General features: G+C 36.7%; 115 protein-coding genes and 9 pseudogenes (2 of these 124 only partly in view). 37 read left to right on the top strand and 87 right to left on the bottom strand.

The genetic code is table 11. The features are described from left to right. The 5 genes and pseudogenes from QFZ73_RS28025 to sfnG all read right to left on the bottom strand — a co-directional run. Window positions 1-544 carry the beginning of an acyl-CoA dehydrogenase family protein gene (locus tag QFZ73_RS28025; RefSeq protein ID WP_307273910.1) on the bottom strand. It extends 638 nt beyond the left edge of the window, so 544 of the gene's 1,182 nt are visible here — the first part of the coding sequence; its start codon is at window positions 542-544; the stop codon falls past the left edge of the window. Then, window positions 541-1,926 (bottom strand): LLM class flavin-dependent oxidoreductase, encoded by a 1,386-nt coding sequence (locus QFZ73_RS28020; RefSeq protein WP_307273907.1) that lies wholly within the window; start codon window positions 1,924-1,926, stop codon window positions 541-543. The genes QFZ73_RS28025 and QFZ73_RS28020 overlap by 4 nt, the downstream gene beginning before the upstream one ends. 173 nt (window positions 1,927-2,099) lie before the next feature. Continuing rightward, window positions 2,100-2,494 (bottom strand): annotated as a pseudogene (locus QFZ73_RS28015) (S-methylmethionine permease); the annotation flags it as partial. Window positions 2,495-2,502: 8 nt separating this feature from the next. Next, a complete protein-coding gene (locus QFZ73_RS28010) occupies window positions 2,503-3,723 on the bottom strand; it encodes an acyl-CoA dehydrogenase family protein (protein WP_251436161.1) in 1,221 nt (406 codons plus the stop codon). 91 nt (window positions 3,724-3,814) lie between these two features. After that, window positions 3,815-4,894, bottom strand: coding sequence for a dimethylsulfone monooxygenase SfnG (gene sfnG / locus QFZ73_RS28005; RefSeq protein WP_251436159.1), 1,080 nt, complete (start codon window positions 4,892-4,894; stop codon window positions 3,815-3,817). An 804-nt stretch (window positions 4,895-5,698) separates the two neighbouring features. Between sfnG and QFZ73_RS28000 the strand changes: the two genes are divergently transcribed. From QFZ73_RS28000 to QFZ73_RS27990, 3 genes are read left to right on the top strand one after another with little or no spacing between them, the layout of a single operon-like run. Continuing rightward, a complete protein-coding gene (locus QFZ73_RS28000; RefSeq protein ID WP_307273900.1) occupies window positions 5,699-6,109 on the top strand; it encodes a riboflavin kinase in 411 nt (136 codons plus the stop codon). Beyond that, complete coding sequence (locus QFZ73_RS27995) at window positions 6,069-6,419, top strand: hypothetical protein (RefSeq protein WP_251436155.1); 351 nt, start codon at window positions 6,069-6,071, stop codon at window positions 6,417-6,419. Before QFZ73_RS28000 ends, QFZ73_RS27995 begins: the two co-directional genes overlap by 41 nt. Continuing rightward, window positions 6,400-6,678, top strand: a complete 279-nt coding sequence (locus QFZ73_RS27990; protein WP_307273894.1) for a GerAB/ArcD/ProY family transporter — start codon at window positions 6,400-6,402, stop codon at window positions 6,676-6,678. Before QFZ73_RS27995 ends, QFZ73_RS27990 begins: the two co-directional genes overlap by 20 nt. 122 nt (window positions 6,679-6,800) lie before the next feature. Here the strand turns inward: QFZ73_RS27990 and ltrA (QFZ73_RS27985) are convergent, their stop codons facing one another. The 3 genes from ltrA (QFZ73_RS27985) to QFZ73_RS27975 all read right to left on the bottom strand — a co-directional run bounded on the left by ltrA (QFZ73_RS27985) (window position 6,801) and on the right by QFZ73_RS27975 (window position 9,882). Next, the gene (gene ltrA, locus QFZ73_RS27985) at window positions 6,801-8,063 is read right to left on the bottom strand and encodes a group II intron reverse transcriptase/maturase (protein ID WP_307267670.1); all 1,263 of its coding nucleotides are present in this window, start codon (window positions 8,061-8,063) and stop codon (window positions 6,801-6,803) included. Between the two features lie 43 nt (window positions 8,064-8,106). After that, complete coding sequence (locus QFZ73_RS27980; RefSeq protein ID WP_307263198.1) at window positions 8,107-8,262, bottom strand: hypothetical protein; 156 nt, start codon at window positions 8,260-8,262, stop codon at window positions 8,107-8,109. A 447-nt stretch (window positions 8,263-8,709) separates the two neighbouring features. Then, complete coding sequence (locus QFZ73_RS27975; RefSeq protein ID WP_307273891.1) at window positions 8,710-9,882, bottom strand: YHYH domain-containing protein; 1,173 nt, start codon at window positions 9,880-9,882, stop codon at window positions 8,710-8,712. A 344-nt stretch (window positions 9,883-10,226) separates the two neighbouring features. Between QFZ73_RS27975 and QFZ73_RS27970 the strand changes: the two are divergent. Further along, window positions 10,227-11,496, top strand: a pseudogene (locus QFZ73_RS27970) (IS110 family RNA-guided transposase). A gap of 603 nt (window positions 11,497-12,099) precedes the next feature. On the opposite strand, the gene QFZ73_RS27965 reads toward QFZ73_RS27970, so the two are convergent. The 13 genes and pseudogenes from QFZ73_RS27965 to QFZ73_RS27905 all read right to left on the bottom strand — a co-directional run. Continuing rightward, complete coding sequence (locus tag QFZ73_RS27965) at window positions 12,100-12,597, bottom strand: PTS sugar transporter subunit IIA (RefSeq protein ID WP_054397421.1); 498 nt, start codon at window positions 12,595-12,597, stop codon at window positions 12,100-12,102. A gap of 220 nt (window positions 12,598-12,817) precedes the next feature. Then, window positions 12,818-13,792 (bottom strand): carbohydrate kinase family protein, encoded by a 975-nt coding sequence (locus QFZ73_RS27960; RefSeq protein ID WP_057277268.1) that lies wholly within the window; start codon window positions 13,790-13,792, stop codon window positions 12,818-12,820. A 16-nt stretch (window positions 13,793-13,808) separates the two neighbouring features. After that, window positions 13,809-15,281 (bottom strand): sucrose-6-phosphate hydrolase, encoded by a 1,473-nt coding sequence (locus QFZ73_RS27955; protein WP_307273886.1) that lies wholly within the window; start codon window positions 15,279-15,281, stop codon window positions 13,809-13,811. A gap of 69 nt (window positions 15,282-15,350) precedes the next feature. Further along, a complete protein-coding gene (locus tag QFZ73_RS27950) occupies window positions 15,351-16,799 on the bottom strand; it encodes a sucrose-specific PTS transporter subunit IIBC (RefSeq protein WP_307273882.1) in 1,449 nt (482 codons plus the stop codon). 192 nt (window positions 16,800-16,991) lie between these two features. Next, window positions 16,992-17,987 carry a LacI family DNA-binding transcriptional regulator gene (locus QFZ73_RS27945; RefSeq protein ID WP_222620052.1) on the bottom strand — a complete coding sequence of 332 codons (996 nt, stop codon included), beginning with the start codon at window positions 17,985-17,987 and terminating at the stop codon, window positions 16,992-16,994. A gap of 318 nt (window positions 17,988-18,305) precedes the next feature. Beyond that, on the bottom strand, window positions 18,306-18,536 hold the full coding sequence (locus tag QFZ73_RS27940) for a hypothetical protein (RefSeq protein ID WP_307273876.1): 231 nt from the start codon (window positions 18,534-18,536) through the stop codon (window positions 18,306-18,308). Between the two features lie 159 nt (window positions 18,537-18,695). Continuing rightward, on the bottom strand, window positions 18,696-19,970 hold the full coding sequence (gene ltrA / locus QFZ73_RS27935; protein ID WP_307273874.1) for a group II intron reverse transcriptase/maturase: 1,275 nt from the start codon (window positions 19,968-19,970) through the stop codon (window positions 18,696-18,698). 757 nt (window positions 19,971-20,727) lie between these two features. Beyond that, window positions 20,728-21,234: a hypothetical protein gene (locus QFZ73_RS27930; protein WP_307273871.1), complete on the bottom strand. Its 507-nt coding sequence runs from the start codon at window positions 21,232-21,234 to the stop codon at window positions 20,728-20,730. Further along, entirely contained in the window at window positions 21,231-21,602 is a 372-nt protein-coding gene (locus tag QFZ73_RS27925; protein WP_251438311.1) for a hypothetical protein, read from the bottom strand. Before QFZ73_RS27925 ends, QFZ73_RS27930 begins: the two co-directional genes overlap by 4 nt. A gap of 330 nt (window positions 21,603-21,932) precedes the next feature. Further along, window positions 21,933-22,616, bottom strand: a complete 684-nt coding sequence (locus QFZ73_RS27920) for a VOC family protein (RefSeq protein ID WP_307273867.1) — start codon at window positions 22,614-22,616, stop codon at window positions 21,933-21,935. Between the two features lie 160 nt (window positions 22,617-22,776). Next, complete coding sequence (locus QFZ73_RS27915) at window positions 22,777-23,169, bottom strand: GNAT family N-acetyltransferase (RefSeq protein ID WP_307273864.1); 393 nt, start codon at window positions 23,167-23,169, stop codon at window positions 22,777-22,779. Window positions 23,170-23,375: 206 nt separating this feature from the next. Beyond that, window positions 23,376-23,654: a YesK family protein gene (locus QFZ73_RS27910; protein WP_307273861.1), complete on the bottom strand. Its 279-nt coding sequence runs from the start codon at window positions 23,652-23,654 to the stop codon at window positions 23,376-23,378. 178 nt (window positions 23,655-23,832) lie between these two features. Further along, window positions 23,833-24,384 (bottom strand): annotated as a pseudogene (locus QFZ73_RS27905) (recombinase family protein); the annotation flags it as partial. A 138-nt stretch (window positions 24,385-24,522) separates the two neighbouring features. On the opposite strand from QFZ73_RS27905, the gene QFZ73_RS27900 reads away from it, so the two are divergent. Further along, window positions 24,523-24,780, top strand: a complete 258-nt coding sequence (locus QFZ73_RS27900) for a DUF2533 family protein (protein WP_057277283.1) — start codon at window positions 24,523-24,525, stop codon at window positions 24,778-24,780. Window positions 24,781-25,334: 554 nt separating this feature from the next. On the opposite strand, the gene QFZ73_RS27895 is transcribed toward QFZ73_RS27900, so the two are convergent. Then, a complete protein-coding gene (locus tag QFZ73_RS27895) occupies window positions 25,335-26,345 on the bottom strand; it encodes a Vgb family protein (protein ID WP_307273858.1) in 1,011 nt (336 codons plus the stop codon). Window positions 26,346-27,028: 683 nt separating this feature from the next. Between QFZ73_RS27895 and QFZ73_RS27890 the strand changes: the two genes are divergently transcribed. The 5 genes from QFZ73_RS27890 (at window position 27,029) to QFZ73_RS27870 (ending at window position 31,239) form a co-directional block, all read left to right on the top strand. Further along, window positions 27,029-27,424 carry a hypothetical protein gene (locus QFZ73_RS27890; RefSeq protein ID WP_307273855.1) on the top strand — a complete coding sequence of 132 codons (396 nt, stop codon included), beginning with the start codon at window positions 27,029-27,031 and terminating at the stop codon, window positions 27,422-27,424. Window positions 27,425-27,509: 85 nt separating this feature from the next. After that, the gene (locus QFZ73_RS27885) at window positions 27,510-28,343 is read left to right on the top strand and encodes a hypothetical protein (RefSeq protein WP_483878195.1); all 834 of its coding nucleotides are present in this window, start codon (window positions 27,510-27,512) and stop codon (window positions 28,341-28,343) included. A gap of 748 nt (window positions 28,344-29,091) precedes the next feature. Next, window positions 29,092-29,889: a hypothetical protein gene (locus QFZ73_RS27880; protein ID WP_307273852.1), complete on the top strand. Its 798-nt coding sequence runs from the start codon at window positions 29,092-29,094 to the stop codon at window positions 29,887-29,889. 14 nt (window positions 29,890-29,903) lie between these two features. Beyond that, on the top strand, window positions 29,904-30,542 hold the full coding sequence (locus tag QFZ73_RS27875) for an ABC transporter ATP-binding protein (RefSeq protein ID WP_307273849.1): 639 nt from the start codon (window positions 29,904-29,906) through the stop codon (window positions 30,540-30,542). Between the two features lie 16 nt (window positions 30,543-30,558). Further along, window positions 30,559-31,239 (top strand): hypothetical protein, encoded by a 681-nt coding sequence (locus tag QFZ73_RS27870; RefSeq protein ID WP_307273845.1) that lies wholly within the window; start codon window positions 30,559-30,561, stop codon window positions 31,237-31,239. Between the two features lie 489 nt (window positions 31,240-31,728). Here the strand turns inward: QFZ73_RS27870 and QFZ73_RS27865 are convergent. Continuing rightward, window positions 31,729-33,077, bottom strand: a protein-coding gene (locus QFZ73_RS27865) for an IS3 family transposase (RefSeq protein WP_307273844.1) whose coding sequence is annotated in 2 segments (ribosomal slippage) — window positions 31,729-32,633 and window positions 32,633-33,077 — 1,350 coding nt in all. Because the reading frame shifts where the segments join, the coding sequence is not laid out codon by codon here. A 95-nt stretch (window positions 33,078-33,172) separates the two neighbouring features. After that, complete coding sequence (locus QFZ73_RS27860; protein WP_307273840.1) at window positions 33,173-33,625, bottom strand: VanZ family protein; 453 nt, start codon at window positions 33,623-33,625, stop codon at window positions 33,173-33,175. Between the two features lie 737 nt (window positions 33,626-34,362). Here QFZ73_RS27860 and QFZ73_RS27855 point away from each other — a divergent pair. Continuing rightward, window positions 34,363-34,818, top strand: coding sequence for a hypothetical protein (locus QFZ73_RS27855; protein WP_307273838.1), 456 nt, complete (start codon window positions 34,363-34,365; stop codon window positions 34,816-34,818). Window positions 34,819-34,971: 153 nt separating this feature from the next. Here QFZ73_RS27855 and QFZ73_RS27850 read toward each other — a convergent pair whose 3' ends face one another. The 3 genes from QFZ73_RS27850 to QFZ73_RS27840 form a co-directional block, all read right to left on the bottom strand. Beyond that, window positions 34,972-35,889: a GDP-mannose 4,6-dehydratase gene (locus QFZ73_RS27850; protein WP_307273834.1), complete on the bottom strand. Its 918-nt coding sequence runs from the start codon at window positions 35,887-35,889 to the stop codon at window positions 34,972-34,974. A 266-nt stretch (window positions 35,890-36,155) separates the two neighbouring features. Beyond that, on the bottom strand, window positions 36,156-36,671 hold the full coding sequence (locus QFZ73_RS27845) for a DEAD/DEAH box helicase family protein (protein WP_307273832.1): 516 nt from the start codon (window positions 36,669-36,671) through the stop codon (window positions 36,156-36,158). A gap of 192 nt (window positions 36,672-36,863) precedes the next feature. Continuing rightward, window positions 36,864-37,646, bottom strand: coding sequence for a glycosyltransferase family 8 protein (locus tag QFZ73_RS27840; protein WP_307273828.1), 783 nt, complete (start codon window positions 37,644-37,646; stop codon window positions 36,864-36,866). Window positions 37,647-37,973: 327 nt separating this feature from the next. Between QFZ73_RS27840 and QFZ73_RS27835 the strand changes: the two genes are divergently transcribed. Together QFZ73_RS27835 and QFZ73_RS27830 are read left to right on the top strand one after the other, a co-directional pair. Further along, entirely contained in the window at window positions 37,974-38,759 is a 786-nt protein-coding gene (locus tag QFZ73_RS27835; RefSeq protein ID WP_307273826.1) for a glycosyltransferase, read from the top strand. Window positions 38,760-38,887: 128 nt separating this feature from the next. Next, window positions 38,888-39,463 (top strand): serine/threonine protein kinase, encoded by a 576-nt coding sequence (locus QFZ73_RS27830; RefSeq protein WP_307273823.1) that lies wholly within the window; start codon window positions 38,888-38,890, stop codon window positions 39,461-39,463. Window positions 39,464-39,683: 220 nt separating this feature from the next. Here QFZ73_RS27830 and QFZ73_RS27825 read toward each other — a convergent pair whose 3' ends face one another. The 5 genes and pseudogenes from QFZ73_RS27825 to QFZ73_RS27805 all read right to left on the bottom strand — a co-directional run. Continuing rightward, complete coding sequence (locus tag QFZ73_RS27825) at window positions 39,684-39,845, bottom strand: hypothetical protein (RefSeq protein WP_307273822.1); 162 nt, start codon at window positions 39,843-39,845, stop codon at window positions 39,684-39,686. 557 nt (window positions 39,846-40,402) lie between these two features. Further along, on the bottom strand, window positions 40,403-41,527 hold the full coding sequence (locus QFZ73_RS27820; protein WP_307273819.1) for a CamS family sex pheromone protein: 1,125 nt from the start codon (window positions 41,525-41,527) through the stop codon (window positions 40,403-40,405). Between the two features lie 178 nt (window positions 41,528-41,705). Beyond that, window positions 41,706-42,188: a YjdJ family protein gene (locus QFZ73_RS27815; RefSeq protein WP_307273817.1), complete on the bottom strand. Its 483-nt coding sequence runs from the start codon at window positions 42,186-42,188 to the stop codon at window positions 41,706-41,708. A gap of 196 nt (window positions 42,189-42,384) precedes the next feature. Then, on the bottom strand, window positions 42,385-42,861 hold the full coding sequence (locus QFZ73_RS27810) for a group II intron maturase-specific domain-containing protein (RefSeq protein WP_373459051.1): 477 nt from the start codon (window positions 42,859-42,861) through the stop codon (window positions 42,385-42,387). Beyond that, window positions 42,856-42,993, bottom strand: a pseudogene (locus QFZ73_RS27805) (group II intron reverse transcriptase/maturase); the annotation flags it as partial. The gene QFZ73_RS27810 and the pseudogene QFZ73_RS27805, both read right to left, overlap by 6 nt. A 92-nt stretch (window positions 42,994-43,085) precedes the next feature. On the opposite strand from QFZ73_RS27805, the gene QFZ73_RS27800 reads away from it, so the two are divergent. Next, window positions 43,086-44,245, top strand: a protein-coding gene (locus QFZ73_RS27800; RefSeq protein ID WP_373458911.1) for an IS3 family transposase whose coding sequence is annotated in 2 segments (ribosomal slippage) — window positions 43,086-43,344 and window positions 43,344-44,245 — 1,161 coding nt in all. Because the reading frame shifts where the segments join, the coding sequence is not laid out codon by codon here. A gap of 19 nt (window positions 44,246-44,264) precedes the next feature. Here QFZ73_RS27800 and ltrA (QFZ73_RS27795) read toward each other — a convergent pair. The 9 genes and pseudogenes from ltrA (QFZ73_RS27795) to QFZ73_RS27755 form a co-directional block, all read right to left on the bottom strand. After that, a complete protein-coding gene (ltrA, locus tag QFZ73_RS27795; protein WP_373459046.1) occupies window positions 44,265-44,948 on the bottom strand; it encodes a group II intron reverse transcriptase/maturase in 684 nt (227 codons plus the stop codon). Between the two features lie 576 nt (window positions 44,949-45,524). Beyond that, on the bottom strand, window positions 45,525-46,787 hold the full coding sequence (gene ltrA, locus QFZ73_RS27790) for a group II intron reverse transcriptase/maturase (protein ID WP_307273671.1): 1,263 nt from the start codon (window positions 46,785-46,787) through the stop codon (window positions 45,525-45,527). Between the two features lie 43 nt (window positions 46,788-46,830). Beyond that, entirely contained in the window at window positions 46,831-46,986 is a 156-nt protein-coding gene (locus tag QFZ73_RS27785; RefSeq protein WP_307262143.1) for a hypothetical protein, read from the bottom strand. A 443-nt stretch (window positions 46,987-47,429) separates the two neighbouring features. Beyond that, window positions 47,430-48,020, bottom strand: a complete 591-nt coding sequence (locus QFZ73_RS27780; protein ID WP_307273816.1) for a hypothetical protein — start codon at window positions 48,018-48,020, stop codon at window positions 47,430-47,432. A gap of 165 nt (window positions 48,021-48,185) precedes the next feature. After that, window positions 48,186-49,448 carry a group II intron reverse transcriptase/maturase gene (gene ltrA, locus QFZ73_RS27775; RefSeq protein WP_307267670.1) on the bottom strand — a complete coding sequence of 421 codons (1,263 nt, stop codon included), beginning with the start codon at window positions 49,446-49,448 and terminating at the stop codon, window positions 48,186-48,188. Window positions 49,449-49,491: 43 nt separating this feature from the next. After that, window positions 49,492-49,647: a hypothetical protein gene (locus QFZ73_RS27770; protein WP_307263198.1), complete on the bottom strand. Its 156-nt coding sequence runs from the start codon at window positions 49,645-49,647 to the stop codon at window positions 49,492-49,494. A gap of 421 nt (window positions 49,648-50,068) precedes the next feature. Next, window positions 50,069-51,295, bottom strand: a complete 1,227-nt coding sequence (locus QFZ73_RS27765) for an MFS transporter (protein WP_307273814.1) — start codon at window positions 51,293-51,295, stop codon at window positions 50,069-50,071. A 165-nt stretch (window positions 51,296-51,460) separates the two neighbouring features. Beyond that, window positions 51,461-51,814, bottom strand: a pseudogene (locus QFZ73_RS27760) (isochorismatase family protein); the annotation flags it as partial. 20 nt (window positions 51,815-51,834) lie between these two features. Further along, window positions 51,835-52,955 (bottom strand): IS3 family transposase gene (locus tag QFZ73_RS27755; RefSeq protein ID WP_307273811.1). Its coding sequence is split into 2 segments (ribosomal slippage): window positions 51,835-52,706 and window positions 52,706-52,955, totalling 1,122 coding nucleotides; the frame shifts between segments, so codons are not numbered across the junction. Window positions 52,956-53,419: 464 nt separating this feature from the next. Here QFZ73_RS27755 and QFZ73_RS27750 point away from each other — a divergent pair. Continuing rightward, on the top strand, window positions 53,420-53,800 hold the full coding sequence (locus QFZ73_RS27750; protein ID WP_307273808.1) for a MerR family transcriptional regulator: 381 nt from the start codon (window positions 53,420-53,422) through the stop codon (window positions 53,798-53,800). A gap of 1 nt (window position 53,801) precedes the next feature. Beyond that, window positions 53,802-54,506, top strand: coding sequence for an SDR family NAD(P)-dependent oxidoreductase (locus QFZ73_RS27745; RefSeq protein ID WP_307273805.1), 705 nt, complete (start codon window positions 53,802-53,804; stop codon window positions 54,504-54,506). Between the two features lie 242 nt (window positions 54,507-54,748). Here the strand turns inward: QFZ73_RS27745 and ltrA (QFZ73_RS27740) are convergent, their stop codons facing one another. The 11 genes and pseudogenes from ltrA (QFZ73_RS27740) to QFZ73_RS27690 form a co-directional block, all read right to left on the bottom strand. Further along, complete coding sequence (ltrA, locus tag QFZ73_RS27740) at window positions 54,749-56,011, bottom strand: group II intron reverse transcriptase/maturase (RefSeq protein ID WP_307273802.1); 1,263 nt, start codon at window positions 56,009-56,011, stop codon at window positions 54,749-54,751. Between the two features lie 43 nt (window positions 56,012-56,054). Beyond that, on the bottom strand, window positions 56,055-56,210 hold the full coding sequence (locus QFZ73_RS27735; protein ID WP_307263198.1) for a hypothetical protein: 156 nt from the start codon (window positions 56,208-56,210) through the stop codon (window positions 56,055-56,057). 402 nt (window positions 56,211-56,612) lie between these two features. After that, the gene (locus QFZ73_RS27730) at window positions 56,613-57,287 is read right to left on the bottom strand and encodes a VanZ family protein (protein WP_307273798.1); all 675 of its coding nucleotides are present in this window, start codon (window positions 57,285-57,287) and stop codon (window positions 56,613-56,615) included. A gap of 543 nt (window positions 57,288-57,830) precedes the next feature. Then, entirely contained in the window at window positions 57,831-59,126 is a 1,296-nt protein-coding gene (locus QFZ73_RS27725; protein WP_307273795.1) for an IS110 family RNA-guided transposase, read from the bottom strand. 86 nt (window positions 59,127-59,212) lie between these two features. Then, window positions 59,213-59,674 (bottom strand): hypothetical protein, encoded by a 462-nt coding sequence (locus tag QFZ73_RS27720; protein ID WP_307273791.1) that lies wholly within the window; start codon window positions 59,672-59,674, stop codon window positions 59,213-59,215. Window positions 59,675-59,893: 219 nt separating this feature from the next. Next, window positions 59,894-60,088, bottom strand: coding sequence for a CDGSH iron-sulfur domain-containing protein (locus tag QFZ73_RS27715; protein WP_081109037.1), 195 nt, complete (start codon window positions 60,086-60,088; stop codon window positions 59,894-59,896). Window positions 60,089-60,411: 323 nt separating this feature from the next. Continuing rightward, window positions 60,412-61,203 carry a PhzF family phenazine biosynthesis protein gene (locus QFZ73_RS27710; protein WP_307273788.1) on the bottom strand — a complete coding sequence of 264 codons (792 nt, stop codon included), beginning with the start codon at window positions 61,201-61,203 and terminating at the stop codon, window positions 60,412-60,414. A 364-nt stretch (window positions 61,204-61,567) separates the two neighbouring features. Next, window positions 61,568-61,924, bottom strand: a complete 357-nt coding sequence (locus tag QFZ73_RS27705; RefSeq protein ID WP_307273785.1) for a hypothetical protein — start codon at window positions 61,922-61,924, stop codon at window positions 61,568-61,570. Between the two features lie 76 nt (window positions 61,925-62,000). After that, a pseudogene (locus QFZ73_RS27700) lies at window positions 62,001-62,159 on the bottom strand (IS1595 family transposase); the annotation flags it as partial. 245 nt (window positions 62,160-62,404) lie between these two features. Continuing rightward, window positions 62,405-62,596, bottom strand: a complete 192-nt coding sequence (locus QFZ73_RS27695) for a hypothetical protein (protein WP_307273781.1) — start codon at window positions 62,594-62,596, stop codon at window positions 62,405-62,407. Window positions 62,597-62,665: 69 nt separating this feature from the next. Next, window positions 62,666-62,872, bottom strand: coding sequence for a DUF5316 family protein (locus QFZ73_RS27690; protein WP_307273780.1), 207 nt, complete (start codon window positions 62,870-62,872; stop codon window positions 62,666-62,668). Between the two features lie 521 nt (window positions 62,873-63,393). On the opposite strand from QFZ73_RS27690, the gene sda reads away from it, so the two are divergent. From sda to QFZ73_RS27675, 3 genes and pseudogenes are all read left to right on the top strand, one after another. Then, entirely contained in the window at window positions 63,394-63,540 is a 147-nt protein-coding gene (gene sda / locus QFZ73_RS27685) for a sporulation histidine kinase inhibitor Sda (protein WP_307273777.1), read from the top strand. A 219-nt stretch (window positions 63,541-63,759) separates the two neighbouring features. Continuing rightward, window positions 63,760-64,398: pseudogene (locus tag QFZ73_RS27680) on the top strand (spore germination protein); the annotation flags it as partial. 26 nt (window positions 64,399-64,424) lie between these two features. Then, window positions 64,425-65,528 (top strand): spore germination protein, encoded by a 1,104-nt coding sequence (locus tag QFZ73_RS27675; RefSeq protein ID WP_251437928.1) that lies wholly within the window; start codon window positions 64,425-64,427, stop codon window positions 65,526-65,528. A 415-nt stretch (window positions 65,529-65,943) separates the two neighbouring features. Here the strand turns inward: QFZ73_RS27675 and QFZ73_RS27670 are convergent, their stop codons facing one another. Then, window positions 65,944-66,450, bottom strand: coding sequence for a hypothetical protein (locus QFZ73_RS27670; protein ID WP_307273773.1), 507 nt, complete (start codon window positions 66,448-66,450; stop codon window positions 65,944-65,946). Beyond that, on the bottom strand, window positions 66,447-66,632 hold the full coding sequence (locus tag QFZ73_RS27665; protein ID WP_034306238.1) for a hypothetical protein: 186 nt from the start codon (window positions 66,630-66,632) through the stop codon (window positions 66,447-66,449). The genes QFZ73_RS27670 and QFZ73_RS27665 overlap by 4 nt, the downstream gene beginning before the upstream one ends. A 344-nt stretch (window positions 66,633-66,976) precedes the next feature. Here QFZ73_RS27665 and QFZ73_RS27660 point away from each other — a divergent pair, with 344 nt between their 5' ends. Continuing rightward, window positions 66,977-68,374: a phosphatase PAP2 family protein gene (locus QFZ73_RS27660; RefSeq protein WP_307273767.1), complete on the top strand. Its 1,398-nt coding sequence runs from the start codon at window positions 66,977-66,979 to the stop codon at window positions 68,372-68,374. Window positions 68,375-68,737: 363 nt separating this feature from the next. Here QFZ73_RS27660 and QFZ73_RS27655 read toward each other — a convergent pair whose 3' ends face one another. Then, entirely contained in the window at window positions 68,738-68,920 is a 183-nt protein-coding gene (locus tag QFZ73_RS27655) for a hypothetical protein (protein ID WP_251437912.1), read from the bottom strand. 174 nt (window positions 68,921-69,094) lie between these two features. Between QFZ73_RS27655 and QFZ73_RS27650 the strand changes: the two genes are divergently transcribed. Continuing rightward, window positions 69,095-69,919 (top strand): MBL fold metallo-hydrolase, encoded by an 825-nt coding sequence (locus QFZ73_RS27650; RefSeq protein WP_089365051.1) that lies wholly within the window; start codon window positions 69,095-69,097, stop codon window positions 69,917-69,919. Window positions 69,920-70,325: 406 nt separating this feature from the next. Here QFZ73_RS27650 and QFZ73_RS27645 read toward each other — a convergent pair whose 3' ends face one another. From QFZ73_RS27645 to QFZ73_RS27540, 22 genes are all read right to left on the bottom strand, one after another. Then, the gene (locus QFZ73_RS27645; RefSeq protein ID WP_307273759.1) at window positions 70,326-70,706 is read right to left on the bottom strand and encodes a hypothetical protein; all 381 of its coding nucleotides are present in this window, start codon (window positions 70,704-70,706) and stop codon (window positions 70,326-70,328) included. Between the two features lie 156 nt (window positions 70,707-70,862). Then, window positions 70,863-71,024: a hypothetical protein gene (locus QFZ73_RS27640; protein ID WP_307273756.1), complete on the bottom strand. Its 162-nt coding sequence runs from the start codon at window positions 71,022-71,024 to the stop codon at window positions 70,863-70,865. Window positions 71,025-71,252: 228 nt separating this feature from the next. Then, window positions 71,253-71,528, bottom strand: coding sequence for a hypothetical protein (locus QFZ73_RS27635; RefSeq protein WP_251433169.1), 276 nt, complete (start codon window positions 71,526-71,528; stop codon window positions 71,253-71,255). A gap of 78 nt (window positions 71,529-71,606) precedes the next feature. Further along, entirely contained in the window at window positions 71,607-71,855 is a 249-nt protein-coding gene (locus QFZ73_RS27630; protein WP_251433160.1) for a hypothetical protein, read from the bottom strand. Window positions 71,856-72,163: 308 nt separating this feature from the next. After that, the gene (locus QFZ73_RS27625) at window positions 72,164-72,403 is read right to left on the bottom strand and encodes a hypothetical protein (RefSeq protein ID WP_251433157.1); all 240 of its coding nucleotides are present in this window, start codon (window positions 72,401-72,403) and stop codon (window positions 72,164-72,166) included. A 10-nt stretch (window positions 72,404-72,413) separates the two neighbouring features. Then, window positions 72,414-72,695, bottom strand: a complete 282-nt coding sequence (locus QFZ73_RS27620; RefSeq protein WP_307274257.1) for a PAS domain-containing protein — start codon at window positions 72,693-72,695, stop codon at window positions 72,414-72,416. A gap of 125 nt (window positions 72,696-72,820) precedes the next feature. Then, complete coding sequence (locus QFZ73_RS27615; protein ID WP_307273752.1) at window positions 72,821-73,300, bottom strand: hypothetical protein; 480 nt, start codon at window positions 73,298-73,300, stop codon at window positions 72,821-72,823. A gap of 392 nt (window positions 73,301-73,692) precedes the next feature. Beyond that, a complete protein-coding gene (locus tag QFZ73_RS27610; protein WP_307273750.1) occupies window positions 73,693-74,535 on the bottom strand; it encodes a conjugal transfer protein TrbL family protein in 843 nt (280 codons plus the stop codon). 13 nt (window positions 74,536-74,548) lie between these two features. After that, entirely contained in the window at window positions 74,549-75,040 is a 492-nt protein-coding gene (locus QFZ73_RS27605; RefSeq protein WP_307273747.1) for a hypothetical protein, read from the bottom strand. 1 nt (window position 75,041) lies between these two features. Beyond that, entirely contained in the window at window positions 75,042-76,631 is a 1,590-nt protein-coding gene (locus QFZ73_RS27600; protein ID WP_307273745.1) for a VirD4-like conjugal transfer protein, CD1115 family, read from the bottom strand. Window position 76,632: 1 nt separating this feature from the next. Beyond that, window positions 76,633-77,067, bottom strand: coding sequence for a hypothetical protein (locus QFZ73_RS27595; RefSeq protein WP_307273742.1), 435 nt, complete (start codon window positions 77,065-77,067; stop codon window positions 76,633-76,635). Between the two features lie 62 nt (window positions 77,068-77,129). Next, window positions 77,130-77,726 (bottom strand): hypothetical protein, encoded by a 597-nt coding sequence (locus QFZ73_RS27590; protein ID WP_307273740.1) that lies wholly within the window; start codon window positions 77,724-77,726, stop codon window positions 77,130-77,132. Window positions 77,727-77,738: 12 nt separating this feature from the next. After that, window positions 77,739-78,791 (bottom strand): bifunctional lytic transglycosylase/C40 family peptidase, encoded by a 1,053-nt coding sequence (locus QFZ73_RS27585; RefSeq protein WP_307273737.1) that lies wholly within the window; start codon window positions 78,789-78,791, stop codon window positions 77,739-77,741. After that, window positions 78,792-80,144 (bottom strand): type VII secretion protein EssB/YukC, encoded by a 1,353-nt coding sequence (locus tag QFZ73_RS27580; protein ID WP_307273734.1) that lies wholly within the window; start codon window positions 80,142-80,144, stop codon window positions 78,792-78,794. Window positions 80,145-80,158: 14 nt separating this feature from the next. After that, window positions 80,159-82,132, bottom strand: coding sequence for a VirB4 family type IV secretion system protein (locus tag QFZ73_RS27575; RefSeq protein WP_307273730.1), 1,974 nt, complete (start codon window positions 82,130-82,132; stop codon window positions 80,159-80,161). A 24-nt stretch (window positions 82,133-82,156) separates the two neighbouring features. Next, on the bottom strand, window positions 82,157-82,816 hold the full coding sequence (gene trsD, locus QFZ73_RS27570; RefSeq protein ID WP_307273728.1) for a TrsD/TraD family conjugative transfer protein: 660 nt from the start codon (window positions 82,814-82,816) through the stop codon (window positions 82,157-82,159). Then, window positions 82,809-83,207, bottom strand: a complete 399-nt coding sequence (locus QFZ73_RS27565; RefSeq protein ID WP_307273724.1) for a hypothetical protein — start codon at window positions 83,205-83,207, stop codon at window positions 82,809-82,811. The genes trsD and QFZ73_RS27565 overlap by 8 nt, the downstream gene beginning before the upstream one ends. Before the next feature lie 14 nt (window positions 83,208-83,221). Continuing rightward, window positions 83,222-83,551, bottom strand: coding sequence for a CagC family type IV secretion system protein (locus tag QFZ73_RS27560; protein ID WP_307273721.1), 330 nt, complete (start codon window positions 83,549-83,551; stop codon window positions 83,222-83,224). A gap of 11 nt (window positions 83,552-83,562) precedes the next feature. Further along, on the bottom strand, window positions 83,563-84,684 hold the full coding sequence (locus tag QFZ73_RS27555) for a hypothetical protein (RefSeq protein ID WP_307273718.1): 1,122 nt from the start codon (window positions 84,682-84,684) through the stop codon (window positions 83,563-83,565). Between the two features lie 459 nt (window positions 84,685-85,143). Continuing rightward, on the bottom strand, window positions 85,144-85,287 hold the full coding sequence (locus QFZ73_RS27550) for a hypothetical protein (protein ID WP_251433109.1): 144 nt from the start codon (window positions 85,285-85,287) through the stop codon (window positions 85,144-85,146). Between the two features lie 440 nt (window positions 85,288-85,727). Beyond that, entirely contained in the window at window positions 85,728-86,201 is a 474-nt protein-coding gene (locus QFZ73_RS27545; RefSeq protein ID WP_307273712.1) for a hypothetical protein, read from the bottom strand. A 57-nt stretch (window positions 86,202-86,258) separates the two neighbouring features. After that, complete coding sequence (locus QFZ73_RS27540; protein ID WP_307273709.1) at window positions 86,259-87,509, bottom strand: ParM/StbA family protein; 1,251 nt, start codon at window positions 87,507-87,509, stop codon at window positions 86,259-86,261. A 628-nt stretch (window positions 87,510-88,137) separates the two neighbouring features. Between QFZ73_RS27540 and QFZ73_RS27535 the strand changes: the two genes are divergently transcribed. Beyond that, entirely contained in the window at window positions 88,138-89,040 is a 903-nt protein-coding gene (locus QFZ73_RS27535; protein ID WP_137017307.1) for a hypothetical protein, read from the top strand. 1,047 nt (window positions 89,041-90,087) lie between these two features. Here the strand turns inward: QFZ73_RS27535 and QFZ73_RS27530 are convergent. Further along, window positions 90,088-91,209 (bottom strand): hypothetical protein, encoded by a 1,122-nt coding sequence (locus QFZ73_RS27530; protein ID WP_307273704.1) that lies wholly within the window; start codon window positions 91,207-91,209, stop codon window positions 90,088-90,090. A 1,472-nt stretch (window positions 91,210-92,681) separates the two neighbouring features. Between QFZ73_RS27530 and QFZ73_RS27525 the strand changes: the two genes are divergently transcribed. Then, complete coding sequence (locus QFZ73_RS27525; protein WP_061466452.1) at window positions 92,682-93,167, top strand: hypothetical protein; 486 nt, start codon at window positions 92,682-92,684, stop codon at window positions 93,165-93,167. After that, the gene (locus tag QFZ73_RS27520; RefSeq protein ID WP_307273700.1) at window positions 93,167-94,822 is read left to right on the top strand and encodes a helix-turn-helix domain-containing protein; all 1,656 of its coding nucleotides are present in this window, start codon (window positions 93,167-93,169) and stop codon (window positions 94,820-94,822) included. The genes QFZ73_RS27525 and QFZ73_RS27520 overlap by 1 nt, the downstream gene beginning before the upstream one ends. Before the next feature lie 863 nt (window positions 94,823-95,685). On the opposite strand, the gene QFZ73_RS27515 is transcribed toward QFZ73_RS27520, so the two are convergent. From QFZ73_RS27515 to QFZ73_RS27495, 5 genes are all read right to left on the bottom strand, one after another. Then, a complete protein-coding gene (locus QFZ73_RS27515; protein ID WP_307273697.1) occupies window positions 95,686-96,276 on the bottom strand; it encodes a hypothetical protein in 591 nt (196 codons plus the stop codon). After that, window positions 96,246-96,674, bottom strand: a complete 429-nt coding sequence (locus QFZ73_RS27510) for a hypothetical protein (protein WP_307273694.1) — start codon at window positions 96,672-96,674, stop codon at window positions 96,246-96,248. Before QFZ73_RS27510 ends, QFZ73_RS27515 begins: the two co-directional genes overlap by 31 nt. A 238-nt stretch (window positions 96,675-96,912) precedes the next feature. Continuing rightward, window positions 96,913-97,209, bottom strand: a complete 297-nt coding sequence (locus QFZ73_RS27505; RefSeq protein ID WP_373459045.1) for a hypothetical protein — start codon at window positions 97,207-97,209, stop codon at window positions 96,913-96,915. Between the two features lie 946 nt (window positions 97,210-98,155). Beyond that, window positions 98,156-98,428: a DUF3847 domain-containing protein gene (locus QFZ73_RS27500; protein WP_251433087.1), complete on the bottom strand. Its 273-nt coding sequence runs from the start codon at window positions 98,426-98,428 to the stop codon at window positions 98,156-98,158. 5 nt (window positions 98,429-98,433) lie between these two features. Next, window positions 98,434-98,700 (bottom strand): hypothetical protein, encoded by a 267-nt coding sequence (locus QFZ73_RS27495; protein WP_307273689.1) that lies wholly within the window; start codon window positions 98,698-98,700, stop codon window positions 98,434-98,436. 216 nt (window positions 98,701-98,916) lie between these two features. Here QFZ73_RS27495 and mobQ point away from each other — a divergent pair, with 216 nt between their 5' ends. Next, window positions 98,917-100,929 (top strand): MobQ family relaxase, encoded by a 2,013-nt coding sequence (gene mobQ / locus QFZ73_RS27490; RefSeq protein ID WP_307273687.1) that lies wholly within the window; start codon window positions 98,917-98,919, stop codon window positions 100,927-100,929. A 523-nt stretch (window positions 100,930-101,452) separates the two neighbouring features. Further along, window positions 101,453-102,169 (top strand): hypothetical protein, encoded by a 717-nt coding sequence (locus tag QFZ73_RS27485; protein ID WP_307273684.1) that lies wholly within the window; start codon window positions 101,453-101,455, stop codon window positions 102,167-102,169. Between the two features lie 949 nt (window positions 102,170-103,118). Here QFZ73_RS27485 and QFZ73_RS27480 read toward each other — a convergent pair. Then, window positions 103,119-103,487: a winged helix-turn-helix transcriptional regulator gene (locus QFZ73_RS27480; protein ID WP_251433076.1), complete on the bottom strand. Its 369-nt coding sequence runs from the start codon at window positions 103,485-103,487 to the stop codon at window positions 103,119-103,121. Window positions 103,488-103,693: 206 nt separating this feature from the next. Between QFZ73_RS27480 and zwf the strand changes: the two genes are divergently transcribed. Continuing rightward, a complete protein-coding gene (gene zwf / locus QFZ73_RS27475; RefSeq protein ID WP_307274256.1) occupies window positions 103,694-105,148 on the top strand; it encodes a glucose-6-phosphate dehydrogenase in 1,455 nt (484 codons plus the stop codon). Window positions 105,149-105,417: 269 nt separating this feature from the next. Next, the gene (gndA, locus tag QFZ73_RS27470) at window positions 105,418-106,833 is read left to right on the top strand and encodes an NADP-dependent phosphogluconate dehydrogenase (RefSeq protein ID WP_307273681.1); all 1,416 of its coding nucleotides are present in this window, start codon (window positions 105,418-105,420) and stop codon (window positions 106,831-106,833) included. A 54-nt stretch (window positions 106,834-106,887) separates the two neighbouring features. Here gndA and QFZ73_RS27465 read toward each other — a convergent pair. Continuing rightward, a pseudogene (locus QFZ73_RS27465) lies at window positions 106,888-107,016 on the bottom strand (DeoR family transcriptional regulator); the annotation flags it as partial. 279 nt (window positions 107,017-107,295) lie between these two features. On the opposite strand from QFZ73_RS27465, the gene QFZ73_RS27460 reads away from it, so the two are divergent. Beyond that, a complete protein-coding gene (locus tag QFZ73_RS27460) occupies window positions 107,296-108,612 on the top strand; it encodes a haloacid dehalogenase-like hydrolase (protein WP_307273678.1) in 1,317 nt (438 codons plus the stop codon). Window positions 108,613-109,193: 581 nt separating this feature from the next. Here the strand turns inward: QFZ73_RS27460 and QFZ73_RS29105 are convergent. Together QFZ73_RS29105 and QFZ73_RS29100 are read right to left on the bottom strand one after the other, a co-directional pair. Next, window positions 109,194-109,619 (bottom strand): annotated as a pseudogene (locus tag QFZ73_RS29105) (transposase); the annotation flags it as partial. Continuing rightward, window positions 109,544-109,852: a hypothetical protein gene (locus tag QFZ73_RS29100; RefSeq protein ID WP_373459043.1), complete on the bottom strand. Its 309-nt coding sequence runs from the start codon at window positions 109,850-109,852 to the stop codon at window positions 109,544-109,546. The pseudogene QFZ73_RS29105 and the gene QFZ73_RS29100, both read right to left, overlap by 76 nt. Before the next feature lie 146 nt (window positions 109,853-109,998). On the opposite strand from QFZ73_RS29100, the gene QFZ73_RS27450 reads away from it, so the two are divergent. From QFZ73_RS27450 to QFZ73_RS27415, 8 genes are all read left to right on the top strand, one after another. Continuing rightward, the gene (locus QFZ73_RS27450; protein ID WP_251433066.1) at window positions 109,999-110,469 is read left to right on the top strand and encodes a UPF0158 family protein; all 471 of its coding nucleotides are present in this window, start codon (window positions 109,999-110,001) and stop codon (window positions 110,467-110,469) included. A 65-nt stretch (window positions 110,470-110,534) separates the two neighbouring features. Continuing rightward, window positions 110,535-111,083: a stage II sporulation protein P gene (spoIIP, locus tag QFZ73_RS27445; RefSeq protein ID WP_307273673.1), complete on the top strand. Its 549-nt coding sequence runs from the start codon at window positions 110,535-110,537 to the stop codon at window positions 111,081-111,083. A gap of 452 nt (window positions 111,084-111,535) precedes the next feature. Further along, window positions 111,536-111,691 carry a hypothetical protein gene (locus tag QFZ73_RS27440; protein WP_307262143.1) on the top strand — a complete coding sequence of 52 codons (156 nt, stop codon included), beginning with the start codon at window positions 111,536-111,538 and terminating at the stop codon, window positions 111,689-111,691. Between the two features lie 43 nt (window positions 111,692-111,734). Next, window positions 111,735-112,997 carry a group II intron reverse transcriptase/maturase gene (gene ltrA, locus QFZ73_RS27435; protein ID WP_307273671.1) on the top strand — a complete coding sequence of 421 codons (1,263 nt, stop codon included), beginning with the start codon at window positions 111,735-111,737 and terminating at the stop codon, window positions 112,995-112,997. A gap of 187 nt (window positions 112,998-113,184) precedes the next feature. After that, window positions 113,185-114,024, top strand: coding sequence for a tyrosine-type recombinase/integrase (locus QFZ73_RS27430; protein ID WP_307273668.1), 840 nt, complete (start codon window positions 113,185-113,187; stop codon window positions 114,022-114,024). A 377-nt stretch (window positions 114,025-114,401) separates the two neighbouring features. Continuing rightward, window positions 114,402-114,614 (top strand): helix-turn-helix transcriptional regulator, encoded by a 213-nt coding sequence (locus QFZ73_RS27425; protein WP_063575037.1) that lies wholly within the window; start codon window positions 114,402-114,404, stop codon window positions 114,612-114,614. Between the two features lies 1 nt (window position 114,615). Further along, window positions 114,616-115,014, top strand: a complete 399-nt coding sequence (locus tag QFZ73_RS27420; protein ID WP_307273662.1) for a hypothetical protein — start codon at window positions 114,616-114,618, stop codon at window positions 115,012-115,014. A 2-nt stretch (window positions 115,015-115,016) separates the two neighbouring features. Then, a protein-coding gene (locus tag QFZ73_RS27415; protein WP_307273659.1) for a stage II sporulation protein M crosses the window boundary here: on the top strand, window positions 115,017-115,343 show its 5' portion. It continues 318 nt past the right edge of the window; only the first 327 of its 645 coding nucleotides appear in the window; its start codon is at window positions 115,017-115,019; its stop codon lies off the right edge, out of view.

The raw sequence follows: 115,343 nt of genomic DNA, 5'->3' as shown, positions 1-115,343 counted from the left end.
CAGAGATACCCGGTTTCTTCGTAGGTATCACGCCATTCATGTATTGACCTGTTACTGCATCATTAAAAGATAGCCATAAATATTGCGAATCAGGAGAACCTGAACTAAATGCTTTTGTCCCGTTTAAAAGATAGCTTTTTCCTTGCCTTTTACCTAGTAGACTTTCATTTAGAGGATTGGACGAATTCCCCCAAAAAGCGTTTTGCTGCACAGATTGCGGATAGAAAAAGGCTTGCTGTTCTTTCGTTCCTTTAATTTGAATATCCGATACAAATAGAGAATGATAACCAAACAAATGGCCTAAAGCCGCATCTGTTTTTGAAAATTCTCGCACAATTTCTAGCGCAGTAGACCAATGCTGTCCTTCTCCGCCAAATTCTTCAGGAATAAGCAAGTTCAATAATCCACTTTCACGAATTTGATCTTTTTGCTTTTTCGGAGTTCCACCTAGTTTATCTCGTACAACAGCGTCTTCAGCAAAATAAGCCGCTAATTTTTTAGCTTTCTCTAAATAAACCTCACTTTTCACACCGATTGTTGTCATTTTAAGATCTCCTTTCGGTTTAAATTCCGGTAATATGCGCCCGTATGCTCTTTAGGCAATAAACGAGACTTATTAAATAGCTTTTCACGATATGTTCCTTCTGCATAATCTTTTTTATATAAACCTCTTTCCTGTAAAACTGGAATGACATACTCAATAAAATCTGCAAAAGTCCCAGGAGTCGTAACATAAGCCATATTAAAACCGTCCATTCCTGTTTCATCTATCCAACTCTCCATAAAATCAGCAATTTGTTCTGGATTCCCAACTGTTATAGGACCCATTCCTCCAATACTGACAAAATTCACAACTTCCTCTACTGTCCATTGTTTATCTGGGTCACTAATTGTAAATTTCTCTAACGCAGATCGAACTGAGTTGGTTTCAATAAATTGAATGGGTTGATGGGGTTCATACTTTGATACATCAATACCTGTCCAACCACTAAACAAAGTAGCAGCACCTTCATAATTGGTATACTGCTTATACTCTGCAAATTTTTGTTTTGCTTCCTCTTCGGTTCTACCGACTATCGGAGTAAATAAATTGAAAATTAGCACATCTTTAGGGTTTCTTCCTGCTTGTACGATTTGAGCATGCATTTTTTTAACATAATCCGCAGCAACTTTTTTCGTTGGAAAACTAGTAAAAATACATTCAGCATGTTTCGCTGCAAATTCTCTTCCTTGAGCTGAAGATCCTGCTTGAAATAAAATCGGTGTTCGTTGAGGAGAAGGTTCTGATAAATGAACACCCGGTACACTAAACCATTTTCCCTTATGTGAAATAGGATGAACGCGTTCCGGATTTGTAAAGATTCCTTTTTCTTTATCTTTTACAACTGCTGAATCTTCCCAGCTTCCTTCCCACAACTTATAACAAACTTCTAAAAATTCGTCAGCAATGGCATAACGAGTATCATGATTAAAATGCTCCCCTACTCCTAGATTAATAGAGCCGCTCTCCAAATAAGACGTGACTATATTCCAAGCAATTCGCCCATCTGTTAAATGATCTAAGGTAGAAAACTTCCTCGCAAATGCATATGGTTTTTCATACGTCGTTGATACTGTGACACCAAACCCTAAATGTTTTGTTGCATATGCCATAGCAGAAATCAAAACGGTCGGATCATTGACCGGTAACTGAGCAGCTTGCTTCAATGCACCAACATTACTTTGTTCATATACATCATAAATCCCAAGTACGTCTGCTAAAAAAAGTCCGTCAAATTTTCCTTTTTCTAATAGCTTAGCTAAATTCACCCAATAATTAAGCGTTTTATACTGTTCAGCTTGATCACCAGGAAATTTCCAAAGTCCAGGCGTCTGATGCACCACACAATTCATATCAAATGCATTTAAATAAATTGGTTTACTCATAAAAATCTCCTTTCCATATTAAATACATAGGTTAACTATGTTTTAATCCTAGTTATCGCTTAATCTAAAATTCGTCGATTATACGAACTGCTTGAGGTTATGTCATCCCCAAAGAAAATATGTAAAGTTGGACTTGATTAAAAAATATAAAACTCTTTAATATTCGCCACTCTAATAATATCAGCTGCATATGGGATGCCAATTCGTTCAAGAACAGCAACAAAGGGGCTCTCTAATACTCCTGCATCCGAGATAGGCAATAACCCAGATAATACAACGAAGTTCCTACAAAAAAGATAATCAATCTCCACAATGTTATACGAATTGCCTTTGGTATCGTTTTTTCTGGATCTACAGTTTCTCCAGCTGCAATTCCTATTAATTCAGTTCCTGAAAATGCAAAATTCACAGCAAGCATCGTCATTATAATTGCAAAAGCACCATTAGGAAATAAACCTGTACTTATAAAATTAGAAAAGAATGGTGCAGGTTGTGAATTAGTCATTGGAATAAAACCTACCATTGTCGCTGCACCTAAAATAATAAATATCACAATCGCTAATACCTTATGTTTCTTTATTCTCCGCCTTTTACCCAGAGCTCGAGAGGGAGTCCGACGAGGTCTTTACCAATCCATTCTCTTGCAATATTATTCGATGGCCCCATTGCAATTCCAGCACGCGCATCACGGAAAAGGCGTTCAATAGGTCCTTTTTTATATCCGTATCCTCCGCTTACATCTAGTGCGATTTTCGCAGCCTTATTCGCTACCTCGGAAGCATGAACTTTGAATTCTGTAAGAGGAAGGGTTAGCACTCCCTGCTCTTTTCCTTCTGATTGTAAAATATCTAATTGTTCGGCAAGGTCGAATTGCCATGGTTTTGTACTTTCGATTAATACTTTGGCTTCTGCAATTTGCTGGCGGATTACTTGATAGTCACTTAAACGGTTATCAAAATCCCGATGGATGGTATTTGTAACATAATCTCTAGCTAATTGGAGAGCATGTTGTGCTACGCCTAACCATGCCGATCCAAGTCCGATTAGGTAAATAGGGGATACTCCATGCAGAAGGATGTCCTTTCCTCGATTTTCTCCTCCTAAAATATCACGTCTAGGAACTAATACATCTTTATAGGAAATGGGACCACTATGATTCCCGCGCACACCCAGCGCTTCCCACGGGCTTGCTTTAATTCCAGGGAGCTTTCCATCTACAATAAAGAAACTGATATCGGTTGCATCCTGTGCTTCAGGACTCCTTGTTTGGACCACATAAAAATCCGCTTGACCGGCACTCGTAGTAAATGATTTATCGGCATTTAAAATATAATCTTCGCCATCACGCTGTGCTTGACTGAAGTTATACCACCAATGTCCGCCGGAAGCCTTTTCACTTGTTGAGTATGTACTGATCCATCCCCGTTCAATAGGTTTTAGCCAGCGTTCCTTTTGTTCGTCATTTCCGTAAAGGGTAATGGTCTGGACAGCTCCTACATGCATTACATAAACAAGGGCAGTGGAGGCGCATGCTTTTCCTATTTCTTCTGCCGCAATAGCAAACGCTATATGATCGAGCTCCAAACCGTTATATTTCTTAGGAACAAAAATATTTCCCCATCCTGCTTTAATAAGAGCTTCTAAGTTTTCTCTAGGAAACTTTCCTTCCCAGTCTGTAATTTCAGCATTAGGACGTACCACCGTATCTACAACTTTACGAATCTCTTGACGGATTCCCTCGTAATATTCACGGTTCGTTTTATTATATAATGGTCGTGCCGCAATCTCTAATGACATAATAGTTTCCTCCTCTAAGACTTATCTTTATATTAAGATGAATTTCTATAATAAAAATAGTGCTATCTTTTTTCATAAGCAGGCTGAAGTCTTATACTGTCCCTGCTTTTTCCTTTAGTTGTTCTTCCTTTTGTCTTACGATCGGGATAACTTTCTCGCCGAATGCTTGTAAATCTTCTTCGTAGTGCAAGAATCCTGTTAGAATGATATCGGCACCGATTTTTTTCAGTTCGATAATGCGATGGGCAACTTGCTCGGCTGTCCCGATTAAACCAGTTTTGAAGCCATCATTGTACTGGACAAGATCCTCAAATGATGAATTTTCCCACATTCCTTTACCTTGCGGGGAGGCTTGCCCTGCGAATTTCACTTGACTTTTAAACCCTTCAACTGCTTCACTATCCGCATGTAAAACAATCTCTCTTAACACTTGTTTTGCTTCCTCTTCTGTATCACGGACAATCACGAAACCATTGACACCAAATTGAATGTCTCTACCGTTCAAGCTGGCCAGCGATCTCACGTGATCAATTTGCTGTTTTAATTGGTCCAAGGAGTTTCCATTCATGAAATAAACATCTGATACTCGTCCTGCCATTTCTCTTGCAGCTTTCGAATTTCCCCCTTGAAAAATTTTTGGAGCGTTAATTGGTTTCGGTTTTAACGGTGCTTCATTCAGGCGGTAAAAATCTCCTTTAAAGGTTGTTGATTCTTGTGTCCACATATTACGCAGAACTTGGATAAACTCCTCAGAACGGCGGTAACGCTCATCGTGGTCCAGCCATGGCTCGCCATAACCGTTAAACTCGCCTTTAAACCATCCGCTTACAATGTTCACAGACGCTCGCCCATTGCTAATATGGTCAATTGTAGAGATAATCTTAGACACTACACCGGGATGCCATAAGCCCGGAAGAACAGCTGTGATAATGTTAATCTTTTTTGTGACGCTTGCTAATGCGGATGCAAGGGTGGCTGCTTCTAATTGGTTCTCCGCACCATAGCTTGCAAAGAAACGTGTTTGCAGCAAAACATAATCAAAGCCTGATTCCTCAGCAATCTGGGCATACCGTCTATTCGCCTCATACGACCATCCCGTCTTTTGAGGGATATTGGAAATAACAAGCCCGCCGCTCACATTTGGGGCCCAATAAGCAAATTGTAAACTCATTTTATACTTCCTCCTTTCCTAAATAAAAAAGGCTCTTGCCAGGTTCTTTAAAGATAAAGAACCGACATGAGCCTCCGGTGATCCAGTGGGCATATTCAGATATTTCAAAAAAAGATGATGTTGTTATAAGGTTAAAGTAAACTAAACACATCTGTCAAGTGTGAATTGTAAAATGAAAAATATTTTTATAGAGGAGAACACTTCCATCAGTAGGGGATGGAACGAAGACTAACTACGCGACGTCCTGTCGCAACGACTTTACTAGCACATCCTGTGCGTCGCCGATGGTTAGGGATCTTATCGTGCTTTTACGGGCAGTTATCTCCCACTTACACTTCTTCGATTAAGCTTCGTTTTGAGGTGAGGTCTTACTCCCCGTTAATCGGGATAAAGGCTCTTATCTAAAAGCTTGCTAGTTTTATTTTGGACCTATCATGCCGAAACGTGACAGGTCCAAAAGCAACCATGTTTATAAAAACAATCAAATAAAAAAAGAAACACGCGATAAGAAATATTGCTTTGTTACATAAACCGTTCGGCTAATTTTCAAAATAAATTCTAAATTCCGACTTGACATATTGGTTTAATTTATTTTAATATATCTTTAAATATTTACCTCGCACTCACGGGCGGTAAGACCCCCATTGATAAACGTTTTATTTTATTTCAAAAAGTTTGAATATGCCGACTAGATCACTAGAGGCTCTCAATTCAAGGCGTACTTTCCCTTGAACTGAGAGCCTTTTATCGTTATAAGACTTTACATGCAAGAAAAACCTTAATTTCATAAAAAGGGTGAGGAATATGCAACAAGCCAAAGAGGGTATAAAAGAACAAATATCAATTTGCGGAAGTGTGGTTCATGGAAGAAAGATGGGAAGAGAACTCGGTTTTCCTACAGCAAATGTTAATGCTGATGCCGGACTGATAGAAAACGGGGTGTACGGAGTATGTGTGTCTTTAAAAGGAAATCAATACAGAGGCATTATGAACATCGGTCTCAAACCAACGTTTGAATCAAATTTAGAAAAGACGATTGAAGTCCATCTTCTAGATTTTCAGAATGATATTTATGGAGAGGAAATAGAATGTCAGCTTCTCTTTAAAGTCAGAGAGGAGCGGAAATTTCCCTCTATCGAATTTTTAAAACATCAAATTAAGGAGGACATTCACTATGCAAACCAACAGTTCAAGCTTATCAGGGGTTTCCACTAAAACACGAAAGAAGAGTTCCTTAGAGGAGAACGAATATCTTAATTTACCTGATTTGAGTTTTTTTCATTGGTGCGAACAACGTTACGCCCTAAATAAAGGGGTTTATAATACCATTGATAACTGGTTTTATGAATATGGGATTGTCCATATTCTTTCCCGGCGAATTTACCTTTTGGCATTCCTGGAATTCGTCAAAGACGCAGGATTAAAGAAGGATCAACATAAATTTATCCGATTTGGCAATGGCGGGCTCATAAGAAGGCTACATGAATTTATGAAGGAAAAAGAAAATGAAAAGTACGTTATCTAAATATTTTTCTCTTTACACTCAGCCCGTTAAGGGGATGAAAGGTTGTCGACTCACAAGAATTGAAGCGATTGTTGCTGGAATATGGTTTATATCGACCTTTTTTAAGATGAGCATGTTGTTCTATGTATTAAATTTGGGTATAGCCCAGATATTGAACTTGAAAGACTATCGTTTATTAACGTTACCTTTGGGTATGATTCTATTGGTTTTTTCCCTTGTGTCGGTACCAAATACGGCGTATCTTGGTGAGTATACCTAAAAACGGGGTTTATAATTGTTGTATTATTTTCCTCATTTAGCTGCATAATCGAGTAGGAGGAGGCGCCTAGCCTCCGACCTCTCACACCACCGTACATACCGTTCGGTATACGGCGGTTCAGTTTAAGTCTGACGTAGTTTTGTATATCGTTCATATAGATTTACTAACCCATGATGGAGCCAATAAACATTATTAAGGGTTTTGTCTAGAATAGGACTATGCGCTATGCGCCAATAACCCTTTCTGCTATTTCCCCATTCATAGGCTTTTCCAAATGGGACGCCTAATCCTTTGAGTTTCCTCACCCTCGTTCTTGGCAATTTCCATTGCTTCCATAGACACATCCTGAGTCTTCTTCGAATCCATGAATCTAAATTCTTCAATACGTTCGGAGTATCAATGAGGGCGAAATACCCCATCCAACCTCTAAGGTATTGCTTTAACTTATTTATTCGGAGTTTCATGGGTATCGGTAATTTTCTCGAGGTCATTTCCCTGATTCGTTTCTTTACTCTCTTCACCGTTTGTTTAGCCAGTAGAACCTTCGGGTTCTTCTTTGACTTCGTGAAACTAAAACCGAGAAACGTTCTGTTCCAAGGGCGATCATACTTCGACTTCTCGTAGTTGACCTTTAGCTTCAGTTTATTTTCAATGAAGCTTGAGATATTTCCCATTGCACGTTTGGCGGCTTTTCGTGTCTTCACAAAGATAGTACTGTCATCCGCATACCTTACGAATCGAAGATTGCGTTTCTCTAGTTCTTTATCTAACTCGTCTAACATGATATTAGATAATAAAGGACTTAACGGACCTCCTTGCGGAGTTCCCTCCTCACTTTTATGAAAAAGTCCGCCTATCATAATGCCTGCTTGAAGGAATTTACGAATCAGTTTGAGAACTCGTTTATCTTCAATTTTCCGCTCTAACATTCCCATGAGCTTGTCATGATTCACTTTATCGAAGAACTTCTCCAAGTCCATATCCACTACCCATGTATAACCTTCGGTTATATAGGACTTTGCCTTTCGAACCGCCTGGTGCCCCTGTTTGTTAGGGCGAAATCCATAGCTATTCTCCGAAAAGGTTGAGTCATATATCTTGGTCAATATTTGGGCAATGGCTTGTTGAATGAAACGGTCTAGAACGGTTGGAATACCCAATAGCCGAACTCCGCCGTTTGGTTTCGGGATTTCGATACGACGGACGGGCTGCGGTTGATAGGTACCCTGTAAAAGGGCAGTTTTCATGTTGTACCATTCGGTTACGAGGTGCGGTCTCAGGTTTTGAACCGGCATTCCATCTACACCATGGCTTCCCTTATTTCTTTCTACACGCTTCAATGCCTGTATTAAGTTTTCCCTCTCTAGTATCTGTTCCATTAACATCGTTGATATCCTTTCTACGTGGATAAATGGTCTATTTGTGCCTTTATCTGCTCCACCCTTTTGAAGTTCCCCGTGTATTCACCACTTCTTCCTTCAAATAAGTTCCGTTAGGAATTGTTTGCTTCTTTGCAGATAACGAACGCCTAGTATTCATCCTCCTTAATCTGTTCGGTCCTTCCTTATCTTCTCGAGTAGACAAGTACTATGACCTCTGCTGACTTCTGATGATTCAGCTGTCCATCACTGGACAGGTTACCAAGTGTACTTGGCTGTCATCAGACCTCCCCGGGTAAGAGTGCAATCTTTCCCTCCATCTATCTGCTTCATTTACTCGTACCACCTTCGGCAGTAAGGACTTTGTTTTGTTTCGCAAACTCATCCAATGATACCTAGCCTTATATGAAGTTCGTGTTCCTCAGACCGGAGGTTTGCCGCTTGCTTCCTTCAGATTCCACGTCAACGTGGACACCCTTGCATTAAGCTAACCACTACTACTGCCTTCATGGTTCGGGACTTTCACCCTATAGATTGCACCCATGCCGGGCGCACGAAAAAGCTGTCTTAAAGACAGCTCCGATCTTAAGCTAACGCACCTGTTTGTTTAATAAGGAAACAATACTCTTATTAACAACATCTAATCAATACCTCAAGGATTCCAATCACAAGCCATTCCATCATTATCACGATCTAAATCATGAGGGTCTTCCTCTGATCCCCCATTTGCCTCATAAAACAATTGAGCATCTTCTTGTGTATCAAAATCATTACAGTCATGATCAATAGACGTATAGGAATAAGGATTATCAGACTCTTCTGAATCCACAGGTTCTGAACCATCCATACTGCCAATTAAAAAGAAACCGACAATCGAAGTTATTATAACACCACTGATTATCCAACTTGTTTTTCCTTCGCTTGGCTTTTTTACCTCATCTGAAAATTTATCAGCTTGTTTATTCCGTCTTCTTTTTAAAATGAACCATATCAGACCCGAAAAAATGACCGTTCCTATTAAAATCGTAGCAAGGAGGTACTTTTGAAATGAATAATAGTAAATGTTTTCACCAAAGGTTCCCCCTCCACCCTCAATATAACCAGCAAAATACCCCTTCTTATACACTTCCAATTCTTTTTCACTTAAATCGCTGTTGTAATCATTATAAAGGTAATCTTCTTCTGCTGCTATGAACCCTTCATCATAACCATCATCATATAGCGTCTCTTCGTCTATATCAGTTAGTTCTTCCTCTGAGTCTACATCTTCACTCGAATCCATAGAAGAGTCATCTGATGACTCATAAGATACTGCTTCCACTTCCTCACTATCATCTTCACTTTCCGCCTGTGCCCATCCATCCACATATCCTTTTTCATATGAAGTATCGTCATATAGTTCATCCGTTTCAACATTATATTCATAATCATCTATGTAGTCTGAATATCCTTGATCATAACCTGCTTGATGGCTGTCTTCATAGCAAACCAATAAGCCCTCTTGGTGCCCATCATCTATCCCTTGCTCGTATCCATCTCCAAACGCTTGCGGTCCTTCCCACCACCGCTCATATTCTTCTTCACACTGGGAAGTGTAACTATATGCTAGTTCGTAACCACGGTCATATCCATCTTCATAGTCACTCACGGAAGATGCGGGAGTCGAATCATGATAATGATACTCTCCGTAATTTAATCCCCAATCTTCACAATTGGTTCGACACGTATGCCCCCCGCTCGAATCCGTATTCCCTGGATGGGCAAAAGTAGTATTAGCCGACACCATCCATAGAATCATAAATATGTAGAAAATTCTTTTACTCATTACAGTCGCCCCTATTGTTTGAGTTAATAGTTCTATTTTATCATTGAGGGCTCTTGTTGGATAGGGAAAATTTACTAATGATTTTCGTCTGTTTATTGATAACTTTTGATGTAATTGTTTTTTCATCAATCATATTATCGTCCGTCAGTAGTTTATCAAACTAAATACTATTAAAATAAAAACGGCTTTTTATAAAAATAAAATTGTACTCGTTCTTCAACTATCCTGCCCCGTTAGCATTCCTGTAGATCGTTAAATATCAGGTTTGAAAAAAATAGAGCCCCTCAGTAAGATACGAGTATAGAGTCCAATCTAACTCAAAGTCTTAAGGAGGAAGCCCTACTATGAATTTTAAAATGCAAAACAAACAAAATCAACTAATCGAGAGAATTACAGATCAACATCTAGTTGTTGGTGTGGATATTGCCCAACACGTACACGTGGCCCGTGCTGTAAACTATCGGGGCATTGTGGTCGGGAAACCTTTGTCTTTTGAAAATAACGAAGAGGGTTTTACTAGCTTACTAAACTGGATCAAGGAACTAAAACACATGAAAAACTTAGACACCACGATAGTCGGAATGGAACCTACCGGTCATTATTGGATAAACCTCTCAAAGTGGCTAGTCAAACAAAACATGGATGTCGTCACGGTCAATCCTCACCATGTCAAAAGAAACAAAGAAAATCGTGATAATACGCAATCCAAAAGTGATAAAAAAGATGCCCTTGTTATCGCTGATATGGTGAAGAATGGCTACTATGCCTTCGTTCGTTCCACTTCAGAATCATTTGAAAAACTTCGTGTCCTTATGGCTAACCGAGATGTGATCGTTAAGCGTCTTGTTAGCTCCATCAACCAAATTAATCGCTGGGTGGATGTGGTCTTTCCCGAGCTCCGGCAAGTGTTTAAAGACGTATCATGTAAAGGGGCAATCGCAACCCTACGCCTCTTTCCTACCCCAGCTGAATTATGTTCCTTACAGCTTCAAGATATCGTAACCGGGTGGAAATCATGTATGAAGCGACATTCCGGGCATAAAAAAGCCCGTTCCCTGCTTGCATTGGCCAAGCGTTCAATTGGTACGAAACAAGCCCTTGATGCGTATAAACTTCACTTGAGACAGTTATTAGAGGAATATGATCTCGCTTCATCCCAACTCGAAAGAGTAACGCAAGAAGTTACAAATGTCTTGGAACAGATTCCATTCGTTAAGACTTGACATTAAAGGAATCAGCGAGATTTCACTGGCAGGCATCTTAGGAGAAGCTGGAGATCTGAGTGGGTTCGCTCACGGGAATTCACTCCTTCGTCATGCAGGATTGCATCTCGCTGAGGCAAGCTCTGGGAAGTGGAAAGGCCAAATTGTTCTTTCCAAACGTGGAAGATCACGCCTGCGGCGTTACCTCTTCCTTGCGACCATGAGTCTGGTGATGAATAACCCTGAGTTTAAAGCCCTACACTCGAATAATGTTAAAGTGAAGAAGATGAAGAAAATGAAATCCATCATGAAACTCTGTGGAAAACTCGCCCGTGTCCTAGTAGGGATTACTCGTAATGGCTCTGCCTATAAACCGGAAATGGTCTTCCCTCATGAACAACTAGCAGCGTAAATTTACATTCACATGGTTATTTAACGAAAGTTGGCTTATTCGTAGGATTTCAAAGAAAGCACGAAGTACTGGATGTAATGAACAAAAGGGCAATGACCCGTTCCGTTAGCAAAACCGGCCTCCACCCCTTGGATAGGCATGACGAAGGAATGAAAGGGCATAGGATTATGACCCGTTGAGACATGGGAGGGAAAGCCTCCAGGGGCAGCGTGGAAAATGCGTGCAGCATATGTAATAATATGGGATTTTTAATAGATCCCCTATTTCAATCTGCCCTCATCTTATCAAAACGGTCCGATCTCTTTCGTTCATCTAAAGCAACCTATACCATGTGGTTTGAAATCCTGCGAATAAGCGAGTATTCGTGAGCATTATCTATTAAACTGAGGGAGTTCATTAAGCAAAAAGGTCACCAAATGGCAGCCCCGGAAAACTGCAGTAATAATATACGTGCAAAATAGCACTTAAAATAAGTGCAAATTATCACCTAAAGTAACACAATTCCGTTAAGTTATGATACCAACTTAGTTAAAATAAAAACACCCCATTTCTGGGGTGGACATCTCTTGGTCATATGTTCTTTAGTTCTTTAACGAGTTTCTTCTATTTTAAGGTAACTACCAGAACGGTCGTTTTACCGGCTACAGATTGTCCACTATAGTGATACTCTAAATGTGTCACAATGTCTCCATTGGTAATGATCATCGGTGTAATAGTACTTGATGCTTTTTCCTTTACCAGTTCAAGGCTGTAGGTGACCAATATGTCTCCTGCTTTAACCTGGTCACCTTCTGCCACACAAACGGAAAACCCTTCTCCTTTCATGTTAACCGTGTCCAATCCAATATGAATCAATATTTCCAGCCCTTCTGCCGTTTCCAATGCAATGGCATGCTTCGTCGGGAAGACATTGATGACTTTTGCATCAGCCGGCGCCACTACCTTCCCTTCGATAGGAAAGAAAGCAATACCATCTCCCATCATTTTCTGTGAAAAAACTGGATCCGGTACATCTTCAAGCTTTAAAATTTCTCCTTCAATTGGCGATACTAATTTTATTTCCGAAATTTTCGTTTTTTTTCCAAATAAGTTTTTTAACAAGGTAATACCTCCAATTATTTTTAATATTCTGGCTGAACAGCAAATTTCTTAAGCAATCACTTTTTTGATTTATTCTTTTAGCTGGTCTGATTTCGGTCCAAAAATTGCCTAGATGTTATTTCCTACCTCCAAAACGCCCGCAGCTCCAAGGCCTTTTAATAGGTCCTTATCAACTTAGCAAGCCAATCGGTCGGTACTTTTCCGTTTAGGGCAGGCGCCATTATTGATCGATTTGCTGCAGTTGATAAATCGCTTCTTTGGCCGGAATGGAAGAGATTGCTCCTTTTCCAGTCGTAGTAAGAGCGCCACTAGCGTTTGCAAAGCTTAGGATTTCTTGGTGATGAAGTTCAAGAACTTCTTCCAGATTTCCTTGCCGAACGTCTTTTTCTAATAACTGATACAGCAAGCCTCCGATAAATGCATCCCCAGCCCCTGTTGTATCCTGTACGCCGACGCGATACCCGGTTGATTCGTATTTTTTACCTCTTACATATAATTCGGCACCTTGAGCTCCTTTTGTATAAATTACTGCTTTAACAGCACCAGTAAATAACGAAGAAACTGCTTTTTCTTTGTCAGTAATCCCGGTAATAAACTCAAGCTCTTCATCAGAAATTTTCACAATATGAACCATTGGAACAAACTCTAAAATCGTTTTCCGGCATTCTTCAGGATCAGTCCAAAGCGGAAGGCGGACATTTGGGTCAAAGCTGATGATTCCGCCTTTTGCTTTTACGGAAGTAATGGCTTTCACATGTGCATGCTTCATAGGACTTTCCACTAAATCGACTGAACAGAAGTGGAGGAGGTCGCCGTTTGCAAACCAGCTATCGTTAATTTCAGTCTCATGAAGCAGCAAATCTGCAGAAGGATTGCGGTAGAAAGAGAAATCACGTTCACCATTTTCAAGCAAAGATACAAAAGCAAGGCCTGTGTTGGCTTCATTCGTTCTCGTAATTTTATCTATTTTCACGCCGGCTTGCTGCAATTGTTCTAAAAGAAAGTCCCCAAATGAATCCATTCCGAGCTTAGTAATTATCGATGCATTGCCGCCATTTCTGGCAACTGATACAGCAACATTCGCTGGAGCGCCTCCTGGAGCACGCTCGAATTCCATTACATCTTTTAGTGCGATTCCTTTTTGAAGGGGGATAAAATCAATTAATACTTCACCGATTGCATATAAATTTCTCATACCTTACCTCTCGCTTTCATACATAACTCCATTTTTTTGCTTGAAAAGTGGTGCTTCCAGATAATGCAAAGAAACGAATTTCATTTCTGTTTTCACGAGGGAAGATCCGGCTCGTGAATACTTCTTCACCGTCATTGATGAAAATCTCAACAGAAGAGGTATCTACAAATAAATGAAACTTAATTTTTTTGGTATTCACAAAGCATTTTCGGATTGTTCCATAAGCTTCTCCAACGGTCTCACCTGAAGAAGAGCGGTCAAGAATGACTTTTTTCTCTACAGTATCATATTTAATGACCGTTTTTTCATCATCACCGGCCCTGAATTCAATACCAAATTCAACGGCATCGTTGTTTTCAAATTCACATACCATTTCATAGGATACTCCTTTGAATTCTTCATACATGTTCTTGGTGTTCTTCAAAACACCTTTTACTTCAGTTTCCTGCCTGCGTAGCGCTTGAAGTTCCTGCACTGGCCGCTGAATCAGTTTGCCGTTTCGAACAGATAATTCTCTTGGCACTGTTAAACAATGCGCCCAGCCATTTTTGTCTGTGGGTAGGTCGATTTCAGGCAAGCCCATCCATCCGACAAGGATACGCCTTCCGTCAGGATTAACCATTGTTTGCGGCGCATAAAAATCAAAGCCTCTGTCAAGCTCCTGAAAAGAGCCATGTGATAGTGAGTGGGTTATTGTATCTAGCTTGCTGCCAATAACATAACCGGATTGATAAATATTGTGGTAAAGGTCTCCCTTGGGCTCCAAACCTTGTGGAGAAAACATCAGTACACCATAGTTTTGCAGTTCAAAATAATCTGGACATTCCCACATATATCCAAAAGTTCCAAGGTCAGTTTGCAACTCTCCTTCAAATGTCCAGTTTACTAGATTGGAGGAACGATAAAGGACGACACATCCTGTTTTATCTTTCCGCTGTGCACCGATTACTGCATAAAAGGTATCATTTTCTCTCCAAACTTTCGGGTCGCGGAAATGATTAGTATATCCTTCTGGTACGTCCCGAATGAATGGATGGGTCAATTTTTCAATTTGTCCCGTTTTCTCCATGATGGCGATACATTGATAGGGATGTCTTTGCCAATTCTCATCACGGGTGTTGCCGGTATAAAATAAATATAGTTTTCCTTTATATTCAATAGCACTTCCGGAATAGGCTCCATGGCTGTCATAATAATCATCCGGTGCGATCCCGATGCCGGCATTTTCCCAAGAAACGAGATCTTTTGATTTCGTATGATACCAATACTTCAACCCATGTACAGGACCAAGTGGAAACCATTGGTAGAATAAATGGTACTCGCCATGATAAAAAGAAAAGCCATTAGGGTCATTAAGTAGGCCGGATAAAGGCTGTATATGAAAGGTTTGTCTCCATGTGCATTCATTTACTCTTTTTTTCAAATTTTGTAGCTCTACCTGATTAACATCTTCAACGCGGCGATAACGCTGTTCTTTTGTCCATCTCATGTGATCAGACTCCTTTAAAAAATCAGAGGGCTGTTCCTTGTTTCGAACAGCCCTTTTCATATTAATAAATTAGGCTGCTTCTTTTCGAGAAAGTGCAGCAACTTTTTTATCTGCCCGATTTGCTAAACTGAATGTTGCGATAAAGGCAACAGCAAAGGAAATGGCCATACCAATTATATAAAAGATAATTGTATCTGTTTTGATGGAAATAATCCCTGGTAAACCTGCAGCACCAAGTGCAATCGCCTTTACTTTGAAGAAGGTGACGAAAGCAGAAGCCACTCCTGAACCTATAATTGCCCCAATAAATGGATACTTCAGTTTTAAGTTAACACCGAACATTGCAGGTTCTGAAATCCCTAAAAGAGCCGAAATACCCGCTGCAGATGCCGTACCTTTTGTTTTTTTATCTTTCGTAATGAAAGTAACTGCAAGGGTTGCTGCACCTTGAGCAATATTGGACATTGCTGCAATTGCGAAAATAAAAGAGCCCCCAGTTTTTGAAATATCAGAAAGTAATTGTGTTTCTACAGCAATAAAGCTATGATGCATACCTGTGATAACGATTGGTGCGTAAAGAAGTCCAAATATAGCTCCTCCGATAAAACCAGTTCCATCATATAAGAAGATGAGACCGTCTGTTAATAAGTTCCCTGTAGCACGAGTAATCGGTCCTACTACTGTGAACGTTAAGATACCAGTAATAAAAATTGTCAATAATGGTGTTAGAATATTGTCTAGTGCGGAAGGAATGACTTTTCGCAAATACGTTTCTATTTTTGCTAAAATAAAGGAAGCAACAAGTACCGGCAACACAGTGCCTTGATATCCGATTTTTTCAATTTCAAATCCGAGAATATTCCAGACCTGAATCTCACCGCTTACTAAGGCTCCTCCGTATCCCCAACCATTCAATAAGTCAGGGTGAACCATTAGCATTCCAAGTGTAGCACCCAGATAAGGATTTCCGCCAAACCGCTGTGTGGCAGAGAAACCGATTAAGATTGGAAGGAATACAAATGCTGCGTTGGCAAATGTATTAATTAGAGCTGCTAAATCTGCGAATCCCGGGTTAGCTTCGACAATGGATTGCCCTGCGATAAATAAGTCAGGTGCTGTGAGCAAGTTGTTAATCCCCATCAATAGACCGCCGGCAACAATTGCAGGAATAATAGGAACAAAAATATCAGAAAGCATTTTTACAAAGCGCTGAAGCGGATTCATTTTCTTCGAACCAGCATCTTTTACATCTTTCGTCGACATTTCAGTAAGTCCAGTTAGCTTTGAAAACTCTTTGTATACTTCATTAACAGTTCCCGCACCGATAATAATCTGGTATTGTCCTCCAGTTGAATATGTTCCCTTTACTGCATCCATCTCATCTAGTTTTGCTTGATCGACTTTATCTTCATCATGTAAAGCTAAGCGGAGCCGAGTCGCACAGTGTGCTGCAGCTGCCACATTTTCTTTCCCGCCGATTGCCTCCAATATTTCCTGGGATACTTCTTTATAATTCATAATGATCCTCCTTTTAAACGTTTATAAACGCTGACTTGGAACCGGTTCCGTTTGAATCCAAAAAAATATATGAATATATTAAGCAACGGAACCGGTTCCAGCATAAACCAAAAAAATATAAATCAACAAGTTGATTCACAGAAACCGGTTACATTTTAGAAGGGAAATATTTGGTAACCGATTTCATTTTGATTATAATCGGTGTAGTAAACGATTGTCAACGCTTTCTCTTTCAATAATTTTATATTTTGATAGAGATAATTTTGGTAATTCTTCCCCGTTAACAAGCTTTACGATACTTTTAGCTGCCATTTGTCCTGCTTCTTTGTAGTAAAATTTCGCTGTAGTTATGCCTGGGTGTATCATCTCTGTTACTTCATAACCTCCAAATCCAGTGATCGACAAGTCTTCTGGGATTTTTAAACCTCTTAAATAAGCTGCTTTCAAAGCACCAATCGCTATATTATCAGTTGCACATACGATAATAGAGGGAGTGAATTCCTCAATAATAGAGGGGACATTGATTAATGCATCTGTTATGCTGAAGCTTGTTTCATAATACCTTACTTCACAGTCTGATTTTTCATCTATCGCCCGCTGAAATCCTTTTTTTCGCATGACTCCTACAGCAATATCTTTTCCTGTTACGCCCAAAAAAGCAATCTTACGGTGACCTTTTTCCAGCACATGTTTTCCGAGATCATATGCTGCTTCATAATCATTGTGTATGATGCTGTGAATTGTTTCATGCTGCTGACCAACCAGTAAAACGGGCAAGTGCAGCTCTTTGAAGGCCTCTAAATGGGCGTCTGTAACTTGGGATGGAAGCAAAATCATTCCCGCAACCTTTTGCTTAGCCAGTGTGTAAATATTTTCAATTTCCCGATCTAAATCCTGACCGGTATTTGAGATCAGCATTTGATAATTTAGTTCTCTTAATTGTTCATCAATGCCAATTAACGTATGAGAAGAAGCATACGAATCAAGTCTCGGTACGATGGTACCGATTATATTAGTTTTCTTTGCTTTTAAACTTTGAGCGAAGGCATTAGGAGCGTAGCTGGTTTCATTTATCACACGTTCGATTTTATTTTTCGTTGCCTCACTAACAGAACCATTATTTAGATAACGTGAAACTGTACTCTTAGCAACTCCGGCAAGCTTCGCGATATCAGTAATTGTAACCAAAGCATTCATCTCCGTCTTTATATGGATTTATTTATTATACACCAATATGTTTAGTAAATTAAGAGGTGAATATAGTTGATTATTTAAACAGGAAATTTTACAACGTTATCATTGCAAATTTAAATGTAAACGCATTCACGCCCAAGTAGGAGGTGTAAAATATGGAAATTAGTAAAGAGGTTACATTTATACAATGATAAATAGAACTAACCATTAAGAGAGAAAAAATCCTTTCTTTTCTATTTAGCTCTCTTCCTAAATGGGTATAGCACTCCATCAACCCAATTACGAAACATTTCGTATACTTCCTGATTAGTTTTAACTACCAAGAAATACACCCATAAGTTCATTATAATAGTATTCTTTATCACTAAATAACGCTTGAAACTCCTTATCATCTGCGAAATCATTAAAAAACAAGTCCATTGAACTGTCTTTTCTTACCCAAGCAATTGCTTCTATATATGGAGTGAACTCATATTTCCAATTATCTACATGAAGGTGATTACCAGTATAGTTTTCATCATTAAAATAATCTTGATTATTCATTGACTTACCCCCGAAAACTCAACTATTAGCAGAATTATACCATAGGACTTATTGTTCTAATCTGCTCCGATAGTTTAATAATCGAGTAGGGGGAAAATAAGTTTATTTTCGCCCCTCTCACAACACCGTACGTACGGTTCGCGTATACGGCGTTTCAATTTATATCACAGTGTGTACTTTTAGATAATGTTCTAAAGCAGAGGGGACTCCCCTCTGCTTTAGTCTTTTGTTTGAGATTGCTCTTTGGACGACTTTGGATACTCCTATGAATCGGTAACCTTTTCGACAGTAGGTTAATCCTTTCGCTTCTTCCTCCGGAATTCCTAGTTGAATAAGCGATTTAATTTGTTTCTTCGCTACTTTCCATTGTTTCCATATGATGACCCTAATTCTAGAGCGAAGCTTTGTGTCTATTCGTTCCGTCGTTTTTTTCATGTTTGCCACTCTGAAGTAGTTTACCCATCCAACTATTACTTGGTTCAATTTCAATATTCGGTAGTCTAGTGGAACATTCCAATTTCGCTTTGTCAGTTGTCGAAGTTTCCTTTGAAACTTCTGTACAGAACTTGGATGAGGTTTCACTTTGTAGTTGTTGTTATTAGTGTCGTAATAATACCCAAATCCTAAGAATTTCAACTCTTTTGGACGTGAGATTCTACTCTTCTCTACGTTGACTATCAGGCCTAATTTCTCTTCTATAAATCTCACGATTGTGCTCATTACTCGGTTCGCTGCCTTTTCACTTTTCACAAAGATAAGGGCATCATCAGCGTATCTCACAAACCTTAGTCCTCTTTTCTCCAGTTCCTTATCAAGTTCGTTTAACATTATATTACTTAATAGTGGACTGAGGTTACCTCCTTGCGGAGTACCGACAGGTGTGTCTTCATATTTTCCATTCACCATGACTCCACTGACTAAGTATTTTCTGATTAACGAGATGACATTTCCGTCTTTTATTGTGTTGGATATGATTCTCATGAGTTTATCGTGATGGACGGTATCGAAGAATCTTTCAAGATCAATGTCGACTACCCAATCATGTTCATCATTCAGAAACTCCAGGCTTTTAATTATCGCCATTTCACAACTTCTTTTTGGTCTGAAACCGTAACTGAATTCACTGAATTGCTTTTCAAATAGTGGACTGAGAACTTGATGAATGGCTTGTTGAACGACTCTATCCACTACTGTTGGTATTCCCAATTTGCGCATCTTTCCATTTTCTTTTGGGATCTCCACTCTTAAGGCAGCTTGTGGTTGGTATTTTCTTGTTCTGATGCGCTGACGCAGTTCATCTTTGTTCTCTTTCAGGTATTGCTTTAGTTCGTCGACTGTTACTCCGTCGACCCCACTTGCACCTTTATTTTTATAGACACGTATGTAGGCTTCGTTCATATTTTTATTACTTAGGATTTGTTCTAAAAGTTCCACACTCGTTTCTCCTTTCCTCTCACGTAGTAAGTGATATCTCCATTTTGGTTATTCTTTGAGGTACGCTCATACTTTCACCATTAACACATTCGGAGTTCGTCACTTACGCATTCGTGGCGTTGAAACACTATAAATTGTTCAGCCCTTCATGAAATTATTTCATTACTATAGCTTCTGCTGACTTCTTGCGACTAACCTTTTTCGACTGTACTTCTGTACATCCGCAAGACCTCCCAGGGTAAGACACCTATCTTTCCTCTTTTACTCGCCTGATTTACTCTATAAAGTTACGCACATCTTTTGGACTTTAACTTGTCTTGGAGTTTAATCCCTTTATAGAGCCTTAGTATCAGATTCCTGTTCGTCGAGCCAAGATTTTATTCCACGCTTCCTCCAGCCTTTACCTCACGATAAGTACCTTGCGCTTCCTTAGTGGTTGGTCGATGTGTACCCCCACAGTGGACTTTCACCACCTAGATAGTTGCCATGCCTGGCACACAAGAAAAAGCTGCCTTAAAGACAGCTCTGAACTTAAACTAACGCACCCGTTAGCAACTATAAGAAAAGTAATTCTTATTAAAGAATCGCGCCCTTTAACGGAACAACTCTATTACCACTCAAAAATTCCCTTGATCCATTTTAAAATTTCAGATGTACTTTATCTTTTGGACATAAAAACACCTTTAGAGGATATTATCCAAAGGGGTAAAACGGTGCAACTTTATTATAAACATCGTGACTTTATTTCAAAGCCACATCATTTTCCCTTTAATTCAGCTAAATAGTGCCTTACGGCACTTTCAACTAGTTCATAAACCGTCCTATCATGAATGATTGCTTGTATTTTTAGTTCCTTCATAAGTTCAACATCCATATCGAATGAAGAACGTTTTCTTATAACGTTGGTTCGTTCTATGGTTGGTGCTGATTGTTCGTTCGCTTGTTTGACCTGTTCTTTACCACGTTTTATGCCAACGTTAGAACGTTGGTTGGTATCGTTAATAGGTTCTTTATTTACATTAGTTGAAACGTTCGCCTTTGCTTTTCCTGCTGTTGCAAAGTCATAAATAAGCTGCTCTTGTACCGTTTCCTCGTCACCTTCACCAACGAAATACCAGCCTTTTTCGCCTGAATTTCTATACTTATAACCAGCTTTATTCAATGCTTTTCTTAGTATTTTTTCTGAAAGATGAACATCAGCCCTTTTGGCAATATTCGCTGGTGTATCAGTTTTAATTAACTCCAAGATTTTACCGATTTTCATTTAGTACGCTCACGGGAAAACCAATACTTTGTTTTGATATTTCGATAAGTCCCAATGTCTTTGATCAGCTCGGCAATAAGATCATAACCGCAATATGTGTGCCTCAGCGTGCTAAATTCATCCAATGTGACATAATCATCACTCTTTAATTCAACGTGACACTCTCCACAACAAATCCCCATATCCAACACCTCCAATAAGTATATTGATATATTCGTCGAAACTTGGTGGCCATCCTTCTTTCGTACAAAAAACAGGTCTATTGACGGTCCTTTAATGTTTGTTAGTTTTTCAAAATTCTCTTTGGATATGAATAATATCAAAGGAATGCCTTTAAGGTGTGCCTGTTTCCATAAAAAAAGAACCATAATTCCTATCTCTCGAAATCTTCAAAGTACCTAAATAGATAGCCGCCTGGTTTGTATTTAAGAATTTTCTATTTCCACTAAATTTTAAGTGCTATTTTGCACGTAAAAGAATCAACAATAAGGATTAATCAAAAAAGGTCCTCCTGAACCCCCATATTAGCGTAAATAAAAAGAAACCATTTTGAAAAAAGATTGTTCAAAATGGTTTCTTTTTTTGTGATTTGTATACAGTTTTTATAAAAAAGTTTGATTAAATTTTAGGATCCTTATAGAACTAACGCACCCGTTAGTTCATTAAGAAAAGCGAAACTTCTTCAAGAATCGCGCCCGTTAACGGAATAGTGTTTCGCGAATAGTGTATGGATAACTCAAAAAGTTATCATTTCGCTGAATATTATTATAAATATCAACAATAAGAGGAAATACTTTTACCTTTTTATTAGAACCCGCCCAATTTCGATTTAGCCCCGATAGTATAAATAGCCCTTCTTCGTTTCCAAGTGGGGCAAAAACATTATTAGAGGATTTATAAACACCAACATTATATTTCTTTTGCAATATTTCTGAAGCTTGTTCTACATCTTCTACAGGTAGTCCAATTTCACTTATATTTTTAATATCTTGAGAATTAAAATCCCCATGCTCGATTTCGGGAATAGTGTGGCGAGCAATAAACTCAACAATGTTACCCAAAGGGTCATAAAAGTAAATGGAATGACAATTCCAGGATTCATCGTAATAATGGTCTATCCCGTTAATCTGATTGATTGTAACTGCTTTGTTTTTCAACCATTGTAAAGCTTGCTCTATTTTATTTTCAGTGATATTAAATGCGAAATGGTAGTAAGGGAACTCGTGCTCGCTTGATTGATTAAATGTAAGTATCGACGTGCCAGCTTTAAAGGAAATCTTTTCGTTGTTCTCTTGTATAATTGGTAATTCCAATACATCGACATAAAAATTGCTAATCCCATCTAATGAATTTGTGTACAGTATTACTTCCTTTATTTTCATGTAAATCCCCCCATATTTCGGTTTAATTGACATCCTAATTAACGCAATAATTCCACAAGGTAAAACCTGGATAAAACAATATTTATGTAAAATTTATCCTTCATTACTGCAGCTGCCTTAAAGACAGCTCTGATCCTAAGCTAAAGCACCCATTAGTTCATTATTGTTTTTTCCATACCCCACCTGAACAGGGAGTAAAGCCACAGGTTTCATAAAAGTTTTTATGTTTGGAGTCATAGGTCAAGGTAACAATTTCCAATCCATACCGTTCAGACTCTCTTAATAATTCTCTTACTAACTCCATACCAATCCCTATTTTTTGATAATTAGGATGAACAATTATATCTTCCATATAACCATGTTCTAATCCCATGCCTGCAACATAACCAAATGATATAAGTTTATTAGTTTCGTCTCTTACTCCAGCCCAAAAATTACAACGCTCAAACAATTTAGGGTAATCTTTATCGCGTCTTCCCCATCCAACAAGCTCTCTTAATTCAGGTACTTCATGATTAGATATTGGCATGTTTATTATGACTTTATAGTTCATTTAGTTCCCCTTTTCCTCATCTAAATTAGAATTCAAGGTACTGATTTCTATAGGATGAAGTCTAATTCCTTGTCGAACTATCCTGCCCCTAGATCAATAAGGCTTATTGTAGATATGACACAAACTACATAAAAAAAGACGGATTTACCGTCTAATGAATTGTATAAGATTTTTTTGATTTTATTACCTGTAACTATTTAAGGAATTTAGGAATTATTTTTTGTCCTATAAATAATTAGACTGTTTATAAGTTGTGTAATGGCTCCTAACCCTAAATAAACAATACCTGATATGGAAACAGCCATTCCTTCAAAACCTCCTACAACTAAAGGGCCAGATACGATACTAATAATGCCTAAAAAGATGAAAATAAGTGGACAAACAATTGCTATTCCTTTTTTGTTCTTTCTAAGAGCTATTACAAAAGTTACTAGAAGAATAAATGTAATCACGTAGCTTGCATAAGGAGAGAATAAAATATCCATTAAATCACCTCGTTCATAACAACAGTTTAAAAACCTATTTTACCATAAAAATCCAGTAATTAGATTTAAATATCATTTTTCTATTCTTATTTTTTAGTATTTATTACACAGTTCGAATACAATATGCTTGTTGAACTATCCTGCCCCGTTAGTTGCATAAAGAAAAAGGCTAACACTATTAAAGTCTCGTCTCTTTCGCTTTAGCGTAAATAGTGGAACGTGGAACGCCTGTCATTTTAGCTATCTCATTTACACTTAATCCGTTAGATTCTCTCTCCTGAAACAGCTTCAAAGCCTTTTTAACGTCCTTCTCGTCCTTTCCTTTACGTCCCATATGAGTTCCTTTAGCTTTTGCCCTTTCACGTCCCTCAGTGGTCCTATCTTTGATTAAATCACGTTCAAACTCAGCAATAGCCCCCAGCATAGTAAACATTAGCTTTCCAGATGGTGTACTAAAATCAATCTGTTCTTTGATGAATACTAAAGCTATTCCCCGTTCTTCTAGTTCCTTAGCAATCTTTTGTAAATCAAATGTACTCCTAGCTAGTCTGTCTATTTTGTAAACAACCAGCTTGTCTCCTTCCCTTAAAAAGTCTAACGCCTTAATCAGTTCCTCACGATCACTTTTAGCACCACTTTGTTTCTCCATGAATATCTTCTCACAGCCATATTCTTTTAACTTCTCTTCCTGTAAATCTAATGATTGATCAATGGTGCTTACTCGTCCGTATTCATAATCACATCAGATGCGTGAAACAACTACCTTTTGGATTTATCTTTTATAGTTTTTGCTATTGCTAAAAAAATGATGATGTTAATATAGAAGTAGCTATTAGAAAAATAGAAAAAATTATAGGAGTGAAGGACAATAAGTGTACATAAAGCCCTTACGTTACATGCTCAAAAACAAAATCAACTTTTTACTAAATTTTCCCTATTAGACCAACAACGTGAAGATTATATTCAAGGAGCTATAGAATTATGTAAGGCTGAAAAGGATTTTACAACAGACCATATTAATCAAATCACTATGCAAATCAATGTTCTTGCAAACCAAAGGCTAATACCTACTCGTAAATTAGTTACCCCAGAAATGGTTCATTCATATGTGGAGTCATTAAAGTAAAATAATTTACTGATCTCTTAGTCGTAAGAAAAAGCACCGAATATCGGTGTTAACCCTCGACCTCCTGACACTCATTTTATAGATGAGTGTTTTTTTATGCTCAAATCGGGGTACAGTCAGGAAAATGCGGATTTACAACGCTAAGATATTTTTCAATTAAAAAGCCCAATTTAACTCTGAATTAATAGAGAAAATTAGGCTTTTTTTGTGCAATAGGGACTGTTGGTTCGTCTGCTTATAGCTTTCCTATAGCTTTGAAACAAAGTTTGATCAAATTAATACAAGAAACCTTGATAAATGAATAAATAGAAAGGGCATGTTTTGAAAAAAAATTGATCAAAACCTGCCCTTATAATTTTTTTATTGGATATTTCATTTATAAAAAAATTGATCATTTTTGTGTTCCTTAATCAACTAACGCACCCGTTAGCTCAATAAGGAATATTGTTTAACAAATCATAGAAATGGTAAATCTAACCTTTTAGAAGGGTTACACCTTGTCCAAAAAAGACCGGTCTAAATGTTAGAACGGTCTTTCCTTATATATTCAAATATTAACTACTCTCGTCAACATGATGGTGATGATGGTCGCTGCTCTCTTCCTGGTCATGCTGGTAAGCTAGTGTACCGGGGTTTGTATTGCCAAATGTTAGATACCACGGCATCCCTAACGGTCCACCCGCTGAAGCCGGTAGCACGAACACATCGAACGTTTTATGATGATGATGGAGGTTGTATCGCCGCACCGAACCTGTGTCGGGACCGTCACCATTAATTGGCACAAACAGTTTTCCATCAGGACCAAATAGAATTGCCTGCGCAAAGGCTCGTGGCTGCCCGACGAAATCAAGGTTAATCTTGTCGAGAAACTTGCCCGTTTCACCGTCGAAAATCAGAATTTTGTCCGTGTCACTCGCGTCCCTTCTGAAACTGGTGATATAGAGGTTGTCGTCGGGACCGAAGACTAAGCCTTCTGGACGGTTGAGGTCGTTAACAGTGTTGCTCTCAATGAATACTCCAAGGAACTTCCCAGTTTTCGGATTAAATCGCAGAACAGCGCCACCTTCCGGCTGTGGCAGATTGCGTACGGAGACATACAGCAAGCCGTCGGGACCAATGACCAAAGCACGAGGATGGAACTGTCCAGTGAAGCCGGAGTGGTCGAGGTTTCCAAGAAACACCCCTGTGGTGCCATTATACAACCGTACTTCTCCCGGCACGTCTACGTCACCCATGTCCGCCACAAACAGGACATTTTGTTTCGACAGAACGATGCCGCGCGGTGCAAACGGGGCGCCTGGTGCATTCGATTTGACAAGTTCACCCAGAAACGCACCGGTCTGTCCATTATACTTCAAAACGTCACCATTCTGAGGTTGTCCAACGTTTTGGTTCGTGACTAGGAGATTACCCACATGGTCGAAAATCAGTCCTCGAGGACCGCTTAAGCCATTGCTGCCGGATGCAACAAAACTGCCAAGAAACCTCCCCGTTTCTGCATCGAAAGTCTTCACGGTGTTGTCTGAGCCGTCACCAATGTAGAGAAAGTCATTTCGTAATTTCATTACCGAAAAAAATTCCCTTCTATTAAAATTTTTTAGATTAAAAAAGTAATTTTAATCTTATTTTAATATATTCGTTTGAGAGCTTTTTGTATGGGATAAACTCGCTGATAAAACAACACAATTTTAACTTTACGTAGTACACACCAAATGGTCAGCTACTTCTCACCTTACTACTTTCATCGTAAATGGGATGGGTTACGTGTGGGATGTTGCCTTCGCCTACGATTAAGTCGGCAATACCAAAGAACATAGTCGTCTCTGATTCTTGTAGTAACTGATACTTATTCTTCTTCAACTAAACTGCCCCTATAGTTGCATAAAGAAAAAGGCTGCCTTAAAGACAGCTCTTATCCACCATTTAATAGAGGAACTATTATTATTGATAAACCTAAACTTATTAAGAAAGTTATAAGCCAATCTCTTTTTTTTGTCATCTTAAAAAGTATATTCAGAACCGAACTAATACATATACAAACTAAAAATACGAATAAAACCATAATATTTGATTCCAAGTAATCCTCCCCAACAATATTTTATATTTTACCATAAAAAACCAAGTTTTTTATTGAACTATAATATTGGGTATATATTATAATTTATACATTTTTTTCTTGCTTAGTTAAACTTATATCGTTATACTAAATTAGTAAAAAATGTTAATAGTATATTAGGGGGAACATGGAATGAAAAAAGGATTAAAACAAGCAATATTCGCTGGAGCCTTAGCTGTAGGCGTACTAGTACCTACCATATCAGAAGGAGCTTATAGGAGTTATGTAGGGTATGTATTACCTAGTCAAAGTGGTAATAACTATACTTCTACTTATGAAAAAGAAACTGGTGAAGACTATATTCATAATAAATTAGAAAACCTAGAAGGAACATCAGTAGCCAACTTTTGGGCAGTAACTGGCACGCATAGTCAACTTTCAGATAAATACCTTTTTAGAGAAACTAATATTAAAGATTTGACTTTTAACGAAGGTAGATCTAAAGGAGCAAAAGTTGCCATGGCAATGGAAAATGAAGAGTACTGGTCTACTAGAGCTTATGCTGCTGGTCAAGTAGATTTTAAATAAATAACAAAAAAACGTCACTAAGGTGAAAATTATACCTTGTGACGTTTTATTGTTAGAATATTAAATATAAAAGGCGGTAATTCTTTTGAGGAACATGCTTTATTTCGAGTTTAAACGTTGCTTTATGAGAAATGAATTTTATTTAGTGTTTTTCTTTATGTTGCTATTGTCTATAGGGGCCTTTATAGGTGAAGCTATACAGTTTTATGGACGTGAGTTAAGCTTTGTTAGATCGTCCAATGAATCAAGTATTATTCAAGGTGTTTACTCTAGTTCACTTAGATCTACGCTTTTGTTTTTACTCCCCTTAATTTCGGCCATTGTATATGCTGATTCATTTCATGAAGATTACCATACAGGAGCTTATAAGGCGATAGTCACTAAAGTAAATAAAAATAAATACCTTTTATCAAAGGCTATAGTGACCTTTCTTAGTACTTTTATTATTATTCTATTGAGCTTATCTATAAATCAGATACTTAGTATGATTGCTTTTCCAGTAGAGGCGTTTAATAATATTTACTCGTTGCCACCTTATGATATTGGAGTACAAAACTATAACCCCAATGCTTTATTTGATGTATTAAGACTTCAAACACCATTATTATATAATTTTCAATATATTTTAATTATTAGTTTTTACTCTGGTTTATTGGGTTTAATTAACTTTGGAATATATTTTGTATATTTAAATAAACATAAAATATTTGGAGCTATGGTTGTATTTATCGGTAATATTTTACTAGCAATTGGTATTTCAATTCTATTCTCTCAATCACTATCTTTATCGGCCCAATTAACTCCTGGAAATCAAGGTACAACCTTACAGTTAACTTTCTGGGCTATACTACTATTTGTCATATTCTTATATCTATATATTTTTAAAGGTTTGCGCAAGGAATTTGATATGGAAGATTAGAAAATGGGGAGAATCTATGTTTAGGAATGTGTTTAATATAATTAAGACTAATATTTATACTATTTTTATTGTTATTTTAGCTTTCACATTAATGAGAACTTATGGTTCGATAAATTCTGAATATATCAAAGACAATGGGGTCATTACTTTATTTTCATTTTATAAAGTAGTGTTTAACACTCATTTTGTCCTATTATTTATATTACCAAGTTATATTGTCATAAATTATCAACTTACGAATTTCTATATAGAATACAAAGTTTTATTACGATACCAAGGTTCAAAGTTTTTGTGGTGGAAGGAACTTATATTGTCCCAACTTAAACTATCCCTTCTTTTCGCAGTAGCTATAAACCTTATTTTTGTGGTCTCAGTTCTTATAAATGGGGTTACTCAAGTATTAAATCCCTTTTTTATTTTTGTATTAATAATAATTTTTTCAATAGAAACTTTAGGCTTTTTAATTATTAGTGTTTCTTCCTTACTAGTGTTATTTATTATAAGCAATAAATTTTTTACTAACATTATAATTTATACCTTTATAGTAGTACCTGTATTAGTTAAAGGCTTTATATATAAAGAAATTTATTCTTTTTCAGATTATATGTTTCTAGTTAATATAGTTGAGTTAGAAATGTTTTTTATAAAAGGTTGTTCTGTATTTTTTTGGTTTTTACTAATCTTAGTTTTATTATTAATGATTAATCTTAAACAGATTAAACGAAAGGACATACTTTGGAGGAGTTAAATGAATAAAGAGATTTTCTTCAATAAGAAAAGTATATTTTTCACCATAGCAATAGGTATATTTTTAGGGTTTTATTTTTCACCTTATATGAATATAACTAATGCCGAGAAAGATATAATTTCAATAATAATTTTTTCATATGGTCATCTAGAGATTTCAGGAATTAATAATGTACTCCCTGTATTAATATGGATATTTCCACAAGTTTTCTTAATGCATAAATTAGGAGGATATATATCTGATTACATTTCTTTGTTTTCTGTTTACATTTTTACTAGAACAAATAACAGAGTTGCATGGGTGTTGAAATTATTTGGTGATCTATTATTAAAAGTTTCTATTTATTACTCTCTTCAATTCATAGGTGTTTTCATTGTAATTCTAATAAACAGAGTAGACATGATAAATTTCACTATAGTAAAAGATATAATTCTTGTTTATTTATTAGTCGTTCTATCCGGGTATTTTTTAGTAGTTTTAACGAATGTATTATCAACCTTATTAAAAAGTAATTACTCATATATAATAATTTTATTTTTATATGTGCTTTCAATTTTTTCTGCCGGTGTAATTTACAATCACTTCCCAGATAAATTGTATTTCATTAAATATATACCTTTCTTTCAGTCTCTCATTACTTGGCATGATTCAGGAACCTTTTTATTAAAATACACCAATTTATTGAACTTATCTATAGAAGGTTTTACTATCATTTATTCGCTCATTTATCTAATTGTTTGCTCTGTGTTAGTTATTACATATTTTTCAATAAGAATTAAAAGGTTGGATATTTATTAGGAGGGAATTTATTAATGTCTATTATTGAAATTAAAAATGTTACTAAGGATATTAACGGAAAGAAAATATTGGATAATATAAATGTAATTCTATCTAAAGGTCAAATACACGGTTTTTTAGGCCGAAACGGATCAGGAAAGACCATGTTATTTAGGGCGATATGCGGACTTATTAGGCCCTCGTCAGGGGAAATAATTATCGGCGGGTCAATATTACATAAGGAAATCTCATTCTCAAAAAGCATTGGTGTAATTATTGAAACACCTGGATTTTGGAATAATTTAACAGGTTATGAAAACTTAAAACTGTTATCAGAAATTAAAAAGAAAGTTTCTAAAGAAGATATAGAAAATATACTTATCAAAGTAGGATTAGATCCATCTGATTTAAGAACTTATAAAAAATATTCTCTTGGAATGAAACAAAGACTTGGGATAGCCCAGGCATTGATGGAATCACCGGAAATAATAATATTAGATGAACCAACTAATGCATTAGACCAAGAAGGTGTAGAATTAATTAGAAATTTATTATTAACAGAAAAAGAAAGAGGAGCAACAATATTAATTGCAAGTCATAATAAAGAGGATATAGATTTACTTTCAGATAAGAAATATAAAATGGAAAATGGTAAGTTAACTGAAATGAATTGATAAAAAAGGAGTTATTATGAGAAAATCCAAAAAAATATTTTACATTTCTATCTGTTTTTTCATCTTGGGTGCCGTGATTTTTGCGAGTTTTACTCGACAGTCATTTAAAGATAATGTTCATAAATCTAATATTAATCAAGGTTATAAAAATAGCTATGTTTCTATTCAAAACGACGAAGAGTTCACTTCGTTATATTTTAATAATAATATCAACAATTTAGATCAATTAATTAAGGAATCAGATTTAATTGTTAAGGTGAAAGTAAGTAATGAGAGAGAATTATATAATCAAGCAATTCTTAGTAAAATGAAAGTTAAAGAAGTTTATAAAAATTTTAATGATCAAGTAAACCAATATTTTTACATGTTTGAACCTAATTATTTTAACTTTGATACATATATGGCCCTTTCAGGGTATAATATTTTAAAACCTACCCAAGAGTATATTTTATTTTTGAAGCAATTAAAGATTCCAAATGGTTATAAATATGAAAAAAAAGAAAAATTAATGTATGTACCAGTATCTACCGTTTATAGTAAATATTCAATTAACACAGAAAATACTACAAAATTAATCAATTCAAATTCAACGATTCAATATGAACAAATAGAAAATTATGAAATCCTTACAGACAATAAACAAACTTTAGCAAAGTTTCATTCATTTAAAAAGGATGTTCTAGACAGGTTTAATTAGGAGTGTACAAAGAAGAGGTTCATCTAAATGCCCGGTCCGTTTGACATAGTTGACGACTTGCTGCGTTTTTTCAGGATTCGGGTGCGAGTTTAAAAACGCTTCTGGAACCACGATTTTTTTCAGTGATATAAAATCTTCGGTTCCTGTTGGAGCTTTTGGTTTTTCTTGTGGCTTTTCTGCTACTTGGATCTTTACAGGCTTGGTTGCTTCCTTTTTTTCAGGTTTATCAGGAAGAACCGACACTTGAAAACAGATTAATCCGATTTACCTTGGACAATCCTCTACGGGTACATACACGGTAAATTAATCCATCAGTAACGCCAGCTTCTTTGCAATACATTTTGTTGTCAAAAACCTCAAATTGATCTTCAATCTGTCCCAATTATTGAATAAAGATCAAACAGCACTCTTCAACTATCCTGCCCCGTTAGCTCCATAAGAAAAGAGCTGATCGTGAAGTGAACCCAAAAAGTTAGACACTTTATTTACTTAGGCAGCCTTGAGGGCATGAACCCGGTAATCTACCGGGCTCATGCCTTTTAATTTTACCTTGATTCTTTGATGATTGTAGTAATGGATATATTCTTCTAGTTCTTGTTTGAAATGCTCCATGCTTTCAAATTCTTGAAGATAGAGTAATTCGGATTTTAATAAGCCAAAGAAGTTTTCAATGACCGCATTATCGAGACAATTTCCTTTGCGGGACATGCTTTGTGTAATGTTATGTTTTTTCAAATCATGCGAGTATTGTTTCATCTGATAATGCCAGCCCTGATCTGAATGGAGAATGGGTGAATCTTTCGATTCCAAGCGATCAAAGGCTTTATCCAGCATTTTGGAAACGAGCGGATAAACAGGACGAGATTCGATATTATGGGCGATGATTTCTCCATTAAACAGGTCTAGAATGGCCGATAAGTATAGTTTCTCCCCAGCTAGATGGAATTCTGTGACGTCTGTCACCCATTTTTCATTGGACTTTGCCGCCTTGAAATCACGTGCTAGAATGTTGGGCGCAATCTTGCCGATGTTCCCTTTGTACGAACGGTATTTCTTCATGCGAACTAATGACTTCAATCCTAGTTCATTCATCAATCGGAGAACTGTTTTATGATTGATGCGAGCACCTCGGTTACGTAATTCTAGGGTGATACGCCGATACCCATAACGCCCTTTATGCGTATGGAATATCTCTTTGATAAGGGATTTAATTTCTGTGTATTTATCCTCACGCCCGAAGGCGTTAACCCAATAATAGTACGTACTCCGTGCCATTTTAGAAATGGATAGAAGTAGATTTAAATCAAATTGTTTCCTTAGTTCATGGACTACTTTCGCTTTTTCTTTCTTTGTAAGGCTTCCTTTTCTTGAACTAAGGCATTCAACTTTTTTAGATAGGCATTCTCTGCACGTAAGTATTCTAATTCGGCAAGAAGTGCTTCTTGAGAGCCATTAGCTGGCGATTTTTTCTTAGTTTCTTTTTTCATGGATAGACGCCCCTTTTTCTTTGGTTTAAGGGCGTCTATACCTCCTTCCTTAAACTGATTTGCCCAATTCAAAAGTGTAGAATCGGAAGGAAGGTTATAGTGTACAGCGGTCTCGTTGATCGATGCCCCATATTCGTTCAAATATTTAAGTACTTCTAGTTTAAAGGGCAAAGTGTAATTTGTATAGGATGAAACAAGTCCTTCCATCCCATGTTTTAGATAGCGAGCGACCCATCTTTTCAGAGGGGATAAACCTACATTTCTTTCTTGAGCAATGGATTTATAGGATTTTTTCCCTTCTAAGTACTCTAAAACTGCATTTGATTTTTCGTCTATCGTATATTTAGTCAAAAAAACTGCACCTCCAATTGTTAGATGTTGTCTAACAATTGGGGTGCAGTTCATCGTCACAGCTCTTTAATGAACTAACGCAGTATGAACAACGTTTACCATATATTTTTTATAATTAAAGTAAAAATTAGAAAGCCTAAAATACCTCCAAAAGTATTTAACAATATATCATCCACATCAAACACACCTAGCAGAGTAACATATTGTATAGTTTCAATAGTGAGACTAACCAACAATGAGAATAAAACTATCAATGTCATATTTCTTACATTAGCGCAAACAAATGGAAGTAAAATTCCTAATGGTATAAATACTAATATAGTGCCGAATGTATTATAAAACCAAGTATCGAAGTTATAGTGTTGAAAATTGAAGAAGTAAGTTTCAATTGTATGAAATGGTACAATATTATGTGAAGCATCACCAATATTCCCGTAAAGTCTTGTTGGGAATGTACTAATACCCCAAAAACCTAACATAAAAATATAAAACAAGAAAAAAACATTAACATATTTTTTATATTTTAATTTGGTATGAAATTCCCTCACTAAATATACCTCCTCTTTATAAGAAGGATATGTTTTATAAGTAGAAATCATGCAGAGGTTGTTTAACAAACCTGCCCCGTTCGTATTATAAGGTCAGCCAGTTATTTCTGGTTGCCCATTTTGTATATCGATATATGTTAACGGTAGCCGGGGTAGAACGTCCCTGTCCCTGGGACTTGATCCCGTCAACTAAACAGCTCGCCCCCTACTTGTAGAAACATGATTGAGGCTGGTTGGGACTAAGATCTCGTATAACAAGCGAAGCTATGAAACTACATGGAGGAATAGGGGTTACCGGTTAATCCAATTTTCTAGGAGGAGATAGAAGATGAATCCAGTGATAGGTCTGGATGTTGCAAAAGGAAAACATACGTTAAGACATTTTTTGGAGTGAAAAAGCAGGATTTTATTACGCTAAGGATATTTTTTACCATAAACCCTTGTTTTTTGAGGGTTTGAAGGTATGTTTCTTAGCGTAACTTTTTTGAAGATTTTCTATGACCAAAAGAAAAACCAAATACAAATAACCGAAATATTAGTTTGAAAATCGTTTTTGTATAGATTTATAGACAAATTTTCTTTAACGTATGTTTTCCGCGTTTTGTCGGCAGGGCCTCTTAAAGCCCTTTTTTTATACAGGTAATCTCTTTCAAATTAATATCTGCATAAGATAAAATATTCTCCTGATAATCTGTTGATAAAGGGGGGGAAATCAAAAACATAACCAAATTAGGAGGATGTCTAGAATGAGACCTTTGAATCCTTACGAATTTCGACAAGGACCTATCTTTTTTCCACAAATTGCACCTATTTTAGGTGGTGACCCTTTTATGGAATTTATACCTTCGCAGCTGATGACACACCAGCAACAGCAGCAATTAGGCGTGTTACAATTACCAGCTGCCATCCAACATGTCGCACCTTTTACGCCGCCAGGGTTGGTGCAAATGTACCTACCACCACGACCACCACGACCACCACACCCGGTGTTAGGGCAATTCTCATTACCTAGTGGTGTTATCCAACAATTTGCACCTTTTGCCCCGCCTGGGCTTCAGCAAACACCAGTACAGCCTACTGCACCAGCCCCGATGCCTGGACACAATCCCGGACACAATCCTGGAAATCCAGGACATTACTTTGGAAACCCAGGACACTATGGTTCCAATCCTTATTGCGGGTGCAAATGGTAAGGGAGGATATTGCAAACCCTCAAGCTGCTAAACACGCAGCTTGATACCTTACATATAGTGAACCACGGTTTATTATGAGAAGCTCAATATTTTAATTTAGCGAATAAATCAGGACCAAGTTTCCTTGTTATTTGAAGATGGAGTAGAGGATTTCTATTGAATATTTTCATTAAATTGGCAGGTTTTTGTTATACCTTCAATAATTGAATATTTCGGCTGCCAGTTCAGTTCCATTTTGGCTAACTGATTATCAAGACAACTGTGATCAATATCTCCTATTCGTTCTTGTTTATATGCTGGAACAATGTTTTTATTTAAGATACAATTGATTTTTTTTATAAGTTCATTGATGGATATTCGTTTGTTTGTACTAATGTTATAGGTTCCATTTTTTTCTGCTTTTAGTGCAGAGAGATTTGCTGAAACGACATCTTCAACATAGATAAAATCTCTAGTTTGTTGGCCATCTCCAAAAATGGCAGGGGTTTCATCGTTTATTATTTTATTAATAAAAATGGAAATAACACCACCTTCGCCCTTTGGCATCTGTCGAGGACCATACACATTTGAGTATCTTAAAATTGTAAATTTCACATTATAAAGTCGTGCATAACAACGGATATATAGTTCTGGGGTAACCTTGGATATACCATAATTAGAAAGGGGCTGAATAAGGTGTTGTTCACAAACCGGCAAATATAGAGGTGTTCCGTAAACGGCTGCAGAAGATGAATAAATGAGTTTGCTTTTATAAGTTTTGCATAATTCAATTAGATTAATTGAACCTAATATATTAATTTGTGCATCAAGGTCAGGGTTGTGTATAGATGTTTGTACGTCTATTTGTGCGGCTAGGTGAAACACAGCATTTGGCTTCACATCTTCAAAAATCGATTTCATCTTCTGTACGTCTAAGATGTCTGACTGATAAAACTTAGCTATCGGATTCAGAAATTCTATTTTACCTGTTGATAAATTATCAATAACATAGGTTTCAAAACCCTCTTTTATTAACCGATCGACTAGATTGGAACCAATAAAACCACAGCCCCCAGTGACAATTACTTTCATTATATCCCCTTCTTCATACTTTGCTTTTTCCTTCATCCTATTGTTTATGAAAAAAGATCGCATGTTGTTTGGACTAGTTGCTCAAGATACCTTAACAATAAATCCTACCTGATCATAAAAAAGTAGGAATCAATAAATTGATCTTGCTTCTTGTAATCCCTCTCGTTCGTATTAATTGATCTTGGGCACTAAATCATCTAAGGATACAAAAGATACATTAGTACGTTGCTTTGTAAGTAGTAGAATGCTTTTTTTATTACTCTTGGTCAATCTATCCTGTTCCTTTCAAGTATCCATTCTCTTATTTGTTCAGCTACTTTAGTTACATCGGTTTTAGAAGTATCAATAATTGGCATTGGTGGATTATATTTATCGGCTATTTCTATAAACCATTTTGCTAATTTTTTAATGTATTGAATCTTTTCGTCTGTCATTTTTTTTCTTGTACGTAATCGTATCTCACGAGTTTTTTCATCACAATGTAAAACCAGGTAATATATGTGCGAAAAATAATGGAAGTCCTTACAAATTTCAATATCCTGTGGCTTTATTAATCCGCATATTATGGTTGTTCGGCCACTTTCAGCGATTTCTCGTGCAACACGGAGCCAAATATTTTGTATTTGTTGTTTGTCTACTTTGTCTTTGTTTTTTAAAAACTGAAAAAGAACATCATAATCGAAAACATTATAGTCAGGCAATATTCTCCGTAGTTCATTGACAACGAAGGTTTTCCCAGAAGCACCAGCACCTGTAATGATATATAAGGGCGCTTTTGACATGTACAATTCTCCTTTACTTATCAGATTATAATATGATATGAACACAAGTCTCGAAAGGTATATATATGTGTCCGCTTAGAGAATATTAAATAATCAATGGCGGTACGGTTACACGACTAGAGCATATACCCTCCTTCATTTCACCTAGAAAAAAAACTCTCTGTTACCTACAGGGAGTTTTTAATTTTTATACTATTTTTTTACTTTTTTCAAATATTTCATATATTCACCGCGAAGAGGGTGCTTTGAACTCCACCAGGGCTTACTATCTGTCCCTGTGTAGTGAATAATGGCCGGTTCTAACCGAAGGTCAGTGTTATAAAGATGTTTTGACTGATAATTCCATTTTGCGTCTAGTTGAAGCCATTTATCATGAAGAATTCCATTCATCGAATCTTGACTGGGATAACGAATAATGTTTTGGTTATTTTTCATGAAATCAATAATTTGGTTTGTTATGTTGTGCTCTCTCCACTTTTTTAAATTCAAGACTAAAACACCAGCATTGAAGTAATCGCCGTCTTCCGGAATCGAAAGGTCGGAATGTCTTAACTTTTTTAACCCTAACCAAGCATCCTGCACCGCTGAAAGAAAATAATGATCTATATTAATATCCCATAATTTTGTGATGTCTTCTTTAATAACGATATCACTGTCCAAATAAATGACTTTTTCAATGTCTTTTTCTATTAGGTCTGGAATCGATATTCGATGATATGTTTCCTGAGTAAGATGGTGAGTAAGGATGAATCCATCATATAGGGTCGGATCAATGGTTAAATATTTGATTTCAGCGTTGAATCGTTTAACGGTCTTAGTTAATAGGGATTTATTTTTCTCAGAGATTTGACTATTAATAATATAAAAGATGATAGGATTCTTAGAAACCTTATTTTCTAGCAGGGAATATAACATAACTGCCAGATGTTCGGCAAATTCATTATTAACAGCTGTTACAACATGAATCGTGCTCATTATTTTTCCACCTCTTTATTTAGATGTTTAATCTTATCGGAATTTACATTCCGTTATAGGCTCTAGTCTTTCGACTAGGGTCTTTAGTGTTAAAAAAAATAGATATTTTTCTCCATTTTTTCTTTAATATCATTATTGGACGATCTATATACTCTATTCATAAACAGCATTAGCAGTGCAATAAGAATACCTATTTATTTCTAGACAGGAGCACAATTTTCAAGTTTAAACTTTTATCCATTTCAAGAAGTTCTCATCTTACATACTATATATAAAAATAATTAAAAAGTATGGAAAGAAAATGTAATGCGTAAAGGAGCTGAAAAAATGGCAGTCAATGTAAGCGAGCAAGTTACCGCGATTATTAAAACATTCGAACGTCCACATTGCCTAGATATGCTCATAAAGAGTATAAAGAAATTCTATCCTAGTCTACATATTATTGTAGCAGATGATAGTAAATCCCCGAATCCCCTCCCAGATGTAGAGTACCATGTTCTTCCTTTTGATAGTGGATTGTCAAAAGGTCGTAACTTCCTAATGAAACAAGTGAAAACTCCATATTTTTTATTACTTGATGATGATTTTTGTTTTATTAAGGAAACTAATATTGAATGGTTACTTGATGTTCTTGAAAACTCTGATATAGACATTGTTGGTGGTCGATGTATTGAGACAAATGGGGTAAGAAATTCACAAGCAGTTTTTAAGATTGAAGAGGATAAACTCACTTTGAAAGCAAATCCATATGGAACAGAAAACGGTGTGGAATTATATGATATTGTTGCCAACTTTTTTTTGGCAAAAACAGATAAATTACTAAACTATACATGGGATGAAAGGTTAAAAGTGGGAGAACATTATGATTTTTTCTTAAGTCATAAAGGAAAAATTAAAGTAGCGATGCACCCAATAGTATTTATTTATCATACAAACGACCGCTCAAATGATGAGTACAACCGATATCGAAGTCGAGATACAGAGATTTTGCACAACAATATTTATCAAGAAAAATATGGTATCTTACAAGTTAAAAGGGAACAACGTCGTCCACCTATTGATGCCATCAAGGAATACTTGAGCACAGAAACTATTGAAACCTATTTTAGTTGATTGAATATATTTCCGATCCTTCTATAAAAACTATTATGATGATGGAAGTTATACGACTAGAACATTTTCTATATAAGCTATGAACCATACTCATAAGGCGATGATCTTATTCAAGGAGTTGATGTAAAGTGGAGAATTTTAAATCTATTATTGTTACTCATAGGAAAGGGGAAAAAGTAGAAATTGTTCATAATCCAACCTCATATCCGCTAATTGGAAGGGGGAAGCAAGGTGCCGTTTTTAAAATTTCTTCAGATCAATGCGTAAAAATTTATGCAAAAGATGGGAACGCCCTGAAAGAAAGCAAAGTATTAAAGGCTGCACAGGAATCTAACATTGTTCCAAAACTTTATGAGGTTGGAGCAAACTATATCATTATAGAGTACCTTGAGGGTCCTTCTTTATTCGAATATCTTAAAGCAAATCAGGTTTTATCCGAAAAAGTTACCAACCAAATCCTATTCTTACTAAAAGAAATGAAGCGGTTAAAATTTACCCGATTGGATAGTAGATTAAACCACATCATCGTAACAAAGGAAGGGGAACTTAAAGTAATAGACCTTGTGAGCCATTTTAAAAAAAAGGTTGACCATCCTGAATTTCTTATGAAACATCTAAAAAGATTGGGTTTATTGTCGTCGTTTTTAGAACAGGTAAAAAATATCGACCCACAATCCTATCTAGAATGGAAAGATTTCGTATAGAAAAAAACTCCCTGAAGCCTACAGGGGGTTTTTGGTTTTTAAGAGTTTGTAAATTTCCACAAAATTAGGATCACAAAGAAATTTCGCCGTTACTTATGATACGGTTCATTTCGATTTAACCTAAACACTTTAAAGGCGGAACATAATAAAAGCACCCTTTTCCCTTGGGTGCCCTTTCTTTAATTACTCTAATCAGTATCGTTTTCATCTAAAACGTTATTTACTCCATGTTTACAATATTGGGATTGTTGCCTTCAATCTCGTTGCCCCTGCTTTCATCCTTATAATAATCCTTTTTCACATATGCACCTCCTAATATAACCTCTTTACCAAACACATATTTCGTATCCCTTCTTAAACTATCCTGCCCCGTTAGTGCCATAAGAAAAAGGCTGCCGCAGCAACCCTTGTTAATGAACTAACGCACCCGTTAGTTTAAGTAGATTTCTTCACATACTTTTTAGTATTTCAGTTAATACAGGACTGCTGCCCTGTTTCTTCAATTATTGAAGGTTAAAGAGCCAGACAATAATGCAATTAAGATAATTTTCTTTTCTTAGTACTAAACCATATACTGAATGTAACAAAATAGTTAAAATGAGAACCAAAGATCAAAGCAACAAATGGGTTTGTTGGAGTTATCCAATTATACCAATTTATTAAATCACTCCTCTTATTATCTATATTACCTAGTTATATCAGTTGTTGAAGAAAAAGACGGAACTTCATCTAGAACAGTTGCAAAAGATAGTTCTCACAACTTTTATGATAACTGTTACTCATTTCCTGTCAGAGAGGTAGATGGCTCAAATAATAAAGCAGAATTAGAATTTCACTTTAAACGCACCGATAGCTTTCAATCAGGTAAAAATGTGAAAAATTTATGTTTTACGATAAATAAATAGAAGAGGAGGTGAATTCATTCACCTCCTCTTCTATTTATTTGTATATATGTGTTGTTACTTTTTTATCAGAAGGATCCCATATCATTATTCCTTTTTCTTTATTTTGATCCATAAGCCTTACCGTAATTGCAACATGATCTGGGAATAACCTGGAAAGTATTTGAGTTTCTGTAAATTGAAGAAGAGCTATACTTTCTGATGGAGATATGCCAGCTGCTTCAATATCAATTTTCACATCGTTTAAATCTTTATTTAAATAAAGTGCTTTTCCATTGATTACAATTTTCAAGTTATTAAAATACTTCTGAATATCTTCTTTGAAATATGTAAGACTATCTGAAGTAGACTTATCTAAAGTTTCAAGGTCATCTGAAGGAAAGGCATAATACTTCCGATTTATATCATTCCATTCCTTAATATTATTTTCTCCTTGTGGAATATAGGTTTCAGTTAAAAAATTACCTGGAATTACACTATTTCTTTGTTCTTCTTGATATAAAGTCAGAAGTATCGGAACATCTGGAATATCCTTACTATCCCTAATTCGTTTTACCACTTTTTCTGCTATTTTTTTACCACTCTCTTTTACATCATTTATATTATCCTTATCCTCATCTATTTTTACTTTATCTGTATAGACCAATCCTTTACTATCTGTAACCTTTATATAATAATATGTCTTTAACGAAAGAGCTAATGAGATTCCTTCAATTTTCCCGTCTTTATTCAGATAATTCTGCTCTAATATATGAGATAATATTTTAGGGCTTTTCTTCTCATCTTTAAGTGGATTTCCCGTATCAACAATAGAAGGATTTAATCCCTTTGTTTCCTCCTTAGATTTCCTCTCAAGCCATTTATACATTATTTTTTCATTTAAATATTGTCCTTCTTGAAAAGAATGCTTTTTAGGAGAAAAATGATCCATTGATAATTCCATTAATTCCAGTTCCAATTCACTTATATCTAATGGATTATCCATATTTTTCACTAATGCTTCTCTTGAAATATTAAATTTCACAGGAAGTTTTGTTTGATATACTTCTTTTCCTTGTACGATAGGAGCACTTATCTCTTGCTCGATATCCTTTTTATTATCACAAGCTACCAGCATTGTTGACGCTAAAGTTAGTCCTATTATAACCTTTATATAATTCATTGAAATTAAAACTCCTTAAATTTAATAACATTAAAATTTATATATAATCAGCAAAAATCACCTTTTGCCCCTACTTATCTGACCATTTTTTATCCAAATAGACGTTCCTTTTCTCTCGGTTTCTTCCACTCCTGAGGCAATTTGAAGATTTTTTCTATTTTCTGTAATAAAGCCAAGGTTAATTTGTAATTTTGTTCGTGTTACGATTTAAAATCTGAAAATAAATTATTACAGCAGTTACAATGCACAATACACCACTCACTAACCAAATATAGAAAAAAATTTGACCACCAAATGTGGGAGAATTAAAAATAAAATAACTAAGTAAGAATAATACTCCACCCAAAAAGGACAAGTAATAAGCAAACCGTTTATGCTGTGGCTTTAAGAAATGGTATCCAAAAAGAATTAACAAATATAAACTACTTATTACCATAATGATAGGAAAAGTGGGTTGAAATTTAACTGCGTATATAAAGTAGTCAAGTTGTGATATAGAGCTATTACTATTTACCTCACCGTATAAAAATTGAGAAAATGGTGTTGAGTACTTCCATTCCCAAGGATTATCTACGATTGCACTACCTTCATAGAAAGCAGCAACGGTTGAAATTAAAAGTAAAATAGATGCTATACCAAACTGAAACAAAAACCTAAACATATTAAACACCCTCAAATTTATTATTTAAAAATTACTCTTCACACTTAATTTAACATTAATTTAAATTATTAACATTAATATCCTTATTCTTTATTCAATTAACCTGCCCCGTTCATAATCGAGTAGGGGGAAAATAAGTTTATTTTCGCCCCTCTCACAACACCGTACGTACGGTTCGCGTATACGGCGTTTCAATTTATATCACAGTGTGTACTTTTAGATAATGTTCTAAAGCAGAGGGGACTCCCCTCTGCTTTAGTCTTTTGTTTGAGATTGCTCTTTGGACGACTTTGGATACTCCTATGAATCGGTAACCTTTTCGACAGTAGGTTAATCCTTTCGCTTCTTCCTCCGGAATTCCTAGTTGAATAAGCGATTTAATTTGTTTCTTCGCTACTTTCCATTGTTTCCATATGATGACCCTAATTCTAGAGCGAAGCTTTGTGTCTATTCGTTCCGTCGTTTTTTTCATGTTTGCCACTCTGAAGTAGTTTACCCATCCAACTATTACTTGGTTCAATTTCAATATTCGGTAGTCTAGTGGAACATTCCAATTTCGCTTTGTCAGTTGTCGAAGTTTCCTTTGAAACTTCTGTACAGAACTTGGATGAGGTTTCACTTTGTAGTTGTTGTTATTAGTGTCGTAATAATACCCAAATCCTAAGAATTTCAACTCTTTTGGACGTGAGATTCTACTCTTCTCTACGTTGACTATCAGGCCTAATTTCTCTTCTATAAATCTCACGATTGTGCTCATTACTCGGTTCGCTGCCTTTTCACTTTTCACAAAGATAAGGGCATCATCAGCGTACTGGTATTATCCCCTACAGGTAGACAGAGTAAAAAGAGAGCATGATAAAATGCTCTTAAACAGTCTATCTTGGAGGGGATTTTTTTATGGCAAAAAAGGGGCAAACCTTTCAAACATATACAGAAGAATTAAAGCGAGAAGTTGTTCGTTTGAAGTTGGAGGAAGGCTGGTCATATCGTCAGCTTCGTGAGCGATTTGGTATCAAAAGTGATGCGCAAATAGCGAATTGGGTAAAGAAAGTGCAAAATAATGAGCCTTTTGAAGACCAACGTGGTGTATGGAACCGTAAGAATTTTTCTAGTGTAGAAGAAGAAAATGCTTATCTGAAAGCGCAGGTGGACTATTTAAAAAAGCGCAATCCAAATCTACATGGGAAGGAATGGTCCTGAAAGCCGAAAGGTTTAAAGTGATTGATGGATTGAGGAAAACACACCCACTCGCGTGGCTATTAAAAATCGGTGAAGTTTCAAGAGCTGGTTACTACAAATGGAGGAAGACTCAGTCTAGACGTTCTCTGAGACTTGAGAAAAACCTATGGATAAAAGAACATATATTAGCCATCCATAAGATACATCCATACTACGGATATAAACGGATGACCCGAGCTTTATTCAGAGAGGGAATCGTTGTCAATCATAAGCGTGTTCGCCGATTGATGAGAGAATTGGGGGTTACATCTATTATTCGAAAGAAACGCCCTTTCTATGGTCGAAGAGGATCCGTTGTATTTAAAAATGTTTTAAACCGTGAGTTCTATGCAGAGTCCATGTTACAAAAGTTAGTAACAGATATAACCTATGTACGGATTGGAGACACGTTTGTCTACCTATCTGCCATTTTAGATTTGTATAATAATGAAATTGTGGCATGGGAAGTTTCTACGCGAAACGATCTTGAATTGGTTCATAATACGTTAAATCAGTTAAGGGACAAGTCATTTGAAAAGGGTGCCCTTCTTCACTCTGATCAAGGATTCCAATATACGACGAAATCATACGAAAAGCAGGTAAAAGAACTCGGTATTCAAGGAAGCCACTCTCGTCGTGGCAATTGTCATGATAACGCGTGTATAGAAAGTTTCTTCTCGCATATAAAAACAGAGAAGTTATATTTGGAACGCCCAAAAACAGCAGAGGAAGCTTATGTAGTTATTCAGGAGTATATAGAATTCTATAATACTGATCGCTTCCAAGAAAAACTTAACGGCCTTTCCCCGATTGAATATCGAGAAAAGGCCGCAGCTTAAAATACTCTTTTTTTATTGTCTACTTGACAGGGTTATGTGCATACCTCACGAACCTTAGTCCTCTTTTCTCCAGTTCCTTATCAAGTTCGTTTAACATTATATTACTTAATAGTGGACTGAGGTTACCTCCTTGCGGAGTACCGACAGGTGTGTCTTCATATTTTCCATTCACCATGACTCCACTGACTAAGTATTTTCTGATTAACGAGATGACATTTCCGTCTTTTATTGTGTTGGATATGATTCTCATGAGTTTATCGTGATGGACGGTATCGAAGAATCTTTCAAGATCAATGTCGACTACCCAATCATGTTCATCATTCAGAAACTCCAGGCTTTTAATTATCGCCATTTCACAACTTCTTTTTGGTCTGAAACCGTAACTGAATTCACTGAATTGCTTTTCAAATAGTGGACTGAGAACTTGATGAATGGCTTGTTGAACGACTCTATCCACTACTGTTGGTATTCCCAATTTGCGCATCTTTCCATTTTCTTTTGGGATCTCCACTCTTAAGGCAGCTTGTGGTTGGTATTTTCTTGTTCTGATGCGCTGACGCAGTTCATCTTTGTTCTCTTTCAGGTATTGCTTTAGTTCGTCGACTGTTACTCCGTCGACCCCACTTGCACCTTTATTTTTATAGACACGTATGTAGGCTTCGTTCATATTTTTATTACTTAGGATTTGTTCTAAAAGTTCCACACTCGTTTCTCCTTTCCTCTCACGTAGTAAGTGATATCTCCATTTTGGTTATTCTTTGAGGTACGCTCATACTTTCACCATTAACACATTCGGAGTTCGTCACTTACGCATTCGTGGCGTTGAAACACTATAAATTGTTCAGCCCTTCATGAAATTATTTCATTACTATGGCTTCTGCTGACTTCTTGCGACTAACCTTTTTCGACTGTACTTCTGTACATCCGCAAGACCTCCCAGGGTAAGACACCTATCTTTCCTCTTTTATTCGCCTGATTTACTCTATAAAGTTACGCACATCTTTTGGACTTTAACTTGTCTTGGAGTTTAATCCCTTTATAGAGCCTTAGTATCAGATTCCTGTTCGTCGAGCCAAGATTTTATTCCACGCTTCCTCCAGCCCTTACCTCACGATAAGTACCTTGCGCTTCCTTAGTGGTTGGTCGATGTGTACCCCCACAGTGGACTTTCACCACCTAGATAGTTGCCATGCCTGGCACACAAATCGAGTAGGAGGAGGCGCCTAGCCTCCGACCTCTCACACCACCGTACATACCGTTCGGTATACGGCGGTTCAGTTTAAGTCTGACGTAGTTTTGTATATCGTTCATATAGATTTACTAACCCATGATGGAGCCAATAAACATTATTAAGGGTTTTATCTAGAATAGGACTATGCGCTATGCGCCAATAGCCTTTTCTGCTATTTCCCCATTCATAGGCTTTTCCAAATGGGACGCCTAATCCTTTGAGTTTCCTCACCCTCGTTCTTGGCAATTTCCATTGCTTCCATAGGCACATCCTGAGTCTTCTTCGAATCCATGAATCTAAATTCTTCAATACGTTCGGAGTATCAATGAGGGCGAAATACCCCATCCAACCTCTAAGGTATTGCTTTAACTTATTTATTCGGAGTTTCATGGGTATCGGTAATTTTCTCGAGGACATTTCCCTGATTCGTTTCTTTACTCTCTTCACCGTTTGTTTAGCCAGTAGAACCTTCGGGTTCTTCTTTGACTTCGTGAAACTAAAACCGAGAAACGTTCTGTTCCAAGGGCGATCATACTTCGACTTCTCGTAGTTGACCTTTAGCTTCAGTTTATTTTCAATGAAGCTTGAGATATTTCCCATTGCACGTTTGGCGGCTTTTCGTGTCTTCACAAAGATAGTACTGTCATCCGCATACCTTACGAATCGAAGATTGCGTTTCTCTAGTTCTTTATCTAAGTCGTCTAACATGATATTAGATAATAAAGGACTTAACGGACCTCCTTGCGGAGTTCCCTCCTCACTTTTATGAAAAAGTCCGCCTATCATAATGCCTGCTTGAAGGAATTTTCGAATCAGTTTGAGAACTCGTTTATCTTCAATTTCCCGCTCTAACATTCCCATGAGCTTGTCATGATTCACTTTATCGAAGAACTTCTCCAAGTCCATATCCACTACCCATGTATAACCTTCGGTTATATAGGACTTTGCCTTTCGAACCGCCTGGTGCCCTTGTTTGTTAGGGCGAAATCCATAGCTATTCTCCGAAAAGGATGAGTCATATATCTTGGTCAATATTTGGGCAATGGCTTGTTGAATGAAACGGTCTAGAACGGTTGGAATACCCAATAGCCGAACTCCGCCGTTTGGTTTCGGGATTTCGATACGACGGACGGGCTGCGGTTGATAGGTACCCTGTAAAAGGGCAGTTTTCATGTTGTACCATTCGGTTACGAGGTGCGGTCTCAGGTTTTGAACCGGCATTCCATCTACACCATGGCTTCCCTTATTTCTTTCTACACGCTTCAATGCCTGTATTAAGTTTTCCCTCTCTAGTATCTGTTCCATTAACATCGTTGATATCCTTTCTACGTGGATAAATGGTCTATTTGTGCCTTTATCTGCTCCGCCCTTTTGAAGTTCCCCGTGTATTCACCACTTCTTCCTTCAAATAAGTTCCGTTAGGAATTGTTTGCTTCTTCGCAGATAACGAACGCCTAGTATTCATCCTCCTTAATCTGTTCGGTCCTTCCTTATCTTCTCGAGTAGACAAGTACTATGACCTCTGCTGACTTCTGATGATTCAGCTGTCCATCACTGGACAGGTTACCAAGTGTACTTGGCTGTCATCAGACCTCCCCGGGTAAGAGTGCAATCTTTCCCTCCATCTATCTGCTTCATTTACTCTGTACCACCTTCGGCAGTAAGGACTTTGTTTTGTTTCGCAAACTCATCCAATGATACCTAGCCTTATATGAAGTTCGTGTTCCTCAGACCGGAGGTTTGCCGCTTGCTTCCTTCAGATTCCACGTCACCGTGGACACCCTTGCATTAAGCTAACCACTACTACTGCCTTCATGGTTCGGGACTTTCACCCTATAGATTGCACCCATGCCGGGCGCACGAAAAAGCTGCCTTAAAGACAGCTCTGATCTTCAGCTAACGCACCCGTTAGTTTAAGTACATTTCTTCACAAACTTTGTTTTTTAAATGACTCTAATCTGTTATAGCCTTAGTTTGAACAGAGTTACATAACGTATGATCAGAAAGTAACTCTGTTAATTCGCTTAAATATAAATAATGCTTATCGCATTGTGAGGATTCAGGTATTCTTTCACCCTTATTAATCACTTCTAACATTGGAGAGGAAAGAAGAACTTCAACAAAAAGTAAATCTGATTCTTCTAAGTTTATTTTGAAACCTGCAAATACATCTTGTTTTATGTCTTTAACTGTTTGAATTAGATTTTGTAACTTAGTACCACTAATTGTTATTTTTATTAAAGGAAAACATCTTACCGTAGGGTTTTTTACTATCTTTCTATTCCTATAATCATAAACGAAATAAAACTTATCCTGATATTGATTCAGTTTTTGTAATTCATTAGTTAGTAAGTAATATTGGTCAGTAAGTCCAGTTGATAATTGAGACTCTTCTTCACCTACTAATAACGTCAGATTTTCTGGGGAAGAAATTGATATCGTAGTTATTGAGATTTTTGATATTTTGGATGTATATTCCATTAATTCATTTAGCTGAGGATTCGATAACTCACCTTTATAGATCCCTAACAGGTATTGATTCATATTTTACACACTCCTTTTATACTTACTAAGTAAATACGATATGTAAAATAGAATATCCTTCTTCAACAACCTGCCCCGTTAGTGCCATAAATCGAGTAGGAGGAGGCGCCTAGCCTCCGACCTCTCACACCACCGTACATACCGTTCGGTATACGGCGGTTCAGTTTAAGTCTGACGTAGTTTTGTATATCGTTCATATAGATTTACTAACCCATGATGGAGCCAATAAACATTATTAAGGGTTTTGTCTAGAATAGGACTATGCGCTATGCGCCAATAACCCTTTCTGCTATTTCCCCATTCATATGCTTTTCCAAATGGGACGCCTAATCCTTTGAGTTTCCTCACCCTCGTTCTTGGCAATTTCCATTGCTTCCATAGACACATCCTGAGTCTTCTTCGAATCCATGAATCTAAATTCTTCAATACGTTCGGAGTATCAATGAGGGCGAAATACCCCATCCAACCTCTAAGGTATTGCTTTAACTTATTTATTCGGAGTTTCATGGGTATCGGTAATTTTCTCGAGGTCATTTCCCTGATTCGTTTCTTTACTCTCTTCACCGTTTGTTTAGCCAGTAGAACCTTCGGGTTCTTCTTTGACTTCGTGAAACTAAAACCGAGAAACGTTCTGTTCCAAGGGCGATCATACTTCGACTTCTCGTAGTTGACCTTTAGCTTCAGTTTATTTTCAATGAAGCTTGAGATATTTCCCATTGCACGTTTGGCGGCTTTTCGTGTCTTCACAAAGATAGTACTGTCATCCGCATACCTTACGAATCGAAGATTGCGTTTCTCTAGTTCTTTATCTAACTCGTCTAACATGATATTAGATAATAAAGGACTTAACGGACCTCCTTGCGGAGTTCCCTCCTCACTTTTATGAAAAAGTCCGCCTATCATAATGCCTGCTTGAAGGAATTTACGAATCAGTTTGAGAACTCGTTTATCTTCAATTTTCCGCTCTAACATTCCCATGAGCTTGTCATGATTCACTTTATCGAAGAACTTCTCCAAGTCCATATCCACTACCCATGTATAACCTTCGGTTATATAGGACTTTGCCTTTCGAACCGCCTGGTGCCCCTGTTTGTTAGGGCGAAATCCATAGCTATTCTCCGAAAAGGTTGAGTCATATATCTTGGTCAATATTTGGGCAATGGCTTGTTGAATGAAACGGTCTAGAACGGTTGGAATACCCAATAGCCGAACTCCGCCGTTTGGTTTCGGGATTTCGATACGACGGACGGGCTGCGGTTGATAGGTACCCTGTAAAAGGGCAGTTTTCATGTTGTACCATTCGGTTACGAGGTGCGGTCTCAGGTTTTGAACCGGCATTCCATCTACACCATGGCTTCCCTTATTTCTTTCTACACGCTTCAATGCCTGTATTAAGTTTTCCCTCTCTAGTATCTGTTCCATTAACATCGTTGATATCCTTTCTACGTGGATAAATGGTCTATTTGTGCCTTTATCTGCTCCACCCTTTTGAAGTTCCCCGTGTATTCACCACTTCTTCCTTCAAATAAGTTCCGTTAGGAATTGTTTGCTTCTTTGCAGATAACGAACGCCTAGTATTCATCCTCCTTAATCTGTTCGGTCCTTCCTTATCTTCTCGAGTAGACAAGTACTATGACCTCTGCTGACTTCTGATGATTCAGCTGTCCATCACTGGACAGGTTACCAAGTGTACTTGGCTGTCATCAGACCTCCCCGGGTAAGAGTGCAATCTTTCCCTCCATCTATCTGCTTCATTTACTCTGTACCACCTTCGGCAGTAAGGACTTTGTTTTGTTTCGCAAACTCATCCAATGATACCTAGCCTTATATGAAGTTCGTGTTCCTCAGACCGGAGGTTTGCCGCTTGCTTCCTTCAGATTCCACGTCACCGTGGACACCCTTGCATTAAGCTAACCACTACTACTGCCTTCATGGTTCGGGACTTTCACCCTATAGATTGCACCCATGCCGGGCGCACGAAAAAGGCTGCCGTAGCAACCCCTGTTATTGAATTAAGCACCCGTTAGTTGAAAGTGATCTTCATTTTATTATGATTTAAAATCAACAGTATAAAATTTCTTTTTGTTTGCCTTAACTAAAGTAAAAGATAATATAGCAGAAATAAAGATTAGGATTGAACCGAATATATATACAGCTCGTACTCCAACAAAGTCAGCAATAAAACCCATTAGAAAAATGGATACACCTGTAACAGTGGATAATAGGATACCTTGGGATGCATACACCTTTGGTAAATGTTCGGTTTGAATATTTATTTGAAATGCAGTTTGTTGAGCTACATCTCTTATTTGGTATGCTGGACCCATTGCAACACAAAGCAGAAGAGCCAGTATAGGAATACTCGTCAGCCCATAAATTAACGTGAAAATACTAAATAATAACGAACCAATCGCCATACTAAATATCAAGTGCTTCTGAATTGTTTTCGCTATGAACAAGGTTATTATACCCCCAAAAATAGCACCAATATAATAACTTGCATTAATAAAACCCCACCATTGCTCTCCTTGGTTTAAGGCTTCTTTTACATACACCAATGTTATTGCTCCAATCCAAATGGAACCTGCCATTCCCTCTATAACATCCATTAAAGTAACCATTCTAAGAGTTTGATTACGCCATAAAATACCCCATCCTTCATTCATTAGTGCCCACTTGGATTTATTTTCCGCCTGAACTTCAACGTTATTAATGAAATATTTTGATGTAATATATAAAGCCAATACAGAAACCCAAAGCAATGCTACATTAAAAACCAAAGTTGAATTATGTCCCCAATTTATTACAGCAAAACCTGTAAAGCTATACCCAGCTATTTGAACAGATTGAGTTGTGATGGATAGAGAACTATTAGCTTTCACAAGATTTTCTATCGGTACAATTTTAGGTGTAACAGAATTAAGTAACGGGTTTCCCCATCCTTCCATAAAAGATATAACTAAAATAAATAATAACAGAACATAAATATGATTAGTTATAGGCAAGAAACCAAGAAGTAAGAAAGTAAGTATTAAAGCCTTCAAACCTTGAAGGCTCACAAGTAATTTAGAGAAAGTGAACTTTTTATAAAGTAATGGCGATGTTAGACCAGCAATTAAATTAGCCAAGGCTTTGAATAAAGGAAATAATGAAGCCATTAATGCAGAATCAGTTTTTTGATATATAAATGTGGTAATTACCATAATGTAAATGACATCAGCTAGGGCTATGCTTGTCTTAGCAAACCAAAAATTATAAAACGGTATTCTTTTCATAATATCTCCTATTGATAAATCTACCCATCTAAAACACTCCTATTTTTTATGATTATATCATTAAATACGTGTTTTCTTCTTGAGCTAACCTGCCCCTTTAGTTCCATAAGATGATTGCCAGAGCAACCTCCCTTTTTTAAGTAAGCACCTGTTAGTTTAACAAGCTTAAAATACTTCATTTACTAATTGTTCTGTTGTAAGTATAGTAGCGAACTCGTCATATAGGGTAGCTAAAGAAATATTATGTATAGCCTCGGCATCATAATAGTTATCATTTTGGTCTTTTATGCCAAATGCTGCAGTTGCATCTGAAATAAGGTATGTATTAAAACCTAAATTCCCACTCATTCTTGTAGTCGTTGATACACAGTGGGGCGTAGTCAAACCTGTTATTACTAATGTTGTGATATCATTTAATTTTAGAAACTCTTCTAATTTTGTTCCAATAAAACTACTATTTACTTTCTTTGTTATAATTACTTCTTCTTCAAGAGGCTCAACCAATTCTTTTATAGCGAATCTGGATTGTCAACACTAAATCAAACAACTTTTTTAAGGGATAACTTCTTAAACTCTAGAGGGCTTACGTAGCCTAAAGTTCCATGAATTCGCAGCTTATTAAACCAGTTCACATAGTCTCCAAATTCGAGTGTTAGCTGATCTAAGCTTGCGAATGTTGTTTGATTGGCGAACTCAGTCTTAATGATTTTAAAGGTCGCTTCCGCGACAGCGTTATCATAAGGGCAACCTTTCATACTTAGTGAACGACCAATCTCAAATATGGTTAACGTTTCGTCAATCAGCTTGTTTTTAAATTCATTCCCTCGATCTGTGTGGAAGAGCTGAATATCACGGAGGTTCCCTTTGATAGATGCAAACGCTCTTGCCACAAGCTTCGCATCCTTGTTAGGTCCTGTGCTAAATCCAATAATTTCACGATTAAAGAGATCGACAAAGACACATATGTAATGCCATTTATTTTTGACTTTGACATATGTTAAATCGCTTACCACTACTTTTTTCTCTTCTTTTTGTAGAAATTCCCGATTTAATTCGTTTGCCTGGACTGATTCGTTACATGAGGTCTTTTGCGGTTTGTACTGAGCGATTGTATAAGAGGAAACAAGCCCCTGTTCTTTCATGATTCGGCCAATTCGCCTTCTGGAGACCGTAAGGCCTCTTTTCTTTAATTCAACCTTAATCTTACGTGTTCCGTACGCCTTACGGTTTTTATCAAAAATGTCTAAAATGGCGTTTGTGACATCGTCTTCTGAGGTTCGTTCTTTTGCTTCGTAGTAATAGGTGCTCCGTGAAAGCTCTAGGACGCCACACATTGCTGATACCGAGTATTTATCTTTGTTCCGTTTAATTACATTTACTTTCGTCCTAGTATCAGCGCGGCTTGCTTTAAAATATCATTCTCCATCTGTAACTTCTTCAGTTCTTTTCGTAGTTTAATAAGTTCTTGTTCCTCAGGAGAACGGTTATCTTTTTCTTTAAAAGAACCTGTGTTTTCACTCTGTTGTATCCACCGGTCTAAAGAAGAAGGAGTAAGTTCATATTCTTCAATAAGAGCCTTTCGGTTTTTCCCATTTTGGTAGAGTTGAATGATCTGTTGTTTAAATTCGGAAGTGAACGTACGGCGTTCTCGCTTGGTCATTTTGAGTGCTCCCTTATCTGTAGTGAGTTAAGTGTATCTGCCCTTTAAACTTCTGTCCAGATAAGTGTAGACGATTCATAGTTTAAGTGTAATATTTCACAATCTAATTTTAATAAGGCGACCTTCATGTGTAAGAATCGCCCCTGTTAGTGAAATTAAGAATTTGGTTTCCCTAATAATATTTTTGAAAAAGGGCATCTTATTTATAGGAGGTGTATATATGAAGGATAGGACAATATTGAACTTACTGACTATATTTGGAATAGGCGGAAGCATAGGTAAAGCACCCGTTACTTTAAGTTCACCATTTCACAATATTTATTAAAAAACTAAGAATAGTTCCTTTGTAGGTTAACTGGAGACTGGGAAAATTTTTTTTGTGATTTTTGTTGACTTAAACTATGGTTTAAGTTTTATGATTAATCCTGTCGACGAAAGGAAACATTAGATTTGGAGGTCTCCATATGAAGTATTATTCAATTAGCGAAGCTGCAGCCAAATTCAATATTCCAGAATCAACGATACGCTATTATGATAAAAAAGGATTACTGCCACTGGTCGAGCGTAATGAAGCGGGACGGCGGTTATTTTCAGAAGATCAAATTGCCCTACTTGCAACCGTTATGTGTTTAAAAAACACACACATGCCCCTAAGTGGAATTCAGAAATATATTGATTGGGTCGTAGAAGGTGAAAGTACCATTGAGATACGACTTGAAATGATGAAGAATCACAAGGCAGCGGTGTTAGATGAAATTTCATTGATGACGGAATCACTAAAGGGGATTGACGAAAAGATTATACGTTACACAAAACGTATTCAGGAAAGGAAGGAAAATAAATAACATGAAAAAAGTATTAGTAACTGGTGCGAATAAAGGAATTGGCTATGAGATTGCCAAACAAATGAGCGAAAAAGACTTTCACATTTTGCTTGGCGCTCGCGATATAAATCGCGGAAAAGCGGCTTCGGATGAAATAAATTCACTCGGAGGAAAGGCTACCTTTATTCAGCTTGACTTGAGCAGCGAAGAAAGCATTCATAAAGCAGTGGAAGAAATTAAGAGAGACCACCGTGATTTATCCCTGCTAATTAATAACGCAGGGATTGGTGGCAATATGGAACATGGACCTATGGAGACAGAAATGCGTGCTTTACGAGAAGCTTTTGAAGTAAACTTCTTCGGTACGTTTGAACTCACTCGCGGACTCTTACCGCTAATTAAAGAGAATGAGGGAATTATTCTAAACGTTACAATGGAGATGGCATCTTTATCCATTCTCTCACAAGGTATTCTACCAAATTCATTTTCTTATAACACTTCAAAAACCGCAAACAATGCCATGCTTGTTGGATTTGCTCGTGAGCTTAAAGGCACAAATGCGCAAATCTATGCCGTAACACCTGGACCAACATCTACAGATCTAAATGACCATCATCCACTTGGAAAGACGACTGCTGAAGGAGCAAAAATTATTGTTGATTATGCTACAGACGGTAAATGGCATCATGGAGAAATGCTCATGAAAGACGGATTTATGCCGTGGTAAGGCTATAGTAGAGTTATTTTATCAAGTTATGTAAAAATTATGGGTGCTGATTCCAAGACGGACAGACGATAAGTAATAAAAAGGCTGATTTTCCTAATTTGGAAGATCAGCTTTTTCTACTTTGTGAATAAATGTACTTAAACTAAACTGCCCCGTTAGTGCCATAAATCGAGTAGGAGGAGGCGCCTAGCCTCCGACCTCTCACACCACCGTACATACCGTTCGGTATACGGCGGTTCAGTTTAAGTCTGACGTAGTTTTGTATATCGTTCATATAGATTTACTAACCCATGATGGAGCCAATAAACATTATTAAGGGTTTTGTCTAGAATAGGACTATGCGCTATGCGCCAATAACCCTTTCTGCTATTTCCCCATTCATATGCTTTTCCAAATGGGACGCCTAATCCTTTGAGTTTCCTCACCCTCGTTCTTGGCAATTTCCATTGCTTCCATAGACACATCCTGAGTCTTCTTCGAATCCATGAATCTAAATTCTTCAATACTTTCGGAGTATCAATGAGGGCGAAATACCCCATCCAACCTCTAAGGTATTGCTTTAACTTATTTATTCGGAGTTTCATGGGTATCGGTAATTTTCTCGAGGTCATTTCCCTGATTCGTTTCTTTACTCTCTTCACCGTTTGTTTAGCCAGTAGAACCTTCGGGTTCTTCTTTGACTTCGTGAAACTAAAACCGAGAAACGTTCTGTTCCAAGGGCGATCATACTTCGACTTCTCGTAGTTGACCTTTAGCTTCAGTTTATTTTCAATGAAGCTTGAGATATTTCCCATTGCACGTTTGGCGGCTTTTCGTGTCTTCACAAAGATAGTACTGTCATCCGCATACCTTACGAATCGAAGATTGCGTTTCTCTAGTTCTTTATCTAACTCGTCTAACATGATATTAGATAATAAAGGACTTAACGGACCTCCTTGCGGAGTTCCCTCCTCACTTTTATGAAAAAGTCCGCCTATCATAATGCCTGCTTGAAGGAATTTACGAATCAGTTTGAGAACTCGTTTATCTTCAATTTTCCGCTCTAACATTCCCATGAGCTTGTCATGATTCACTTTATCGAAGAACTTCTCCAAGTCCATATCCACTACCCATGTATAACCTTCGGTTATATAGGACTTTGCCTTTCGAACCGCCTGGTGCCCCTGTTTGTTAGGGCGAAATCCATAGCTATTCTCCGAAAAGGTTGAGTCATATATCTTGGTCAATATTTGGGCAATGGCTTGTTGAATGAAACGGTCTAGAACGGTTGGAATACCCAATAGCCGAACTCCGCCGTTTGGTTTCGGGATTTCGATACGACGGACGGGCTGCGGTTGATAGGTACCCTGTAAAAGGGCAGTTTTCATGTTGTACCATTCGGTTACGAGGTGCGGTCTCAGGTTTTGAACCGGCATTCCATCTACACCATGGCTTCCCTTATTTCTTTCTACACGCTTCAATGCCTGTATTAAGTTTTCCCTCTCTAGTATCTGTTCCATTAACATCGTTGATATCCTTTCTACGTGGATAAATGGTCTATTTGTGCCTTTATCTGCTCCACCCTTTTGAAGTTCCCCGTGTATTCACCACTTCTTCCTTCAAATAAGTTCCGTTAGGAATTGTTTGCTTCTTTGCAGATAACGAACGCCTAGTATTCATCCTCCTTAATCTGTTCGGTCCTTCCTTATCTTCTCGAGTAGACAAGTACTATGACCTCTGCTGACTTCTGATGATTCAGCTGTCCATCACTGGACAGGTTACCAAGTGTACTTGGCTGTCATCAGACCTCCCCGGTTAAGAGTGCAATCTTTCCCTCCATCTATCTGCTTCATTTACTCTGTACCACCTTCGGCAGTAAGGACTTTGTTTTGTTTCGCAAACTCATCCAATGATACCTAGCCTTATATGAAGTTCGTGTTCCTCAGACCGGAGGTTTGCCGCTTGCTTCCTTCAGATTCCACGTCACCGTGGACACCCTTGCATTAAGCTAACCACTACTACTGCCTTCATGGTTCGGGACTTTCACCCTATAGATTGCACCCATGCCGGGCGCACGAAAAAGGCTGCCTCAGCAACCTTCATTATTGAAGTAAAGTAACTGTTAGTTTAGTAAGGAATGTCAGTTTCCGGTACCTTATTTAATTTCGATATGAATTTTCCATTCATAATTTTGAATAATATTACTCCAATAATCCCACTTAAAGAATTTAAGATAATATCATCAATATCTACTGATCTATATGCCTCACCATATTCAAAGCTGGTAGCTACATAATTTTGTAAAAATTGAAAACTCTCTATAAATAGAGAAGTAAAAAACGTAATATACATTGCCACAAATCCATTCTTACTATGTTTAAAGGTTAATAAACAAAAAGTAAGAGGGGTTAATAAAATAAGATTACCAACTGTCTGTACAATTGTAGCTGGTGCAACTGTTGCCCCGAATAAATTGTTAGAAATAGTATCAAACGGTATAAAGTTAATCTTAGTAATATCTATAAAAAAATCCCCAACATATTTTTGAGTGAAAAAATGATCAAAATTTATGTACGTAACTACGTTATGTAATAGATGCAAATATAATATGAAGAAAAATAATAAGCTTTTTAAGAATATGCAACCTCTTTGAGTTTTTCTTACAATCCACAAAGAAACGATTAAAATGAACAACCAATTCAATGCTATATTTAGAATAACTTCCCCAGAACTAAATATGTAAAATAAGTAGATAAGCGATGCTGCCAATATAAGACTCACTTCAGTATTAAAAAATTTCACTACATTCAATCCTTTCTCGCCGTAGTAGCAGATCACCTATATTCACTAACTTATTTTATCACTATTTAATTCGTATTTATCCAAATTTTTCATTTTCCCTTATGGAACTAAACTCCCTCAATAAAGAAAGCAAAACCTCTCGATATCTCCGTTTTTCTTAGATTTTCATAGTAGTTTACCTGCCGGTAATCACTTAATAGTTGGGGGAAAATCACTTGAAAGGATAAAATTGGACCTTTGGAGAAAAAAGAATTACAGCCCACTAACCAATAATTTACATAAATTAGTGAATGAGTTAAATTATGATCGCACTGGTGGATGTCCACATTTCTCATGGAGGTCAACCCTCCCATGCCTCACAGAGTCTTCGCTCTCAAATTCCTTCGTCCAACCTTTCCATGAGGTGGATGTCAGCCATGCTGCCCCACAGGGTCCTTGCCCGTAATTTAGTTGCTTTGCCGACTAATCCGTGCTTCAAATGATACCCCAATATACATAACCAAGAAAACTCGCCTCTACTATTTTATCTAATCTAAAACTGAATCAAGCTGCTAGTTCCACCTTCTTTGATACTCGCATATGAGGAATATCCTTTAACATCTTTTCTTCATTAAATTCAAATTGCTTTTTACCCAAGCTAAAGAAAATACGGATTAGTTTATTACACAAAGCAATAAGGGACTGCATCTTCTTTAATGGGTTTTCTGGACGTTGAGTATAGTAGGCATGTAATGCCTTAAATGCTGAATTTTTGGCGACCAGAATCATACAAACCCTGAACAACAGGGCTTGTAGCTTTTTCCGTCCCCTCTTTGTGATAGTTGTTTTCCCCTTATGCTTACCAGAGCTATTTTCTTTTAAGCTTAAGCCGGCCAGCTTAATAATTTGTCGGGGATGAGTATATTCCTTAAGGTCACCAACTTCTGCAAAGAATCCGGCAACAGTGTCTCTACCAACACCTTTTATCGCTAACATTTGTGGTACGCCTGGTATTTCATCAAGTAAACAATCTATTTTTGTATCCAATTCTTCGAATTTTAAGTGGATTAATTCATATTTAGCCAGAAGCGTTTTCAGCTCCAGTTTTGCCATTTCGGAGCCTTGTCGAAGTCCGATGGACTTACTGGCTGCTTGCTTTAACTTACGAATTTTGCTTAGACCTACACTTCGGGTCACGGTTTTTCTTAAGTGGGCTAACAGTTCGTGTTCAGTGAAATTTACTATTTCATGTGGTAAAGCATAGAGCTTTAAGAATTGTAATGCTGCTTTTCCCTCCCACTTCTTAAATACCGTTAGAAATTCTGGGAAGTACCGATCAATCCAGTTATGGACCTGACCTTGGACCGTCTGAAGATCCACTGTTAAAAGATCACGAATTTTCTTCGCCACCCGTAGTTCGGCATAAACTCCTTGTGGTATCGTAGGTTCGGCGTATCTTCCGTCTTTGACCAACTGGGCAATGACTTTAGCATCTTTCACATCATTTTTAGTAGGAGAATTATCATCAAGCTCCTTGCTTTTCTTGACGTGCAGAGGGTTTACAGCTACAAACTTCAATTCATTTTCTTTTAACATATGTGCTAGGTTGAACCAATAATGCCCTGTCGGTTCCATCCCAACCATCACATTCTCCATACATTGTTCTTTCTTGATTTCCATAATCCAATTAATAAAATGCTCGAATCCCTCTTTTGTATTCTCAAAATAACAAGGTGATCCAAACTCCATTCCTCTAAAGTCCTGAGCACGTGCTACATGCTTGAATTTAGCAATATCCACCCCTACTATAAGGGTTTGAGAGGTAATTTGAGCAATTTTCTTATTTTGGTTATAATTCATTTTAAAGCCTCCTGGTATTTGAGTTTTGTCCTTTTCGTTGCCAAGCTTCAGGACTCTCTCATTCTACCAAGAGGTTATTTTTTTGTTCAAACTTCAATTTCACTGATTACAGGAATGCTGCCCCGATAGTTGAAGATCAAATTGTGGCATAACGGACTTTCTACTGCTGAACTCCAGTTTTGAAAAATGCCTTTTTTACGTAGAATGTATAAAGCCAAAACAATAATTGACCAAATCAAATTACCGATAAATGGTTGCTGAGATTGATTTGATATCAAAGAAGAACTTATTAATCCAAAAAACACTGAATAGATTACAATTAACCAAAACCCCCATTTTTTTAGTCTTATATATCCATACACCATTCCCATTGAGAAGATAGCAACTATTACCCTCAAAAGTCGTTCATGCACATTTGGGATACCAAACCTTTCAGCTATACCAATGGAATTATCATCAACATTATAAAAAAAAGAAGTAGATAATAAAACAATTGCACCAAAGATATAAAAATAACTAATTAATGAAACGCCTAAAGGTCTCTTCATTTTTACGCCTCCTTTTAAATCACATCTTTCTAATAATTTATGGAACTAACCTGCCCCGTTAGTTCATTAAGCAAAAAGGCCACCAAATGGCAGCCCCGGTTCTCAACTAACGCACCCGATAGTTCAACAACATACTCTTTCGTAAAAGAAAATGAATCGGGCGGCTTTTTGGGGTTCGATTTCCCAAAAGGGTGCCCTAAAGCTTCTGTCCCACTAGCTTTATTCAGCCCTAACTACGCTTTCGAAATTACTTTTGTGGGATCCGTCACAAAAAGGTTTATTATCGGAAAGTCCACATCTGCATAGGGAAAAGGCTTCTTTTGTTTCAATTTTATTCCCTTCACCATCGACTAGCTCTACATTCCCTGATACACGTAGTGAACCATTATCATTAACTTTAATAGTAGCTATAATAAATCACCTCTTTTTTAAAACATTTTTGCCATGGGGGAATAACTTTAAACGATAAATAAGTTCTACTTCCTCAATATTATTTGATTGACATCCTGCAATTACCAAAAGAAGAAGTGTTATACCAATAAAAACACATCACATTTTATCGCCCTCCCCCTTATTTTTAGAGGATATTACTTTAAAAAGTTCCAAAAACCTTATTCTACTAACCTGATCCTTTAGCTGCATAAGAAAAAGCAATCCTTCTTAATGAAGAATCGCACCCGTTAGTTCATTAAGAAAAGCGATTCTTATTAAAGAATCGCTCCCATACGGAAGATAAACTAATTATTTAGTACTCCTTTCAGTAAAGTTACACAGTCTCCAATTAACTCGACTTTTTCTCCTTTTATCTTTAGTTTCATTTCACCCCCGCGCTCTGAATCTTGATATGCTATAAATTCTTTTTTATTTAAGAGATCACTCCAATATGAAGCTAATGCGCAGTGTGCAGAGCCAGTTACGTAATCTTCATTAATTCCTATCTTTGGAGCAAAATACCTTGATACAAAGTCGTACTTATCTGATCCACGACTAGTAATAATTATTCCCGGACCCTCTAGTTCTCTTATTGCTTCCAAATTAGGCGTTACGTTATGAACCATATCCTGATTTTCTAATTCTAAAATGTACCGATCTTCTGCCCAAGCAGCAGCTTTTATAGGAAAGTCAAATGCACTTATTAACTTCTCAGTCACTTCAATTTGAGTTGATTCTTTTAAATTAAATCTTAAAATTATTTGTTTTTCTAATAACTCAGTTCGAAGAAGTCCTGATTGAGTATAAAAATTAATTGTCGACTCTGATGAAATAAAACCCTCACTCCACAGAATATGAGCAGCTCCTAATGTACCATGCCCGCATAAATCAATCTCTTCAGTGGGTGTAAACCATCTAAGTTGATAGCTATTTGCATCTTTTATTGTAATAAAAGTTGTGATAGGTTGATTGAGTTCTTTTGCAAAAGATTTCATCCACTCTTCTGTTCTTTTCTCTCTCAAGAAAACTATTGCTGCAGGATTTCCTTTGAATTCTTCTTTAGAAAAAGCATTAATAAAATAAAATTCGCTATTCATATATGCACCCACCCCTAAATTCTAATTCCCTTTATAAACCTTACTTTCTGTAACAGTTTTTATGCAACTATCCTGCCCCGTTAGTGCCATAAGAAAAGGGCTGCCTCAGCAACCTACCTTGAAGTAAAGCACCCTTTAGTAAAATAAGTTCAGCCAGATATTTCTGGTTGAAACCATTAATTCACCGTCGGTCCACCATTTGGCGAATAATTTAGCATATCTCCCACCGCCATCATACTTCTTATTCCCTTTTATCTAAGCTATGTTAAATAATATTGTTGATTTCAATAAAAAAATAAGGGAACCCCTAATTTATAGAAGTTCCCTTATTTCTTTAAAGCTCCTCGATTATTGAAGATTAGAATTATTTGTCTGGATTTTGTAAAAAATCAATCATTTCTTCATAATCATATGTTTTTAAAACCAAACCATTTTCATCGAACACGATGAATGCAGGTTCTATCTTTAATTCAAGTTTAGGATATTGCTCATTCAATGACTCATAAGATGATGTATTTGTAACAGGTCCCACATTGGTTATGTTGTTGTCCTCTAGTAAATCCAATGTAATTTCTTTTCCAACAGCTTGTAGTGAATACCTGTGACCTTCACTAGGTAAAAGATTTGGATGAATTCGAGCGAAATCATCTTTTTCATTCGTGCACGCTACTAGCATTGATAAGATTAGAAATATTAAACTTCCATATATAATCTTTTTCATATTCAACTCCCTAATATAAATGTTTCATCAACAATCCCAACAATTCTGCCTCTTTACTGAAATAAACAAATATCAATCATTTGGTAAATTTTAGTAATTTAAGTTTATCATAGGTTGCTTCTGTTGAGAACAGGCAGCTATCAACAATCATTTTGCTTACCGGTGCATCATCATTTCGATGCCTGATGCGGTCAAGGAATTGAAACCAACTTAAATAATGGTGGAGGTATTTTGTCTTTTAATCTCTTCCAATAGAAGAAATAAACCTTTCATTCTGTTTAATTATTGTTTGATTTTGATTTCTCATTTTTGTGAAGTCAAATAAAAATATTAATAAGATTGCTAATATAAAGAAAGCCATATTTCACCTGACACTCTACTTTTCTCTAAATTATACCAGTTCTTATGCAACCAACCTGCCCCGTTAGTGCCATAAGAAAAAGGCTGCCTCAGAAACCTCTCTTATTGTAGTGAAAAACTCTAATCCTTTTTACTTTCTATATTATGTAATTGAGCGACTATAAACAAAAGTAATACAACAATCATACCAACCATAGCCGCAATACCAGCGTGATATCCGGAATAACCATTTATTTCAAAAAAGCTAACTATGCCAATGCCACCTATCCCTCCAATGAGTAACAAAAACAACATCACTGTAAATTTCCACACATCAAATCCCCCCAAAAATACACAATTACATTTTAAGCTAACACGTTTAGTTGAAGAAAAACGTATTGCTTATAGAAAATATATTAATCCAGTAATACCCAAAGAGATTACACCTATGAGGCCTGAGAAGAATGCTAATTTCGTTCTAAAATTCCTATGTCCTTCTGATTCAGAATGAAAATTAGCTCTTTGCTGTTGCCCACCCGTCCAAGCTCCAATAAAAATACCAGAAATAATAATGCCAACTACTCCGATTATAAGAAAAAACTTAAACATGAATAAATCCCCTTTTTTTACATTTTTATTACATAATATACCATGAATTTCATTACATTTCTTGGTGAACAAACCTGCCCCGATAGTTCCGTAAGAAAAACGTTGCCGCAGCAACCCCTTATTGAAGTAAATCCCCTTATTGCATAAGAAAAAGCTACGATATTCTAAAATAAACCACTTAATTGAAATCTAACAGAACCGTCTCCACAACAACGATTCATATCAAAATAAATTATTGCAAACAGCATTATGTAAACTAGGAAAGCTAAATATATATTGTGTTTAATGATGTCGGTTTATGTTGGTTTATGTAGTTTGAATATAGAATAAATATGAACCCTATAAGTTTGTTGCAAAAAAGTTCACTCTATATTTTAAGTAAGAGGCTACCTTCGTTAATTATTAATTACTATAATTTATCTTATTTTTCTTGAGTTATTATATTATTATTTATCACTTAATATTAAATCCATTTTATTGTATGTTTAAACGTTGTTTTAAAGAAATAGAAGAGGGAAGATATGAAAAAATTAAATGATCAACTATTGATAGAATCATACCTTAAAGCAATTGAATTAGGCTTAGATAAAAATTTCATCCTCGTTCTAGAAGAAGAATTGAAGAGAAGAGGTCTACACCATATCGTTCAAAAAGATAGGCGTAACTAATTAGTATAAGCCTCTTAAGTTAATTAAAAAAAAACCACCAAATGGCAGCTCCGGATCTCAACTAACGCACCCGTTAGTTGACGAATGTTGCTGATACCAAACATAAAGTGATGGAAATACTGCTAATTTATTTAAAGTTTCTTACATAAGAAACGTATAAGATAATAATACTATTTAAGAAATAAAGGGATTTTACAGGAAATTTTACAGATACTGCTGTATGAAAGATGGATTCCTGGCACATTCATACGTTTACTCCGTTATCTCACAGTTGTTCTGGCTCTTTTTACACCGTCTTTATATATAGCTTTCATCTCATTTCATTCAGGGTTGATTCCGACCAAACTGGCCATCTCCATTATAGGAACCAGGTCCGGGGTTCCGTTTCCGGCACTTATCGAAGCATTATTCATGGAAATATCCATCGAAATTCTGAGGGAAGCAGGACTGCGCTTACCAAAGCCAATTGGTCCAGCAATGGGTATCGTCGGCGGTTTAATCATTGGGGAAGCTGCTGTACAGGCAGGGATCGTTAGCCCTGTTTTGGTGATTGTAGTAGCGTTAACTGCTATTTCATCATTTTCCATTCCGCACTATAGTATTGGGATTACATTACGGATTCTGCGTTTTCCAGCTATGATTTGTGCTGCCACATTTGGATTATACGGGGTCATTCTCTTTTTTCTTTTCATGACCAGCCATTTAATTAAATTAAAAAGCTTTGGTGTACCTTATATGAGTCCAGCCGTTCCTTATCGCTTAAGTGAATGGAAAGACCTGATGGTTCGCATGCCACTTATGATGATGAAGCGCCGTCCAAAGATGATGCATACAAAAAACCCCATACGTAAAGGATAACCTATCGGTGAAAGGGTGGTTAAAGAATGATTCTCAATCCGAAAGACCAAATCACGACTCCTCAAACAGCTGTCATTATCATCAACTTTATACTTGGTACAGGATTACTCACCCTACCCCGTTCATCCACGGAGAAGGTACATACACCAGATGCATGGATAAGCGTTATTATAGGCGGGATTATCGCGATAATCGCAGGGGTGATCATGGTCAAATTAAGCCAACAGTTTCCCGATAAGACCTTTTATCAATACATCAATGAAATTTTAGGAAAATGGGTGGGTGGGTTACTCAGTTTAGTTATAATCTGTTATTTCCTTACGACTTCCGGGTTTCAGCTCCGTTCAATGGCGGAGGTTGTAAGGTATTTACTTCTTGAAAGTACGCCTATCTGGGCAATTATTATGATGTTTATGTGGGTGGGTCTCTATCTGATCATCGGCGGCATTAACCCCATCGCCCGTCTTTTTGAAATTATATTACCTTTGACGCTTATCCTTTTTTTGGTCGTTACCTGTATGAGCATTAAAATATTTGAGATCGATAATCTGCGTCCAGTATTAGGAGAAGGAATCACCCCTGTACTAAAAGGAGTAAAGACAACGGCTCTCGCTTTTACAGGGCCTGAAATCATGTTACTGCTCATTCCGTTTATGAATCAGCCCAAAAAAGCAGTAAAAGCCGTTCTTGTTGGAGTTTCCATTCCATTGATTTTTTACGTGATAACGGTCGTAATGGTTATCGGAGCATTATCTATTGATGGAGTGGTCACGAGAACATGGCCGACACTTGATTTAATACGAAGTTTTGAAGTCTCCGGTTTAATCTTTGAACGGTTTGATTCTTTATTGCTCGTGGTTTGGATCATGCAAATTTTTTCTACGTTTACCATCTCCTACTATGCAGCTGCTTTAGGACTAGCTCAACTTTCAAAAAAGAGCATTCACCCATTTATGTTTGGCTTGCTTCCGATTCTATACATCATTGCCATGATTCCGAAAAATATCAATGACGTATTTAAACTTGGAGATTTTGTCGGCAATGTCGCATTGTTTTTATTTGGTTTACTCCCGCTTCTCCTTCTTATTATCTCAAGAGTAAAGGGAGAAAAATATGAAACAAGCACATAATAATATACGGCCCCTCTCCGTTCTTTTGTTCTTATCCCTTACAGGATGTTTAACAGGTGTCCCCTCTTTTTCCTCACCGTTTTCATTGACCACATCCTTGTTACAAGCAACTAAACCAAGAAACAATACAAACAAAAACAATAAACTAAGAATTTTCCTTATGATAGCAGTCACCTCATTTCCTTCAAATGTACCTACACTCTACATATTCTATACAAATTGTGAATTACCCTTGTTGAACTAATCTGCCCCGTTAGTTCCATAAGGAAGAGCTGTCTTTAAGACAGCTCGATCTTCAGCTAACGCACCCGTTATTATCTTTTGGACATAAAAACACCCCTTTAGAGGGTATTTTCCAAAGGGGTAAAACGGTGCAACTTTATTATAAACATCGTGACTTTATTTCAAAGCCACATCATTTTCCCTTTAATTCAGCTAAATAGTGCCTTATGGCACTTTCAACTAGTTCATAAACCGTCCTATCATGAATGATTGCTTGTATTTTTAGTTCCTTCATAAGTTCAACATCCATATCGAATGAAGAACGTTTTCTTATAACGTTGGTTCGTTCTATGGTTGGTGCTGATTGTTCGTTCGCTTGTTTGACCTGTTCTTTACCACGTTTTATGCCAACGTTAGAACGTTGGTTGGTATTGTTAATAGGTTCTTTATTCACATTAGTTGAAATGTTCGCCTTTGCTTTTCCTGCTGTTGCAAAGTCATAAATAAGCTGCTCTTGTACCGTTTCCTCGTCACCTTCACCAACGAAATACCAGCCTTTTTCGCCTGAATTTCTATACTCATAACCAGCTTTATTCAATGCTTTTCTTAGTAATTTTTCTGAAAGATGAACATCAGCCCTTTTGGCAATATTCGCTGGTGTATCAGTTTTAATTAACTCCAAGATTTTACCGATTTTCATTTAGTACGCTCACGGGAAAACCAATACTTTGTTTTGATATTTCGATAAGTCCCAATGTCTTTGATCAGCTCGGCAATAAGATCATAACCGCAATATGTGTGCCTCAGCGTGCTAAATTCATCCAATGTGACATAATCATCACTCTTTAATTCAACGTGACACTCTCCACAACAAATCCCCATATCCAACACCTCCAAAAAGTATATTGATATATTCGTCGAAACTTGGTGTCCATCCTTCTTTCGTACAAAAAACAGGTCTATTGACGGTCCTTTATGTTTGTTAGTTTTTCAAAATTATCTAGACCTAATTATAAAAAACCTTAATAAAAAAAGGAGAGTACATATTAGCCATGTATAATATGTACTCTCCTTTTTTCTTTTAGTGAACTAACGCACCCTATAGTTTAAGTATTTTTATTCACAAGATGATTCAAAAACCACTCCAAATCATATCCAATCTATTTGTTAGTTTGTCCAATCCTCCATTTAACTTTTGAATAAGTTATCAAATGGAGGTGTTAAAAATGGATAACGAAGAAAGTATGGATGAATGTAAAATGAAAAATGACAAAATTGCTAAGGACAAAAATTCGTGTCTTCTCGGTCCCTTATCTCCTGCTGAAAGACGCGAGGAGGCATTTGATATTCGTAAGGATGCTGCGAGATTCTATAAAAATCAGCCATTAGTTCACCATCCCTGTAATGGGGATGAAGATAGGTATCCAAATAAAATTGCCAGTTATACAAAAGCATTTCCGCATAATCAGTTAGGCGAGGTAAACATCCAAGCTTATAATAAATATTTAAAAGCATTGGAAACAGGAGACCCTAACGACTTTGAGAAGATTCCACTGGGTGGCGTTGTTAAACTAGTAAATCCACAGGGTGCTTATGCATTCGAATTAGTCGGACCTGATAGTCACCAATTGGTTATTCCTGCACCACCAGCCTTTAGCAGTGCTGAAATAGCTGGAGAGATGGTTGAGCTTTATTGGCAAGCATTGGCACGGGATATTCCTTTCAATATATATAATCAAGACCCATTAACAAATGATGCTGCAAAAGAACTTTCCAGCCTGCCTGTTTTTCGGGGACCGAAAAAGAATGGACTAGTCACGACAGGTACCTTATTCCGAGGGAACCTTCAAGGCGACTTAACAGGGCCATATATTTCACAATTTTTATGGAAAGATGTCCCTTTTGTTTCAACTAAAATTATCCAGCGATACCGTACCACTGTTCCTGGGGACGACCATCTAACTTCTTACGACGACTGGCTGGCTGTACAAAACGGCTCCAGTCCTCCTACCCCAAATCGTTTTGACCCCCTACCTCGCTATATTCGAAATGGCCGGGATTTGGGAGAATGGGTACACAGGGATAGTTCCATTGATGGCGGGTTAATTGCTTGTTACATTTTGCTCAGTTTTGGCAGACAAGCTTTGGATCCGTCCAATCCTTACTTTAACTCTGCAACCCAGGTTGGTTTCACTACCTTTGGACCACCGCATATCTTGGACTTTGTGACAAGAGCTTCGCGTCCGGCTCTTGAGGCAGTTTGGTTCCAAAAATGGCTGGTCCATCGCAGTCTCCGTCCGGAGGAATTCGGCGGCCGAATTCAAAATCAGAAATCGGGTGTTGATTACCCGATCAATCCGGTAGTTCTGAATTCGGAAGCACTTGCCGAAACTTTTAATAAATTCGGCACCTATTTGCTACCTCAGGCATATGCAGAAGGAGCTCCTGCGCATCCATCCTATGTTTCCGGTCATGCAGCACTTATTGGAGCAATGGTAACAATACTGAAGGCCTACTTTAATGAATCGTTTGTAATCCCCGATCCGGGTTGTTGCCAGTTCCGATGGTCTTTCCCTCATACCTTACGAAGGTCCGCCGCTTACGATAGGCGGGGAACTAAATAAACTTGCATCAAATATTTCCATCGGCCGGTCGTTCGGTGGTATTCACTACCGCAACGATTATTTCGATGGAATTATGCTCGGAGAATCTATGGCCATTGGGATAATGAGGGATTACAGAAAAACCTATAACGAGTTTTTCAAAGGATTCTCTCTCACAAAATTTGATGGGACAAAGATAACAATCTGAGAAAATAAAAGACTCCCTGTATCTTTAAACTTGGTGTCTTTTAGCTTTGTGTCCTTTTTGATTTACTTCAGATTTGCCAACCAATTTTCACCTCCGCTTCACCATGAGAAAAGCTGCCAAAATAACAGCTTCGTTGTTCAACTCTTGCACCCGTTAACGAAACAAGGTAGTATGTGTTATTCACAAGAAACAGACCAATTTAATGTTAAAAAATCTTGCTCGATTTTTGGTGTCTTATTGTTATCAATACAAGCATTTTTGGTGTATTCAAGCGAGATAGAGTTTAAAATAATAGCTACTACAAGAAATGATAAAATGATAACGGATGTAATAAAAAAATTTTTTCTCTTTATCTTCATTTCAAAAACCTCCTTTTATAACTATTTTCCTTCTTCAACAATCCTGCCCCTTTAGTTGCATAAGAATGATAGCATGGATGCAGGAAGGAGAATTTGAGCATTAAATTTCAAAATATTACCTTATTTAATTATAATAATTAATAAAGTTTTTTTGTAAATAAGGGGGAAAGATTTTTGGTTAATTATATTTGTGAAACATGTGGAGTCCAATATGAAGGTTCTAAAGAAGTACCCAATCAATGTTTGATTTGCGGGGAAGAAAGACAATATATTAGCCCTAAAGGGCAAACATGGACAACATTAGAACTGATGAAAAAAGATGGAATATTTAAAAATTCTATTAATCTTGACGAAGAGGGGTTATATAGCATAAATACTAGTCCGAATTTTGGAATCGGACAAACTGCTTATCTAATACAAGATAAGAATTTTAATTTATTATGGGACTGTATTACATATATTGATCAAGATACGATTACCCAAATTGAAGATTTAGGTGGAATCGATGCTATAGCGTTATCTCACCCTCATTATTTCTCTAGTCAAGTGGAATGGGCCGAAGCTTTTGACACTCCGATTTATATTCATGAAGATGAAAGAGACTGGGTAACGAGGCCAAGCGAAAAAATCATTTTCTGGTCTGGAGAATCGCTTGAATTACAGGAAGGTGTCATACTTCAGCGAATTGGCGGACATTTTAAAGGCGGCACCGTTTTAGAATGGAAAAATGGAAACAGCCAGAACGGAATTTTACTGACTGGGGATATCATTCGGATCGTTGCTGATCGTCAATGGGTAAGTTTTATGTACAGTTATCCAAACTTCATCCCAATGCCAAGTGTAACAGTCGAAAGAATCGCAAATCGGGTTATTGAATTTAACTTTGGCCGTTTATATGACGCATTTCACCGAGTAATTAAAGAAGAAGCCCATAACCAAGTTCAAAAATCTGCAACTAGGTATGTTAAAGCACTAAATGGAACATTGTTTACTACATAAATACAAGTACGATAATTAATAATAAATCAAGGATAGTTTTCAATTTCGTCTACAGAAATGATTTAACTTTTTTACAAACAGAAATGCTAATATCCGAAATCATAAAACGTTTTTCTCAAACTTTTTTCAAACCGGTTCGTATTTATTTGTTTCTAAGTAAGGCTTTTCACGATATTTTTAATCAAACTTTATTCCAAACCAACAAAAGCCACCAAATTGGTGGCTTTCTTATGCTACTAACGCACCCGTTAGTTTAAGTAGATTTCTTCACAAACTTTTTAGTATTTCAGTTAAAACAGGAATGCTGCCCCGTTCCCTAAGAAAAAGGCTGCCGCAGCAACCCTCCATCTTTATCTCTTGCTCCCGTTAGTGAAAGAGCAAAAAGCCATTAACCCTTAGCAAAACTTCAATGTTCTTTCTTTTTCCAAGACATTAAATCAGAAAATGCCAATCCAAATGATACACCCAAAGGAATACCTAAATCCCAAACATCCATTTCACGTCTCAAAAAATAAGAAAGAAGATAGTGCAAAGCACTTAAAGAAATAAACCAAATAATAAACGTAAAAAACCTTTTTCTTATTTGAATCCAATTTAACTTCCTTGTATTCGCAATAACTAAAAAGAGGGAGAACAAACCATATAGAAGAAGATAAATTACATATCCTATAATAAATTTAAAAGATAGCGAAGTATCAATATCCTTATATATTATAAATATCGTAAGTATGGTTCCTGCCAAAAATACAATAAACAAAATTAAGTTTAACGAAATATATTTCTTCATCTTTTACCCCTTACCTTCAAAGTCTAGATACCTTTTGATTAAAGAATTTTCTTTTTTATGTTTTCGTATATTTATGTTATAATGTGGAATATATAAAAAAGACGAGATGCGCTAACATCTCGCCTTAGTAACCAATCCAAAGTGGGTCGGTTGCTCCTAAATTTTGCGCTTATTAGAAGGCCGCCCGTGCTTTTTGGACAGAGAACGGGTGGTTTTCTTTTTGACTTTTTTAGCAGGAAGCAAGCTAAATAGATAAACAACTGTCGAATTGGCAACTGTTTTAGCCACTTCCACTAGTACGTCTTTTAGCAGATCCATTGCGGTCACCTCCCTTCACTCTTAGATATAAGAGATAGGGTTAGGGCAACCTCCCACCCGGCCAGTTACATACGGTAATTATACCATTTTTATGTAGAAACGAGGCGGAGGTTGCTAAAACTTACATAATAATGGTTCATATACACACACATACTAATTCAATTATCCAGTCTCTAATAATATGAATTGTAGGTGTAAATGTAATAGGAAAACTAAAACAAACTTTTTTTAATGTCCAGTTAATTGACCAATGAACTCAACATCATCAACCTTCCATCCTTGCTCTTTCACAAAAATGAGCGAAGTTTTAACGATAACCGTGTCAGTTGTAGCCACATTGTTAAATTCCGTAGTGAGTTTAAATTCATTAAAAAATTCAGCTTCCGTTTTAGAGGTCTGATATTCAAATGGCTTCAGGCCCACCATGGAAGACTTCACCGATTCTTCTGAATCCGGAAGTTCCGTTCCGGAAGGATGGGTCGCTTTGAATCCTTGATCGGTCATGAATGGTTCCGGGTGGGAGCCCGATTGATTCGGAAGATTGCATCACATCTAATTCACGTCCACCTGATTCCTGTTGGATTATGGCCATGATACGCCCGACATACTCCCCAACCCCATTTTGTTCTGATATTTCCGGATTAACGGCACGTATCGCATGACTTCAGAAGACACCCGCGCTATTCCTCCTGCTCCTTCACCGGACATCACTGATTCAAACTGGTCCTCACCGCCCAGGCTGGTTGAAATGAACAAGGCAAATCCGAAAAGTGATGTAAGGAGGAGAAGGATGCCTGCAATGATCCAAGTGGGGGTTTTTGAGAATGGCAATGACCAATGCCCTTGTACCAGCTAAAAAGTTGGTATAGGGGCATTTTGCGTTATGAGCTGCCTTTCTTTACACCAAAATAAACCTCTTGGGATCCAAGTGGTTTATCGTCTTTCATGTTTATTGTTTATGTATGATTTTATTGAATTAAAAAAGGATATTTTCTCTAAGCCCTCTTCCGGTATCGGCCCCGCCTACGCCAGATACTATGACAGCCACACATGCCATCCAACCCATTTTTACTATAACAGAAAGCGCTTACATTCCCAAGGATTACTAGAAAACATCTTTAGAATTCTTACTCTACGATTCAGTGTTGCTTGGTTGTTCCTCTTAGTAGTTTCTCAGCTTTAATTATACGGGGACCCTTATCATGTATGTATTCAAGTGAGATACCCCTTCTTAAGGCTGATTGTTCCATTAATCTAATTTCATGATACATGGCATCAGACAAGATTCCCTTTTCAATGTTCTTATTTATTTCAAAATAAAACCCAGCTAATAATTCTAACGGTAATTTATCGTAAAGGGAACATTTTTCTTTCACCATAACTCACCTCCTAATAAGACCATACAAAAAATAGAGTAGATTGAAAGATTTTTTTTGTAAGTAAAAACATAATTGGGGTAGCATAAGTAAATGTGGATTTACAACGTTTAGTAAGTTTTAATGGTCTCAATGAATTTGCGGAAAGTTCAGGTTGCGCACCGGGCCGATATTTTTCCAGTGGCTTCCCTATGATATCTGGTGTAACACCAGTAATACGTGTATATTCAAGATTGATCATTCGTTCATACCCATTATGATCAATCATTAGAACACCGTCATTGATTGACTCTATAATTGCTTCACCAGCCTATGCTGTTTTCACTAATTGAAGCTGTGTTTTTATTATTTGATTGCTCTTTCAAGAATCCCTTCACCCTTATATACTATTGTTAATCCAAAATTACCTCTTCATTTAGTTCATTTTTCAGCTTTTTTCGCCTTGATCATTTCTTTGATTTTCTCTCTAAATTTCTCATTCGTAAAAATATCCTGTGTGGTTGTCAAGTGTCGCTTGGCATGTCTGGAGAAGTTAGTCGCTGCCAACCACTGACCACAATATGGACATGGAAGCTGTGCGTCTACTTGCCATTGTGTCGTTACGAATCTATTTCTATTTGAATTACTTCTTTTTGCAACCTTATTGACTACCTCTGTATTCACCTTGACTACATCATCATTCATTTTGTATTCGTCCGTGATTGCTAGTTTTCCAGATACCCTTTCATTCCCTGCCATTTCACGTTCTACCAGCAGACAAACCGCTTCACTGATAGATAAATTCAGTTCGTCACAGTAACCTTTGAAATCACTGTACAAGCTTTCTGGAATGCGTGCGGTTAATACCTCTGTCTTTTCTCTTCTTCTCCGATTACGTGCAAATTGTTCCAAGTATGTCATGCAATTCCCTCCTAAATCATCTTATTGACTTATTCTGTATTCATCACCATACTTCCTTCAACTCATCCTGTATACAATTCGAATCATAATCAAATCACTTTGAAACATTTGTTTTGGATCACCTTGTATACTTGCATATTAGTTTGAAATATATATTCTATCGAGGTTGATTCTAAAATAATTTATAAGCAAACCTCACGAGAGGAACAAGATAAATTTGTCTCCTGGAGTCTATGATGATTGTTCTTTTTAACACTCGTACCGAGTAGTTTTTTTGTTCAAATTACTTATGTATTCCAGAACTAGAACGATGCCCGTTGAATTAGAGAATATGTAATTCAACACCTTTATTCTGAGTGCAAAATAAAAACGACAATTAAGTCGCCTTTTCTCTACCTTTTTAATAAAAATCTTCTAGCAGCTAGTTTTGTTGTCCCACCCATAGCCCCCATCATGCCTCTACCCGACCCAGATGAATACCACATGTTTCTAAGGACCGAAGGACTCTTAATCAAGAGAATACAGCATCCCATGAGTAATAGAAAATTAAGAAATGTAAGGTTTTCATTGATTAATATACTTAAAGCTATTACGAATAAAAAGATTTTGGAAAGAATCGTAACGATCAGACTTAGTAATTCACGCCACCAAACTCCTAAATATTCATTATCATCCGCAATAACCGACACACATGCCAAAGGGCTTAATAAATATAAGAACATCACATCTGCGTGGAATATCGCTACTGAAAATAAGAATGCAATAAACGCTATTGCACAGACAGCTAATAATATTAGAAGTGCTGCCCCTTGGAAATGAAGTGCCTCAAAGTTGTTTGGCGCTAACATGTTTTCTATTTTTTCCTGACTAACCTTACTTCCTTCCCCAATCATCCAGTTTCCCATATTATAAGCAACTTCTTCTAATAAGATTTTCTGAACAAAAGGCATCGCTGGAATCAGTAGTGCGCTTTTTAACGTATTTACAATAACAGGTCCGTACGCAACGGCATCTCCTGCCGCATTCCTTGACATAACCTCTATAATTTTATATAAAATGATCGTTACAGCTATTGTTGAGGTTAGGGCAAGCAAAAGACTATTGACCGATGAAAGGAACTCTACTTCAGCGTTTTGCTTCAGTAAAAGATCATTACACATTAAAAGTGCCCATTCAATAAAATCCTCTAGCATTCCCTGAATGGCTTCTACAATCTTTTCCTTAAAATCAAACAAATTGACTCACCTCTTATTCAGGATCCTGAACGGCTACGATTTTCCAAACGTCTTCCTGTTTATCTAAGGTGATCAATTTGTGATCAAACCCACTTCGCTCTATATCAAAAGTGAATATTTTTTTTTCTTGGTCAAGTGAAACATCTTTCATTTCTGTATTATGTGTAAATAATATATTAGATTTTGTTTCTCCATTACTAAGATCGTCAGCTTTATTAAGCGTCAAAAGATAAAGTAACCTCTTTTGATCTTCTTTAGCTAAATCTTTTGAGATAGCAGCAATATTTTTTTCTTTTAACTTCTTCCACGCGATTATATTTGCTTCATTCCTTGTTTTTGCTTCAGCCAACTTCTCTTGATCCTCAAATGAAGTTAACACACTGTTTATCACTGATGTCGCTTTTTCTTGCTCAACCTTCGGATCAAAGCTTTCACCGCCTCCATTACAAGCAACCAGTAATAGAAGTAAAATGAATGATGGTATAAACAAAGGTACTTTTTTCAACTTAAGATCCCCCTTTTTTTGATGGATTGGTACTAGAGGTAGTATTCATTTGAGAAAAGAAGCTCATGGCCAGTTCCTCTTGTCTTTCAGCCTCTTTTTCAACTTTTCCGACCTTTTTCTCATGCATTTCAACGTCCGCTTTTTCTACTGTTTCTTGCCGTTCCGTTGATTTAAAATACTCGTCATATTCCTCTCTTTTCCCTTTAAGCCAATCCAACACTTCTTGTGATGGTTTATTCTGATAATTTAATTGGCTTACACGTAATGAGCTCGTTACATCTGGAAACAGGACATATTGGTAGGCTTTTTTAACCCTTATTGGGTGTTTTCCAGTGATGATTACGATAGCGTCATCTTTATGCATCGTTAAAATTTCATCAACATTCATCAAGTTGCGTGCTGAATAAGAAAAGCTTGAGGAAGAAGACGAACTGGATGATTGTCCTTTTGATTTTGAAATTGAACCAGTTTTCATTTTTGCGGTGGTTTTTCCCATTAACTCAGAAAAGTATTTAGCGGTCGTTTCATTGACATTCCCTAAACAGATTTTTGTTCCACAATTCCCTAAAATGGATTCTGCTTGCTCCCGGCCATACTTCTCTTGCAATTGAGTGATGCTTTGAACGATGGTAAGTACTCCAATTCCGTAGCCCCGGCAGGTTGCCAAGAATTTTTCATAGTCAGGAAATTTTCCTAAATTCGGAAATTCATCTAAAATAAAGATCATTGGTTGAGGAAGCTTTGCTCTGTTTTGAGCTCCTACTTTATATAACTCCTGAAACATTTGGTTAAAAAATAAATTAATTAACCCTTCCCATGTAGAATCCATAACGGGAATAATCACATATAAGGCCATTTTCCTTTTTCCCACATCACCTAAAAAGAAGTCGGAAAAGCTTGTAAATCGAGAGACCGAACTTGAAGTAAAGTCACCTATCGTCGTAAGTAAAGAAATAATAATATTCGCTCGCGTTTTTTCTTGGGATTTTTTAAACCCTAACTCATAAGCCCTTCTAGCTGGATGTGATTTGTCCATTCTTAAAAACTGTCCATCTAGCTCACTTGCTCCGTCTTTACTTGCTTCCGGGTCAAATTCCTGTAAGAAATCTAACAAACCCGTCATGTTACGTTGTTCGGGTGGTAATTCATGAACGGCGTATAGGATAAGTGCTTTTAACAAACTAAATTGGGCATTGTACCAAAAATCTTTTCGTTTCGGGTCATTTTTAGAAGCTATAATGGCATTCGCTACCGTGGAAGCCTGTATTTCCTCTCTAACGTAATCGAAGGGATTATATCGATCTGAGTATCCCATTTCTGAAAAATTCACCACATGGACTTCATAGCCTTGTCTACGTTTGACTTCAGAAGTTAGTTCATAGACCTCGCCTTTGGGATCCGTTACCACTAAGGAACAATCTTTTTCATGTAACACATTGGGCACAACATACCCTTGAGTTTTGGATGAACCAGGGCCCCCGACTACAAAGTGGTTTCGGTTTGGAAGATTTGAATCCGTTGGCTGCACAATCACTGAATGGTTTAAAACGCCTGCTATGATCCCATTATTTTTCATATAATCGGAAGCCACTTCATTTCTCCCCTTTCGAATCTAGCATACTCGTTTCAAGATCCTGCATAAGCTGTTTTGCTGAAACCTCAACCGTCTCACCATGCGTAAATATTTCGTGCTTTTGCGCAAATCTACTTGAACCATGAACACCGTATTTATCTGCTAATTCATATTTACCCTTTCCACCCTTCGCAAAAAAGACCATAAAGACGGCTAATACGATTACAGCGCCACTACCAATGAAGAAAAGTGGATTCTTCTTTTCAATCATGCTTGTAGATGTTCCAATAGGGTTCATGAGGTTTTCTGTTACAAAGTCCATAAACGGGGCACTGGATATGTTGGCTTTATGTGCCGCAAGAAACGGAAGGATCCCCGCTATGTTAATCACAATCAGTTCAAATATAGCTAATAAAAAGACCATTAACAACAGGCGTATTCCCATCACTTTCAAAAGGATCCACTCCTTTTTGATTACTTTCAATCTCTGCAAATCCGGCAAAACACTCGATACACTCAGTTCTCTTCAAAAGGTTCGAAGGACCCCATTAACTCTAATTTATCAACGAGCCTTTTCTCTCCATCCAAAGCGATCGTGACCTCATATAATTGATTTTTCCTTGGGAATGCACTGCCACCTACAGAGTATTGTGTTTCCATCTTTACAAGCGCTTTTGCTTGGTCCTTTTCAACAGCACTTAGATAAACATGTAAAGACTTCACTTCATTTTTGAATTCAATTTCCATACTACCCATTTCTCCTGAAGCCTTCAATTTTGAAATAACGGACTCTGCTAACCGATCCTTGACCTGATCAAAACGTGAAGCATAATTTTTGTTATCGTAATTAAATAGTCCTCTAAAAGTTTCGTCTACAAAGCTTTTAACCTCTTCACTATGTTCAATTTCATAATAGGTTGCATTCCGTTGAAAGGTATTCAGTTCCTTGTCTTTTGCATTCACTTTACTTTTCAACTGAACCATCTGTTTTTTGGTTTCGATATTTTGATCTTCTGCTTGAGTCATCATGGTCTTTTGACCAACATACATAAATCCTAAAATCATATTCGCTAGGATGGATAGTCCTAACAACGTAGCGAAAAATTTATTCATGGTGTTTTCCTCCTAATGGGACACTCTACCAAAACCAGCTAAATGAGATTTCCAGTAAGACGAATGTATGTCATGGATTCCAATACCCGAACCGTTAGAATCAAACATTTTGCCATCTCCTATGTAAATCCCGACATGTGTGATATATTTGTTGGTCTCATAAGTTCCAGTAAAATAGATAAAATCACCTGGTCTTGCTTCAGATGGCGGGATTTTCGACGACACATCATATTGTTCTTGAGCAGTTCGTGGTAGCTTTATCCCCACTTTAGCAAATATCCATTGTGTAAATCCCGAACAATCAAATCCTCTATGGGGATCTGAACCTCCCCATACATATGGCCAGCCTACATATTTATTCGCTTCTGTGATAATCGCATTAAATGCTTGTTCCCCAAATGGGGAAACATCTTCACTCCCGACAACAATTCCCGTCGGCATTAGATTTCCCATCACTTTCTCCACATACGTATAGTCTCCATAGCAGTAAGGTGCCCTCCAATCCGAACAACTCCATCCTTGTTTTTCAGTTTGGTCCAATGAGAATTGTTGGGCTAATTCAACGGAATGTTTTTTTCCGTTTGAAGAAATAAAACTCAGGTAACCAGAACCAAAATTGTATGACTGAACAATAGCCGGAAAATCCACCCCGTTCTTTTGTCCATCCTCTAACACCGATTTAAAATGTTGAACCCCTAAATTCACGGACATTATCGGGTTTTGAATGGCGTTTGGCGGTAACCCGACAGATTCAGAACTTTGCATAATATCCAAGGTTTGCGAGTTTCCTAATTCCTGATACATGAGCGCCAGTAGAAAATCTGTGTATTCCGGTATTCCGTACTTCGTCGTATATTCTTGAAGCAGGCCCTTCCATTGTTCAATATGAGGTGGAACATTAGCCGTTCCAAATGGCGAGTTAATATATCCCTTTGGCTCCTCTTGAGATTGAGTTCCGAGTAATAAGCCCGCCATTAATATTAAGGAAAATACGACGCCTATCGTAATTTCCTTCCAGTACCGGACGACAAAAACGGTTCCCTTCACAGCAACTGTTGCGGACACTTAATTAAAACCCAATTTCTTATCAAGTTTATCAAGTTCCGTTTTATATGTTGTGAGCTCCTTATTCTTTGGATCAAGCTGTTCCTTAATATCTTTTGATTTCCCGTCTTTCTTTTTCTTGAGATTCTTTATTTGTTGTTCTAATTGAGCCACTTGGTTTTGCAATTCCTTTTTTCTGATCGTAACCGTTAATTCTTTGTTTTTTAACCTCTTATTGAGATCGTTGGCATCTGTTAGATCCCCGTGTTCAGCAAAGGCTTGTCCGATCCGAAGTTGTTGGTCCTCATCCTTTGTAAATGCCTGCATCGATAACAAAACACTGTAATCATAGCTTACTATTTTCTTTTCGATGTCCAGATAGTCACTTTCGGCTTCCAATCCTAGTATTTCTTCCTTTTTATTCGCTTTATATAAGGCTTCCACACTAGGCTTTATCAAGTTATCGTCTGCCTCTATTGCCTTTTGATATTCACCTTTTTCAAAGTAAAGATTCGCAAACTCTTTTTTTGAACCACCCGTTTTCTTCAACAAGGAAAGGGCATCATCATATTTGTCTTCACTTAATAGTTTATAAAATGTTGATTTTTGTTCAGCTTTTTCAAGTTCCGTTGCATAAACCGTTTCAGCTTCCTTGACTGCCATTTGTTGAAGAAAAAGAGCCAAAGTAAAGAATGCAGCAGAGATCCCGATAGAAATTCCTGTCAGGATCCTTTTTTGCTTTTTGATTTTTTGTTTTTCCGCTTCTAATCCGAAAAAATGCAGCGTTTCCTCCTCCTGAAGTTTACTCGCAATCAGCTCTTTCAAATCCTCAACGGAGCCAGCATTTTCAATCCGGAAGAAAAATTCATCTTTTTCCTTTTTAAGCAGATTTTCTTTTTCCCGTTTATACTTTTCATAGGAAAAACGGGAAAACATAGATAGGGTTAGAATTTTGTATTGTTCTAGTTTTTCAATATGGCCTTCAAAGGGCAACCATTGATTGCTTCTGTATAGAAACTTTAGTTTTTTCATATCTTTAAAGAAAATGTTTCTTGGGTGGATAAGCACTTTCCCCTTAAAATTGTGTAAAGGATTCAATTCTAGCAACTGATTTAATAAAGCAAGCCGTAATACGGTTGAATATGATTTTGCTATTTGTAGAGGTTGATAACCTTCATCCATTTCATAATCAAGAATCAAGCGATCGTTTTCTTTTTGTATATCTTTCAGTGTAAAGAAATACGGATGTTCTTCCTGAAGTTCTGTAAGGTCCTCTACCCGTTCAGCCAACACCTTATTTGTCGCAATTTCTAAACGATAGTGCCTATTTTTAAGGATGAATAACGTTCCAAGTTCAAATAATTGGATTTTCACTGTTGTCTCCCCCTTTACAGAACAAAATTTCGAACTTCTTCTTTTTCAATGGGAGTCATTTCATTCCTTCCCTCATAATCAGGGATTTGATCAGGATCTAAACCATATTTTTCAAGGTACCGTTTTTTATTCCAAAGACGTAGTTCTTCTTGCGTGAGCTCAACACGAATAAATGCACGTTGAGACCCGTATACAATTAATGCCTCTCCCTGACGCTTCGCTCTTAATAAGGAAATCTCTTCATCAGAGAATGATAGATTAATTTTTTTAACCACATCTTCAACACCCTTATTGTCCAGACCAAAAAATATTTTTGTATGACTATTTTCAATCATAGCTGCCCCTAGGTTATCCTCGGTATCCAGCACATCGATTATTTGTTGCGTGCCTGCGATAGCGCCGGCATTATACTTCCTAAATCGCTTATAAGCTTGATAAAAGAATCTCATCGAATCCGGGTTCTTTGATAAGAAGTGGAATTCATCAATAAATAGGTACACCAATTCCTCTTTTGTTTTCGTCACTTCATCCCATAGGAAACCAAAGATATTAAAGTAACAAGCAGCCTGCACATCCACTTCATTTTGTAGGGATTTTAGATTAAAAGAGAATAGAGAGTTATTGATATTCACGTTCGTATGGCCATTGAATAACGAGTTAGATCCATGAACATAACTTTCCAGGATAAAATAAAAATCCTGTATTTTTTCATAGCGTTCTAAATCATTTGTCTTCAATGTACCTAAATCGTCATAAAAGTCCTCGAGTATTGGGAAGTCCTTTGCCATTAAACTTGTAAAATTGCTCTCTTCATTAATGGAAAAACGATTGTAAAGGTTGATCAGTGTCTTATCTAAAATACTAGATTCAACTTGGGATAAGTCAGCTTTTAAAACTTTGAAAAAGGCCTTAAGACGTTGAACCTTTTGTTTAACAAGGTCCCTTATGAATTCCGAATCATCATTAAAATCTTCGGTGTCCGTAATTTCTGTGGAGAATATCTCCAAAGGGTTGATTTTCGTTGAACTATTACTACTGAGATGAACAACTTCACCTCCAAGGATTTTCACAATATGCGAGTACTCATTTTCTGGATCAATGATATATATCTTGATTCCCATGGCGTAGCAGCGAAGAATCTTTTGAACCATAAAGGTAGATTTTCCAACACCTGATGTCCCAATGACCACCATATTTTGATTTAATGTACGTTGTGTATCCAAATAGTCTATCGCAACCAACGAATTGGTTGTCTTATTGATCCCTTCCACCTGAGCCGTCGGGGATAAATAGCAAATCTCTGAATCATCGAACGGAAAGAAAGAAGAGGCCGCTTCACTGTTGCACATCTGATAGGTATAATCCTTTAATTGATTATCCCCTAAAGGCAGGGCCGACCAGAATGCCATCGGTGTTGCGTAATGAGGGTTTAGAGCTTTCATTCTTAGTTTCGTTAAAATCCTCTGGACATTGTCTTCTAAGGTCTTCAGATCTTCTAAGGATGCAGCTTGAATGAAGATGTATGTATACAGATACATAAAGGTAGAACGGTTTGATAATACCTGATTTAGTTGATATTTTGCGCTGTCCAGTTCGGATTGCAACCTGATGCGAGTGGCTGGATCTCTTGTTTTTAATAGTTCCGCATCTTTATTTTTAATAGAGTCATTGTAATAGCTGATCATGCCTTCTGAATTGGACGGTTCTAGGTACTGGACAAAGGATATGTTTCCTTTTAATCGCTTCAGATCCGATAGCCAGTTCCCTTTTTGTTCTTTAGGATAAGCAACGACAGCCAGCACCTTAATAAAGTTGCCACCACTTTCGATATAATTCTTATTTTCCTTCCAGACAAAAGGATAAATGGAATTAAGTTCTTCGGTCTCTAACATCCCATGTAAAATGTCTTCGGGACTTTGTTTCACCTGTTCGTCCTGCTTATTTTCACGTTTTATTAAAGAAAATAAAGTAGCTAAAGAAAAAGGCATTTGACTTACTCCTTTCCGAACCGGTTATCCGTATAGTTTTGACATTTCAAAATCAAAGGATCTGTATAGCAACGATAACGTATTTTTCTCAGACAATTTTCTAATCGTTATATCGTACGATTCAAAAGTGGATCGCAGGGAGTTTGTCATTTCCTCCACCTTTTTTGTTAGAATAGTTTCAGTACGTTCTAAATCTTGGAACGTACGTTTATTCATTTTCTCCCTAATGACAACAAAATGTTGTTTTGTCGACATTTCATCCTTCATCCTTATCCCTTGGAAGTGATCGATGTAAGATGTGATTAGGGTTCGCTTGTATTCATTACCTGGGTTATCCTTATTCTCCAGTTCATGCAAATAGCGTTTTTTCCAACCTAAGTTATAGGAACGGAAATCCACTGGAACCGTCATCGATATGGTTTGTAATTGATCATGGACTTGACTCATTAAGAATGAACCGTAATCTTCAAATAAACGATTCTGTTCATACTCCGCCAACAAATCTAGGTTGATACCACTCACTTGCAGGATGGACGTCAGATAACCATTTTTCAAAAGGACATAGTCTTTGTATATCCCTTCTATAATACTTATGTCTTGAATTGTCGATTTTCCCTTTTTTATAAGGGTTTCTACTTCATAGTCAAATTCTTCTCTATCCATTTTCTTATTATGATTAACCACGGAAATCATCCCTTTTATTCGATTTCATAAAGAACATCTTCTGTCTATTGTTGTAATCAATAATTCGTTTTAAATAGCTACTATATGTGATATTTGGCCGAGCAGATATGGGACGTAAAACAGCAAAGGTTAAGGAGCCTAACAGCAAAAGGGCCATAAAGAACAATTTAACCATCATAAATCCCAATGAATAAGGGGGAATGAACAAGATAATGGCGGAAATAACGACCGCCGGTAATATATATCTAAAGAAATTCCTTAATGATAAGCCTTTAACAATGTTATATGATCGATCGACATTATCAGGGAAAACAAACGTTTTCCCCTTGCGACTGTCTTTTTTTCCAAGTAACTCTTTGAGAGCCGCTCTAAGCTCTTCTTTTTCCGTCATCTAGTTCACCTCAATTAAGCGAATAACGCGTACATCCACGGAACAAGCCATACAATTGCGGCTGCTAACCCTACCCCTGCCAAAGCCATTCCTACTCCACGAAACATTTCGTTTTTGGTATGAGGATCATCCACGCCTGGTAATTTTTTAATGATGATCCATATGGATACGCAGATGCCTACTGTAACAACAAGCCCCGTTAACAATGTTTGAACTTGTTTCAGTCCCTCTTTGATTTTTGCTGATACATTGGCTGCTGCAGATGCTTGCTCTGGGGCGATATGTAAAAGTAAAAGAATTGCAGCAAACATCAGTAAGAGTTGTAATTTTTTTAACGAAATCATATGTTTCCTCCTTAGTCGTTTTCCCTAATTTCTTTGAATTGAATATCGGTTTCCACCTCTTGTACCTGTATTTCTTTCCGCTTTTCTAGTTGAATGTGATTATTTAAATTTCCCAACTGTTTCTCGGCCTCTTTCTCAGAGAAGTAAGGGGAAACTTTTTTCACTTTTCCATTGCCACTCAATTTCCCAATATACGAGCCAACTTGATTTGAAATCACCTCAAAATCATGTTGTTTCGCTTGGCTTTCTTTATTTATTTCCATGCCATAAAACGCAAGGAAACCTTCTGCAATAGAACGACTATCCATGATAACTTCATCAAACAATACTTTCATTCCTGGGTTATCTCTTACTCTTTCCATCCATTTTTCTGCAATGTCAGGCAACCAGACGTCTCGTTCTTTTTGATTCTCTACTAATGATAGCCTTGTCCCTTGACCATCATTTGAAATATTTTGGATTGTAACAGTCTTTCCTAAAAGATCTGAAGGAATAAAATGCTCTTCTAAAGCCCTACGAAGAGATTGTTTTCTAAGTTTAGGATCATTTTTAAGTTCCTCTTTTACAACAAAGGTGCGTGCTTGTTCGATATTTTCATAAGTTGTTAGGGTTTTATAAGATTTTGCTAAATTTAGCCGAAGTTGTTTATTGTCATGGAGGGAGAATGCTTTTCCATCATCCACAATGAAGAATGAGTGCATTCTAAACTTTTCAAATTGGGAGGTTCCGAGTGTATTTTGAAGCAAATCCTCTTTGGTTGGAAATACTGGTGTGACGATGTGCGCTTCCTTAAATTCTTGTTTATAGACCCCGAAGTACGCATCTTTATCCTTCAGGATGAGGAAAACACTTTTTTTCTTATCGACTGGGAATGTTTCAATGTAATTCCCTTTTATTTCAAATAACTGAGGGTGATGTTCCTTTATCATGGCGTAATATAGCTCATACTCAGCCTCTGTCTTCTCTTCGGTTGACCAAGAAGTGGAATCTTGTTTCAAACTCTTCTTTTCCTGGTTCATGAGACTTGTCTTATTTAAACTTTTTTGTTTAGACTGTTCAATCATTTGTAGAATAGAGTCAGCAATCGTAAGCATGGAATCATTGACCGATCTTTCAATCGAATCATTTCTCATAACAAGATCATCTCCTTACTGGGTCGAAATGATATTACAGAATGCAACAACTTAGAGTTCATCTGTATCTCATACACAAACAATTTTCCCTCTCCACTAAAAAGGATGCTATGGCAATACCTCTGACGTCTCTCTTGCTTGTATTTTACCAGCGATATTCCTTTTATTGATTAAATCAGCCAAAAAAATACAAAAAATGAACCTATTGATGGGATTCGTAGTCATATAACCCTAACTTTTCTGGTTAGTATTCTAGAGACTTTAGTCTTGTTATTATCCTTTTTACTAATCCTTGATCTATTCTTTTCTGGCTAGATCAACCGCTAGATTCTGATTTAATTAAGTTTTTTAAGTTCATAACGGTAAAAACCTTCTTTTAAGAAGAAAGAAAACAAAAATACGCGGCTGCATTATTCTCAAGGAATAATACAGCCGCGTATTTTTGTTGTTATATTATCGTTATTGTTCCATCATCTTAACATCTTCCATATGCTTTGGAACATATTCATTAAATTGGTTAAATAAATAATTAAGGTAGGAGTTTAGTTCAAATCGATCTTCCTGAATAAAATTGACAAATGGGGTTTTATTTTCTTCTTCCATCTTTTCCTCCCCTTTACTTTATCTTAATATCATCCAGAACCTTAAGCACACACCAATTTGAAGTTCATTACATTTTCTGTTTAGAAATAGTAATTTTTTAATGAATCATCATTTTTATAAATGTATTGGCCCTGCTACGCCAAGATACCATCGCCTGTTTTTATTATAAAAGAAAACGCTTACATTATCCAGTGTTACTGTAATACAAATTTTTACAAAACCTTCGAATATAAAATGTACGACCTGCTTTGAGAACTTTGTAAAAAGATCCAGCCACTCGACGGAACCCCCTATATATAAAATTTCCAGTTAAAAAGGGCTCTTTCCATTTGATTTGAGTGTAAAATTAACAAAAAAGAGACTGATTCAAATTAGTCGTTATTCAACGACCTTTTGAATCAGCCTCTTACATATATCTGAGCTCTATTTTTAAAAGTGTTTTATCCCTTTAAATTGGTCATCTTCCCCAACTTCAATAGTTTAGAAAGGGCTTCGTTTGATTGACCCTTACCTTCCTTAGCATTTTCTTCATGATTGACAGGCGCTTCAGATGGAACGATTGGTGAGGAAGCTGGCTTACTTTTCTGGGATACCGGCTGCACCATTTGCTGGGCAAGCGCCGCCCCTTCGGGATTCCCTACAATTAAAGAAACGATATTATAAAGAATCCTTTGCCCTTCCTCCGTTTTCAAAAGTGCTAATTGATCATTCGCAAAGGTATCTAGTGGAAGGTAAATACCTTGTTCTTTATAAGATCCATTCCGAACCTTTAATCCATCTTCAATAAGCGCGCTAATAAGTTCATTTCTGCTTTTAAAGCTGTCTACCAACTCATTAAATTCATTAGCCCATTTTATCGAGGTTTTTGGGGTATATTGAATTCCCCTACCTGGAATGATTTTTCTATTGGACAACGTTACCACCACCTTGTATCACAACTAAAAGAAGATGCTGCTCCTACTCTTGAATTTTTATGCTTCAATTGATTGCTTTTCAATTTCAGCAATAATATTTTTCAAGAGATATGCCTTACTTGTAAAGAAACTGGCTTGATCGATATTCGGAGGAAATAAACAATCTTCATCTATAAGTTCCGCTAGGTATTGATAAGCGAAGAGAAGCCCTCCCCCGACGATAATCATTTGCCCAACGTTTGTATCAACAAAATACCGGATGACTTTATCCTTCACTTCTTCGGCATATTGTTTTGTATATTTTTCTACTATCTTGGTGATATCTGCTGTTTTGGACTGCCATGTCGCTTTAAAGACAGGAGAATATTTAGGTTTTTTAACCATTTTATCGATTTCCGGCTTGATGAACTTCCTCATGAATTCTTCACGTGTAAACGAAATCTTAGGAGTTTTATTCACCCTTTCAAAACGAGCCCTTATGCTGTCGAATTCCTTTAGTTCAGCTGCTTCTTTCATGATTAAATCAATATATTTATTTGTACCTATCAGATGGTTTGTAGATTTAGTTGAATTTAAACCATTTTCATCATAAAGAGCTAAATCCAATGTTCCAGCTCCCAAATCAGCTATGGCAAACTCATCATGGATTTGTGATGAAAATTCAGTTTCCACCACTTCCCCATCCACTAAATCAAAGGCCAATGCTAAGTAGCTCGTTACGCCTTCCACATTAAGCTGAACATCCGTAATGTTAATTGTTATGGTCTTGCCTTTATAAGGCCCTTTTATTGCTGTAATTTCATGCTCACCCATATATAAGTTGATTTTTTCGGAAGACGCCTGTTTGGCCTCTTCTATTGGAAGTCCAAAACTCAATGGAACGTCTACCTTATTGGTCTTACCCGATTTCCAAGCAGCTAAGGCTAATCCCGTTAAAGTTGTAACAACATGGATTTCATTCCCTAATTTATCTCTTGCATCACTGCTGGTTTCTCTTAAATTATTTTTGTCATTCGTTGAAATTTGAGCATATTCCCCTACTGTATAATAGGCATTTGTTCGATTCTTTGGTAAGGCTTTACTTTTAATATGTAAATGAAGAATCATATCATCTGGAAAAGATTTATCTGCGCTTTCATCTGGCATATCTTCGGCAGTCGTTTCCGCGTTTTCCCCGATAATACTCGCGATATTTAATGAAACAACATTTCCATTTTGATCGATATACGTAATTTTATTAGAAATGTTACCGCTATCCACTCCTGCAATTAAATAATCCTCTTTAAATAAAAAATCAAGTTTTGTCATGGTCTTCCTCCTTCGGACTAATCTAGTTTAGTCTACTTACTATCCAATATATAGAGATTCCCTGTTAAAGTCAATGAAAAACTAGCGCTAAATTGACGTTAACGATATCCTAACGCTGATTTAATATCGTTAAACTAGCGATATCCCGCCGTTTAACACACACCTTTGTGAACAATCGATTCGTTTTAACTATATATTTGACGGTGATTTGACGTTATCGGTCATTTAACGTTGGGGACTGTAGGCGAATTCACTCCATATAAACCAAAATAAACTAGATTAGATTAGTTTATTAATGAGATAACCATCCACAAATTAACGCTAATAATTTTATATTGTTGCATTCTACCGCTAAATTAATGTTATCGGTCATTTAACGCACGAAATGTAGAAAAAGCTCAATAAAAATTTAAACTAGATTAGACTAGATTGGTTATTATTACACTTCCAGATTAATCTAGACTAGATTTAAATTGGTCGAATTCGTTCATTATTTCTAGTAAAGCAAACAAACCTAGTTGATTAGTCTTTATCTAGTAGGTAAACTATAGATACAGATAAATTGACGCTTAGCGATAGGTATATAAAAATAAGCTATAGTTAAACTAGCGTTAAGAGGAGGGTTATCGTGACAAACAGAGTCCAGGCAAATAAGGATTTCATTACAGAAGCACTTCGTGACGATGCTTTATTCACTTCGTTGGTGCTTGATAAGGAATACAGTGCCAAACTATTTAAAGAAGATATACTAGAGTTGGATCCGAATGCTATGTATTCAACCACCGATTGTTCCGATAAGATCTTTAATATCGCTAATTCGACGTTAAGGTATTACGTTAGGATGCTAGAGGGATATTTAGAGATTTATGTTGAAGGTAGAAAGAAGCGATTGCCATTTCTCACTGTTTTTAAAATCCATATGACTTTACTGTCAATTGAGAGGGGAGAAACGATTTCCGATATTCAAGTTAAGTTATCGCTAAAGTCGATTCCTCAACAAAATGGCGGAAAAGCAAAAGGGAGTAAATATAATGAGGATACCTTAGATCAATTATTCTCGGAATTTGATAGAAGGCAGAATGTAATGATGAGAACCTTCACGCTACAAAACACAATCAATCTAATTGAAGTGGAGTTGCTGAGAAGGAGAACTGGAATAGCTGATAGACAAAGACAAATTGAAGTTATAGAAGAAAAGATTAAAAATCATCGGTTAAATCGAAAAATGGATCGACAAGCAGCGAATGTGTTACGAAAAAGTTTGGAGCAAAAGAAAAATACAGGCTTTTTCTCTTTCTTTGCAAAAAAAAGTACAGAAGATACTCTGAATATAGAATCTGACATACTAGTGGATGAAAGGGATATCAAAGCTGACCATATAGAAGTGGAACTCATTGAAGAAATTAATGCAATAAGGCAGAAGATTAGTCAAATGGAAGAAGAATCACTTGCTTTAGAAAAAAGGTTAAAATCTGAAACAGCACTTCTTACCAATGAAAGGGAAGTATTAGAACAAACTATGGAAGATTAATGTTTCTTTTTTATTTATTTTTGGTCTATGGGATAAGGTTGGAAATTGGAACCTCCCAAACCTTTATATGTAGTACGCTTTCTGGAAGATGGATATTTAACATTTCATTTTGTAGATTCAAATTAGGAATAAGAGTGTCCTTTTGCTTTATGAAGATCAATGTGGTCTATAGCCTCTCAATGAGCTCTCTAGAGCTTTATAGCAAGTAAAAGGGGAAAGGGGCCTTGCCCCTTAATTAAATACGTGCAGGAAATAGATATAAGTTTAGGCCACCGTCTTGGGTGGTCTAATTTTTTTACAAAGTATTTTCTTTTTTAAGGTATTACTTGCAGAATTTTTGGTGAAAAGCGATTTCCTGAAAGGTTTTATAGAATGCTGCTCATTTGCTGAATTTTCATAGCTGCCGTTTTAAGCCCGCCCCAACTAATTGGAGGTTTCTTCTGTTGATTGTATAAAATTTATAAAAAATGAACCTTAATCTAACTAATGTGGTTGATTAATATTTCATTAGTTTTCAAATTTGTAATTTTTGAAAGGCACATTGTTTTACTGCGAGTACATTATTCTTAAAATCTATTATTCTAAATTCTGTTTGAAGTGATTTATTTCGTAAATAAACAAATTTAATAAAAAGGCATATTTAATAAGAGAAAACAGATTTAATAAAAGAAACAAAAGTAATAGGCATTTTTCTATTGTTAGGTATATCCCTTGAGGGACAAGGGTTCTAGCCATTTCTAAGAGTCGTTTTAACAGAGTTTCCACTTTCCCACATATAGAATGTAAAAGAAGTCACATATACACAGGGCTTTTTTTTAACTATTTACATATTCACAGGATGGTATTTTTAATATCCACTATTACACAAGTCTATATTCGGAAACTATTAGACGTAAAAAAAAATCCTTCTCAGAAAATCTGCCAGAAACCGTGACAGAAGAGGGAAGGAAAGACTTTTGTTATAAGGGAATACTTCAATGTTTTTTTTTGAGTATATTCGAATAGCCCTGTGAATGTCTTATTTTTTCACAAGGCTGGATTAAGCTATTAAATTACACCGTGTAGCTCTGGTGCTTGGCCGGTTTTGGTGTATTCTCTGATTTTGGCTTCATGGATTAATTCATAAGGAATCTTTTTTAAGGCCCCAGGAAGATACTTTCTAAAGGCCATTCTGAAAAAGGCGCCAATCGAATAGAAATGGAAAGAACCTTTTCGTTGTTTTTCTGTATGTATATGAATTCCTATCTGATCCATTGTTTGTAAAAAGAAGTTTTTCATGAATCGATCACGTATGGTGAAGCTTTCATAGTCCTCATCCATAAGATAGTTCAGTTTATTCATTACTTCCTGCTTAAAGGAAATCATGACATCGATTTGGTCTCTTGGTTTAAATTTAATTTGATGTCCATCAAAGAAGTAGGTGAGCTCTTTTGATAGTTTTGCCATGAGTGAGTTGACATTGAATTCATCCGTGTTTTCTTCCACACATTCCCGCTTCAAGGAAAAGGAGGCTTTTTTAATCCATATTTGCTTGCCACGAACCTCTATCCCTGTGAATTCGATGGAAAAAAGAGCTTCTAAAACGCTTAAAGTTTTACGAACCCCTTTTGCATTTTTGTTTAGTTGAAGTTTAAGTGTCTTCATTGTCCGTTCTTGTTTTATTTTTTCCATTTCACCTGTCTTGCTGAAAGACAGACCAGTCCGGAATTGGTTAAGTAAGGATAAGAGAAGTTCGATACCTTCCGGGTTCGAGGTCCGTACGAATTCTGCTAATATATTCGTTTCAAAAAGGGCGTGCGGTATGATTAGGTAGTTGAGAGATACACCATTAAGTTCAGGTGTATTATACTTATCAACATCTTTTAACACCATAACAGGTAACCCTTCGTGGATTTCCTCTTTTACAAAATGATGATCTTCTAAAAACTTTTTTCCTCCCCAAAGGGTAGAATAAGAAATTCCAAGTTTCTTTGCCCAGTAAGAAAGATTATATTCCTTAAGCATGCCTCGTTGGTTTTGTTCTACTTGTAATTGGTTTAACATGGTCATATATACGACATAGGCAGAGGCAGGAGGGCGCTCAAATGACTGATCACGAAGAAAATGGAATTCTTTTAAGATGGCGTGATGCATTCTAAAACCATCGATTCTTATTCTGGATTCTTTCATTTTAGGCCCTCCTCTCGTCTATTTTTCTAGTTTGAATTATAGCAGAATGGAAAAACAGGAAATGCTGTCCTTTATTAAGGGATTTTCAAAGTTGCACAACGTGTGCTCATCCCTTGGGGGGCAAGGGATTGAAAAAAACTCAAAATATTTTTGTGTGAAAGGAAACGTCATTTTTTCACACGGTTTGTGCATATTGTGAAAGGAAACGTCATGAATTGATAGATAAGCAAATTAGGATAAACGTTGATATATCAATATTTTCATAAGATTGCCCATCCATAAATGGCCAAGAATAAAAAAACTTGCACAGAAATGTGTGCAAGTTTGTGTGAGAGCAAACGTCATTTTTCTTCATTTTAGAACAAAAAGAGATAAGTTTAGGTACTATTTTGTGAGGACTCCTAATTTTTGCTGAAATTTTGTTGGAGATTTAGGGGTGTAAAAGGTTGTTTGATCAAAATGTTTTAAAAAATCTCAAATCAAAAACAGGGAATTGTGCACATTGTGAAAGGAAACGTCAAACAAGAAAAAGTTGCACAGCTTATTATGGATGAGTGAGATGTGCAAGAAGGTATCTATCTTAGGGGATGTTGTTAACGGAAGATAAACTTGCATACCCTTATCATAGTGCACATTGTGAGAGCAAACGTCCAATGAAGGAAAAGTTGCAATCCCATATAATGGTGTGCGTATTGTGAAAGGAAACGTCATTCTTTAATCATTAAGAGGGTTAAGATAATCACTGGTATATCAACGATTTATAAAAAAAAGCCATTTATAATCGAACTAAAATCGTAAAACTTGCACAAAAACGTGTGAAAGGAAACGTCATTTCCCTTTTTATTTGACCTGAAGGAGATTACTTTATGCAAGGCTTTTGGTAAAGAACCTATATTTAAAAAGAAGATTTATATTAAAAGGAATGTGCACATTGTGAGAGCAAACGTCAAATAAAAGATAAGTTGCAATTTTTTCGCCCTGGACCGATTGTCTATGTGTGTTTTTCGTTCCACTTGCCAAAGGGAAAAAACATCCCCCTTTGGCGAACAGATGCGCTTCGCAAGTCAAAAGGGAAAATAACAACCAAGAACCCCAAAACCATACTAAAAAAACTTCCGTTTTTCTTGATTAAAGCAGGCATCGACCCTGCATAGTGGTTGCTGATGCAACCTTTTTAAAAGTTTGAATGATTATTCAAGAAAGTCATTAGATCATGAAAATGCACCCTTGGTTTTACCTACGGCTATAGCACAAGTCATATTGAGACGAAAACGAAGTATCCGAAGATGAGTAAATAAAGGAAATAAAGAAAAAAGGAGAATATATCGCAAGTGAACAGAGAAGAAGTGTTATGTGCACATTGTGAAAGGAAACGTCAAAATTAAAAAAGTTGCACGTTTAAACCGTGTGTTGACAAAAGCAACAATGCTCACTCATAATTACCATATTACTAGATTAGAAGGGGAACACATATGGATTTTTTAGTAGGAGTTAAAGAGGTGGGGGAAATTCTCGGATGGGATCGGAGAAAGGTTTCCACCTATCAGCTGCGTGGCGTGCTTCCTAAACCAGTGGTCCAATTATACAGTGGTCCCATATGGTTTCGAAAACAAATCGAATTTTATAAGGTTGGGAAAGATTTTGGTGTCAGGACTTATTATATAAAAGATGAGATGGTCTATGAATGTATGCATAATCAACCCTTCAAAGATACTATCTATTCCCCTAACGACATCAAAGAACAGATGGGAAATTATATCCTTTATCAGGAAAAGGACATCCAACAGTTGAAAAATGCCATCCTAGAAAAAAATCCGATCGTTCAGTTCCTTTCTTTTGAGTCCGTTAGCTTTCTGCACGATTTGGGTATTTTGGAAACCGTTGTTTTTCAAGATTACATCCAACAGTACTCATTTGAGGACATAGAGTCGACAAAAGAAGGGCGGGTTAAAGAATAATGTTACAACCCCTGCAAACGAAATTTTTGAATGTCATGAAAACGATTTTTCCAGATTATCCTCAACTCTTTGTCGATTGGAATATGGATATCAACCATCTTATGTCAGGTCAAGATGATTACCAGCCTAGCCAAACATTAAAAGCATTTTTTGTGATTTTGGATAGCTTGGTGAAAGATTATGGATTGAAATTCGAGGATATGGAACAATGGGTTGATGATTACATAGAAGAAATTAGGAATTTTGTCCTTCCATACATACAGATTATAGGAGAAGAGAATTCAGCACCTTCCCCAAAGTCTAACAACAGGGAAGTGATAAATGCCTTGTTGAATCAAAATTTTGCCGAGTCCGGTTCGGCCTTATTATTTCATAAATTAAGGGAGACCATAAGTAAAAATGAATTCGACATTGCGACCGAGATTCCTACTGCAAGGATTGCGGAGAGGGCTTTAGAAGCGACGGCCCAAGTGAGGGCAGAAAATGATTATCTGATGATGAAATCAAATGTAGCCATCGAACAATGGAAAAATCTCACCTCTCAAGCCATCACGTCGATGGATGACTTAACCGCAGATATTTTTGATATTGTCTCGATTCTTTGGATGCAACAGGCTACTCATAAGGACCAAATGATTCATTTCCATACGGATGATGCTTTGAATCTAAGGAGATTGCAAGGTCGGAAGGAAGATTTAGACGGCTATCAAATGTCTTATCGAAAAAAAGAACGTGATGATATCATGAAAAGGTTGGCTGCTCTCACAACGATATGGATTAGAATTGAAAAAGAGAATTTGAGGTTCATCAATGAGGATCAGGGAGATTTTGAAGAAATTGGACAAGTGCAGTTTAATCCCTTGTTTTTGGTGGATAGCGTAACGGTAGCCTATCGGGGGGATAACCCGATTGGTATTTATGAATGCAGCATTCGTCCAGGGGAATTGCTTGCCAACTTCTTGTACGGTTCCCAAAGGAGCAGTGGGCTGCTTGCATTAAAGACTCTAGAATACCATCCAATTAAGCAAAAGTACCATAAACGGTTATCCAGGTACCTGTCCTGGCAGTGGAGGATTCGCCAGAAGAGTGCAGACTATCTCAGAGCTTATCATATTGGGGGAGACAAAGGGCTTTTAAAAGTCATGGATTTGGATGTGAATCCTCGATATGGTTCAAGGATTAGAGAACAATTTGAAGAAATATTGGACACCCTGCAGCAGGATGGAATCATTAAAGGGTGGAGCTATAAGGAAAAAACCCTTGAGAAGCAAATTGAGCAGGAGAGAAATTGGTTCGCAAACACCTGGTTGAAGGCACGTGTCCAAATCATCCCACCTACTGAAATCACGGGAATGGGAGATGACCAGGACTTATTATTGATTGAGGATCAGGACTATGACACAGAGAATTTTCTAACGATGTTGAAGGGTATGACGGACAGGGAGACTGGTGCAACCAGGGAGATGGTTGAAGAAAAGCAGGTTTCTCCTGAAACGATAAATAAGGAAAGAACGGATCGGGGATTAAGCATTTTAGAGGCAGCTAAGGAAATGGGAATCTCCCATAGTACCTTGTCCCGGTATGAAAGGAATCTAATTAAACGTCCGTATACAGTCAGTTTAGAAAAAATGAAAGAGTGGTTAAATGAAAAATAAGCATCTAAACGATGCTACAGGCTGTCGACAAAGTCGACAGCTGTTTTTTATAAAAAGTTTAGCAACAATATATTGTGTCCTTCTTTCAAATTTACAACTAAATATGCTAATTAAAAGATAAAAAAACCCCTTTTTCTCCAACAATTCTTTGGGAAAAGGGGTTTGTCTACACTCTGAAGCATCTAAACGATGCTTATTTTTTTTTGAAGATTTTCCTAACATATCATGCGGAGCATCTTCTCAGTAATTAAAGATAAAGGCATCCTAGTTGAACAGACATAAATATTGAAGGGGGTATGAATGATCAGTTATTTCAAGAAGCAAAAGAACGTTTATACCAAAAAAGATTGAGGACATTTAAATTTTTGTGATTGAAATGAAGCAGAGAGCAAGGATTGCTGGTGGAAGTGCTATTGGTGACTAAGTTGCCTTGCTCGAAATATAATATTCCCTCAAAGGGCTAATGTTACATATCAGACAAAAACTGTGATTGTTACAGTCAGAAAAAAGTAACTATCCAGCGTCCAGGTCAAATGTTACTACAAATACTAAAAATAGATAGGACTTGTCCCCCTGTTTAGTAAGCCAATTCGATATCCGATTACTTTGGAGTAAGTATTGATGAAAATATTTTTGGATGAATAGTCCGTTGATGGTATGCAATAGAAGAGAAGAGAAGTTGTTGGTTAACGAAGGGTAGCGATAGTTGAACAACGAAAAGTTAGGTAATGAGCTTGGAGAAACTTCTACAAGCTCATTATTTATGCAAATAGTATTGTGAATGCATAGGTTCATATTTTGAGATTTAGCCTGAGGTAAATTGACTTTCCCCTTCAAATGTGTTCCTTAGCGTTTCGTATATTCTATTCGATTTCGTCATCAAGCAGGCGCAGGATATTTTCTACGACACCCGCATGATTACCTTTTCGAAATTTATCAATAAAGTCTATATAAAGAAGCTCAAATACTTTTTCTAGTGTGTAGCCATGTTCAGGCTGAACTTCCTCCATATCGGCTAGCAACACCTCTCCACGTAAGGCGAATTTCCTTCTCATGCGTAAATTCAATGTTTTCATTTCTTGGTTCTTTTCTTTATGGATTAATTTAAAAGCAGATTCCCCATACTTTTCAAGTCTTGAATCTTTACCAGCATACTGATCCAATGAGGTGAGCAATCGGAATATGGCCATTGAGTCCGGATTCTTTTTCGCAAAAAGTAAGAAGTCATTATATAAAAGATTCATCAAGTCGTTTTGTTCGAAATGCAGGTCTGATAGGTCTTGAATATCTTCACAGAAAACTTCTGCTCTTAGAAAAAGATTCAAGGGGACGTCTATGCTCAGTAAGATGGTTGAAGATTTATTTACCTTGTGGAGAAGCTTTCCGATAAAGTTTGATGATCCGATCAAAGATAGTTCTTCATCTATAAGATTGGCTTGGCTATATTTCCCCATCGGTTACGCCCCCTAGTTGTGCTTTTTTTATATGCTTCTACAAATATTCGATGAGCTGCTTTTCGAACGCTACATTTCCAAACGGCCGCATAATCGCCTATCTTTTGATAAGTTTCATGATCTACTTTGCAATGAACCGTGTAAGGCTGGTCTGAATAGGTGACGTCAGGGTATACGAGCACCTGTTCAAGTCCAAACAATAGTATTTCAGTGCCCAAGGCTGTTTTAGAGCCATTCCAGTATCGTCGGGATTCCCGCCTAAATATCATGTCCATGGGTTCGTCCACGGGGATTTTTATGTCATGAAGCTTATCCGAACGAACTTTCCTTTTTTGTGGTTCAATCATTTTTTTATTAGAAGAAGAGAGAACCGGATTCAAATGGTTAACCTTTCCCATTTGCTTTTCCCCTTTCAAAATCGTCTTTTTCTTTGGGTTGGTTGGTCAGTTGGTTACATCGTTACGCTATGCCAAGAGTGGAGGGAGGTATATTTGCTAGGGATTGTGGCAAGGCTTTTTTTAAGTGAGGTGATACGAAATGAGTAAAGATATTTCAAAAGAACTGGCTGAAAAGCTTGCTAATAAGGCATCTACGCTACATTACGTAAAGAGCACAAATGAATCTAAAAAGAAATAATTAGCCCAAAATAATCTTAATGCCACCCTGTTCATTGATTTTGTATGGGGCTAGATTTTGTTTTTTAATATAGTTTTGATCTGTCCAGCAACCTTCTTCATCCCGCCCCCAATCCGGGCAGGGGAGAGGGACGTCAGCAATTTTGTGTTTTTGGAGGATACTTTTATACTCGTTTGAATGTGCGGCCACAAATAAGGCCAAACGGATAATTTGATTACGATCTAGATCGGTCGCTTTATACACATTCTCTATATATTCTTTATAAACGTCCGGGTATCTTACTGTAGGTCTATACACCATTATCCTTCCTCCTTTTACAATAGTATATGGACGTCTGCTGGTTAAAATGCCATTTGGTCAAATATCGTAATGTGTAAAGTTTGATTATGGAATGACTAAACTAATTTAATCTGGTCTGGTTTTTAAAAAAACAAAATAAACCAAATTAATCTAGATTAGACTAGATTAATTTGGTTTGGATTAGTTTATTTTATTTTCTGTTATTGTTATTTGAAGACATAGATCTTTCATTGTAATAATAATAGAAGGATAGTAAAAAAAGAAAAATTTGTCTGTTTTGTTTTACTACTACACCTTTAAATTAAGAAGTAAGAGGGGGCATGTCCTACCTGAAACAGAGAACGATAAGGCCAAGCCTAGATTTTGAATAACAAGAAGGGTTCATCTTTCTTTAAATCAAAAGTACGTGTGCTTCGGCATTAATATCATTGATAACCACGACCTGTAAGGTTAACGCCAAACACTCCGTTATTTAGTATCATTTACGGCTATCGGCACCATAGAACGTTCCGAAAATCAGAAGATATTTAAAGACAAAGAGAATAAAAGGCTCAAGGAGAACCTGCATATTCATATAAAGAACTACTATCTAAAAATCGATTTTAAAAGGCAAACACATATTAGTCATGGCTAATATGTGTTTGCCTTTTTATCGAGGTGAAACAATCTATAATAATTTCAACATGATTTATGCCATTTTTTTACCTTAATTCATCATTTACATTTCTTACTTGATCTATTTTTTTTTTTTATACATAATTACTTTAATGACAAAATAAATACCATAACTGATAAGAACTAAATAATATTGGGTATAAAAACTAAAAGAATAAAAAATGGTTCCTCTATCATGAAAATTAAAATGAAGAAAATTTAAAGTAGCGAAACTGTTTATGTGTGGTTAATTTATGGGGCTTCCAAGAATGGCTTTATCTTATTATTTTTAATGGACTTCTTCATCTAAATTTTTTATCTGTCGAATTACATATTCTTGATTTTTATTTTTAAAATTAGCTAATACTTTTAGTAAGTTTTCAGTGTCCTTTAGGGACAAGCTTTCTTCTTCTAAGTACTTTTCCAGAAGTGCTCCTTTTTGAATCAGTCTTCGCGTTCGTTCTTTTCTAGCTTCGTTTGAAACTTTATGTTCTAGAACCCTCTTCTTTTGCTCCAGAACCTTTATTCGGTCCTTCATTTTTTGTAATTCTTCGTTAGGCATATGAATTACCCTTTAGGTGGATTTTGTGAAAAATTCTTCTCTTCCTCAGTATCCTCTTTTGAAGAAGAGGCTTCACTTAATGATTTCACTTGATTATTAAATGAATCTATTAATTCCTTTGCTTCATTTACATCTTCCACTTCCCATGAATCCATTAGATATTTCCCAATCTCCCTTTGAGTGTTGTTCAATATCCTTTTCTGTTTTTCTTTCAATCTTTTGATTTGCTCTTCAATACTTAAAATTTGTTCTTTAGTATTTTGTTTTACCAACACCAGCACCCCTTGTGGATATTTTTCCTAATTGTAGCACTTGTACTATAATATGGAAAGTGATAGAATGATCCCGAAGATTTAGATCAAGGGCGCACTTATATACCACTATCGTGATATTGTGCATTGGCTTCTCCTTCGAAGAAACCAATTTCGTGAAGCGTCTGAAAAATTCGCTTCGCTCATGTTAGTAAAAGAAAGTGAGGTGCTTGAACTGTGGCCATCTATCATTTCTCCAATCAGATTATTTCAAGAAAAAAGCAACAAAATACCATTGCTGCAGCTGCATATCGGTCTGGTGAGAGATTGGTAGATGAAAGAACCAATGAGTCCAAGTTTTATAAAAGACAAGTGGAACCGATTACTCATATTCTTGCGCCTAGTCATGCACCTAAATGGGTATATGATCGTCAGCAATTATGGAATGAAGTGGAGAAAGTAGAAAGACAATGGAATGCACAACTTGCCCGTGAAATGAATGTAGCCTTACCAAAGGAACTATCTCATGAAGAGCAAGAACAATTAGCCATTAAATTTTGTAATGATGTTTTTGTGAAAGATGGCATGGTTGCAGATTTAGCGATCCATAGAGATGATGAAGAAAATCCACACTTTCATATCATGTTAACCATTCGACCTTTTAATGAAGAGGGAACATGGGGAAATAAACAAGTGAAGATTAAAGATAACATTAATGGAAAACAACATATAAAAGCCATACATACAACTGATTGGAATACCAAAGAAAAGCTTGTTTACTGGAGAGAGCAGTGGGCGACTTATGCAAATCAATTCTTAGAGAAAAATGGTTTTCCTGAAAGGATCACACATTTATCGAATAAAGATCAAGGGCTTGAAACACTCCCGACCATTCATGAAGGAGTTGTTGCAAGGCAACTGCAAAATGAAGGGAAAGAATCTGAGAGAATTCGAATAAATATGGAGCGTAAAGAGTACAACAAAATCATCATCGAACTGTCAGAAGTGAAGAAAGAAAAACAGATAAAAGAAAGAACAGAGAAGTTTGTTCGCCGCTTCACTCCTTTAGAGAAAAAACAACTACGTGAGTCAGCCAAATCCTTACGACTTTTTGTCAATTACGAAAACATTAACACTAGAAGGAGCCAGTTAGACATATGGCATGCGCGACTAGAGTTTAGTCAGGATTCCGTTGATACATTAAAAAAAATGAACCGGATTGAAAGAGAAACAGACATGTTAGATCAAGCTGAAAATATTTTGGAAAATGAGGCCAATAGGTTTTTAGAAAAGTATTATCCGAATTTTAATATTGAGGATCATTCTAAAGAACAAAAAATTGAGGTTGTTGAAACAACGGTCACGCAGAATAAAAGGTTAAGTAGCCATGAAATTGAAAAAGTTATTACCTATTTAGAGAAAAAGCAAATCGAAAAGGACTTATATGTTTTACTGAACAATAGACCACAGTTTGTTCATTCCATACAAAAAGAAATACAAAGTGCAGAAAAGCAGTTCGAGAATTTGCGTTTGAAAAATGGGGTTAATTTTGCTGATGGATCAACAATCAAAAATGCTTCTGAAGAAGAGTTACGTAAAATGCAGTTTTTATTAAAACAAAAAGAGAATTTGAATAAATCATTAGGCCTGTTGGGACTGCTTTATGACCACCAGCTTCAAGCTATGTATCCTAATTGGGATGGACGTAATTATTTATCGATTGAACAAAAGGAATTCTTTGTCGTGGCAGAAGAGTATTATGAGAAAAACATTACGCCTGAGGATTTTTCAAACCCACCAAGAAAATACTCTAAAGATGAACAAATTGAAATTATTTCCTCTTTTTATCAAATTAGTAACGGTCATATGAATTCATATAAACGAAATCAATCTATTGAGCTCTTAAAAAAGAAGTATCCAGATTTCCAAACGGATAATCAATCTTATAAACGTATGTTCTATTATGAGTGCATGCGATATTCAGATGAAATTGGCCAAGAACGAATGAATCAACTTAAAATTGCATTTGATGTCCAGTCTGTTGGTAAAGAAGAGGACTTCCAACTTGAGCGTTCCACCACTTTCGGTCCGAAAACTAATCATAATTCAAGTTTCTTGTCTTATGATAGTTCTGATTTCTTTTCTATTCTTGAGAATGCCATCCGTGAAGCTGATCGAAAATGGAGAGAAGATGAACTTGAACAGAAGAATAAAAACAAGAGGAAAAGACAAAAGGGAATGGAACGCTAGTATTGGTGTTATTTGATGGAGGTCGAACACATTTTAATGTTCTTTGTCGTAGGCTTGCTATCTCACCCTTTTTCGTGGGTGAACAACGAAGTAGATACATTAATTGAAAAGAAGCTGGATCACTAACTTGAAGCATTTTTGGGGGTCCTCTACCGACTTGAAAGCTACAACATATGGTCCAATGACTATGTAGAACCATCTGTTTTTGGTGAAGATAGAAATCTGAGTCATATAGCCAGGGAAGGCTTTTATTGTTCATCACTTGTGCATGCGGTTAAGAAAGTAGGGGTAGAATAAGTTTCATTATCTTCTACCATATCGGAAACTTTGCTTGCAGCTGTAAAGCGCGGGGAAAGTTAGTTGAATAAGGAATGGGTAAAATAACAATATGTTTTCAAATTTCCACATAAAAACATTGATGAAGTGAGTGCGTAGCCTTTCACAATGAAAAGGAGCAATAAATGTTAGAGAATGAGAATTCACATATCGCTGGATTGGGCTATAACAAGAAGGAGAGAAAAATATGGGGAATACAGAGGTAGAAGTCTGTGATATTTGTTTATCAATGCAAGACACTAAGCGATTACAAGTGAAAAGGTATCGTGGTCAACGATATAGAAATGTTTGTTTGCCTTGTATTTCAGAAAAAGGTTTGGAAAATATACCGGAATATAATCCTACTAAACTACAAGAATTTGTAGATGAAATGGAATGGGATGCAATCGTACCAACTATCCTCTATGATGATAACGGCAAGGAATATCTAGGGTTTGCTAACGGACAAACGAATTTGCTCGCAAAAGACAAAATGAGATTCATAGCTGAGGAATTGCTAAAGACCGTGGAATTGAACGGATTGGCTGAGTTTATCGAAAATCATAACGAAAAAACATACATGATAGCTCTTTATTCAAGGGACCCAGAAAATACAGACAAATTTTTGGTTCCCCTTGACCGACTAAACATCAAAAGAAAGCAGTTTAAGAAAAACAAGGTATGGGGCTTCACGTGCGGTAACTGCTCCACGAAAATATCCAGCAAAGACGGTGGGGAATATTTCTCTATCAGCCCGAGCCAGATATTTAATTATGGTCCAACTGAAAGAGCATGTTCTGAAGGTTGCATGAAAGTAATAGCAAAAGACATTGTTATGGAGTGGATCAGCGACAACGATTACCATGATGATTTTGATACAGACAAATTGGGCAGAAGAATCACAGAGCATATAAAACAGGCTTAATAAAGGAGAATGGATATGGAAACAAATTATGAAGCAATTGAAGCGGCAATGCTTCTGGTAACTTTAGCTTAACCAAGATGATCCACAAGGATTAACTCAATTGTAGTGTTAATGGTTAAAATAAAGTAATTACCTTAAATTAATTTTATTTGAATTGTTTGCATTTTGTAATATTATTTTTTTGAAAATTCGCAACAAAAAATGCTAAAGGAGTTCATTCATTAGAGTAAGGCGTGCATGACAAACTGGGCATTTTTGAACCTGTCGAATACTTTATGCTGGGCTTTGGAATACAGTAAGTGATTATTCTAAAAAAGAGGGAACAAGTCATCTGGTTGACTTGTTCCCTCTTTTGATCTATTCCTTTAAAAATAAGAAGTTAAGTAAACATACGTGAATTAGATGTAGCAACATTAGGCATCATCTTTATTTAGGTTCGCAGACCAACAGAAGTTTAATAAGTCCGAAATAATTGAACTTGCAATTCAAAAAATACCAGTGAAACATGATAAGGGTGCTGTCTAATAAGTCCATAAAGTTTAAATCTGTTTACTGATTATTAACAAAACATATCCCAGGGTTGACTTTTTCAACGGGTTCATTCACAACTTCCTTGGAATAATCTTCGCCATCACTATCGAACGACGATAATTACAACTCCATTCGTAATTGTTTACGGACCTCAGTGATACGCATTCTTGGTTACGATTTATTCAACAATAAATAAGATCGAGATCTTACTCTCAAGCAAATAATATTTCGGCCACCAACAATAATATATAAAAAACCATGTACAGAAACCTTTATTAAAGTCTCTGTACCAAGGTTTTTTGGATTGATTCGTTCGTGAATGTTGTTTTTCTGCCAGAGTGCTGTTTTGATGAACAGTCTCTTCTTTCGACATTACTCGGCCCTAACAAAAAATCTTCTGTTTTGCAAAAAGGATTTTCTAATCGATAGATTCGTTGATTTCTCCATCGTTTTTCACAGCTGTATTTTCCATATAGTTTTTACCCCACTCATACATAGACTCGAGTATGGGCATCAGACTTTTTCCCTGTTCTGTCAGTGAATACTCCACTTTGGGTGGAACAACGGGATAGACTTCACGATGAACAATGAGGTCATCTTCCAATTCTCGCAATTGGTTAACAAGCATTCTTTGGGTGATACCAGGCATGAGAGACTTCAATTCATTAAATCGCTTTGTTCCCTCTTTACCTAGATGCCACAGAATAAGCATTTTCCATTTGCCACCAATTACAGAAAGTGTCAATTCTTTTTCACATTCAAACGGCTTATCACGAAGATGTCCCATTAATTTCACCTCCATTTCCAGCATAATGGTATACAATTTATCACTATATGACTATGAAGTGCGTACTTACGCATAAATATTATACCCGTTATACTAATTTCTGTATAGGTGATACGTTCTTAGGAGGGGATCAAGTGAATGACTTAACTGTTCCACGTGACATTGATTTAGAAGAGAATGCTCTCGATGTATTAAAAACGTTGGAAATGGATTCTGTTACTTTTGTCCTATTTGGAGCGACAGGGGATTTAGCTAAGAGGAAAATTTTCCCTGCTTTATATAATTTATTTTTAGATAAAAAAATTCCTAACTCGTTTTCGGTTATTGGTTTAGGTAGAAGAAAATGGTCTGATGAATCTTTTCAAAAACACGTGAAAGAATCGTTACAAACATTTTCTAGACGTTTGATAAATGAGTCATCCAAAACGGAAGAGTTTCTCAATGCATTTCGCTATAGCCTTTTGGATGTAACGAATAAAGAAGGGTATAAGAACTTACTTGAATTGATTCAAACTCGTGAAGAAGAATTGAGTATTCCAGAAAATCGCCTGTTTTATCTATCTGTTGCGCCAGAGTTTGTGGATGTGATTACATCGAATATCCAAAAAAGTGGATTAGGCTCTACAAAAGGATGGAGACGACTCATTATCGAAAAGCCTTTTGGGAATGATTTGAAGTCCGCCCAAAATCTGAACGAATTATTAAGTGAAACTTTTGAGGAGGACGAAATTTATCGTATAGATCATTACCTTGGAAAGCCGATGGTCCAAAACCTTGAAGCATTAGAATTTGCGAATCCTATGTTTCAAGCGCTATGGAATAACCAATATATTGCCAATATCCAAATCACGGCTAGTGAAACGGTTGGGGTAGAAGAAAGAGCAAGTTATTATGACCAAGCAGGGGCAATTCGTGATATGGTCCAAAATCATATGCTGCAAATACTGATGATGATAGCAATGCATCTTCCAAAACGAATAAGCGCAAAAGATATTCGTCAAGAGAAGAGGAAAGTCATGGAATTTCTACGACCATTGAAGAAAGAAGATGTAGCTTTGCACGTGGTTCGTGGTCAATATGGTCCAGGGGAAATTCAAGGTGAACCAGTTGTTGGATATAAAGAGGAATCCGGAATTGATGCTTCTTCAACAAATGATACCTTTGTTTCTGCCCGTTTGTGGATTGATGATTCTTATTGGAGTGGGGTACCATTCTATATCCGTACTGGAAAAAGAATGAGGGAAAAGTCCACACGTATTGTGATTGAGTTCAAAAATCCGTTAAAGGATTTATACATGTCCCAAAAAGAGCAAACAGCCCCCAATCTATTAATCATCGAGATCAGTCCTAACGAAGGTGTTTCTTTACAATTAAATAGAAAAAACCCGTTAAACGGTAAAATAGAGCCCGTTACGGTGACTTTTTCAGCTAATGCAAAAGAAGTACCGGAAGCCTATGAGCTTTTACTGTTCGATGCTTTGCGTGGCGATCCAACTTTCTTTGCTCATTGGAATGAGGTTGAATTATCTTGGAAGTGGGTTCAACCTATTTTGGAGGTATTTGAGGAAAATGCCCTTCCCCTGTTTCCTTATCGTTCAGGTTCGATGGGGCCAGACGCTTCTGATCAATTATTGGAAGAGGACGGATTTAAGTGGTTATAGGTTTTGATGCTGGTATGGAATTGACTCCCTCTATTGAAAAGATGAATTCATGCATTCCTATAGGTCGCCAAAATAGAAAAATGGATTCATGATCATGATGGTAAAAATAGGTAAATTATAAGCATTAAAGCTTCGGAAAAGAGAAGAAAGAACTGGGATCAGCGTTTATCCAAGAATTTAGATTTATTGTATACCTTGATATGAGATTTAAAGTTTGATCTCAAAGTAGCTAAGATTGATTCTTAAAATGAAGAAGGGACGAATTGACCATGGCAAAACAAAAAATCGGTGTGATCGGTTTAGCCGTAATGGGTAAAAATCTCGCGTTAAATATTGAAAGTCGAGGTTATTCTGTTTCTGTTTACAACCGTTCGTCTGAAAAAACAGAAGAGTTTTTAAAGAAAGAAGCAGAAGGGAAAAATTTTTTTGGTGCGAAAAGCACCGAAGAATTTGTTCATTCATTAGAAAAACCACGGAAAATTTTATTAATGGTTAAAGCGGGTGGACCAACAGATGCAACGATTGATTCGTTAAAACCATATCTTGAAAAGGGTGACATCCTCATCGATGGTGGAAATACATTTTTCCAAGACACGATTAGACGTAATAAAGAATTAGAAGTCACAGGTATCCACTTTATTGGTACAGGTGTTTCAGGTGGGGAAGAAGGGGCATTGAAAGGTCCATCTATTATGCCTGGTGGCCAAAAAGAAGCGTATGAACTTGTAGAGCCAATTTTGAAAGAGATTTCAGCAAAAGTAGAAGGAGATTCTTGTTGTACATATATCGGTCCTAATGGTGCCGGCCATTACGTAAAAATGGTCCATAATGGTATCGAGTACGGAGATATGCAGTTAATTTCAGAAGCGTATTTCATTATGAAACAGGTGCTTGGTTTAAGTGCACAAGAACTTCATGAAGTATTTGCAGAATGGAACAAAGGGGAATTAGATAGTTATCTAATTGAGATTACAGCTGACATCTTTACAAAAGTGGATAAAGAAACAGGTAAACCTATTGTTGACCTAATTTTGGATACAGCAGGCCAAAAAGGTACAGGAAAATGGACAAGTCAAAGTGCTTTAGATTTAGGAGTTTCACTTCCAATCGTCACAGAATCTGTGTTTGCTCGCTTTATATCTGCCTTGAAAGAAGAGCGAGTTAAGGCAAGTAAGCTATTAAAAGGACCTGAGGAAAAGACGTATGAAGGAAATGGAGAAGAATTAATAGAGGCAATACGTAAAGCTTTATATATGAGTAAAATTTGTTCATATGCACAAGGATTTGCACAAATGCGTTCTGCTTCAGAAGAGTATGACTGGAACCTTCGCTATGGTGATATTGCAATGATTTTCCGTGGCGGTTGTATCATTCGTGCCCAATTCTTACAAAAAATTAAAGATGCCTATGATCGTGATCCCAACTTACTAAACTTATTATTAGATTCGTATTTTAAAGAAATTGTAGAAAGCTATCAATCTGCATTACGTCAAGTACTCGCTATGGCAATTGAGCGAGGAATAGCGGTGCCATCATTCTCTAGCGCATTATCTTACTATGACAGTTATCGTACAGATACGTTGCCAGCAAATCTGATACAAGCACAACGTGATTACTTTGGTGCGCACACATACCAGCGTGTAGATAAGGAAGGCATTTTCCATACTGAATGGTTTCAAAAGTAATTTAATTAATATTATAGACCAAAACCCCTGTCTTAAATAATAGACAGGGATTTCAGAAGCGTTACTAGGATTTGCAATATAAAGTAATCTCTTTGATACTACATTTGTTCGATTTCCACTTAGTACACCAGTAAAATGAATTGGATCTACTGCTGCAGTTTTGTCTCCCATTACGTTGAAAGTTGAAGGATATTAATGTTTCTTTTGAAAAGAAGTGGTTTAAAGATTTCTATATTCTGTTATTCCCCACATTTTCGAGCATATTCAACAGAGTGAGAGTATACTGAAGCGTTTCTAAATAGTGGCGGATATAGGATTACACTCAACAACCCTACATAAAAAGATGGCTTCATTATCCGTGAAATTGAAAAAAAGGAGGAACATTCATGGCAAAAATTTCGAATTGTCCATAACCAGAAACGGGAGGATTAGCATTTTACTTTTTAGGGGGAGTGTTAAGCAATGAAGAACAGAGTAAAGGGTTCAGTCATGACCATGATTTTAAGTTTGCTTCTCTTTTCAACAATTAGTACAGCATCTGCTGGACAAGCAATGCCTGTTAAAAAAGCAGAAAATAATAGACACAAATATGTTCAAGTGCTGGATAAAGGAAAATGGGCGCCACATACGTACAAAGCTGTTCAGAGTTTAATAGATAAGTACGGTATAAACAATCCAAAATATAACCCGAAAAAGAAACCTTATGCTGTCTTTGATTGGGATAACACAAACATTATGAATGACACAGAAGAAGCTCTTTTTGTTTATCTAATTGATCACTTGGCATATAAGTTAACCCCAGAAGAGTTTTCAAAAATTATTCGAAAGGACGTTCCGCCAGGCGAATTTTCAGGGGAGTATAAAAACTTGGAAGGCAATCCTGTTACGATAGAGGAGATCGCTGCAGATGTAGATAGGGATTATCAATTCCTGTATCAAGAGCTGCGGAGGGGAAAATCATTAGAAGAAGTGACAGCAACAGACGATTTTAAGGATTTTAAAACAAAGCTGTTGTACATGTATGAAGCCATTAATGATACACATGGAGCAAATATTGGTTGGAAATGGATTCTCTACTTTTTTACAAATATGACGCGTGAGGAGCTTCAAAGCTTGGGGGAAGCGTCCAATGATGCCAATCTTGGAAGAGAATTATCTAAAGTGACATTGAAAAGTCCAGAATCTTTAAAAGGAGAAGCTGGTATTGTTAGCAGTTCTTATTATACTGGAATCCGGCTGACACCTGAAATGTCAAACTTAATGCATACATTGCAAGCGAACGGTATTGATGTGTATGTTGTTACCGCGTCATTAGAAGACCTCGTCGAAGTGTTCGCCAATAATCCAAAATACGGCTACAATGTGCCAAAGAATAATATCCTTGGCATGCGATTAGAAATGAAAGACGGCAATTATGAACCTTACTATAAAGAGGATTGGCCGTTTACTGGAATGCATGGTAAAACGGAAGTGATCCAAAAAGAGATCGCAAGTAAAAAAGGGGGACGTGGTCCAATATTGGTGGCAGGCGACAGCAATGGGGATTATGAAATGATGACAGAGTTCTCGGATACGGAGCTTGTGTTGATTGTAAACCGTGTCAGTGGTGGAAATATAGGAAAGCTATCAGCCATTGCCGCTTCTCAAATCGGAGAAAAGAATGCAAACTATGTACTTCAAGGCAGGGACGAAAATACAGGATTATGGATACCGACAGAGTACACCATTAAATTAGGAACAAATGAAAAGGTTTTATTGACTGATGTGGCTTTGAAATAAAGTCACGATGTTTATAATAAAGTTGCACCGTTTTACCCCTTTGGATAATATCCTCTAAAGGGGTGTTTTTATGTCCAAAAGAAAAAGTACATCTGAAATTTAAAATTGGATCAAGGGAATGGTTGAGTGGTAATAGAGTTGCCCGTTAAAGGACGCTATTCTTTAATAAGAATCGCTTTTCTTAATGAACTCCCTCAGTTTAATAGATAATGCTCACGAATACTCGCTTATTCGCAGGATTTCAAACCACATGGTATAGGTTGCTTTAGATGAGCGAAAGAGATAGGACCGTTTTGATAAGATGAGGGCAGATTGAAATAGGGGATCTATTTAAAATCCCATATTATTACATATGCTGCACGCATTTTCCACGCTGCCCCTGGAGGCTTTCCCTCCCATGTCTCAACGGGTCATAATCCTATGCCCTTTCATTCCTTCGTCATGCCTATCCAAGGGGTGAAGGCCGGTTTTGCTAACGGAACGGGTCATTGCCCTTTTGTTCATTACATCCAGTACTTCGTGCTTTCTTTGAAATCCTACGAATAAGCCAACTTTCGTTAAATAACCATGTGAATGTAAATTTACGCTGCTAGTTGTTCAAGTGGGAAGATCATTTCCGGTTTATAGGCAGAGCCATTACGAGCTATCCCTACTAGGACACGGGCGAGTTTTCCACAAAGTTTCATGATGGATTTCATTTTCTTCATCTTCTTCACTTTAACATTATTCGAGTGTAGGGCTTTAAACTCAGGGTTATTCATCACCAGACTCATGGTCGCAAGGAAGAGGTAACGCCGCAGGCGTGATCTTCCACGTTTGGAAAGAACAATTTGGCCTTTCCACTTCCCAGAGCTTGCTTCAGCGAGATGCAATCCTGCATGACGAAGGAGCGCATTCCCGTGAGCGAACCCACTCAGATCTCCAGCTTCTCCTAAGATACCCGCCAGTGAAATCTCGCTGATTCCTTTAATGGCAAGTATTTGCTTAACGAATGGAATCTGTTCCAAACTATCGTTGTGTCTAGGTTTTTCATGTGTTTTAGTTCCTTGATCCAGTTTAGTAATCTAGTAAAACCCTCTTCGTTATTTTCAAAAGACAAAGGTTTCCCGACCACAATGCCCCGAAAGTTTACAGCACGGGCCACGTGTATGTGTTGGGCAATATCCTCACCAACAACTAGATGTTGATCCGTAATTCTCTCAATTAGTTGATTTTGTTTGTTTTGCATTTTAAAATTCATAGTAGAGCTTCCTCCTTAAGATGAGTTTTGGTTTGTGTGTACTCTCATCATACTGAGGGGCTCTGTTTTTTTCAAAGCCGATAATTAATGCTCTACAGCAATGCTAACAGGTGCATTAGTAAAAAAATTTAAAGGGTGATCAATAATTGAGAAATCCAGTAAAGATTCAGGTCATTATTGAAGAATTGGAAATGCAGTTTGATGAGTCTCGGACATTTTTAAATGTGAAAACTGGTGAAATAATTTCAGTAACTCTGGATGACTTGAGAGCAGCTGAAGATGAAGAAGAATTCGGGTATTTACCTGAGTGGGAACAAGAAGATAGAAAAGTTGCTAATGATGTATTTGAAAACTTTGAGAATTACAAGGAACTCCCAACAAAATATGAAGTAAATGAATATGAGATCATAGAAGACTTTTGCATAACTGTTAGTGATGAAAGAAAGCAAGATAAATTATTAAGTTCAATTAAGGGGAAGGGTGCTTTTAGAAGGTTTAAGGACAAAATCATTGACTTTGAAATGGAGGACCAATGGTATTCTTATCGTGACGAACGATATAAACAAATTGCGATTAAATGGTGTTTAGACAATAACATAAGCTTTATTGATAATTAGCCTTAAAAAAATGTATGGCACGAGACCTATGGCTGAATAAGGTCATTGCTCTTTGTTCAACTGATATGAACGAAACTGTCAACCCACCTAAAAATATTACATTGGTAGGTGCAGAACTTTCTAGTAAATTGAATGAAAAAAATATCAACGCATTGCATAGTGATACGGATTTTGAACAAAAACTTCGTAACCGCAAATTAGATTACTCAAAATCATACGATATTTCAAGAGAAGAAGTACAAAGAGCCCTTAATAAAAATAAGGACTTAAAGTTAATAATAGATATTCACCGCGATACGATACCTAAAGAAGAAAGTACGGTTAAAATAGATGGAAAAAATTATGTGAAAGTTGTCTTATACGTATCAAAAGCAAATAAAACTTACTTTGCCCAAAGTTTGAATTTAGCAAAAACTCTTAATGATGAATTAGAAAAAATGAATCCTGGTCTTTCTCGGGGCGTGATCTTAAAAGATAGTCCGAATACTTACAACCAAGATATTTTCCCTGAATTAGCTTTAATTAGCGTTGGTGGTCCTGAAAATACATTAGAAGAAGAGTACCGAACAATTGAAAAAATAGCAGAGGTAATCCAAAAGGTAACTAATGAGTAATTTTATACTTGAAAGGTAAAATTGTTTGTACTATGGCTTTCCATAAATCAACTAACGGGTGCGTTAGCTGAAGATCAGAGCTGTCTTAAGGCAGCTTTTTCGTGCGCCCGGCATGGGTGCAATCTATAGGGTGAAAGTCCCGAACCATGAAGGCAGTAGTAGTGGTTAGCTTAATGCAAGGGTGTCCACGGTGACGTGGAATCTGAAGGAAGCAAGCGGCAAACCTCCGGTCTGAGGAACACGAACTTCATATAAGGCTAGGTATCATTGGATGAGTTTGCGAAACAAAACAAAGTCCTTACTGCCGAAGGTGGTACAGAGTAAATGAAGCAGATAGATGGAGGGAAAGATTGCACTCTTACCCGGGGAGGTCTGATGACAGCCAAGTACACTTGGTAACCTGTCCAGTGATGGACAGCTGAATCATCAGAAGTCAGCAGAGGTCATAGTACTTGTCTACTCGAGAAGATAAGGAAGGACCGAACAGATTAAGGAGGATGAATACTAGGCGTTCGTTATCTGCGAAGAAGCAAACAATTCCTAACGGAACTTATTTGAAGGAAGAAGTGGTGAATACACGGGGAACTTCAAAAGGGCGGAGCAGATAAAGGCACAAATAGACCATTTATCCACGTAGAAAGGATATCAACGATGTTAATGGAACAGATACTAGAGAGGGAAAACTTAATACAGGCATTGAAGCGTGTAGAAAGAAATAAGGGAAGCCATGGTGTAGATGGAATGCCGGTTCAAAACCTGAGACCGCACCTCGTAACCGAATGGTACAACATGAAAACTGCCCTTTTACAGGGTACCTATCAACCGCAGCCCGTCCGTCGTATCGAAATCCCGAAACCAAACGGCGGAGTTCGGCTATTGGGTATTCCAACCGTTCTAGACCGTTTCATTCAACAAGCCATTGCCCAAATATTGACCAAGATATATGACTCATCCTTTTCGGAGAATAGCTATGGATTTCGCCCTAACAAACAAGGGCACCAGGCGGTTCGAAAGGCAAAGTCCTATATAACCGAAGGTTATACATGGGTAGTGGATATGGACTTGGAGAAGTTCTTCGATAAAGTGAATCATGACAAGCTCATGGGAATGTTAGAGCGGGAAATTGAAGATAAACGAGTTCTCAAACTGATTCGAAAATTCCTTCAAGCAGGCATTATGATAGGCGGACTTTTTCATAAAAGTGAGGAGGGAACTCCGCAAGGAGGTCCGTTAAGTCCTTTATTATCTAATATCATGTTAGACGACTTAGATAAAGAACTAGAGAAACGCAATCTTCGATTCGTAAGGTATGCGGATGACAGTACTATCTTTGTGAAGACACGAAAAGCCGCCAAACGTGCAATGGGAAATATCTCAAGCTTCATTGAAAATAAACTGAAGCTAAAGGTCAACTACGAGAAGTCGAAGTATGATCGCCCTTGGAACAGAACGTTTCTCGGTTTTAGTTTCACGAAGTCAAAGAAGAACCCGAAGGTTCTACTGGCTAAACAAACGGTGAAGAGAGTAAAGAAACGAATCAGGGAAATGTCCTCGAGAAAATTACCGATACCCATGAAACTCCGAATAAATAAGTTAAAGCAATACCTTAGAGGTTGGATGGGGTATTTCGCCCTCATTGATACTCCGAACGTATTGAAGAATTTAGATTCATGGATTCGAAGAAGACTCAGGATGTGCCTATGGAAGCAATGGAAATTGCCAAGAACGAGGGTGAGGAAACTCAAAGGATTAGGCGTCCCATTTGGAAAAGCCTATGAATGGGGAAATAGCAGAAAAGGCTATTGGCGCATAGCGCATAGTCCTATTCTAGATAAAACCCTTAATAATGTTTATTGGCTCCATCATGGGTTAGTAAATCTATATGAACGATATACAAAACTACGTCAGACTTAAACTGAACCGCCGTATACCGAACGGTATGTACGGTGGTGTGAGAGGTCGGAGGCTAGGCGCCTCCTCCTACTCGATTTCTTTAACTAACAGGTGTTATTGTTTAATGAAAACTCTACTAATCTAGTATAATAGTTCTTCTTTTGACTATACTGTCTATTAATATGGTATAGATTGGAGAGAAACAGGTATGATCTTAACTGATGTATGGGGTTTATATAAGGCAGATAAGCAAATCCAAGGTTATTCTCCACAAACATTAAAGGCCTATTACGTCCAATTTAACTTGTTGGTGAATAGTTTTGGAAATATATCCATTCAAGAACTTTCAACTAATTCACTTAAAGTTTATCTGGGAAAAGCAGCTGAAAAGCTTAAGCCATCCAGTCTGGGTCACAGAATTCGATTTATTAAATCTTTATTTAGATGGGCTCAGGATGAAAATTTAATTAATGGAAATCCTGCTTCCAAAATCAAGGAACCAAAATTAGAATTAAGGGTACCAAAATACTTGTCTGAAGAGGAAATTGAACATTTGCGGGAAGCTTGTCATACAACATTCGAAAATGCTTTATTTGAGTTTATGTATTCAACAGGATGCAGAATTGGTGAAGCAATAACTCTAGATAAGGCCTCAATCAATTTCTCTAATCAATCAGCAATCGTTTTAGGTAAAGGGCGTAAAGAACGAGAAGTATATTTCAATACTCGTTGTGAAATATGGTTGAAGCGATATTTAAGTGAGCGAAAAGATCATGAGGAAGCACTATTTGTGACAAAACGCGCACCCCATCGAATGAGTATTTCTCAAGCGAGGAACATTATAAAACTGGTAGCAAAGAGAACGGACATTAAAAAGAGCATTCATCCCCACCAGCTTAGACATAGTTATGCCACAAATTTATTGAATAATGGAGCTCCTCTAGAAGTGATACAAAATTTAATGGGTCATGAAAAAAGTGAAACCACAAAAATTTATGCATATCTAAGTGGTGCAATGCGGAGAGACTTGTATAGAAAGTATTTTTAAGGGACCAAGGGTCCTTTTTATTTTGTTCTTAATAAACTATCGGGGCAGTTTAGTTCAAGAGTGCTGTTTGATCTTTGTTCAACAATTGGGCCATATAATTGAACAACAACTTTAAAGGAATCTGGATATTCTGTATAAGAATATTTGAGATTCTGAAAAATTGAACTTAAATTATGGGGTCAGTTGAATATACAAAAAAGTCGGTCCCTTTCATATAGGAGCTGACTTTTTTTAGTCTCAAATAGATGGGTTATTTCGAACTAGTAAAAAATAATTAAAACTGGTAAAAAATAAAATGTAATGTTGACATTACATTTTAAACTGTATATTATTTGATTATGTAATGTATACCTTACATTTTAGGAAGGATGTAATTCATGAAGCATGGGGTACGAAATTCAGTCAAAGAATTTAGAAAAGAAAAGGGCATAACACAGGACCAATTAGCTGAAAGTATCTCTGTTACAAGACAAACGATTATAGCGATTGAAAAACAACGATATGAACCATCTATTGGTACTGCTCTTAAATTAGCAACTGTTTTAGAATGTTCGCTTGAAAAATTATTTTGGATAGAAGGAGAAGAATAAATTGAATGTATCGTATCGAACAAATTTTATTTTGCGTATGGGGATTCCATTGTTTTTGTTTATTAGTTATTTCTTCATTTCACATTCTAAATTAACATTAATCATTGCTGTTTTAGCAACAATTCAAGTGATTGCATTTGGTTTAGATATTCATAGAAAAGGTAATTGGAATAAAATCAATCTTCAGCATGACCAACGTACACGGTATAATACCTTATTTGCAGGAAATCTCAACTATTGGTTTACCATTCTCGTTTTATCTATTGGCACGTTATTAATTCAAAACTCCATAATCTCGATCACATATCCGAAGTTGATTGGGTACCTGATCTTAATTAGTTTAATTTTAAGATGGATGATACCAGATTACTTAAATAATCAAGCAGAATCCGAGGATTAAAAATGAAAAAAGTCTATTTAAAAGAATTTGAGATTTACAAGAAGAGTTATCAAAAAAGTTTTTGGTGGACATTTATTTTTTCAATTATTATTTTGATCGTGTGTTTCACATTGTCTTTTTTTATGGCTGATTTCTTCATAAAACAAACAGAAGCAATTGCTGAAAGTATGGCTAACGATATAGCTGAAATACGCGGTAAAGAAAGAAGTGAACTATCGGATATACAAACCTTCCTAGTGATTTTTTGGAACAATATCAAAGTAGGTGCAATTACAGTCTTATTAGGAATAATCCCTTTATATCGATTGCCATCCTTTTTTATGGTTTTA

It is taken from the genome of Peribacillus sp. V2I11 (assembly GCF_030817135.1).
In the GTDB taxonomy this organism is placed as follows: Bacteria; Bacillota; Bacilli; order Bacillales; family DSM-1321; genus Peribacillus; species Peribacillus simplex.
Note: the sequence above shows the minus strand (reverse complement) of the source record. Positions and strands in the feature narration are given on the sequence as shown.

Excerpts from the sequence above, each read along its gene's own strand:
- QFZ73_RS28020 (WP_307273907.1), bottom strand. The coding sequence starts at position 1,926 with ATGAGTAAACCAATTTATTTAAATGCATTTGATATGAATTGTGTGGTG.
- QFZ73_RS28010 (WP_251436161.1), bottom strand. The coding sequence starts at position 3,723 with ATGTCATTAGAGATTGCGGCACGACCATTATATAATAAAACGAACCGT.
- sfnG (WP_251436159.1), bottom strand. The coding sequence starts at position 4,894 with ATGAGTTTACAATTTGCTTATTGGGCCCCAAATGTGAGCGGCGGGCTT.
- QFZ73_RS28000 (WP_307273900.1), top strand. The coding sequence starts at position 5,699 with ATGCAACAAGCCAAAGAGGGTATAAAAGAACAAATATCAATTTGCGGA.
- QFZ73_RS27995 (WP_251436155.1), top strand. The coding sequence starts at position 6,069 with ATGCAAACCAACAGTTCAAGCTTATCAGGGGTTTCCACTAAAACACGA.
- QFZ73_RS27990 (WP_307273894.1), top strand. The coding sequence starts at position 6,400 with ATGAAAAGTACGTTATCTAAATATTTTTCTCTTTACACTCAGCCCGTT.
- ltrA (WP_307267670.1), bottom strand. The coding sequence starts at position 8,063 with ATGTTAATGGAACAGATACTAGAGAGGGAAAACTTAATACAGGCATTG.
- QFZ73_RS27975 (WP_307273891.1), bottom strand. The coding sequence starts at position 9,882 with ATGAGTAAAAGAATTTTCTACATATTTATGATTCTATGGATGGTGTCG.
- QFZ73_RS27960 (WP_057277268.1), bottom strand. The coding sequence starts at position 13,792 with ATGAGAAATTTATATGCAATCGGTGAAGTATTAATTGATTTTATCCCC.
- QFZ73_RS27955 (WP_307273886.1), bottom strand. The coding sequence starts at position 15,281 with ATGAGATGGACAAAAGAACAGCGTTATCGCCGCGTTGAAGATGTTAAT.
- QFZ73_RS27950 (WP_307273882.1), bottom strand. The coding sequence starts at position 16,799 with ATGAATTATAAAGAAGTATCCCAGGAAATATTGGAGGCAATCGGCGGG.
- QFZ73_RS27940 (WP_307273876.1), bottom strand. The coding sequence starts at position 18,536 with ATGAATAATCAAGATTATTTTAATGATGAAAACTATACTGGTAATCAC.
- QFZ73_RS27930 (WP_307273871.1), bottom strand. The coding sequence starts at position 21,234 with ATGAAAATCGGTAAAATCTTGGAGTTAATTAAAACTGATACACCAGCG.
- QFZ73_RS27925 (WP_251438311.1), bottom strand. The coding sequence starts at position 21,602 with ATGGTTCTTTTTTTATGGAAACAGGCACACCTTAAAGGCATTCCTTTG.
- QFZ73_RS27920 (WP_307273867.1), bottom strand. The coding sequence starts at position 22,616 with ATGAAAATAAAGGAAGTAATACTGTACACAAATTCATTAGATGGGATT.
- QFZ73_RS27915 (WP_307273864.1), bottom strand. The coding sequence starts at position 23,169 with ATGAACTATAAAGTCATAATAAACATGCCAATATCTAATCATGAAGTA.
- QFZ73_RS27910 (WP_307273861.1), bottom strand. The coding sequence starts at position 23,654 with ATGGATATTTTATTCTCTCCTTATGCAAGCTACGTGATTACATTTATT.
- QFZ73_RS27895 (WP_307273858.1), bottom strand. The coding sequence starts at position 26,345 with ATGAAATTACGAAATGACTTTCTCTACATTGGTGACGGCTCAGACAAC.
- QFZ73_RS27890 (WP_307273855.1), top strand. The coding sequence starts at position 27,029 with ATGAAAAAAGGATTAAAACAAGCAATATTCGCTGGAGCCTTAGCTGTA.
- QFZ73_RS27880 (WP_307273852.1), top strand. The coding sequence starts at position 29,092 with ATGAATAAAGAGATTTTCTTCAATAAGAAAAGTATATTTTTCACCATA.
- QFZ73_RS27875 (WP_307273849.1), top strand. The coding sequence starts at position 29,904 with ATGTCTATTATTGAAATTAAAAATGTTACTAAGGATATTAACGGAAAG.
- QFZ73_RS27870 (WP_307273845.1), top strand. The coding sequence starts at position 30,559 with ATGAGAAAATCCAAAAAAATATTTTACATTTCTATCTGTTTTTTCATC.
- QFZ73_RS27855 (WP_307273838.1), top strand. The coding sequence starts at position 34,363 with ATGTCTAGAATGAGACCTTTGAATCCTTACGAATTTCGACAAGGACCT.
- QFZ73_RS27850 (WP_307273834.1), bottom strand. The coding sequence starts at position 35,889 with ATGAAAGTAATTGTCACTGGGGGCTGTGGTTTTATTGGTTCCAATCTA.
- QFZ73_RS27845 (WP_307273832.1), bottom strand. The coding sequence starts at position 36,671 with ATGTCAAAAGCGCCCTTATATATCATTACAGGTGCTGGTGCTTCTGGG.
- QFZ73_RS27840 (WP_307273828.1), bottom strand. The coding sequence starts at position 37,646 with ATGAGCACGATTCATGTTGTAACAGCTGTTAATAATGAATTTGCCGAA.
- QFZ73_RS27835 (WP_307273826.1), top strand. The coding sequence starts at position 37,974 with ATGGCAGTCAATGTAAGCGAGCAAGTTACCGCGATTATTAAAACATTC.
- QFZ73_RS27825 (WP_307273822.1), bottom strand. The coding sequence starts at position 39,845 with ATGGCACTAACGGGGCAGGATAGTTTAAGAAGGGATACGAAATATGTG.
- QFZ73_RS27820 (WP_307273819.1), bottom strand. The coding sequence starts at position 41,527 with ATGAATTATATAAAGGTTATAATAGGACTAACTTTAGCGTCAACAATG.
- QFZ73_RS27815 (WP_307273817.1), bottom strand. The coding sequence starts at position 42,188 with ATGTTTAGGTTTTTGTTTCAGTTTGGTATAGCATCTATTTTACTTTTA.
- ltrA (WP_307273671.1), bottom strand. The coding sequence starts at position 46,787 with ATGTTAATGGAACAGATACTAGAGAGGGAAAACTTAATACAGGCATTG.
- QFZ73_RS27780 (WP_307273816.1), bottom strand. The coding sequence starts at position 48,020 with ATGAATCAATACCTGTTAGGGATCTATAAAGGTGAGTTATCGAATCCT.
- ltrA (WP_307267670.1), bottom strand. The coding sequence starts at position 49,448 with ATGTTAATGGAACAGATACTAGAGAGGGAAAACTTAATACAGGCATTG.
- QFZ73_RS27765 (WP_307273814.1), bottom strand. The coding sequence starts at position 51,295 with ATGAAAAGAATACCGTTTTATAATTTTTGGTTTGCTAAGACAAGCATA.
- QFZ73_RS27750 (WP_307273808.1), top strand. The coding sequence starts at position 53,420 with ATGAAGTATTATTCAATTAGCGAAGCTGCAGCCAAATTCAATATTCCA.
- QFZ73_RS27745 (WP_307273805.1), top strand. The coding sequence starts at position 53,802 with ATGAAAAAAGTATTAGTAACTGGTGCGAATAAAGGAATTGGCTATGAG.
- ltrA (WP_307273802.1), bottom strand. The coding sequence starts at position 56,011 with ATGTTAATGGAACAGATACTAGAGAGGGAAAACTTAATACAGGCATTG.
- QFZ73_RS27725 (WP_307273795.1), bottom strand. The coding sequence starts at position 59,126 with ATGAATTATAACCAAAATAAGAAAATTGCTCAAATTACCTCTCAAACC.
- QFZ73_RS27720 (WP_307273791.1), bottom strand. The coding sequence starts at position 59,674 with ATGAAGAGACCTTTAGGCGTTTCATTAATTAGTTATTTTTATATCTTT.
- QFZ73_RS27710 (WP_307273788.1), bottom strand. The coding sequence starts at position 61,203 with ATGAATAGCGAATTTTATTTTATTAATGCTTTTTCTAAAGAAGAATTC.
- QFZ73_RS27705 (WP_307273785.1), bottom strand. The coding sequence starts at position 61,924 with ATGAAAAAGATTATATATGGAAGTTTAATATTTCTAATCTTATCAATG.
- QFZ73_RS27690 (WP_307273780.1), bottom strand. The coding sequence starts at position 62,872 with ATGTTTAAGTTTTTTCTTATAATCGGAGTAGTTGGCATTATTATTTCT.
- sda (WP_307273777.1), top strand. The coding sequence starts at position 63,394 with ATGAAAAAATTAAATGATCAACTATTGATAGAATCATACCTTAAAGCA.
- QFZ73_RS27675 (WP_251437928.1), top strand. The coding sequence starts at position 64,425 with ATGATTCTCAATCCGAAAGACCAAATCACGACTCCTCAAACAGCTGTC.
- QFZ73_RS27670 (WP_307273773.1), bottom strand. The coding sequence starts at position 66,450 with ATGAAAATCGGTAAAATCTTGGAGTTAATTAAAACTGATACACCAGCG.
- QFZ73_RS27665 (WP_034306238.1), bottom strand. The coding sequence starts at position 66,632 with ATGGGGATTTGTTGTGGAGAGTGTCACGTTGAATTAAAGAGTGATGAT.
- QFZ73_RS27660 (WP_307273767.1), top strand. The coding sequence starts at position 66,977 with ATGGATAACGAAGAAAGTATGGATGAATGTAAAATGAAAAATGACAAA.
- QFZ73_RS27655 (WP_251437912.1), bottom strand. The coding sequence starts at position 68,920 with ATGAAGATAAAGAGAAAAAATTTTTTTATTACATCCGTTATCATTTTA.
- QFZ73_RS27645 (WP_307273759.1), bottom strand. The coding sequence starts at position 70,706 with ATGAAGAAATATATTTCGTTAAACTTAATTTTGTTTATTGTATTTTTG.
- QFZ73_RS27640 (WP_307273756.1), bottom strand. The coding sequence starts at position 71,024 with ATGGATCTGCTAAAAGACGTACTAGTGGAAGTGGCTAAAACAGTTGCC.
- QFZ73_RS27635 (WP_251433169.1), bottom strand. The coding sequence starts at position 71,528 with ATGACCGATCAAGGATTCAAAGCGACCCATCCTTCCGGAACGGAACTT.
- QFZ73_RS27625 (WP_251433157.1), bottom strand. The coding sequence starts at position 72,403 with ATGGTGAAAGAAAAATGTTCCCTTTACGATAAATTACCGTTAGAATTA.
- QFZ73_RS27615 (WP_307273752.1), bottom strand. The coding sequence starts at position 73,300 with ATGACATACTTGGAACAATTTGCACGTAATCGGAGAAGAAGAGAAAAG.
- QFZ73_RS27590 (WP_307273740.1), bottom strand. The coding sequence starts at position 77,726 with ATGAATAAATTTTTCGCTACGTTGTTAGGACTATCCATCCTAGCGAAT.
- QFZ73_RS27575 (WP_307273730.1), bottom strand. The coding sequence starts at position 82,132 with ATGCCTTTTTCTTTAGCTACTTTATTTTCTTTAATAAAACGTGAAAAT.
- QFZ73_RS27565 (WP_307273724.1), bottom strand. The coding sequence starts at position 83,207 with ATGACGGAAAAAGAAGAGCTTAGAGCGGCTCTCAAAGAGTTACTTGGA.
- QFZ73_RS27560 (WP_307273721.1), bottom strand. The coding sequence starts at position 83,551 with ATGATTTCGTTAAAAAAATTACAACTCTTACTGATGTTTGCTGCAATT.
- QFZ73_RS27555 (WP_307273718.1), bottom strand. The coding sequence starts at position 84,684 with ATGAGAAATGATTCGATTGAAAGATCGGTCAATGATTCCATGCTTACG.
- QFZ73_RS27550 (WP_251433109.1), bottom strand. The coding sequence starts at position 85,287 with ATGGAAGAAGAAAATAAAACCCCATTTGTCAATTTTATTCAGGAAGAT.
- QFZ73_RS27540 (WP_307273709.1), bottom strand. The coding sequence starts at position 87,509 with ATGACAAAACTTGATTTTTTATTTAAAGAGGATTATTTAATTGCAGGA.
- QFZ73_RS27530 (WP_307273704.1), bottom strand. The coding sequence starts at position 91,209 with ATGAAAGAATCCAGAATAAGAATCGATGGTTTTAGAATGCATCACGCC.
- QFZ73_RS27525 (WP_061466452.1), top strand. The coding sequence starts at position 92,682 with ATGGATTTTTTAGTAGGAGTTAAAGAGGTGGGGGAAATTCTCGGATGG.
- QFZ73_RS27520 (WP_307273700.1), top strand. The coding sequence starts at position 93,167 with ATGTTACAACCCCTGCAAACGAAATTTTTGAATGTCATGAAAACGATT.
- QFZ73_RS27515 (WP_307273697.1), bottom strand. The coding sequence starts at position 96,276 with ATGGGGAAATATAGCCAAGCCAATCTTATAGATGAAGAACTATCTTTG.
- QFZ73_RS27510 (WP_307273694.1), bottom strand. The coding sequence starts at position 96,674 with ATGGGAAAGGTTAACCATTTGAATCCGGTTCTCTCTTCTTCTAATAAA.
- QFZ73_RS27500 (WP_251433087.1), bottom strand. The coding sequence starts at position 98,428 with ATGCCTAACGAAGAATTACAAAAAATGAAGGACCGAATAAAGGTTCTG.
- QFZ73_RS27485 (WP_307273684.1), top strand. The coding sequence starts at position 101,453 with ATGGGGAATACAGAGGTAGAAGTCTGTGATATTTGTTTATCAATGCAA.
- QFZ73_RS27480 (WP_251433076.1), bottom strand. The coding sequence starts at position 103,487 with ATGGGACATCTTCGTGATAAGCCGTTTGAATGTGAAAAAGAATTGACA.
- zwf (WP_307274256.1), top strand. The coding sequence starts at position 103,694 with ATGGATTCTGTTACTTTTGTCCTATTTGGAGCGACAGGGGATTTAGCT.
- gndA (WP_307273681.1), top strand. The coding sequence starts at position 105,418 with ATGGCAAAACAAAAAATCGGTGTGATCGGTTTAGCCGTAATGGGTAAA.
- QFZ73_RS27460 (WP_307273678.1), top strand. The coding sequence starts at position 107,296 with ATGAAGAACAGAGTAAAGGGTTCAGTCATGACCATGATTTTAAGTTTG.
- QFZ73_RS29100 (WP_373459043.1), bottom strand. The coding sequence starts at position 109,852 with ATGAATTTTAAAATGCAAAACAAACAAAATCAACTAATTGAGAGAATT.
- spoIIP (WP_307273673.1), top strand. The coding sequence starts at position 110,535 with ATGAACGAAACTGTCAACCCACCTAAAAATATTACATTGGTAGGTGCA.
- ltrA (WP_307273671.1), top strand. The coding sequence starts at position 111,735 with ATGTTAATGGAACAGATACTAGAGAGGGAAAACTTAATACAGGCATTG.
- QFZ73_RS27430 (WP_307273668.1), top strand. The coding sequence starts at position 113,185 with ATGATCTTAACTGATGTATGGGGTTTATATAAGGCAGATAAGCAAATC.
- QFZ73_RS27425 (WP_063575037.1), top strand. The coding sequence starts at position 114,402 with ATGAAGCATGGGGTACGAAATTCAGTCAAAGAATTTAGAAAAGAAAAG.